Annotated in this window: 107 protein-coding genes and 4 tRNA genes (1 of these 111 only partly in view); 49 read left to right on the forward strand and 62 right to left on the reverse strand. The window is 56.8% G+C overall.

The window, feature by feature from the left end:
* Positions 1–220, forward strand: the final stretch of a protein-coding gene (gene cydB, locus BUB69_RS16945; protein ID WP_073168747.1) for a cytochrome d ubiquinol oxidase subunit II. It extends 788 nt beyond the left edge of the window; the window shows 220 of its 1,008 coding nt (coding positions 789–1,008); its start codon lies off the left edge, out of view; its stop codon occupies positions 218–220.
* Positions 221–241: 21 nt separating this feature from the next.
* Entirely contained in the window at positions 242–409 is a 168-nt protein-coding gene (locus BUB69_RS16950; RefSeq protein ID WP_073168748.1) for a DUF2474 domain-containing protein, read from the forward strand.
* 96 nt (positions 410–505) lie between these two features.
* Here BUB69_RS16950 and BUB69_RS16955 read toward each other — a convergent pair whose 3' ends face one another.
* Entirely contained in the window at positions 506–1,630 is a 1,125-nt protein-coding gene (locus tag BUB69_RS16955) for a methyltransferase (protein WP_073168749.1), read from the reverse strand.
* A gap of 108 nt (positions 1,631–1,738) precedes the next feature.
* On the reverse strand, positions 1,739–1,975 hold the full coding sequence (locus BUB69_RS16960; protein WP_084537121.1) for a helix-turn-helix domain-containing protein: 237 nt from the start codon (positions 1,973–1,975) through the stop codon (positions 1,739–1,741).
* A 350-nt stretch (positions 1,976–2,325) separates the two neighbouring features.
* On the opposite strand from BUB69_RS16960, the gene BUB69_RS16965 reads away from it, so the two are divergent.
* A complete protein-coding gene (locus tag BUB69_RS16965) occupies positions 2,326–3,102 on the forward strand; it encodes a ferredoxin--NADP reductase (protein WP_073168751.1) in 777 nt (258 codons plus the stop codon).
* Positions 3,103–3,255: 153 nt separating this feature from the next.
* Here BUB69_RS16965 and mscL read toward each other — a convergent pair whose 3' ends face one another.
* A complete protein-coding gene (mscL, locus tag BUB69_RS16970) occupies positions 3,256–3,702 on the reverse strand; it encodes a large-conductance mechanosensitive channel protein MscL (RefSeq protein ID WP_024684986.1) in 447 nt (148 codons plus the stop codon).
* Between the two features lie 191 nt (positions 3,703–3,893).
* Here mscL and radA point away from each other — a divergent pair, with 191 nt between their 5' ends.
* Positions 3,894–5,261, forward strand: a complete 1,368-nt coding sequence (radA, locus tag BUB69_RS16975; RefSeq protein WP_073168752.1) for a DNA repair protein RadA — start codon at positions 3,894–3,896, stop codon at positions 5,259–5,261.
* Between the two features lie 6 nt (positions 5,262–5,267).
* Here the strand turns inward: radA and BUB69_RS16980 are convergent, their stop codons facing one another.
* On the reverse strand, positions 5,268–5,636 hold the full coding sequence (locus BUB69_RS16980; RefSeq protein WP_073168940.1) for a PilZ domain-containing protein: 369 nt from the start codon (positions 5,634–5,636) through the stop codon (positions 5,268–5,270).
* 282 nt (positions 5,637–5,918) lie between these two features.
* On the opposite strand from BUB69_RS16980, the gene BUB69_RS16985 reads away from it, so the two are divergent.
* The 3 genes from BUB69_RS16985 (at position 5,919) to yjiA (ending at position 9,292) form a co-directional block, all read left to right on the forward strand.
* The gene (locus tag BUB69_RS16985) at positions 5,919–7,994 is read left to right on the forward strand and encodes a carbon starvation CstA family protein (protein WP_073168753.1); all 2,076 of its coding nucleotides are present in this window, start codon (positions 5,919–5,921) and stop codon (positions 7,992–7,994) included.
* Positions 7,995–8,021: 27 nt separating this feature from the next.
* The gene (locus BUB69_RS16990; protein WP_004884022.1) at positions 8,022–8,219 is read left to right on the forward strand and encodes a YbdD/YjiX family protein; all 198 of its coding nucleotides are present in this window, start codon (positions 8,022–8,024) and stop codon (positions 8,217–8,219) included.
* Between the two features lie 95 nt (positions 8,220–8,314).
* On the forward strand, positions 8,315–9,292 hold the full coding sequence (gene yjiA, locus BUB69_RS16995; protein WP_073168754.1) for a GTPase: 978 nt from the start codon (positions 8,315–8,317) through the stop codon (positions 9,290–9,292).
* 34 nt (positions 9,293–9,326) lie between these two features.
* Here yjiA and BUB69_RS17000 read toward each other — a convergent pair whose 3' ends face one another.
* From BUB69_RS17000 to BUB69_RS17010, 3 genes are all read right to left on the reverse strand, one after another.
* Positions 9,327–10,496: an MFS transporter gene (locus tag BUB69_RS17000; protein WP_084537118.1), complete on the reverse strand. Its 1,170-nt coding sequence runs from the start codon at positions 10,494–10,496 to the stop codon at positions 9,327–9,329.
* Positions 10,497–10,920: 424 nt separating this feature from the next.
* Positions 10,921–12,174 (reverse strand): serine hydroxymethyltransferase, encoded by a 1,254-nt coding sequence (glyA, locus tag BUB69_RS17005; protein ID WP_073168755.1) that lies wholly within the window; start codon positions 12,172–12,174, stop codon positions 10,921–10,923.
* A 575-nt stretch (positions 12,175–12,749) separates the two neighbouring features.
* The gene (locus BUB69_RS17010; RefSeq protein WP_073168756.1) at positions 12,750–16,586 is read right to left on the reverse strand and encodes a sensor domain-containing protein; all 3,837 of its coding nucleotides are present in this window, start codon (positions 16,584–16,586) and stop codon (positions 12,750–12,752) included.
* Between the two features lie 382 nt (positions 16,587–16,968).
* Here BUB69_RS17010 and ettA point away from each other — a divergent pair, with 382 nt between their 5' ends.
* The gene (ettA, locus tag BUB69_RS17015; protein ID WP_073168757.1) at positions 16,969–18,633 is read left to right on the forward strand and encodes an energy-dependent translational throttle protein EttA; all 1,665 of its coding nucleotides are present in this window, start codon (positions 16,969–16,971) and stop codon (positions 18,631–18,633) included.
* Positions 18,634–18,905: 272 nt separating this feature from the next.
* Here the strand turns inward: ettA and BUB69_RS17020 are convergent, their stop codons facing one another.
* The 4 genes from BUB69_RS17020 to BUB69_RS17035 form a co-directional block, all read right to left on the reverse strand.
* The gene (locus tag BUB69_RS17020; RefSeq protein ID WP_073168758.1) at positions 18,906–19,406 is read right to left on the reverse strand and encodes a GreA/GreB family elongation factor; all 501 of its coding nucleotides are present in this window, start codon (positions 19,404–19,406) and stop codon (positions 18,906–18,908) included.
* A 78-nt stretch (positions 19,407–19,484) separates the two neighbouring features.
* Positions 19,485–19,838, reverse strand: coding sequence for a hypothetical protein (locus BUB69_RS17025; protein WP_073168759.1), 354 nt, complete (start codon positions 19,836–19,838; stop codon positions 19,485–19,487).
* Positions 19,839–20,198: 360 nt separating this feature from the next.
* Entirely contained in the window at positions 20,199–22,052 is a 1,854-nt protein-coding gene (locus BUB69_RS17030; RefSeq protein WP_073168760.1) for an Lnb N-terminal periplasmic domain-containing protein, read from the reverse strand.
* 61 nt (positions 22,053–22,113) lie between these two features.
* Positions 22,114–22,602 (reverse strand): DUF3015 domain-containing protein, encoded by a 489-nt coding sequence (locus tag BUB69_RS17035; RefSeq protein WP_024685455.1) that lies wholly within the window; start codon positions 22,600–22,602, stop codon positions 22,114–22,116.
* Between the two features lie 290 nt (positions 22,603–22,892).
* On the opposite strand from BUB69_RS17035, the gene BUB69_RS17040 reads away from it, so the two are divergent.
* From BUB69_RS17040 to bamJ, 5 genes are all read left to right on the forward strand, one after another.
* A complete protein-coding gene (locus tag BUB69_RS17040) occupies positions 22,893–25,328 on the forward strand; it encodes a Lon protease family protein (protein ID WP_073168761.1) in 2,436 nt (811 codons plus the stop codon).
* A 173-nt stretch (positions 25,329–25,501) separates the two neighbouring features.
* Positions 25,502–25,837, forward strand: coding sequence for a PA4575 family protein (locus BUB69_RS17045; protein WP_073168762.1), 336 nt, complete (start codon positions 25,502–25,504; stop codon positions 25,835–25,837).
* A 93-nt stretch (positions 25,838–25,930) separates the two neighbouring features.
* Positions 25,931–26,419: a TIGR00645 family protein gene (locus BUB69_RS17050; RefSeq protein WP_054984817.1), complete on the forward strand. Its 489-nt coding sequence runs from the start codon at positions 25,931–25,933 to the stop codon at positions 26,417–26,419.
* Positions 26,420–26,563: 144 nt separating this feature from the next.
* The gene (locus BUB69_RS17055; protein WP_073168763.1) at positions 26,564–26,872 is read left to right on the forward strand and encodes a DUF6482 family protein; all 309 of its coding nucleotides are present in this window, start codon (positions 26,564–26,566) and stop codon (positions 26,870–26,872) included.
* Positions 26,873–27,024: 152 nt separating this feature from the next.
* Positions 27,025–27,642, forward strand: a complete 618-nt coding sequence (bamJ, locus tag BUB69_RS17060; RefSeq protein ID WP_073168764.1) for a BamJ family beta-barrel-assembly machinery protein — start codon at positions 27,025–27,027, stop codon at positions 27,640–27,642.
* Between the two features lie 79 nt (positions 27,643–27,721).
* Here the strand turns inward: bamJ and BUB69_RS17065 are convergent, their stop codons facing one another.
* Positions 27,722–27,964, reverse strand: a complete 243-nt coding sequence (locus tag BUB69_RS17065; RefSeq protein ID WP_073168765.1) for a PA4570 family protein — start codon at positions 27,962–27,964, stop codon at positions 27,722–27,724.
* 336 nt (positions 27,965–28,300) lie between these two features.
* Positions 28,301–29,269: a polyprenyl synthetase family protein gene (locus BUB69_RS17070; RefSeq protein WP_073168766.1), complete on the reverse strand. Its 969-nt coding sequence runs from the start codon at positions 29,267–29,269 to the stop codon at positions 28,301–28,303.
* Between the two features lie 240 nt (positions 29,270–29,509).
* Here BUB69_RS17070 and rplU point away from each other — a divergent pair, with 240 nt between their 5' ends.
* From rplU to BUB69_RS17095, 5 genes are all read left to right on the forward strand, one after another.
* Positions 29,510–29,821, forward strand: coding sequence for a 50S ribosomal protein L21 (rplU, locus tag BUB69_RS17075; RefSeq protein ID WP_002551971.1), 312 nt, complete (start codon positions 29,510–29,512; stop codon positions 29,819–29,821).
* A 32-nt stretch (positions 29,822–29,853) separates the two neighbouring features.
* Positions 29,854–30,129 carry a 50S ribosomal protein L27 gene (gene rpmA / locus BUB69_RS17080; protein ID WP_002551972.1) on the forward strand — a complete coding sequence of 92 codons (276 nt, stop codon included), beginning with the start codon at positions 29,854–29,856 and terminating at the stop codon, positions 30,127–30,129.
* Positions 30,130–30,345: 216 nt separating this feature from the next.
* On the forward strand, positions 30,346–31,569 hold the full coding sequence (gene cgtA / locus BUB69_RS17085) for an Obg family GTPase CgtA (RefSeq protein WP_073168767.1): 1,224 nt from the start codon (positions 30,346–30,348) through the stop codon (positions 31,567–31,569).
* Between the two features lie 90 nt (positions 31,570–31,659).
* Positions 31,660–32,778, forward strand: coding sequence for a glutamate 5-kinase (gene proB, locus BUB69_RS17090; protein WP_073168945.1), 1,119 nt, complete (start codon positions 31,660–31,662; stop codon positions 32,776–32,778).
* Positions 32,779–32,807: 29 nt separating this feature from the next.
* The gene (locus tag BUB69_RS17095; RefSeq protein ID WP_073168769.1) at positions 32,808–33,278 is read left to right on the forward strand and encodes a CreA family protein; all 471 of its coding nucleotides are present in this window, start codon (positions 32,808–32,810) and stop codon (positions 33,276–33,278) included.
* Between the two features lie 189 nt (positions 33,279–33,467).
* Here BUB69_RS17095 and rpsT read toward each other — a convergent pair whose 3' ends face one another.
* Positions 33,468–33,746 carry a 30S ribosomal protein S20 gene (gene rpsT, locus BUB69_RS17100; RefSeq protein WP_024688935.1) on the reverse strand — a complete coding sequence of 93 codons (279 nt, stop codon included), beginning with the start codon at positions 33,744–33,746 and terminating at the stop codon, positions 33,468–33,470.
* Positions 33,747–33,997: 251 nt separating this feature from the next.
* On the opposite strand from rpsT, the gene murJ reads away from it, so the two are divergent.
* From murJ to ispH, 6 genes are all read left to right on the forward strand, one after another.
* Positions 33,998–35,536: a murein biosynthesis integral membrane protein MurJ gene (gene murJ / locus BUB69_RS17105; protein WP_073168770.1), complete on the forward strand. Its 1,539-nt coding sequence runs from the start codon at positions 33,998–34,000 to the stop codon at positions 35,534–35,536.
* 132 nt (positions 35,537–35,668) lie between these two features.
* Positions 35,669–36,619, forward strand: coding sequence for a bifunctional riboflavin kinase/FAD synthetase (gene ribF, locus BUB69_RS17110; protein WP_073168771.1), 951 nt, complete (start codon positions 35,669–35,671; stop codon positions 36,617–36,619).
* Positions 36,616–39,447: an isoleucine--tRNA ligase gene (gene ileS / locus BUB69_RS17115; RefSeq protein ID WP_073168772.1), complete on the forward strand. Its 2,832-nt coding sequence runs from the start codon at positions 36,616–36,618 to the stop codon at positions 39,445–39,447. Before ribF ends, ileS begins: the two co-directional genes overlap by 4 nt.
* Positions 39,440–39,955, forward strand: coding sequence for a signal peptidase II (gene lspA / locus BUB69_RS17120; protein WP_024688931.1), 516 nt, complete (start codon positions 39,440–39,442; stop codon positions 39,953–39,955). Before ileS ends, lspA begins: the two co-directional genes overlap by 8 nt.
* Positions 39,948–40,424 (forward strand): FKBP-type peptidyl-prolyl cis-trans isomerase, encoded by a 477-nt coding sequence (locus tag BUB69_RS17125; RefSeq protein ID WP_073168774.1) that lies wholly within the window; start codon positions 39,948–39,950, stop codon positions 40,422–40,424. Before lspA ends, BUB69_RS17125 begins: the two co-directional genes overlap by 8 nt.
* Before the next feature lie 58 nt (positions 40,425–40,482).
* Positions 40,483–41,430, forward strand: a complete 948-nt coding sequence (gene ispH / locus BUB69_RS17130; protein ID WP_073168776.1) for a 4-hydroxy-3-methylbut-2-enyl diphosphate reductase — start codon at positions 40,483–40,485, stop codon at positions 41,428–41,430.
* 6 nt (positions 41,431–41,436) lie between these two features.
* On the opposite strand, the gene BUB69_RS17135 is transcribed toward ispH, so the two are convergent.
* A complete protein-coding gene (locus BUB69_RS17135; protein ID WP_073168778.1) occupies positions 41,437–41,937 on the reverse strand; it encodes a GspH/FimT family protein in 501 nt (166 codons plus the stop codon).
* 131 nt (positions 41,938–42,068) lie between these two features.
* Between BUB69_RS17135 and BUB69_RS17140 the strand changes: the two genes are divergently transcribed.
* Genes BUB69_RS17140 through thiO form a run of 7 tightly spaced genes read left to right on the forward strand, consistent with a single transcriptional unit; the run spans position 42,069 to position 49,046 of the window.
* A complete protein-coding gene (locus tag BUB69_RS17140; protein ID WP_073168780.1) occupies positions 42,069–42,566 on the forward strand; it encodes a GspH/FimT family pseudopilin in 498 nt (165 codons plus the stop codon).
* Positions 42,566–43,081: a type IV pilus modification protein PilV gene (gene pilV / locus BUB69_RS17145; protein WP_073168782.1), complete on the forward strand. Its 516-nt coding sequence runs from the start codon at positions 42,566–42,568 to the stop codon at positions 43,079–43,081. The genes BUB69_RS17140 and pilV overlap by 1 nt, the downstream gene beginning before the upstream one ends.
* Complete coding sequence (locus BUB69_RS17150) at positions 43,078–43,782, forward strand: PilW family protein (RefSeq protein WP_073168785.1); 705 nt, start codon at positions 43,078–43,080, stop codon at positions 43,780–43,782. The genes pilV and BUB69_RS17150 overlap by 4 nt, the downstream gene beginning before the upstream one ends.
* Before the next feature lie 11 nt (positions 43,783–43,793).
* Positions 43,794–44,303, forward strand: a complete 510-nt coding sequence (locus tag BUB69_RS17155; protein WP_073168787.1) for a pilus assembly PilX family protein — start codon at positions 43,794–43,796, stop codon at positions 44,301–44,303.
* Positions 44,287–47,496, forward strand: coding sequence for a pilus assembly protein (locus BUB69_RS17160; protein WP_073168789.1), 3,210 nt, complete (start codon positions 44,287–44,289; stop codon positions 47,494–47,496). The genes BUB69_RS17155 and BUB69_RS17160 overlap by 17 nt, the downstream gene beginning before the upstream one ends.
* 10 nt (positions 47,497–47,506) lie before the next feature.
* A complete protein-coding gene (locus BUB69_RS17165; RefSeq protein ID WP_073168792.1) occupies positions 47,507–47,908 on the forward strand; it encodes a type IV pilin protein in 402 nt (133 codons plus the stop codon).
* Between the two features lie 25 nt (positions 47,909–47,933).
* Positions 47,934–49,046 (forward strand): glycine oxidase ThiO, encoded by a 1,113-nt coding sequence (thiO, locus tag BUB69_RS17170; RefSeq protein ID WP_073168794.1) that lies wholly within the window; start codon positions 47,934–47,936, stop codon positions 49,044–49,046.
* 113 nt (positions 49,047–49,159) lie between these two features.
* On the opposite strand, the gene BUB69_RS17175 is transcribed toward thiO, so the two are convergent.
* The 4 genes from BUB69_RS17175 to BUB69_RS17190 all read right to left on the reverse strand — a co-directional run bounded on the left by BUB69_RS17175 (position 49,160) and on the right by BUB69_RS17190 (position 53,467).
* Entirely contained in the window at positions 49,160–50,500 is a 1,341-nt protein-coding gene (locus tag BUB69_RS17175; protein WP_073168796.1) for a sigma-54-dependent transcriptional regulator, read from the reverse strand.
* A gap of 2 nt (positions 50,501–50,502) precedes the next feature.
* Positions 50,503–52,095 carry a sensor histidine kinase gene (locus BUB69_RS17180; RefSeq protein WP_073168798.1) on the reverse strand — a complete coding sequence of 531 codons (1,593 nt, stop codon included), beginning with the start codon at positions 52,093–52,095 and terminating at the stop codon, positions 50,503–50,505.
* Positions 52,085–52,324 (reverse strand): PP0621 family protein, encoded by a 240-nt coding sequence (locus BUB69_RS17185; RefSeq protein ID WP_073168800.1) that lies wholly within the window; start codon positions 52,322–52,324, stop codon positions 52,085–52,087. The genes BUB69_RS17180 and BUB69_RS17185 overlap by 11 nt, the downstream gene beginning before the upstream one ends.
* 120 nt (positions 52,325–52,444) lie before the next feature.
* Positions 52,445–53,467, reverse strand: coding sequence for an outer membrane protein assembly factor BamD (locus tag BUB69_RS17190; RefSeq protein ID WP_073168803.1), 1,023 nt, complete (start codon positions 53,465–53,467; stop codon positions 52,445–52,447).
* A gap of 149 nt (positions 53,468–53,616) precedes the next feature.
* Between BUB69_RS17190 and rluD the strand changes: the two genes are divergently transcribed.
* The 7 genes from rluD to BUB69_RS17225 all read left to right on the forward strand — a co-directional run bounded on the left by rluD (position 53,617) and on the right by BUB69_RS17225 (position 58,777).
* Positions 53,617–54,579, forward strand: coding sequence for a 23S rRNA pseudouridine(1911/1915/1917) synthase RluD (gene rluD, locus BUB69_RS17195; RefSeq protein WP_024685589.1), 963 nt, complete (start codon positions 53,617–53,619; stop codon positions 54,577–54,579).
* A complete protein-coding gene (gene pgeF / locus BUB69_RS17200) occupies positions 54,576–55,304 on the forward strand; it encodes a peptidoglycan editing factor PgeF (protein WP_073168805.1) in 729 nt (242 codons plus the stop codon). The genes rluD and pgeF overlap by 4 nt, the downstream gene beginning before the upstream one ends.
* A 179-nt stretch (positions 55,305–55,483) precedes the next feature.
* A complete protein-coding gene (gene clpB, locus BUB69_RS17205) occupies positions 55,484–58,048 on the forward strand; it encodes an ATP-dependent chaperone ClpB (RefSeq protein WP_024694106.1) in 2,565 nt (854 codons plus the stop codon).
* 294 nt (positions 58,049–58,342) lie between these two features.
* Positions 58,343–58,418: transfer RNA gene (locus BUB69_RS17210), tRNA-Asn, on the forward strand.
* Positions 58,419–58,447: 29 nt separating this feature from the next.
* Positions 58,448–58,524: transfer RNA gene (locus BUB69_RS17215), tRNA-Pro, on the forward strand.
* Between the two features lie 5 nt (positions 58,525–58,529).
* Positions 58,530–58,605: transfer RNA gene (locus tag BUB69_RS17220), tRNA-Lys, on the forward strand.
* Between the two features lie 95 nt (positions 58,606–58,700).
* Positions 58,701–58,777 (forward strand) — tRNA-Pro (locus tag BUB69_RS17225).
* 326 nt (positions 58,778–59,103) lie between these two features.
* Here the strand turns inward: BUB69_RS17225 and BUB69_RS17235 are convergent.
* From BUB69_RS17235 to BUB69_RS17250, 3 genes are all read right to left on the reverse strand, one after another.
* Positions 59,104–60,507: a site-specific integrase gene (locus BUB69_RS17235; protein ID WP_073168807.1), complete on the reverse strand. Its 1,404-nt coding sequence runs from the start codon at positions 60,505–60,507 to the stop codon at positions 59,104–59,106.
* Positions 60,504–62,444, reverse strand: coding sequence for a MobH family relaxase (mobH, locus tag BUB69_RS17240; RefSeq protein WP_073168809.1), 1,941 nt, complete (start codon positions 62,442–62,444; stop codon positions 60,504–60,506). Before mobH ends, BUB69_RS17235 begins: the two co-directional genes overlap by 4 nt.
* Before the next feature lie 393 nt (positions 62,445–62,837).
* Positions 62,838–63,548: an SOS response-associated peptidase family protein gene (locus tag BUB69_RS17250; RefSeq protein ID WP_073168815.1), complete on the reverse strand. Its 711-nt coding sequence runs from the start codon at positions 63,546–63,548 to the stop codon at positions 62,838–62,840.
* A 113-nt stretch (positions 63,549–63,661) separates the two neighbouring features.
* Between BUB69_RS17250 and BUB69_RS17255 the strand changes: the two genes are divergently transcribed.
* The 3 genes from BUB69_RS17255 (at position 63,662) to BUB69_RS17265 (ending at position 65,923) form a co-directional block, all read left to right on the forward strand.
* On the forward strand, positions 63,662–64,096 hold the full coding sequence (locus BUB69_RS17255) for a LexA family protein (protein ID WP_073168817.1): 435 nt from the start codon (positions 63,662–63,664) through the stop codon (positions 64,094–64,096).
* The gene (umuC, locus tag BUB69_RS17260; RefSeq protein ID WP_073168820.1) at positions 64,083–65,363 is read left to right on the forward strand and encodes a translesion error-prone DNA polymerase V subunit UmuC; all 1,281 of its coding nucleotides are present in this window, start codon (positions 64,083–64,085) and stop codon (positions 65,361–65,363) included. Before BUB69_RS17255 ends, umuC begins: the two co-directional genes overlap by 14 nt.
* A 143-nt stretch (positions 65,364–65,506) precedes the next feature.
* Positions 65,507–65,923 (forward strand): DUF3742 family protein, encoded by a 417-nt coding sequence (locus tag BUB69_RS17265; RefSeq protein WP_073168947.1) that lies wholly within the window; start codon positions 65,507–65,509, stop codon positions 65,921–65,923.
* 54 nt (positions 65,924–65,977) lie between these two features.
* Here the strand turns inward: BUB69_RS17265 and BUB69_RS17270 are convergent, their stop codons facing one another.
* From BUB69_RS17270 to BUB69_RS17290, 5 genes are read right to left on the reverse strand one after another with little or no spacing between them, the layout of a single operon-like run.
* Complete coding sequence (locus tag BUB69_RS17270) at positions 65,978–67,510, reverse strand: conjugal transfer protein TraG N-terminal domain-containing protein (RefSeq protein WP_073168822.1); 1,533 nt, start codon at positions 67,508–67,510, stop codon at positions 65,978–65,980.
* Positions 67,507–67,881, reverse strand: coding sequence for a hypothetical protein (locus tag BUB69_RS17275; RefSeq protein WP_073168824.1), 375 nt, complete (start codon positions 67,879–67,881; stop codon positions 67,507–67,509). The genes BUB69_RS17270 and BUB69_RS17275 overlap by 4 nt, the downstream gene beginning before the upstream one ends.
* 2 nt (positions 67,882–67,883) lie before the next feature.
* A complete protein-coding gene (locus BUB69_RS17280; protein ID WP_175561761.1) occupies positions 67,884–69,272 on the reverse strand; it encodes an integrating conjugative element protein in 1,389 nt (462 codons plus the stop codon).
* Positions 69,269–70,213, reverse strand: coding sequence for a TIGR03756 family integrating conjugative element protein (locus BUB69_RS17285; RefSeq protein ID WP_073168826.1), 945 nt, complete (start codon positions 70,211–70,213; stop codon positions 69,269–69,271). The genes BUB69_RS17280 and BUB69_RS17285 overlap by 4 nt, the downstream gene beginning before the upstream one ends.
* Positions 70,210–70,644, reverse strand: a complete 435-nt coding sequence (locus tag BUB69_RS17290; protein WP_073168828.1) for a TIGR03757 family integrating conjugative element protein — start codon at positions 70,642–70,644, stop codon at positions 70,210–70,212. Before BUB69_RS17290 ends, BUB69_RS17285 begins: the two co-directional genes overlap by 4 nt.
* 720 nt (positions 70,645–71,364) lie before the next feature.
* On the opposite strand from BUB69_RS17290, the gene BUB69_RS17295 reads away from it, so the two are divergent.
* A complete protein-coding gene (locus BUB69_RS17295; protein WP_073168830.1) occupies positions 71,365–73,176 on the forward strand; it encodes a DUF4214 domain-containing protein in 1,812 nt (603 codons plus the stop codon).
* A 382-nt stretch (positions 73,177–73,558) separates the two neighbouring features.
* Here the strand turns inward: BUB69_RS17295 and BUB69_RS17300 are convergent, their stop codons facing one another.
* The 12 genes from BUB69_RS17300 to BUB69_RS17355 all read right to left on the reverse strand — a co-directional run bounded on the left by BUB69_RS17300 (position 73,559) and on the right by BUB69_RS17355 (position 82,862).
* On the reverse strand, positions 73,559–74,254 hold the full coding sequence (locus tag BUB69_RS17300; RefSeq protein ID WP_073168832.1) for a DsbA family protein: 696 nt from the start codon (positions 74,252–74,254) through the stop codon (positions 73,559–73,561).
* The gene (locus BUB69_RS17305) at positions 74,251–74,550 is read right to left on the reverse strand and encodes a hypothetical protein (RefSeq protein ID WP_073168834.1); all 300 of its coding nucleotides are present in this window, start codon (positions 74,548–74,550) and stop codon (positions 74,251–74,253) included. The genes BUB69_RS17300 and BUB69_RS17305 overlap by 4 nt, the downstream gene beginning before the upstream one ends.
* Positions 74,547–77,564: a conjugative transfer ATPase gene (locus BUB69_RS17310; protein ID WP_073168836.1), complete on the reverse strand. Its 3,018-nt coding sequence runs from the start codon at positions 77,562–77,564 to the stop codon at positions 74,547–74,549. The genes BUB69_RS17305 and BUB69_RS17310 overlap by 4 nt, the downstream gene beginning before the upstream one ends.
* Complete coding sequence (locus tag BUB69_RS17315) at positions 77,564–78,019, reverse strand: TIGR03751 family conjugal transfer lipoprotein (RefSeq protein WP_073168838.1); 456 nt, start codon at positions 78,017–78,019, stop codon at positions 77,564–77,566. The genes BUB69_RS17310 and BUB69_RS17315 overlap by 1 nt, the downstream gene beginning before the upstream one ends.
* Positions 77,997–79,484, reverse strand: a complete 1,488-nt coding sequence (locus BUB69_RS17320) for a TIGR03752 family integrating conjugative element protein (protein WP_073168841.1) — start codon at positions 79,482–79,484, stop codon at positions 77,997–77,999. Before BUB69_RS17320 ends, BUB69_RS17315 begins: the two co-directional genes overlap by 23 nt.
* Complete coding sequence (locus tag BUB69_RS17325) at positions 79,474–80,397, reverse strand: TIGR03749 family integrating conjugative element protein (protein WP_073168843.1); 924 nt, start codon at positions 80,395–80,397, stop codon at positions 79,474–79,476. Before BUB69_RS17325 ends, BUB69_RS17320 begins: the two co-directional genes overlap by 11 nt.
* Positions 80,394–81,062 carry a PFL_4703 family integrating conjugative element protein gene (locus tag BUB69_RS17330; RefSeq protein ID WP_073168845.1) on the reverse strand — a complete coding sequence of 223 codons (669 nt, stop codon included), beginning with the start codon at positions 81,060–81,062 and terminating at the stop codon, positions 80,394–80,396. The genes BUB69_RS17325 and BUB69_RS17330 overlap by 4 nt, the downstream gene beginning before the upstream one ends.
* Positions 81,059–81,451 (reverse strand): TIGR03750 family conjugal transfer protein, encoded by a 393-nt coding sequence (locus tag BUB69_RS17335; protein WP_073168848.1) that lies wholly within the window; start codon positions 81,449–81,451, stop codon positions 81,059–81,061. Before BUB69_RS17335 ends, BUB69_RS17330 begins: the two co-directional genes overlap by 4 nt.
* Positions 81,452–81,466: 15 nt before the next feature.
* Entirely contained in the window at positions 81,467–81,832 is a 366-nt protein-coding gene (locus BUB69_RS17340; protein WP_073168850.1) for a TIGR03745 family integrating conjugative element membrane protein, read from the reverse strand.
* A gap of 19 nt (positions 81,833–81,851) precedes the next feature.
* Entirely contained in the window at positions 81,852–82,091 is a 240-nt protein-coding gene (locus tag BUB69_RS17345; protein WP_073168852.1) for a TIGR03758 family integrating conjugative element protein, read from the reverse strand.
* Positions 82,088–82,450, reverse strand: coding sequence for an integrative conjugative element protein, RAQPRD family (locus tag BUB69_RS17350; RefSeq protein ID WP_073168854.1), 363 nt, complete (start codon positions 82,448–82,450; stop codon positions 82,088–82,090). Before BUB69_RS17350 ends, BUB69_RS17345 begins: the two co-directional genes overlap by 4 nt.
* A gap of 79 nt (positions 82,451–82,529) precedes the next feature.
* On the reverse strand, positions 82,530–82,862 hold the full coding sequence (locus BUB69_RS17355; RefSeq protein ID WP_073168856.1) for a DUF4177 domain-containing protein: 333 nt from the start codon (positions 82,860–82,862) through the stop codon (positions 82,530–82,532).
* A 161-nt stretch (positions 82,863–83,023) separates the two neighbouring features.
* Here BUB69_RS17355 and BUB69_RS17360 point away from each other — a divergent pair, with 161 nt between their 5' ends.
* A complete protein-coding gene (locus BUB69_RS17360) occupies positions 83,024–83,455 on the forward strand; it encodes a hypothetical protein (protein WP_073168858.1) in 432 nt (143 codons plus the stop codon).
* Between the two features lie 15 nt (positions 83,456–83,470).
* On the opposite strand, the gene BUB69_RS17365 is transcribed toward BUB69_RS17360, so the two are convergent.
* From BUB69_RS17365 to BUB69_RS17395, 7 genes are read right to left on the reverse strand one after another with little or no spacing between them, the layout of a single operon-like run.
* Positions 83,471–84,931, reverse strand: a complete 1,461-nt coding sequence (locus BUB69_RS17365; RefSeq protein ID WP_073168860.1) for a UvrD-helicase domain-containing protein — start codon at positions 84,929–84,931, stop codon at positions 83,471–83,473.
* Between the two features lie 9 nt (positions 84,932–84,940).
* The gene (locus BUB69_RS17370) at positions 84,941–85,690 is read right to left on the reverse strand and encodes a TIGR03747 family integrating conjugative element membrane protein (protein WP_073168862.1); all 750 of its coding nucleotides are present in this window, start codon (positions 85,688–85,690) and stop codon (positions 84,941–84,943) included.
* A gap of 36 nt (positions 85,691–85,726) precedes the next feature.
* On the reverse strand, positions 85,727–87,886 hold the full coding sequence (traD, locus tag BUB69_RS17375; protein ID WP_073168864.1) for a type IV conjugative transfer system coupling protein TraD: 2,160 nt from the start codon (positions 87,884–87,886) through the stop codon (positions 85,727–85,729).
* A gap of 11 nt (positions 87,887–87,897) precedes the next feature.
* On the reverse strand, positions 87,898–88,404 hold the full coding sequence (locus BUB69_RS17380; RefSeq protein ID WP_073168866.1) for an integrating conjugative element protein: 507 nt from the start codon (positions 88,402–88,404) through the stop codon (positions 87,898–87,900).
* Positions 88,401–88,958, reverse strand: a complete 558-nt coding sequence (locus tag BUB69_RS17385; protein WP_073168868.1) for a lysozyme family protein — start codon at positions 88,956–88,958, stop codon at positions 88,401–88,403. The genes BUB69_RS17380 and BUB69_RS17385 overlap by 4 nt, the downstream gene beginning before the upstream one ends.
* Entirely contained in the window at positions 88,943–89,689 is a 747-nt protein-coding gene (locus BUB69_RS17390) for a TIGR03759 family integrating conjugative element protein (protein WP_073168870.1), read from the reverse strand. The genes BUB69_RS17385 and BUB69_RS17390 overlap by 16 nt, the downstream gene beginning before the upstream one ends.
* Before the next feature lie 8 nt (positions 89,690–89,697).
* The gene (locus tag BUB69_RS17395; protein WP_425439378.1) at positions 89,698–90,399 is read right to left on the reverse strand and encodes a hypothetical protein; all 702 of its coding nucleotides are present in this window, start codon (positions 90,397–90,399) and stop codon (positions 89,698–89,700) included.
* 349 nt (positions 90,400–90,748) lie between these two features.
* On the opposite strand from BUB69_RS17395, the gene BUB69_RS17400 reads away from it, so the two are divergent.
* Positions 90,749–92,500: a Shedu anti-phage system protein SduA domain-containing protein gene (locus BUB69_RS17400; protein ID WP_073168874.1), complete on the forward strand. Its 1,752-nt coding sequence runs from the start codon at positions 90,749–90,751 to the stop codon at positions 92,498–92,500.
* Positions 92,501–92,586: 86 nt separating this feature from the next.
* On the opposite strand, the gene BUB69_RS17405 is transcribed toward BUB69_RS17400, so the two are convergent.
* The 12 genes from BUB69_RS17405 to BUB69_RS17455 form a co-directional block, all read right to left on the reverse strand.
* Positions 92,587–93,693, reverse strand: coding sequence for a hypothetical protein (locus BUB69_RS17405; protein WP_073168877.1), 1,107 nt, complete (start codon positions 93,691–93,693; stop codon positions 92,587–92,589).
* 426 nt (positions 93,694–94,119) lie between these two features.
* A complete protein-coding gene (locus BUB69_RS17410; RefSeq protein WP_073168879.1) occupies positions 94,120–96,378 on the reverse strand; it encodes a DEAD/DEAH box helicase in 2,259 nt (752 codons plus the stop codon).
* Positions 96,379–96,473: 95 nt separating this feature from the next.
* A complete protein-coding gene (locus tag BUB69_RS17415; RefSeq protein ID WP_073168882.1) occupies positions 96,474–97,934 on the reverse strand; it encodes a DUF6094 domain-containing protein in 1,461 nt (486 codons plus the stop codon).
* Between the two features lie 30 nt (positions 97,935–97,964).
* Complete coding sequence (locus BUB69_RS17420) at positions 97,965–98,564, reverse strand: hypothetical protein (protein WP_073168885.1); 600 nt, start codon at positions 98,562–98,564, stop codon at positions 97,965–97,967.
* Positions 98,565–98,629: 65 nt separating this feature from the next.
* Positions 98,630–99,154 carry a hypothetical protein gene (locus tag BUB69_RS17425; protein ID WP_073168887.1) on the reverse strand — a complete coding sequence of 175 codons (525 nt, stop codon included), beginning with the start codon at positions 99,152–99,154 and terminating at the stop codon, positions 98,630–98,632.
* An 83-nt stretch (positions 99,155–99,237) separates the two neighbouring features.
* The gene (locus tag BUB69_RS17430; protein ID WP_073168889.1) at positions 99,238–99,846 is read right to left on the reverse strand and encodes a DUF3275 family protein; all 609 of its coding nucleotides are present in this window, start codon (positions 99,844–99,846) and stop codon (positions 99,238–99,240) included.
* 100 nt (positions 99,847–99,946) lie between these two features.
* The gene (locus BUB69_RS17435; RefSeq protein WP_175561762.1) at positions 99,947–100,285 is read right to left on the reverse strand and encodes a hypothetical protein; all 339 of its coding nucleotides are present in this window, start codon (positions 100,283–100,285) and stop codon (positions 99,947–99,949) included.
* Between the two features lie 116 nt (positions 100,286–100,401).
* Positions 100,402–100,680 (reverse strand): hypothetical protein, encoded by a 279-nt coding sequence (locus BUB69_RS17440; RefSeq protein ID WP_073168893.1) that lies wholly within the window; start codon positions 100,678–100,680, stop codon positions 100,402–100,404.
* 70 nt (positions 100,681–100,750) lie between these two features.
* Complete coding sequence (locus BUB69_RS28910) at positions 100,751–100,906, reverse strand: hypothetical protein (RefSeq protein WP_175561763.1); 156 nt, start codon at positions 100,904–100,906, stop codon at positions 100,751–100,753.
* Positions 100,907–100,976: 70 nt separating this feature from the next.
* Entirely contained in the window at positions 100,977–101,549 is a 573-nt protein-coding gene (locus BUB69_RS17445; RefSeq protein ID WP_073168896.1) for an STY4534 family ICE replication protein, read from the reverse strand.
* A 96-nt stretch (positions 101,550–101,645) separates the two neighbouring features.
* Positions 101,646–101,876 carry a hypothetical protein gene (locus tag BUB69_RS28915; protein ID WP_004662782.1) on the reverse strand — a complete coding sequence of 77 codons (231 nt, stop codon included), beginning with the start codon at positions 101,874–101,876 and terminating at the stop codon, positions 101,646–101,648.
* Positions 101,877–102,181: 305 nt separating this feature from the next.
* Positions 102,182–102,550: a hypothetical protein gene (locus tag BUB69_RS17455; protein WP_073168898.1), complete on the reverse strand. Its 369-nt coding sequence runs from the start codon at positions 102,548–102,550 to the stop codon at positions 102,182–102,184.
* A gap of 394 nt (positions 102,551–102,944) precedes the next feature.
* Between BUB69_RS17455 and tnpA the strand changes: the two genes are divergently transcribed.
* From tnpA to tnpC, 3 genes are all read left to right on the forward strand, one after another.
* Positions 102,945–103,277, forward strand: coding sequence for an IS66-like element accessory protein TnpA (gene tnpA / locus BUB69_RS17460; RefSeq protein ID WP_073168900.1), 333 nt, complete (start codon positions 102,945–102,947; stop codon positions 103,275–103,277).
* A complete protein-coding gene (gene tnpB / locus BUB69_RS29155; RefSeq protein ID WP_073168904.1) occupies positions 103,274–103,609 on the forward strand; it encodes an IS66 family insertion sequence element accessory protein TnpB in 336 nt (111 codons plus the stop codon). The genes tnpA and tnpB overlap by 4 nt, the downstream gene beginning before the upstream one ends.
* Positions 103,610–103,690: 81 nt before the next feature.
* Positions 103,691–105,217, forward strand: a complete 1,527-nt coding sequence (gene tnpC, locus BUB69_RS17470) for an IS66 family transposase (RefSeq protein ID WP_073168906.1) — start codon at positions 103,691–103,693, stop codon at positions 105,215–105,217.
* Positions 105,218–105,448: 231 nt separating this feature from the next.
* Here the strand turns inward: tnpC and BUB69_RS17475 are convergent, their stop codons facing one another.
* Positions 105,449–106,138: a carboxymuconolactone decarboxylase family protein gene (locus BUB69_RS17475; RefSeq protein WP_073168908.1), complete on the reverse strand. Its 690-nt coding sequence runs from the start codon at positions 106,136–106,138 to the stop codon at positions 105,449–105,451.
* An 87-nt stretch (positions 106,139–106,225) separates the two neighbouring features.
* Positions 106,226–107,206, reverse strand: a complete 981-nt coding sequence (locus tag BUB69_RS17480) for an aldo/keto reductase (protein WP_073168911.1) — start codon at positions 107,204–107,206, stop codon at positions 106,226–106,228.
* A gap of 132 nt (positions 107,207–107,338) precedes the next feature.
* On the opposite strand from BUB69_RS17480, the gene BUB69_RS17485 reads away from it, so the two are divergent.
* Positions 107,339–108,232, forward strand: a complete 894-nt coding sequence (locus BUB69_RS17485; protein ID WP_073168913.1) for a LysR family transcriptional regulator — start codon at positions 107,339–107,341, stop codon at positions 108,230–108,232.
* 994 nt (positions 108,233–109,226) lie between these two features.
* Here BUB69_RS17485 and BUB69_RS17490 read toward each other — a convergent pair.
* Positions 109,227–111,260 carry a DNA topoisomerase III gene (locus tag BUB69_RS17490; RefSeq protein WP_073168915.1) on the reverse strand — a complete coding sequence of 678 codons (2,034 nt, stop codon included), beginning with the start codon at positions 111,258–111,260 and terminating at the stop codon, positions 109,227–109,229.
* Positions 111,261–111,418: 158 nt separating this feature from the next.
* The gene (locus BUB69_RS17495; protein ID WP_073168917.1) at positions 111,419–111,904 is read right to left on the reverse strand and encodes a hypothetical protein; all 486 of its coding nucleotides are present in this window, start codon (positions 111,902–111,904) and stop codon (positions 111,419–111,421) included.
* Between the two features lie 307 nt (positions 111,905–112,211).
* Between BUB69_RS17495 and BUB69_RS17500 the strand changes: the two genes are divergently transcribed.
* Entirely contained in the window at positions 112,212–113,174 is a 963-nt protein-coding gene (locus BUB69_RS17500) for a tyrosine-type recombinase/integrase (protein ID WP_003425065.1), read from the forward strand.
* Positions 113,175–113,820 lie beyond the last annotated feature (646 nt).

Genomic DNA, 113,820 nt, shown 5'->3' on the forward strand with positions numbered 1-113,820 from the left:
CCTGCTGTTGATCTTCCTGGGTTACAGCGGGCTCGGTATCAGCCTGTGGCCGAACATCATTCCGCCGTCGGTTTCGATCTGGGACGCCGCCGCGCCGCCGCAAAGTCAGGGTTTCATGCTGGTCGGCACGCTGTTCATCATCCCGTTCATCCTGGGATACACCTTCTGGAGCTACTACGTGTTCCGCGGCAAAGTCACCGCAGAAGACGGTTATCACTAGTCCGAACAGAGGAGATTGATCATGTCTGGCAAGAACTCCATGCACGACCCGGATCCGGCACTCAGCAAACCGCTCTGGCAGCGTCTGGCCTGGCTGGTCGGCATCTGGGCGGGCAGTGTGTTTGCGCTGTTCATCGTCGCCAGCCTGATGCGCATGTTCATGAATGCGGCTGGCCTGACCACGCATTGATCGGTCACACACCGCATTCCCGCACCGTGTCCACGGACACGTTTTACAGACCCTCCGGTTTCGGAGGGTTTTTTTTGAGCAGCGAAAAGCCGGGTGTTACTTGCGGGCCTTGAGGATCACGAACTTGGGTGTCGCCGCCACTTGCTCGACACCCCGGAACAGCCGCGACAGCTTGGTGTGATACCCCAGATGACGATTGCCGACGATGTACAGCGCGCCGCCGGTCACGAGGGCCGCACGGGCCTGCTGGAACATGCGCCAGGCCAGGAAGTCGCCGACCACCTGCTGCTGATGGAAGGGTGGGTTGCACAGCACCACGTCCAGCGAATCCGGCTCCTGGCCTGACAGGCCGTCGGCGGCGCAGATCACCACGTCTCGCTCGCCCAGGCTGGCCCGCCAGTTCTCGGCAGCGGACTGCACGGCCATGAACGACTCGTCCACCAGCGTGTACTGCGCCTGGGGATTGGCCAGTGCGCTGGCAATCGCCAGCACGCCGTTGCCACAGCCCAGATCGGCGACCCGCGCTGCGCCGAGGTTTTTTGGCAGATAGGGCAGGAAGGCGCGCGTGCCGATGTCCAGGCCTTCCCGGCAGAACACGTTGGCATGGTTGAGCAGCTCGATGGCAGGCTCGTCGAGCGTGTAGCGCGTGGGATAGGGTGACGACCTGATCTCCTTGATCTGCGGTGTGGCGAACAGCAGACGGGCTTTCTTGACTGCCAGCGAAGCCTGCACCGGCCCCACGTACTCTTCGAGCAGATCGCCGGCCGAGCGCGGCAGGTGTTTGATCATCGCAGCTGCAATCACTCGGGCACCGGGTGCCAGCTGGCCTTGCAGACGAATCAGTTGTTCTTCAAGCAGAGCCAGCGTCTTGGGCACCCGGATCAGTACCCAGTCAAACGGACCCGTCAACGGCGCGCTGGCGGGGATCAGCGGCACGCTGTCGTAGGCCAGACCGTTGCGCGTCAGGTTTTTTTCAAGGCCCTGGGCGGCGAGGAACGAGTCGGTGCTGCTGACCACCGTTGCGTGAGGCGCAAGGCTGGCCGCCAGCGCGCCGAAGCTGTCATTGAGGACCAGCACGCGGCTTTGCAGGGTCAGCCCGGTTTCAGCGACGAAGTTGAGCAGGTACTCGTCAGCGGCATCGAATGCCTGTAGCGGCTCATCTTGCTGTTCGGGTTGGCGAATGAGGTCAAGTTGAGCAAAAGGGCTGATGAGCAAGGGCATTGGCAGGAGAACTCTGAGCAGGCACGTAAGCCCGTTGACGTACGGGCTCGCTGAGGGAGGTGATTTTACGTACTTTTCTCGCTTTGGCACCTGCCCATTGCTGCGCTGTCAAAGGTCCAGCCGGACAACCCCGCTTTTTACCGCTCTGGCCACTGCTGCGGTTTTGTTGGTTGCGCCCATTTTCAAAATGGCACTGGCCACGTGGAAATTGATCGTGCGCTCCTTGAGGCTCAGAATGATCGCGATATCGGCAGCAGTCTTGCCCTCTGCAGACCATTGAAGGACCTCGATTTCTCGTTGGGTCAACTCTTTGGGATGGGGAAGATGCCAAGCGTTGATGTCCATGATGTTCCTGATCGCCTCCATACCTTTGATGGCGAAAGTTTGCTGTGCTTTTATCCAGTCTAGAAAAGATCAATCATGAGTTTTGGGGAGTAAGCAGTTGTCCAGACGGATGGACTGATGGCCTTTATGTACTTCCGAAAGCGTAATCTGGCCAAAACACCTGTTACAGCGCGTCTCGGCATGATTTGGCTAACAGCTGTTCGATCCGAGTGCATCGCGGCGCAAGAACCAAATGCTCTAAACGGGTCAGCGTTTTGGTCTGGCAACCCTTACAAACCGGAGGTGTTTATTGCACGCGCTTTGCGGGACACTGTTCACCACCTTTCATTTCAGGGAGTCCGAGACGCACCATGACCGTCAGCGAAGACAAGTTCACTCGGCAGACGCTCCAGCGTGTCACGCCATTGACCCCCAATCTGTTCACCCTGCGCGTCACCCGCGACCCAGGCTTCAGATTTCGTGCGGGGCAGTTCGCGCGTCTGGGCGTGACCAAGGCGGATGGGACCACGGTGTGGCGCGCCTATTCGATGGTGTCGTCCCCGCACGACGAATTTCTGGAGTTTTTCTCTATCGTGGTGCCTGACGGCGAGTTCACCAGCGAGTTGAGCCGCCTGCGCGAGGGTGACAGCTTGATGGTGGAGAAACAGGCCTTCGGGTACCTGACGCTGGACCGTTTCATCGATGGACGTGACGTGTGGCTGTTATCCACAGGCACCGGCGTTGCCCCGTTTCTGTCGATCCTGCAGGACTTCGAGGTGTGGGAAAAATTCGAGCGGGTGATTCTGGTCTACAGCGTGCGCGAGTCCAGGGAGCTGGCGTATCAATCGCTGATTGCCGAGCTGATGGAGCGTGAGTACCTGGCTGAATACGCCCACAAGTTCCTGTTCTTGCCCACCGTCACCCGCGAGCAGCATCCGGGTGCCTTGAACGGCCGAATCACGCAGTTGATTGAAAACGGTGAACTGGAGCGCGCGGCTGGCATTGCGATCACGCCCGAACACTCGCGAGTGATGCTGTGCGGCAACCCGCAAATGATCGACGACACCCGCGCCCTGCTCAAACAGCGTGACATGCGCCTGAGCCTGTCACGCAAACCGGGGCAAGTGGCGGTCGAGACGTACTGGTAGGTCGCCGCCCCGGTCAGACGGCCCGTACCCCCTGTGGGAGCGGACCGGGCGGCGTACCATCTGTCCGCGAATAGAGCCTTTCAGTCGCTGAATAGTTGTTGGATGTACCGGCCCTTTCGCGAGCAAGCTCGCTCCCACAAACACCGCGCATCCTTACACCGGACGAGCAGGGTCCACAGTGATCGGCGCCGCTGGCTTGTTCTGCTCCTTGAGCAGGTCGCGGATCTCGCCCAGCAGCACTTCTTCTTTCGAAGGGGTTGGCGGCAGGGTAGGGGCCTTGGCTTCTTCACGCTTCAGGCGGTTGATGGCCTTGACGCCCATGAAGATGGCGAACGCGACGATGATGAAGTCAATGACCGTCTGGATGAACTTGCCATAGGCCAGCAGCACTGCCGGGGCTGTTCCGTCGGCGGCTCTGAGGGTCACCGCCAGGTCGCTGAAGTCAACGCCACCGATCAGCAGCCCCAGTGGCGGCATGATTACATCGCCGACGAACGACGAAACGATCTTGCCGAATGCCGCGCCAATGATGATACCGACGGCCATATCGACCACGTTACCTTTGACCGCGAAGGCCTTAAACTCGCTTAGTACGCTCATGTGTAATTCCTTGTTACAGCTGAAATGACCCGATGAAGTGTAATGCACTCATTCGGGTGTTGCCCGTTCACGTTCAATCGACCGGGCTGAGCCGTGGAAGTTTTATCGGGTCTTGAGCGCCCGGCTCCGATGACCGGCCGCCGGGTGCCATAACCTGCGTTATGATGTGCGCTTTTACGACTGGGGTTGTCATGGCCAAGGCCAAACGCTTGTACGGCTGCACAGAATGCGGCGCGACGTTTCCCAAATGGGCGGGCCAGTGCAGCGACTGCGGTGCCTGGAACACCCTTGTCGAGACCATGATCGAAAGCGGCGCGGCTGCGCCGCCGAGCGGGCGTGCAGGCTGGACCGGCGCACAAGCGCAGATCAAGACCCTGGCCGAGGTCAGCGTCGAGGAAATTCCCCGTTTTTCGACCAATTCCGCCGAGCTGGACCGCGTGCTGGGCGGCGGTCTGGTGGACGGCTCTGTGGTGCTGATCGGCGGTGATCCCGGCATCGGCAAGTCCACGATCCTGCTGCAAACCCTGTGCAACATTGCGCAACGCATGCCTGCGCTGTACGTGACGGGTGAGGAATCCCAGCAGCAGGTCGCCATGCGCGCCCGACGTTTGGGCCTGCCGCAGGACAAGCTGCGGGTCATGACCGAAACCTGTATTGAATCCATCATCGCCACGGCGCGGGTCGAGCAGCCCAAGGTAATGGTGATCGATTCCATCCAGACCATCTTCACCGAACAACTGCAATCTGCGCCGGGCGGCGTGGCGCAGGTGCGTGAAAGCGCTGCGCTGTTGGTGCGCTACGCCAAACAGAGTGGCACGGCCATTTTCCTGGTCGGACACGTCACCAAGGAAGGCGCGCTGGCCGGACCTCGCGTGCTGGAGCACATGGTCGACACGGTGCTGTATTTCGAAGGTGAGTCTGACGGCCGCCTGCGTCTGCTGCGCGCCGTGAAAAACCGCTTCGGCGCGGTGAACGAACTGGGCGTGTTCGGCATGACCGACAAGGGCCTGAAAGAAGTCTCCAATCCGTCGGCGATCTTTCTTACTCGTGCTCAGGAAGAAGTGCCGGGCAGTGTGGTCATGGCCACGTGGGAAGGTACGCGTCCCATGCTGGTCGAAGTCCAGGCGCTGGTGGACGACAGCCATATGTCCAATCCACGTCGGGTCACGCTGGGTCTTGATCAGAATCGACTGGCGATGCTGTTGGCGGTTCTGCACCGGCACGGAGGCATCCCGACTCACGATCAGGACGTGTTTCTCAACGTGGTAGGCGGTGTGAAGGTGTTGGAAACGGCTTCCGATCTGGCGTTGATGGCAGCGGTCATGTCGAGCTTGCGCAATCGGCCGTTGCCACATGACTTGCTGGTCTTCGGCGAGGTGGGGCTTTCAGGCGAGGTGAGGCCGGTGCCCAGCGGGCAGGAGCGTCTTAAAGAGGCGTTCAAGCATGGTTTCAAGCGGGCCATCGTGCCCAAGGCCAATGCGCCGAAAGAAGCGCCTCCGGGATTCCAGATCATTGCCGTGACCCGTCTTGAACAGGCGCTGGATGCGCTGTTCGAGTAGGCGGCGCTAGATTTCGATCAGCGCGGCCAGCTCGCGATCCAGCTCCTCTTCATCGCCAAGGTTCAGCTCGACCAGCCGCTTCAAGTGGCTGATCGACTGCAGGCCGATGTGTCGACAGACAAAACCCAACTGGCGGTTATTGTCGTGGGTCAGGTGCACGTCCATTTTCACGTAGGCGTCAGGGCTGAGGTGGATGTCTACCTGAAAGTCCTGCGCGGCGTCTCCCGTCCAGGGATCGGGCCGCTCGATCAGCAGACCCTTGAGCGACAGGTCGACCAGTTGTACTTTCCAGTGGTTATCGCCTTGCATCAGGTCGGTTGTGGCGTCGAAAGCGATGCGTTTGAAACGTCGGCGATCTGCATGTGAGTCAGTCATCAAGTGAACTCTCTCGTTGCGGCTTCCCGGTGCCAGGAGCATGGCGTTGCGGCTGATCAATACGGTCTTTCATGCACCATAGACCTGAAAGAGGCCGTCGGACAGATGGCCGTCACAGTTTTATTGCCCATCTGTCCGCGAGCGCACGCCGGACGCTCTATGCCGGGTATCTGCCTTAATTGATCAAATTTCGGTCTAGACCATCGTGGGGGGTGGCCTTTCGCTGTGACAGCGCTAAACTCGCATTGCTTGCCTTCTAGTCAACTCTGCTGGAATAAAAAAATGAAAAATAATAATAGTCTGATGCGCCACGTTCCCTGGCTCATCGTCGCAATTGTTGGAGCATGTGCTCTGGGGGTCGTGGCCTTGCGCCGCGGTGAGGCGATCAACGCCTTGTGGATAGTGGTCGCGGCGGTTGCCATCTATCTGGTTGCTTATCGTTACTACAGTCTTTTCATCGCCAATCACGTCATGCAACTCGACCCGCTGCGCGCAACGCCTGCAGTGGTGAACAACGATGGTCTGGACTATGTGCCGACCAACAAACACATTCTTTTCGGTCACCACTTTGCGGCCATCGCAGGCGCAGGCCCGCTGGTCGGTCCGGTACTGGCGGCGCAGATGGGGTATCTGCCCGGCACGCTGTGGCTGATTGCCGGTGTGGTATTGGCCGGTGCAGTACAGGACTTCATGATCCTGTTCCTCTCCACACGCCGTAACGGTCGCTCGCTGGGCGACATGGTGCGCGAGGAGATGGGCCGTATTCCCGGCACCATCGCCTTGTTCGGCTGCTTCCTGATCATGATCATCATCCTCGCGGTGCTGGCGCTGATCGTGGTGAAAGCCCTGGCAGAGAGCCCGTGGGGCATGTTCACCGTCATGGCGACCATCCCGATTGCGATGTTCATGGGCATTTACATGCGCTACATCCGCCCGGGCCGTATCGGTGAAATCTCCATCATCGGCGTGATTCTGCTGCTGGCCTCCATCTGGATCGGCGGCGCAGTCGCGGCCGACCCGACCTGGGGCCCGGCGTTCACCTTCACCGGCGTACAGATCACCTGGATGCTGGTGGGCTATGGCTTTGTGGCGGCGATGCTGCCGGTCTGGCTGCTGCTGGCACCCCGTGACTACCTGTCGACCTTTTTGAAGATCGGCACCATCGTGGCCCTGGCGATCGGCATCCTGATCCTGGCACCCGAGCTGAAAATGCCGGCCCTGACCCAGTTCACCAACGGTACGGGTCCGGTCTGGAAGGGCGCTCTGTTCCCGTTCCTGTTCATCACCATCGCGTGCGGTGCGGTATCGGGCTTCCACGCGCTGATCTCTTCGGGCACCACGCCCAAGCTGCTGGATAACGAGAAGAACGCCCGTTACATCGGTTACGGCGGCATGCTCATGGAATCTTTCGTGGCCATCATGGCGATGGTTGCCGCTTCGGTGATCGAGCCAGGTGTTTACTTCGCCATGAACAGCCCGGCGGCCGTGGTTGGCAGCGACGTGGTATCGGTTGCGCAGACCGTCACCAGTTGGGGCTTCACCATTACGCCTGAACAGCTGACGGCGGTGGCCAAGGACATCGGCGAGAACACTGTTCTGGCCCGTGCCGGCGGTGCACCGACGCTCGCAGTCGGTATCGCGCAGATCCTGCACCAGGTGCTGCCGGGTGAAAACACCATGGCGTTCTGGTACCACTTCGCGATCCTGTTCGAAGCCCTGTTCATCCTGACGGCGGTGGACGCCGGTACGCGTGCCGGTCGCTTCATGCTGCAGGACTTGCTGGGCAGCTTCGTTCCCGCGCTCAAACGTACGGAGTCCTGGACCGCCAACGCCATCGGCACCGGTGGTTGCGTCGCGCTCTGGGGTTATCTGCTGTATCAGGGTGTGATCGATCCGCTGGGAGGCATCAACACCTTGTGGCCGCTGTTCGGTATCTCCAACCAGATGCTGGCCGGTATCGCGCTGATGCTCGCAAGCGTCGTGCTGATCAAGATGAAGCGTCAGCGCTACGTCTGGGTCACCATGCTGCCCGCCACCTGGCTGCTGATCTGCACCGTGACCGCAGGCCTGATCAAACTGTTCGACTCCAACCCTGCCGTTGGCTTCCTGGCCCTGGCCAAGAAATACAGCGCAGCGGCGGAAGCCGGTCAGATTCTCGCCCCGGCCAAGACCATGGACCAGATGCAGCATGTGATCTTCAACGCGTACACCAACGCGGGCCTGACCATACTGTTCCTGTTCGTGGTGTTCAGTATCCTGTTCTACGCCCTGAAAGTCGGCATTGCGGCCTGGGGCAAGAAGGAGCGTACCGACAAGGAAGCGCCGTTCCAGGCCATGCCGCCAGCGTCGCAGGTGTGACGATGGTCGCCCACAGAGGATTTGCCAATGTTCAATGACCTGAGTCGTCTCGGGAAATACCTCGGTCAGGCCGCACGCCTGATGGTGGGCATGCCGGACTACGACACGTACGTCGAGCATATGCAGACCACGCACCCGGACAAGCCGATGATGACCTACGAGCAGTTCTTTCGGGAGCGGCAAGAAGCGCGTTACGGCGGCAAGGGTGGCCCGAAGTGCTGCTGATCCTCTGATCTGCGTTATCGTTTGACTCGACGCGCCACAGGCTGTTACCTGTGGCGCGTTTTCATTTCAGCCAAATGCATCATGCCTGGAGCTTTATGAGCGAGTTGCAACCTATCCCCGTCACTGTGCTGACCGGCTTTCTCGGCGCAGGCAAGACCACGCTCTTGCGCCATCTGCTCAAGGCCGAGCACGGCCTGAAGATTGCCGTGATCGAGAACGAGTTCAGCGATGCCGGCATCGACAGCCAGTTGCTGGGCACTGACCCCGTGCAAGTCATGACCCTGTCCAATGGCTGCGTCTGCTGCACCATCCACACGGACCTGACCAAAGCGCTGTACCTGCTGCTCGAACGCCTGGACAGCGGCGAAATCGCCTTCGACCGGCTGGTGATCGAATGCACCGGCCTGGCCGATCCTGCTCCCGTTGCGCAGACTTTTTTCATCGACGAAGAACTGCGTGAGCGCTATATCCTTGACGGCATCATCACCCTGGTCGATGCCGCGCACGCTGACACTCACCTGAGCCAGACCATCGCCCAGGCGCAGATCGGCTTTGCCGACCGGTTGCTGGTGAGCAAGCGCGATCTGGTGGACGACGCCGCATTTGAAGCCCTCAGTGCGCGCTTGACCCGCATCAACCGCCGCGCTCCGATCCGTATCGTCGAGCACGGCAGAATCGATCTGGCCGAATTGCTCGACGTGCGTGGCTTCAACCTCAATGCCGACCTTGGCGGCGGCATAGTCCTGCGTCCCCTGGCGCCGGTCGGCAACTCCGGCGATCGCATCACCAGCCTCGTCCTGCGCAGCGACAAGCCCCTGGATCTGGACCGTCTCAGCGAATTCATGAACGAACTGCTGGAAGACCACGGCAAACAGCTGCTGCGCTACAAAGGCGTGCTCAACATCGCGGGTGAAGACCGGCGCATGGTGTTTCAGGGCGTGCTCAAGCTGTATGGCTTCGACTGGGACACCGAATGGGCCGAAGGCGAGCCGCGCGAGAGCGTGATCGTGTTCATCGCCGATGAGCTGCCGGAGGAGAAGATTCGGGCGGGATTCGAGGCGATGTTGGGTTGAAGAGCTTCCAGGGAGAGGCCGTATTTGAGTCTTTTCAAGAACGGCTTCTTCTGACGCTGAGCGAGTAGACACTCAGCGCCAGCGCTGAAAGCGCGATGCACACACATGTAAAGGGCGCGGGGTGCCCTTCCGGTAGTACGCTCGAGATCAGTGCACAGCACGCGGCTACCGCCTGATGAATGAAGCCTGTAAGTGCCATCGTGTGAGGGCCTGCCACAGGCGTGCTCTGGCTGGCGAGGGACTGGCAAAGCGGATAGACGATGCCCTGGCCCATCAGCAGCAGGCAGTAAGGCAGCCAGAGTAAAGCGGCTGACGCGGGATAAAACACTTGCCCTGCGCCCATCAGCAGAGCGCCTCCTGTGAGGCATTTCAATCCGATCAACAGCCCCTGTTGCTGGCTGCACCTCGTGATCAGTCGATTGACCGATAAGGCGCCCAGCAGATAGGCGCCGCTGATGGGCCAGCCGATCCAGCCATACTCCAGGACCGTCCAGTTGAAGTGCAGTTGAAAGATGGCGGGCCCGCTTGCACCGAAAAGGACGACCACCCCATACCCCAGCCCGCCTGCCAGCACCGGGCTTATAAATCCTGGATCCCGAATCAGGCTCCCATACGAGGGGGGTGGTTGTGCGCGGTGGCGTTTAAAAGGAGTGGCCGCAGCCAACAACCTTGTTGGCAAGATTGCCAGAGCACCTGACGTCGCGCTGGCCAAAAATACCGCCTGCCAGCCCCAGGCTGCATGCAGAAGGGAGCCGCCAAACTGCGCGACGCCTAACGCCAGGACGAAACAGACAGAAAGCCAACTCAGCGCAGCGGGCAATTGTTGTGCGCTATAACTGTCGCGTAAGAGCGTGCGGGCCATGACTGAAATACCACCCGCCGCAGTCCCTTGAGCCACGCGGCAGATCAGAAATGTAGAGGTGTCAGTCGATAACGCAATCCATAAACTGCCCACTGCAAACAACGCCAGCGCCCAGATCAGTGTCCTCCGGCTACCCAGCTTTACAGCAAGCTTGCCCCATAACAACATCGTCAACCCCATGCCAATCAGAAAGCTCGACAGCGTCAGCGCCGAAAAATGATCGGGCGCATTTAAATCTTCTGCTATCGAAGGCAGGGACGGCAGATGAAGCGTTATGCCTGACTGAGCAACCAGCACGGCCAGGCATGGGATCAGCAGGCGGCTTTCGACTTTCATGAGCATGATGGTTTTTATTGAACAGGAGAGGGGTTGGGTTCTGTCATGGCTAGACCGCTACCGGGCGATCCAGGGAGTGGCTTCCTAGTCTTTCAGCAGTGTGGTCATTAGCGATATTTCACAGTGACGCTTGTGTTCGCGGGGGCTGTACATCGAATCGCTAGCTTTTCACTGATCAGTTTCGACGTCTGTAGGTTGATTCCGCACCTGTTGGTCTGCGTTGTGTTTCCTCTGTAAGGAATATCTTGTTTTGCCTTAGCCACCCTCCGGCAGCTCAACGAACGGATGACAGCCATGGCGAGTCGCCGGTTACGTAGTGTCCAAACGCTCCGACGAGCTGCTGGAAGACAAATCCCTCAAATGCACGGGCAATAAAAAACCCCGGCTCTTTCGAGTCGGGGTTTTTGGTTACCGCGTCAAACGGATCTGATCAAGCGCCGTAAACCGGCAGCTTGGCGCAGATGGCCTTGACCTTCTCGCGTACCGCGTCGATCACGGCTTCGTTGTTCAGGTCAGCCAGGATGTCGCAGATCCAGCCAGCCAGTTCCTTGCACTCTGCTTCCTTGAAGCCGCGAGTGGTCACTGCCGGGGTGCCGAAGCGCAGGCCGGAGGTGACGAACGGAGAGCGTGGGTCGTTCGGGACGGAGTTTTTGTTGACGGTGATGAAGGCACGACCCAGGGCGGCGTCGGCGTCTTTACCGGAGATGTCCTGCTTGATCAGCGACAGCAGGAACAGGTGGTTTTCAGTACCGCCGGATACCACGTCGAAACCGCGTTCGATGAACACGCCGGCCATGGCCTTGGCGTTCTTGACCACTTGCTGCTGGTACGCCTTGAACTCAGGCTGCAGCGCTTCCTTGAAGCACACGGCCTTGGCGGCAATGACGTGTTCCAGCGGGCCGCCTTGTGCGCCTGGGAATACGGCCGAGTTCAGCTTTTTCTCGATGTCGGCGTTGGCGCGAGCCAGGATCAGACCGCCACGTGGACCGCGCAGGGTCTTGTGGGTGGTGGTGGTCACGACGTCAGCGAAAGGCACCGGGTTCGGGTAGACGCCAGCGGCGACCAGACCGGCCACGTGGGCCATGTCGACGAACAGGTAGGCACCGACCTTGTCAGCGATGGCGCGGAAGCGCGGGAAGTCCAGAATCTGCGAGTAGGCAGAGAAACCGGCCACGATCATTTTTGGCTTGTGCTCAACGGCCAGACGCTCGACTTCGTCGTAGTCGATCATGCCGTTGGCGTCGATGCCGTACTGCACTGCGTTGTACAGCTTGCCCGACGACGAAACGCTCGCGCCGTGGGTCAGGTGACCGCCGTGTGCCAGGCTCATGCCCAGAATAGTGTCGCCGCCCTGCAGCAGCGCCAGGTACACAGCCGAGTTGGCTTGCGAGCCTGCGTGCGGCTGGACGTTGGCGTAATCGGCGCCGAACAGTTCCTTGGCACGGTCGATGGCCAGTTGCTCGACCACGTCTACGTATTCGCAGCCGCCGTAGTAACGCTTGCCTGGGTAGCCTTCGGCGTACTTGTTGGTCAGGACCGAGCCCTGAGCTTCCATGACGGCCGGACTGGTGTAGTTTTCCGAGGCAATCAGCTCGATGTGTTCTTCCTGACGCTGAGCTTCTTGCTCCATGGCGGCAAACAGATCGGCGTCGTACTTCGCGAGAGTCAAATCACGGCTGAACATGGCAGTCCTCAAGGGGGCATGGCGGAAAAGGGGGGCATTCTAACCCATCGGGTTTTATCTGGCATATGAAAGGCAGTCATGTGACAGATGAATGGGGTGCAGCTTGCGCCAGAGTGAGGGTTCCCGCGCTTCAGTGCTCGGCGTCGTACACTCGTCAAAAAGGGCGTGGAATCGAGCTGAACAGTGATGGCTGGCTGAACACTTCGTGGGAGCGGACTTGTCCGCGAAGACTGAGTTTCAGGCGCCATACATTGGCTGAATGTACTGGCCCCTTCGCGGACAAGTCCGCTCCCACTGGCTAATGGGACCGGTTTTCACTCCGTGGGAGCGGACTTGTCCGCGAAAGCCATGGGTCAGACGACCCTGCTTCAGCGGATGTGCCGGCCTCTTCGTGAGCAAGCTCACTCCCACCGGGATGTGAACTGCGCACTCCGTGGGAGGCGGCTTGCCGGCGATAGCGCCAGGCCAGGCGCTGCCAGGCCGACTGAAAACCGCATCGCCGGCAAGCCGCCCCACAGGGTCTGCACTTGTCCATTACGAACGATGGATACCGTAAGCATCAGTCACAAGCCCGTTCAATCCAGCATGAACAACGCATCATTGCTGAACTGCGCTTCGAACTGGTGGGCGGGCATCGGGCGGCCGAAGAGGTAGCCCTGCACTTCGTCGCAGCCGTGTTCGCGCAGGAAGTCCAGTTGCTCCTGGGTTTCCACACCTTCGGCAATCACCGCCAGATTCAGGCTGTGGGCCATGGCGATGATTGCCCGGGCGATCTGCGCGTCCTGCTCGCCGGAAGGCAGGCCGTCGACGAAGGTGCGGTCGATTTTCAATACGTCGATCGGGAATTGCTTGAGGTAGTTCAGCGACGAGTAGCCCGTGCCGAAATCATCCACCGCAATGCTGAGGCCCAGGTTCTTGAGGCCGTCGAGGATCTGCATGGCCTCATTGACCTCGCGCATCAGGATGCTTTCGGTCAGCTCCAGCTCCAGGCACGCCGGTGAGAGGCCGGTCTGATTCAGGATGTTGGCGATGCGTTTGCCAAGCTGGCCGTCCGAGAACTGCCGTGCCGAGATGTTCACCGACACTTTCGGCACGCGCACCTTGGCCTGATGCCACTGCTTGAGCTGGCTGCAGGCTTCGGTCAGCACCCAGTCGCCTACTTCAACGACCAGGCCCAGCTCTTCAAGGACCGGGATGAAGTCGTTGGGCGGAACCAGCCCGCGACGCGGGTGACGCCAGCGCAGCAATGCCTCGGCCCCGGTCAAGCGTTTGCCGTCTCCGCTGAACTGCGGCTGGTAATACAGCGTGAACTCCTTCTGCTCCAGCGCATGGCGCAGGTCGCTCTCCAGTTCCAGGCGTTCCAGAGCTGTGGCGTTCATGTCTGCCTGATAGAACTGGAAGTTGTTCTTGCCGCGCTCCTTGGCGTGGTACATCGCGGTGTCGGCGTTCTTCATCAACTGGCTCAGTTCATTGCCGTCCTGAGGGCTCAGGGCGATGCCGATACTGGCCGTCACGAAGAACTCACGCCCCTCGAGCACAAAGGGTGTCACCAGGCTGGTGAGGATCTTTTCGGCCACATGAATGGCGCGCTTCAGTGCGCTGTCCCGTGTAGGGCCTGGCTGCAGTAACAGGGTGAATTCATCGCCGCCCATGCGTGCAACCGTATCGTCGTCGGTCACGCAGGCCAGCAGGCGTGTGGCCATTTCCTTGAGCATGCGATCGCCTGCGGCATGGCCCAGGGAGTCATTGATCGGTTTGAAACGGTCAAGGTCCAGAAACATCAGCACCACCCAGGCCTGCTGACGTTCGGCCTGCTGCAGGGCCGAATGCAGACGATCCTGGAACAGTGTGCGGTTGGGCAGGTGCGTCAGGGCGTCGTAATAGGCCAGTCGATGAATGCGTTGTTCGCTGGCCTTGCGCTCGCTGATGTCGCTGAAAAAGCACACATAGCTCGCCAGGTCGCCTTCATCGTCAACCACCGCCGTGATGCCGACCCAGGCAGGATAATGCTCGCCGCTGCGTCGTTTGAGCCTGATCTCGCCCTCCCAGGAGCCGCGCTCTTTGAGTTGCGTGAGGATGTAGTGCACGTGCGCTTCCTGCTCGGCTTCCACCGTCAGCATGCCCGGCAACTGATCCAGCACCTGAACCACTTCATAGCCACTGACCCGAGTGAACGCTTCGTTCGCCTGGACGATGTAGCCTGCAGGATCGGTAATCAGGATGGCCGAGGTCGAGTGTTCGAAAACCGTCGCCGCCATGCGCAGGTCTTTTTCGGCGCGCCGCTGCTGACTGATGTCGCGGCCGACACCGAGGATACCTTCGAAGTTGTCGTGCTCGTCCCACACCAGTACCAGACGCAACTCCACCGGGATCTTGCGGCCGTCAGCCCGCAGGCAGTCGAACAGAAACAGCCGCGGCGCGGTGTCGCTGCGCAGGCGCGCCAGCTCCTCGGGCTTGTCGAGTACTTTGCTGATGGACCTCATCAGCGTGTCGAACCCGACCAGTTGCTGCCGGTTGGCGACCGCCGCACCCCAGCCGTGGTTCAGGATCCAGTCGGCGCTGTAGCCCAGCACGCTCTGCACTGACGGGCTGACGTAGTTGGCCTCAAGCCGGCTGTCAGTGGAGAAGATCACGTCGCTGATGCTTTCGGCGAGCATGCGATAACGCTGCTCGCTGTCACGCAGTGACTGGCTGGACGCAACCTGGTCGGTGATGTCCTTGGCCACGCCTATGATGCGGGTCACCAGGTCCTGACCGTCGCGCGCCAGGGCCTGTTCGCGAATATCGAAGCACCGCCAGTTGTTGTCGCGATCACGAAAGCGCAAAACGCATTGCAGCAGTTCGTTGTGGCCGTGGTGGCGCTGGCGCAGACGCATGTCTTGATAAGGCTTGGCATCGTCCGGGTGCAGCAGGATTTCCCAGAAAAACTCGCCCATCGCGTGCAGCTCGGACTTGCTGTAACCCAGCGTATGCCCCAGGTGGTGGTTGCTGTAGATCATGCGCTGGCTGAGCACATCCTGCACATACAGGTGATCCGGGACCGTGCGCACCACATCCGACCAGAAGCTTTCGCGCTCCACCAGCGACAGCTCGATCTGCTTGCGACTGGTGATGTCGCCGATGCTCAGGATCACGGCGTCGAAGTCGCTGCGGCTTTCAGGCAGCCTGAGCACCAGCCACAAGTGCTGGTCCTGGCCACTGTCCTGAATGAGGCGGGTTTCCAGTTCCAGTCGCGGTTGCTTGTCCAGAATTGCGCGAATCACCTCGACGCCGATGCCGGGATGCGCGCGCGACTCGCCTTCGATCAAACGCTGCCATGCTTGCTCACTGGACTGAACCGACAAGAGGTCCAGCGCGACATTGTTGACCTCGTTGATACGCAAGTGCTGCAGCAGGTGCCTGAGGCTGCCCGGCTGGGTTTTGAGAAAAAGGTCCAGATCCTCGCTGGTGTGGATATGCAGAGTCTCCAGTCGCTCGGGCAGGCCGGACATGTCCATGACGCAGATCGCAACGCCCGCGCCTTCGAAAATTTCCCGATAACGACGGCGACTCTCAAGCAATTGACGCTGACGCCGCCGCAGGCTGAGCAGTGCCACCAGCGGTACAATCGAGAACAGCAGGCCGATCAGGCATTTGGCGATCAGCGGTGCGAGCAGGTCACGCCGTGTCTTGTGAGTGTCGAACAGGCCGCGCAATTGCCAGTCGCTGTTACTCAGGGGCTGCAACAGGATGGTTTCGGTGTGGCCTGTGTCCGCATCATCATCGTGCGCGGATTCACGCAGGATAACGTTCTGGGAGACGCGTTTCTCCAGGCGCCAGAGGTGCTGGAAGTCTTGCGCGGGTTGCTGGATGAAGCCATTGAGTGCTTCGGTCTCCAGACGCAGCGCCCAGTAATTGCCGCTGTTGCCATTGCCCTGACGCATCAGCAGGTAGATCTGTGTGCCCTGTTCGTCGCTGGTATAGAAATAAGGGCGGCCCAAAGCCTGTTTCAGTGCTGTCTTCAGGAAGGCCCCATCACTGGCTGCGGCTGCGCTGTCTCTGATTACCTCGCCTGTCGGGTTGAGGCTGACCACGCTGCGCAGAGCGGGCAGGGCACTGCGCAGGGTGTCGAGCGTTGACGCATGCTCCAGGTCGCCTTCCTCACCGGCCGCCTCGTCGAGCAGATTTATGGCGATCTGCGCACTCAGTGCCATGTTCAGGTTCAGCCTGTCGGAAAGCTGATTGGCGTAGTCCAGGCTACGTTGGCGCTGACGCTCCTGTGTCTGATGAAACTGGTCGAGCTGTTGCCAGAGCAGCAGTGCCAGCATCATGAGCACCAACGCTGCCAAGACACCTTTCAATGAGCCACGCAGGGGCCCGCTCGTACGGTCTTTGGCGATACGCGATGACAATGGGGACGTTGACGTGGGCAAATCGTTGTTCCTGACTACTTAACTGAAGCAGCGATGCGTTATGCAATATAAGCCGGTCGCCCGAAGGGCGGCTAGCATGCCTTGAGTTGTGGCAGAGTGCCAGTCCTGCCGGGCCGGATCGTTTGCCCTGCAGGCCGCATTCGGGTAGCTTTGCGCAACGCGCGATGACTGCCCGACTCCTGCATGAGTGATTCCACTGCTTGCAAACACTGATCCAGCTTTATAGTTGCCGTCACCCTCGAATCCGTTTCTGCTTGCGTTGATTCAAGGCCCGTAACGGCCACGCGGCAAGTCTGAAAGACAAATAAAAGCTTTTTCCCGGCCGGAGCTTTAAGCTCGCGCACTTAATCGGTCCTTATCACAGACACCAGGTTTTCATTCCATGGCCCAATACGTCTTTACCATGCATCGGCTGAGCAAAGTTGTGCCGCCGAAGCGGGAAATCCTCAAAAACATCTCCCTGTCTTTCTTCCCCGGCGCCAAGATCGGCGTGCTGGGTCTCAACGGTTCGGGTAAGTCCACGCTGTTGAAAATCATGGCCGGCGTCGACACCGAATTCGATGGCGAAGCACGCCCGATGCCTGAACTGAACGTGGGTTATCTGCCGCAAGAGCCGCAACTTGACCCTACCAAGACCGTTCGTGAGGTCGTGGAAGAAGCGGTCAGCGTCATCAAGGACGCTCAGGCGCGTCTGGATCAGGTCTACGCCGAATACGCCGACCCTGATGCCGACTTCGACAAGCTGGCTGCCGAGCAGGCCAAGCTTGAAGCGATTCTGCAAGCCAGCGACGGCCACAACCTGGAGCGCCAGCTGGAAGTTGCCGCCGACGCGCTGCGTCTGCCCGCCTGGGATGCGCAGATTTCCGTGCTGTCGGGGGGTGAAAAACGCCGCGTTGCACTGTGCCGCCTGCTGCTGTCCGCACCGGACATGCTGTTGCTCGACGAACCGACCAACCACCTGGACGCCGATTCCGTCGCCTGGCTGGAGCATTTCCTGCACGACTTCCCGGGCACCGTGGTTGCGATCACGCACGACCGTTACTTCCTGGACAACGTCGCGGGCTGGATTCTGGAACTCGACCGCGGCGCGGGCATTCCTTACGAGGGCAACTATTCGGGCTGGCTTGAAGCCAAGTCCGATCGTCTGGCCCAGGAATCCAAGCAGCAGTCGGCCCATGAAAAGGCCATGAAAGACGAGCTGGAATGGGTTCGCAAGGGTGCCAAGGCGCGTCAGTCCAAGTCCAAGGCCCGTCTGCAGCGCTTCGAAGAAATGCAATCGCAGGAATTCCAGAAGCGCAGCGAAACCAATGAGATCTACATTCCGGCCGGTCCGCGTCTGGGCGACAAGGTTATCGAGTTCAAGAACGTTTCCAAGGGTTATGGCGATCGCGTGTTGATCGACAACCTGTCGTTCTCCATGCCTAAGGGCGCCATCGTCGGCGTGATCGGCGGTAACGGTGCTGGTAAGTCGACCCTGTTCCGCATGCTGATGGGCAAGGAACAGCCGGATTCGGGCAGCATCGAAATCGGTGAAACCGTGCAACTGGCCTGCGTTGACCAGAGCCGTGACGACCTGGATGGCAGCAAGTCGGTGTTCCAGGCAGTGTCGGACGGTTCGGACGTGATCCGCATCGGCAACTACGAAATTCCGTCGCGCACCTACGTGGGTCGCTTCAACTTCAAGGGCGGCGATCAGCAGAAGTTCGTCAAGGACCTCTCCGGTGGTGAGCGCGGTCGTCTGCACCTGGCGTTGACCCTGAAAGAGGGTGGCAACGTGCTGCTGCTCGACGAACCGTCCAACGACCTCGACGTTGAAACCCTGCGTTCGCTGGAAGAAGCGCTGCTGGACTTCCCGGGCGCCGCCATTGTGATCTCCCACGATCGGTGGTTCCTTGACCGCGTCGCGACTCACATCCTGGCGTATGAGGACGACTCGCAAGCGGTGTTCTTCGAAGGCAACTACACCGAATACGAAGCCGACCGTAAAAAGCGTCTGGGCGATGCTGCTGCCCAGCCGCACCGCGTACGCCACAAGAAACTGGCGTAATTCAGCGTTGTAACACTGCTGTACTGTGAGAGGCGGCATGCCGGCGATGGCGTCATTTCAGTCGCTGATATCGAGATGGATAAACCCCATCGATGGCAAGCCGCCTCTTACCAGCCAACGTGTAACCCATTGAAGAAACGATATTTTTTCTGTGGGAGCGGACTTGTCCGCGAAAGGGCAAGCACGTCCGACAAATATTCAGTGACTGAAACACAGTATTCGCGGACAAACGGAACGCCGCCCGGTCTGCTTCCACGACGCCCGGTGTCCGCTTACCTCTCGTCCGTCTCGATCAGTACCACTTCGATCACCTGATCCCCAAGCGGTCGCTTCCACAGCACTTCATCGCCCAATTGCGCGCCCAGCAACGCGCGGCCCAGTGGCGACCCCCAGTTGATCAATCCATTGGCCGCATCGGCCTGATCTTCCCCGACCAGTTGCACGCGCTGTTGTTGGTCGTCCTCATCGGCAAATGTTACCCAACTGCCAATCTGCACTTTTTCGGTCGAAAGCGCGGGCGTGACGACTTGTGCGCTGTGCAGCCGCTGATTGAAGTAGCGCAGATCGCGCTCCAGATCTGCCAGGCGCTGCTTGTCGGTGTTGTCGCTCAGCGCCGTCTGCGCGCTGTGCTGAGCCTGAAGATCGCTCACCTGTCGTTGCAGCAGCATCAGGCCGTGAGCAGTGACGTAATTGGGCTGTTCGCTGACCAGTCGCTCCACCGGCTGACTGGCGTCGGCAGCCGCATTGTCTTCGTTTACAAATGCGCGACTCATAAAGTGTCCTCCCTAATTGGGTTTGGGCCACTGTGCGAGGTGATTGGTTTCGTTGAAATGCCGGATGCTGCGTGCCAATCAGTTCGGGCGGTAGGCTTTTGCGGCGCTGCGGGTCTTTTCCCGCTCCCAGTCGCGGTCCCGGTCATTGAAGATCTGGCCGGGGTTCAGTCGGTCGCGACGGTCCTCGGACGCCTGGCACTGGCGAAAGCCATCGCTCCAGCCTTGAGCGTAAAGGCGATCTTTCAGGTAGCGGGGGACGTTTTTTCTGAATTGCCCGGAAAACGAGCCCGCTGCCGCCTTGCCACTGACGCATCCATCCTCATACCCGTCGGCGAAGCCCGGCGGGTACCCTTCAGCCAGCATCTGGTCACGGGCGGACTGACAACCTGCCAGCCCGATGGCCAGCGACAACAACACCCAATGCAGCTTCATGGCGACTTCCTCGACGTATGAGGTGAGTCTAGAAGCGAATATGTGAGTTATTTGTAAAAACGATGTAGGGAATAAGTAGTGTCGCTGTGCCAGCCGATGAACGATTCACGCCGAGTCGCTGGTCTCACGCATCCGCTGCAGTTTTTCACAACTTGCGCAGACACGCATCTGGCACCATCAGCGCTTACTTACAGCTTGAAGCCAGCCAAATCGAGCGCTAGCGATCTTTACCGAGTTTACATAGACCGATGCCGATCAACATATCACCAGTATCAACAGGGCGCTGGACAGTGAGATACCGTCGCTCAGACATCAAACTGAAGTGATGGTCAGCGGGTCGCGTCATCATCGCCCACGGTATCAATAGTGATACCACTTCACCTCGAGCATCACTTCGTTCTGTGGCGAACTCATCTGGCTGAATTCACGCTGGGCACTCAGGCGCAGGCCGACGTTTCGCGACAGTTCCCACTGCTGGTTGAGGCTGACGCTGCGGCGTACTTCGCCATTGGTGAAATAATCGCCCTTGGCTTCAAGGCTCAGGTTGCCCAGCGGGTTGCGCCACAGCAGGCCGGTATTGAAGCCGGCGGCTGGGGAGATGAATGCCGAGAAGTCGTTGTTGTGCTCGACGCGCACCGTGCCCAGCGCGAAGCCCAGCACTTCGTCACCCAACTGCCAGGTACCGCCTGCGCCGCCGTTGACATGGCTGACCAGGTTTTCATCGCCATGCTTGCCCAGCACGCGCTCAAGGCCGCCGGTGACTTGCCATGACCACGGTTTGAGCAGTTCAGTGCGAGGTGTCAACGAGCGAATGGTCGCCAGATCCAGTTGCTGAACCTGCCAGTCGTTGCCTTCGTATTGGCGTACCTTGAGCTGCAGAATCTCGATCTGCGCACCGAGCGGGAAGCCGTAGGCGTTGTCGTTCAGGTCGTGGTACGCCATACGCAGGCCGTACTCACCGAAAGCTCGGTCGCCCCGGGTGCCGACACCCAGTTGCCAGGTACGGGACTCATGCCCGTCTTCCGGCAGGCCGGGTCGCTGGATGTCCAGCTGCGGCGGCGGGTTCTGGTTGATGGCCTGTAGCAGTTCGAAGCTGCGCTGCGAGCGCGCAGCGTCACGTTCCAGGCCATTGGCGCGATAGCGCTCCAGTCGATAGGCCGCGTCCTGAATCAATGCACGACGCTCTTTGGGCTGCGCCAGATACTGGCTGTCTTTCAACTGCTTCTGATCGGCACTGACTTTCAGTACCCATTGCTGCTCGTCGGCATCAAGCGGTTCGGCGCGGCTCAGCAGTTCGCGTTCGCGGGAAGGGCGATAATCGATGCTTTCCACAAGGCCCGCAGCCTTGATTGCCTTGACGGTATCGGTGGGAATGGCAGTCAGGCCGAACTGTTCAGTCAGGTGCAGCCCTGGGCGGGCGACCTGCAGCAGTTCAAGCAGGCGATACGAGCAGTTTTCATCGAAGAAGAAATAGCTGAAGCGAATCTGTTTCAGCTCCCACACATGCTCCACCATGCGCCCGGTTTCCTCGGGTGTCAGGTTCAATCGGTATTCCCACAGATCCCGGTTCTCCAGGCTGCGGTATTCCGACAGTTTTTCCTGATAGGGCACCAGTGCGAACAGGCCCGGATAACCCCCCATCAGGCCCTTCCAGGCGTAAAGAATGCTGTTATCCATGCCTTCGATGTAGGCGCCGAAGTTGATCGCGTAGCTGAGCAATGTCGTGTTGTTGGCTTTCGCGCTGGCGGGGTCGATTCGCAGCAGCGTGTGGCCGAACATCGAAGAAGGGCTGTTGAGGTAGGCCGCCGGGAAGATCAGCACTGTGCTGTCCGGGGCCACATCCTTGTACCAGGTCTTGAATTCCTTGCAGTCCAGCACGGGCAGGTCGGTCAGCTTCAACTGATCGCGCAGCCAGCGGGTTCTTGCAGGGTAAACGCACTGGGCGTGAGTCTGCTCTTGGGTGACAGGGGCATAAATGGCATCGAGCGTCGCGCTCAGTTCGGCCTTAGGGTCATGCGCGCCATCAGCCGCGAGAAAGAATTTGGGGTCGTCAACATAACTGCGCCAGCCGCCGAGCTTGCCCGCCTCGTAGTGGCCCAGTGAAATCCAGAATGGCTCGTTGGCCAGTTGCTGCAAACGGTCGGCAGCCACGCGTGGGGCGGCAGACAAGGGGGCACACACAAACAGCGCCAGCAAGACAAGACGTTTGAGCATAGAGGGCAACTAGTCAGGGAGAAGAGTCCCGCCCCTCTGAAAGAAGGGCGGGCGAACGACTTTAAGCCTGGGTAGCGTACTTGGCCAGGGTTGGATCGTTTTTCAGGACGTTGACAGTGTTGGTGTGAACGTCTTCGGCAGTGGCGTCAGCCTTGCTGAAGATTTGCGAGAAGTGCTCGTGAGTGACGGCGGCGAAACGTGCACGATCTTGCGGTGCAACGCCCAGCACGACCGCGTAGGTGGTCAGTGCTTCGCCTTGGCCCATGGCCATGTCCTTGGAAAGCTCGTCCATCATGCCGTTCATGGCCAGCCAGGATTTGCCGCCATAAGTCAGGGCGCTGTTGGTGGAGCAGCCGTTGGTGCCGGAGGTCATGCCGAATGTGGCGTTGCCCGAAGTACCGTTGGTGGTAGAAGCCAGGAAGTGAGCGGGAGTACCGCGTTGACCTTCAAACAGCATGTTGCCCCAACCGCAATCCGGGCCGCCTGGCGCTTGAGCCATGGCGTTGATGGAAACTGCAGCGAAGAGCGTTCCGAGAAGAATCCGTTTCATAGCTTTTTTCTCTATTTATGTTCAGCCAAGGGTCGAGTTTCTTTGGTGTCACACCAAGCCGGATAGCCGTTTAACAACCACCCGCGCAGTTTTGAGCTTAGGTCGGTTCCAAGGGTTCCGTGAGCGATTGCAGAATATTGCGTAAAACAGCATTTTTTATTGCGGCTGAAATGCCATTCATGGGGATGAAAATCATACAGTCGTCCTCTGGCTTGAACGCCTGCCTTGCAAGTCGTGTGCGGCGAGCGCCAGAATGCCGACATCTGCCCCGCCTGATGTAAGGAACACTGATGCCCGATTCTGTCGCAGCCAACCTACGCCTGGCGCCTCACGCGCTGACCCGTCCGTTTTCCGCTGAACAGTTCAGCTTTTCGACCACCAACGATCTGGAACCCTTTCGCGGTGTGCTCGGCCAGGAGCGAGCGGTAGAGGCCTTGCAGTTCGGGGTCGCGATGCCGCGTCCCGGTTACAACGTGTTTGTCATGGGCGAACCCGGCACCGGCCGTTTCTCGTTCGTGAAGCGCTACCTCAAGGCCGAAGGCAAGCGGATGCAGACGCCATCGGACTGGGTCTACGTCAACAACTTCGACGAGCCCCGCGAGCCCAAGGCACTGGAATTGCCGCCGGGCACGGCGCACGCCTTCATGGCTGACATTGGCGGTCTGATCGACAACCTGCTGGTGACGTTTCCGGCCGTGTTCGAGCACCCCTCGTATCAGCAAAAGAAGAGTTCGATCGATCGCGCGTTCAACCAGCGCTATGACCGCGCGCTGGACGTGATCGAGCGCCTGTCGCTGGAAAAGGACATTGCGCTGTACCGCGACAGCTCCAATATTGCCTTCACCCCGATGGCCGACGGCAAGGCGCTGGACGAAGCCGAGTTCTCGCAACTGCCGGAAGCAGATCGCGAGCGTTTTCATGAAGACATTTCTGCTCTTGAAGAGCGTCTGAACGAGGAGCTGGCCAGTCTCCCGCAGTGGAAGCGTGAGTCGAACAACCAGCTGCGTCAGCTTAACGAAGAAACTATCACGCTTACCCTGCAGCCTTTGCTGGCGCCGTTGTCGGAAAAGTACGCCGAGAACGCCGCCGTCTGCGCTTATTTGCAGGCGATGCAGGTTTACCTGCTCAAAACACTGGTCGAGCAACTGGTCGACGACAGCAAGACCGATGCCCAGGCGCGCAAGCTTCTGGAAGAGCAATACAGCCCGAGCCTGGTCGTGGGTCATACCCATGATGGCGGCGCGCCGGTGGTGTTCGAACCGCATCCGACCTACGACAACCTGTTTGGCCGCATCGAGTACAGCACGGATCAGGGCGCGCTCTACACGACCTACCGCCAGTTGCGCCCCGGCGCGCTGCACCGTGCCAACGGCGGCTTCCTGATTCTGGAAGCGGAAAAGATGCTCAGCGAGCCGTTCGTGTGGGATGCGCTCAAGCGCACCCTGCAGTCGCGCAAGCTGAAAATGGAATCGCCGCTGGGTGAGCTGGGACGCGTAGCAACGGTGACACTGACGCCGCAGGTCATTCCGTGGAACGTCAAGATCGTCATCATCGGTTCGCGTTCGCTGTACTACACGCTGCAGGATCTGGATCCGGACTTCCAGGAGATGTTTCGCGTGCTGGTCGACTTCGACGAAGAAATTCCGATGGTCGACGAAACCCTGGAGCAATTTGCCCAGTTGCTGAAAACCCGCACCTCGGAAGAGGGCATGGCACCGTTGACCGCCGACGCTGTTGCGCGTCTGGCGACCTACAGTGCGCGTCTGGCCGAGCATCAGGGGCGTCTTTCGGCGCGCATTGGCGACCTGTTTCAACTGGTCAGTGAGGCGGATTTCATTCGCCAGCTGGCCAGCGACGACAAGACGGACGCCGGCCACATCGAACGTGCGTTGAAGGCCAAGGCCACGCGTACCGGTCGTGTGTCGGCCCGCATTCTCGATGACATGATGGCAGGCGTCATTCTGATCGACACACACGGTGCCGCTGTCGGCAAATGCAACGGCCTGACCGTGCTGGAAGTCGGTGATTCAGCCTTTGGCGTGCCAGCCCGTATTTCTGCGACGGTTTATCCAGGCGGCAGCGGGATCGTCGATATCGAACGCGAGGTCAATCTCGGCCAGCCGATTCACTCCAAGGGCGTGATGATCCTGACCGGTTACCTGGGCAGCCGTTACGCGCAGGAATTCCCGCTGGCGATCTCGGCCAGCATCGCGCTCGAGCAATCCTATGGCTATGTCGATGGTGACAGCGCTTCGCTCGGCGAGGTGTGTACGCTGATCTCGGCACTGTCGCGCACGCCGCTCAAGCAGTGCTTCGCGATCACAGGTTCCATCAACCAGTTCGGAGAAGTGCAGGCCGTCGGTGGGGTCAACGAGAAAATCGAAGGCTTCTTCCGGCTGTGCGAGGCGCGTGGCCTGACGGGCGAGCAGGGTGCAATCATCCCTCACGCCAACGTGACCACCTTGATGCTCGACGAGCGGGTCGTGCAGGCGGTGCGCGATGGTCAGTTCCACATCTACGCAGTGCGTCAGGCCGACGAGGCGTTGAGCCTGCTGGTGGGCGAGCCCGCTGGCGAGCCGGACGAGAACGGCGAATTTCCTGAAGGCAGCGTCAATGCGCGGGTGGTGGAGCGCTTGCGTGACATCGCCGAAATGCTCAGTGACGAAGACCTGAAGGAAGAACTGGAGAAGGAGCCTGCCCAGTTGCAGCCTGAACTCAAGGTGTAATGCAGCCCTGGCAGATATCGGGTGATTTCAGGGTCACCCGATGTCCGTTCATCAGACCTGGTTTCACAACCCGACTTTTCTTCTATTCTGTCAGGTGATCGTGGTGGCCAAATGGACTGGCGCATCTTCCCGCTGTTGAGGAGGGTGATACCGCTGCTGACAAGGAGCTCGCCATGCCGCGTAGCCTCTGCCTCATCCGCGAATGCCTCGGGTTGATGACCCGAGTCGAATGCGTCATCCGGCCTGTACCGGGTGAAGATAACCTGTGGATGCTGCTGTTTGCCGCCGGAATGTCAGGCGAGCAACCCTCTGCCATCCGCTCTCAGGGGCCGTTCAGTGATATGGACCAGGCGCAGTCCATGCTGGACAGCATCGCTGAAAACCTCATGCTCAGCGGTTATCAAGCCGCCGACGATGTGCCGATCTGGGCGTTGCACATGCAGGCCGAGCTGCGCCGTCTCAACAGCGACAGGTCCAGTGTTCAGCGTTCTTCCCCTTTTCAGGTCTGACGCAGGGTTCTCTGCGATATTTTGTCGCATCTCTAGAGCCGCTCGTTCCCGCTGATATACTCGCGCGTCTTTTCAAAACACTTGCGAGTACCAATGGAACGTTTCTTCGAAAATGCCATGTATGCGTCGCGCTGGTTGCTGGCACCGATCTATTTCGGGTTGTCCCTTGGGTTGCTGGCGCTGTGCCTGAAGTTCTTTCAGGAAATCTTTCACGTTATCCCCAATATTTTCAGTCTGGCCGAGGCCGACCTGATTCTGGTCCTGCTGTCGCTCATCGACATGGCGCTGGTCGGCGGCCTGCTGGTCATGGTGATGATCTCCGGTTACGAGAACTTCGTTTCGCAACTGGACATCGACGAGGACAAGGAAAAGCTCAACTGGCTGGGCACCATGGACTCTTCGTCACTGAAAATGAAAGTGGCGGCGTCCATCGTGGCGATTTCGTCCATTCACCTGCTGCGGGTGTTCATGGATGCGACCAACATCAAGACCGAATACCTGATGTGGTACGTGATCATCCACATGACCTTCGTGATCTCGGCCTTTGCTATGGGCTATCTGGACAAGCTGACCAAGCACTGAGCCGTCAGCCTTACACGCCACGTCCGCCTGTCCCGAGCTTGAAGTCGAGCGAAGGGCGGGCGGTTTCGTTTCTGGCTTGTTGAGGGAGGCTGCTGTAAAAAGTCCGTTGCGATGCTTTCAGCAAACGACGAAAGAGGCTCGATCATGAATTATCAGGAATTTACCGATCATGCCCAGGCGGGTCGGGTCAATGAGCTGAATCTGATCTCTATCGAAGGCGGTATCTACCTGCTTGAGGTGCTGATGGACGGCAGCTCCGGGATGCTCAAGGATAATGCTGGCAAGACCTTGCACCTGCGCTCGGTCGAGCATGCGCGCGACCTGCTCAAGAATCTGCCGGTGGTGCCTTTCTATCTGGTCCATTGTGTGGTGCATGACGAGCTGTGCGGCATGCCGGTCAATGATCGCTCGGAGATGCGCATGCCGATCTCCTTTCACTCGTCCTGGTCCTGACCCTGAGGCGCGCTTCGCCGCTGCTGTAGGGGCTGTCAGGTCAATTGTGCTAGTCTGCTCGCCCTTTTGGTTCGGGGTGCAACTGAGCGGGTCATGATTGCCGTACGGGTTTTCGTGTCCGCCGACAGCGCGCCCCTTTGCGGAGCAGTGTCATGTCCGAAGTCAATCTGTCCACCGACGAAACCCGCGTCAGCTACGGCATCGGCCGTCAGTTGGGCGACCAGCTGCGTAAAAACCCGCCGCCGGGCGTCAACCTTGAGGCCATCCTGACGGGCCTGACCGATGCATTTAACGCTCAGCCGAGCCGCGTCGATGAAGAAGCAATGTCCGCCAGCTTCAAGGCCATCCGCCAGATCATGCTGGCTGAAGAGGCTGTCAAGGCCGAGAAAGCAGCGGCTGCCGGTGTGGCTTACCTGGCTGAAAACGCCAAGCGCGAAGGCGTGACCACGCTGGCTTCGGGTCTGCAGTTCGAAGTGCTGACCGCAGGCACAGGTCCAAAGCCGACGCGTGAAGATCAGGTTCGCACTCACTACCACGGCACGCTGATCGACGGCACTGTGTTCGACAGCTCGTACAACCGTGGCGAGCCGGCGGAATTCCCGGTCGGCGGCGTGATCGCTGGCTGGACCGAGGCGTTGCAACTGATGAACACCGGCAGCAAATGGCGTCTGTACGTGCCGAGCGAGCTGGCTTACGGCGCTCAGGGCGTCGGCGACATCGCACCGAACAGCGTGCTGGTGTTCGACGTGGAACTGCTGGACGTTCTGTAACGTTTTCAGGCGGTACGCAAGGCTGCTGAACGAGTCTTCCCGATTCGTTCAGCAAGGGGGTTGTGCTGATGCTTCATGTTCAGTGCAACTCACCCATCGGGCGCAACGCCCGCGCATAGCAGAACAGAAACAGGTTGCGCACCAGTTCCTTGAGCACCACCGGCTCGCTGGAGCTCAGGCTGTACACATCCAGATCGCCCTGATCACGCAACTCCTCCAGCGCTTCCTCTTCCAGTACGGCACACACTTCCCCCGTTTCCCGATGAAGAATCCTCAGGTAAGGGTGGGGGCGGTCCAGCCATGCATCGATCAAATAAGTCATCTTCCATCTCCTGTATCGGTTTGATGAGAATAATTCTTATTGGGATAATAGCAAGGCTCTATTGAGATTAATTCTCATTTTGCGCTGAGTGGTTGATTTGGGTCAGTGAACTCGGGTGACGATCGTGTCCACGCTGCGCGCTGATCGTTATGCATAAGTCTGGAGGGCGCGCAAAACGCGGCTAGAGCGAAGGTGTCTGACTGGATTCGTACCCGTGGGAGGCGGCTTGCCAGCGAGCCGCTTCCCACAGTCCATTGGTTGCAGCGAGCGTGAGGAGCGATCAGTGCAACAAAAAGCCCGTCACAAGGACGGGCTTTTCGTGTTGCCTGATGGTGATCAGTGCGTACGCGCTACGGCGAATTCACTTAGTTCGATCAGGGCGTCGCGGTACTCGCTGGGCGGCAGGGCGTCCAGGCAGGCGATAGCTTTGGCGGCGTAATCGCGGGCCATTTGTGCGGTGTAATCCAGGGCTCCGGCGCTTTCGACAGCGTTGCGGATGCTTTCCAGGTCTTCCAGGCCGCCCTTCTGAATGGCCTGACGAACCAGCGCCGCCTGCTCGGGCGTGCCTTCACGCATGGTGTAGATCAGCGGCAGCGTAGGCTTGCCCTCGGCGAGGTCATCACCGACGTTCTTGCCCAGCGTCTCGGCATCGCCACGGTAGTCCAGCAGGTCGTCGACCAGCTGGAACGCCACGCCAAGGTGATCGCCGAAGGTGCGCAACGCTTCGCTCTGCTCCTGGGAGGCATTGCACAGGGCTGCGGCGCTATGGGTCGAGGCTTCGAACAGCATGGCTGTCTTGCCGCGAATCACTTCCATATAGGTTTCTTCGGTGGTGCTGGCGTCGCGAACCTTGGACAGCTGCAGCACTTCGCCTTCAGCGATGACGCGAGTGGCCTTGGACAGGATTCTCATCACGTCCATCGAGCCGAGTTCGACCATCATCTCGAACGAGCGCGAGTACAGAAAGTCGCCAACCAGTACGCTCGGTGCATTGCCCCACAGCGCGTTGGCAGTCGAGCGGCCGCGACGCATGCCGGACATGTCGACGACATCGTCATGCAGCAGGGTGGCGGTGTGCAGGAATTCGATGGTGGCGGCCAGCAGGCGCACGTCGTCGCCCTCACGGCCCAACGCCTTGCCACACAGCAACACCAGCAGGGGGCGCAGACGTTTGCCGCCAGCGGACGTGATGTAATCGCCGATTTTCGAGACCAGCGGTACGCGTGACGTCAGTTGCTTTTTGATGATAACGTCAACGGCACTAAAGTCGTCCGCCACCGCGCGGTAGAAGGCTTGGGGTTGCATCAGCGACACGTGCTCCGGATAGGTTGCGCCGCATGCTAGGTCGCGGGGTAGAGCGTGTCAAGGTATGACGAGCGGCCTCTTGCAACCCATGATCGGCTTGCGTACAATCGCGCACCCTAACTTTCCTGGGCAGCACCTGCCTTACGCAATTGCAAACGGGCCGTTCCAGCCCTATGCAGCCATGCCAGCCGATACTCTTCTTATAAAGAGCTGGGTGAGCAGGATTTTCGGAGAAATACCATGTACGCAGTAATTGTTACCGGTGGCAAGCAGTACAAAGTCGCCCCAGGTGAATACCTGAAAATTGAAAAACTGGAAATCGCTACTGGCGAATCCGTCACGTTCGACCGCGTTCTGCTGGTCGGCAATGGCGACGACGTCAATATCGGTGCTCCGGTTGTTGCTGGCGCTACTGTCGTGGCAGAAGTGGTTTCGCAAGGTCGTCACGATAAGGTTCGCATCATCAAGTTCCGTCGTCGTAAGCACCACATGAAGCGCATGGGCCACCGCCAGTGGTACACCGAGATCAAAATCACAGGTATTCAGGCTTAATTCAGCCTAATCCTCATTTGGAGAATTGACTCATGGCACACAAAAAAGCTGGTGGTAGTACCCGTAACGGGCGCGACTCAGAAGCCAAACGCCTTGGCGTGAAGATGTATGGCGGCCAGGCTATCATTCCGGGCAACATCATCGTGCGTCAGCGCGGCACCCAATTCCACGCTGGCTACGGCGTTGGCATGGGTAAAGATCACACCCTGTTCGCGAAAGTGGAAGGCGTGATCAAGTTTCAAGTCAAGGGCGCCTTCGGTCGCCGCTACGTGAGCATCGTTCCGAAGACTGAAGTCTCCGCAGCGTAATCACGCAGTAGCTTAAAAGCCCTGTCTTGCGACGGGGCTTTTTCGTTTGTAGAGGTAGAGAGTCAGGTGAGTCTCTTGCAAAACTGTTTGTGCGGGCTGTTGTGATGTTGACCCTTGGGGTCGCTGGTTTCTGATCGGTATCGCAACGCTCATTTTTGCAAGAGTCTTATGTAATTTATGTGGTTCTGCTCGTCCCTGTGGCGGGAGGCGTGCGTTATGAAATTTGTAGATGAAGTATCCATTCGAGTAAAGGCCGGTGACGGCGGCAACGGTTGCATGAGCTTCCGTCGCGAAAAATTCATCGAGAACGGTGGCCCCAACGGTGGCGATGGTGGCGATGGTGGTTCGGTCTACATGATGGCCGACGTCAACCTCAATACGCTGGTCGACTACCGCTACACGCGTCACTTCGATGCTGAGCGCGGTTCCAATGGCGGCAGCACCGATTGCACGGGTCGCAAGGGTGAAGAGCTGGTGCTGCGCGTACCGGTCGGCACCACGATCATTGACGCCACCACCCAGGAAATCATCGGTGACCTGACCAAAGATGGTCAGCGCATCATGGTTGCCCAGGGCGGCTGGCACGGTCTGGGTAACACGCGTTTCAAATCCAGTACCAACCGCGCTCCACGTCAGACCACGCCGGGCAAGCCTGGCGATCAGCGTGATCTCAAGCTGGAATTGAAAGTGCTGGCTGACGTCGGTCTGCTGGGCTTGCCGAACGCAGGCAAAAGTACCTTCATTCGCTCGGTGTCCGCTGCCAAGCCGAAAGTGGCCGACTATCCGTTCACCACGCTGGTGCCGAACCTGGGTGTGGTCAGTGTCGATCGCTGGAAAAGCTTCGTCGTTGCCGACATTCCGGGGTTGATCGAGGGTGCATCCGATGGTGCTGGCCTGGGGATTCGTTTCCTCAAGCATTTGGCGCGTACTCGTCTGCTGCTGCACCTCGTCGACATGGCGCCACTGGATGAGACCAGTGCGGCTGATTCGGCTGAAATCATCGTCAACGAACTGGTCAAGTTCAGCCCGTCCCTGGCGGATCGTGATCGCTGGCTGGTGCTGAACAAGTGCGATCAGTTGCTTGAAGAAGAGCACGAGGCTCGCAAGCAGGAAATCGTTGACCGCCTGCAGTGGACGGGTCCGGTCTACGTGATCTCTGCCATCGCCAAAGAAGGCACTGAGCAGCTGACGCGCGACATCATGCGTTATCTCGAAGAGCGCAGTCTGCGCATCGCCGAGGAGCCTGGTTACGCTGAAGAGCTGGCCGAGCTGGATCAGCGCATCGAAGATGAGGCGCGTGCTCAGCTGCAGGCGCTGGATGATCAGCGCGCACTGCGTCGCAGCGGCGTGAAGAGTGTGCATGACATCGGTGATGATGACTGGGATGAAGAAGATGTGGACGATGAAGATGGTCCGGAAATCATTTACGTCCGTGACTGATCGCTTGAAGTAAACTTGAACGCCGCTACGTTTGTTAGCGGCGTTTTTGTATCCCGAATTTGAAAACTCTCTGGCTAAGGTTGGAAGATGATGCGCAGCAAAGTGACGGGTGCCCAGCGCTGGGTTGTGAAGATTGGCAGTGCTTTGCTGACGGCGGATGGCAAGGGGCTGGATCGCACGGCCATGGGTGTGTGGGTTGAGCAGATGGTGGCGCTGCATGAGGCGGGCGTCGAGCTGGTGCTGGTTTCTTCCGGGGCGGTGGCTGCCGGGATGAGTCGCCTTGGCTGGACCGTTCGACCCAGTGCGATGCACGAGCTGCAGGCTGCCGCTGCGATTGGCCAGATGGGGTTGGTCCAGGCGTGGGAGTCGAGTTTTGCCGAGCATGATCGGCACACTGCGCAGATTCTGCTGACCCACGATGACCTGTCGGATCGCAAGCGCTACCTGAACGCCCGTAGCACGCTGCGCACCCTGGTCGAGCTGGGCGTCGTGCCGGTTATCAACGAAAACGATACGGTGGTCACTGACGAGATCCGTTTCGGTGACAACGATACGCTCGCGGCGCTGGTGGCCAATCTGGTCGAGGCTGATCTGCTGGTGATTCTCACCGACCGCGACGGCATGTTCGATGCTGATCCACGCAACAACCCTGATGCTCAGCTGATTTTCGAAGCGCGCGCGGATGATCCAGCGCTGGATGCCGTTGCCGGCGGTACGGGTGGTGCGCTGGGGCGTGGTGGTATGCAGACCAAGCTGCGTGCTGCGCGTCTGGCGGCCCGTTCCGGTGCGCACACCGTGATCGTCGGTGGTCGCATCGAGCGTGTCCTGGCGCGGCTCAAGGGTGGGGAGCGACTGGGTACGCTGCTTTCGCCTGAGCGCGGCATGCTGGCGGCACGCAAGCAGTGGCTGGCGGGGCATCTGCAGACGCGCGGCACCCTGGTGCTGGACGATGGTGCGGTATCGGCGCTGGCTCGCGATCACAAGAGCTTGCTGCCGGTCGGCGTCAAGTTGGTGCAGGGCAGCTTTCGGCGTGGCGAGATGGTGGTGTGCGTGGCGCAGGATGGGCGTGAAATCGCGCGTGGCTTGAGCAATTACAGCGCGGTCGAGTCGCAAAAGATCATCGGTCAGTCATCCGAGGCTATTGTGAAGGCGCTAGGGTACATGGCTGAGCCGGAATTGATTCATCGCGACAATCTGATTCTCGTCTGATTCTGGTCACTCTCAAGAAGGAAGGCTCGATGCGCGTCATGAAAGGTGTTTTGGCTGCTCTGTTGTTCGTGCCTGCGCTGGTCTCGGCAGAAGAGATCGGTCAGGTTTCGACGGTATTCAAAATGGTCGGGCCTAACGATCGTATCGTGGTCGAGGCGTTCGATGATCCGAAAGTCGACGGTGTGACCTGTTATTTGTCGCGAGCCAAGACGGGTGGAATCAAAGGTGGCCTGGGGCTGGCTGAGGATCGGGCGGAGGCGTCGATTGCCTGTCGTCAGGTGGGTCCGATCCACTTCAAGGAAAGCCTCAAGGATGGTGATGAGGTGTTCAAGGAGCGTACATCGCTGGTGTTCAAGACCATGCAGGTGGTGCGTTTCTTCGACAAGAAGCGCAATGCGCTGGTGTATCTGGTCTACAGCGACCGTATCATCGAAGGCAGCCCGCAGAATGCGGTAACGGCCATTCCGATCCTGCCTTGGTCGCCCGCGCCTGCGCCATGATTGTGAGTGGCTCGACCGAGTGCTTGCCGCCTCGAGTTTGTTGGTTGCAGTAGCTTGTGTATGGCGATGAGCGCCGCCTTTAGGGGTGGGCTCGGCGTCAGGGTGTGCTTGCCGATATCCGTACAGTCCCGCTTTTCCGCAGGCAATAAAAAACCGACCCTGGGGTCGGTTTTTCAACAAGCGGATCGCTTAGGCTGCAGCAGCAAGGTTCAGAGCCTTGATGTGACCGTTCAGGCGACCTTTATGGCGAGCAGCTTTGTTCTTGTGGATGATGCCTTTATCGGCCATACGGTCGATAACAGGTACAGCCAGAACATAAGCAGCTTGCGCTTTTTCGGCGTCTTTTGCTTCGATGGCTTTCACTACATTCTTGATGTAGGTACGAACCATGGAACGCATGCTGGCGTTGTGGCTGCGACGCTTCTCAGCCTGTTTTGCACGTTTTTTGGCGGAAGGTGTGTTGGCCACCGTCGAGCTCCTCGAAAGACTTTGTGAAATAGCAAACAAAATAGGCCGCGAATCATGCCGATGAGTTGAAGTCTTGTCAAGGGCAGTTAAGGTGTTCCGCCGAGTGGTCGCTACATTTGTCCGGATGATTCATTTCCGGCGTATGACCTGTAAACTCGCGGCCTTTGGCTTCGGGCTTTTTAGCGGCGCGAAGTATCGCATAAATGGAGAGCTTAATCGCCCATCCTTTGCCAAGGCACACAACTCTTTCCATGAATCTACTCAAGTCACTCGCCGCCGTCAGCTCTATCACAATGGTTTCCCGGGTTCTGGGCTTTATCCGCGACACCATCATCGCGCGCACTTTCGGGGCCGGAATGGCGACCGATGCGTTCTTTATCGCGTTCAAATTGCCCAATCTGTTGCGCCGCATCTTTGCCGAAGGAGCGTTTTCCCAGGCGTTCGTGCCGATTCTGGCGGAATACAAGAATCAGCAGGGCGAGGAGGCGACGCGTACGTTCGTGGCGTATGTGACCGGGCTGCTGACGCTTGCCCTGGCGCTGGTGACGCTGTTGGGTGTGATCTTTGCGCCCTGGGTGATCTGGGCCACGGCGCCGGGCTTTGTCGATACGCCTGAGAAATTTGCGCTCACCTCGGATCTGTTGCGGGTGACGTTTCCTTATATATTGCTGATTTCGCTGTCCTCGCTCGCGGGCGCGATCCTCAACACCTGGAACCGTTTCTCGGTGCCGGCCTTCGTGCCGACCCTGCTCAATGTCAGCATGATCTTTTTCGCGCTGTTCCTGACGCCCTATTTCGATCCGCCGGTCATGGCGCTGGGTTGGGCGGTACTGGCGGGTGGGCTTTTGCAGCTTTTGTATCAACTGCCCCACCTGAAAAAGATCGGCATGCTGGTGCTGCCACGTCTGAATCTGCGTGACTCGGGCGTCTGGCGAGTGATGAAGCAGATGCTGCCCGCCATCCTTGGCGTCTCCGTCAGTCAGATTTCTCTGATTATCAACACGATATTTGCCTCATTCCTCGTCGCCGGGTCGGTGTCGTGGATGTACTATGCCGACCGCCTGATGGAGTTGCCGTCCGGGGTGCTGGGTGTTGCGCTCGGCACGATCCTGTTGCCGATCCTGTCTAAAACCTACGCCCAGCGTGATCGTCAGGAATATTCGCGGATTCTCGACTGGGGGCTGCGCCTGTGCTTCGTGCTGGTGCTGCCCTGCACGCTGGCGCTGGGTTTGCTGGCTGAGCCGCTGACCGTTTCTCTGTTTCAATACGGCAAGTTCGATGCGCTGGACGCGGCCATGACCCAGCGTGCGCTGGTGGCTTACTCGGTCGGCTTGCTGGGTATCATCCTCATCAAGGTGCTGGCTCCCGGCTTTTATGCGCAACAAAATATTCGCACCCCGGTGAAAATTGCGATCTTCACCCTCATCGTGACTCAACTGCTCAATCTGGCCTTTATCGTGCCGTTGCAGCATGCGGGTCTGGCGCTGGCGATCAGTGTCGGGGCCTGCATCAATGCGGGCCTGTTGTTCTGGCAGTTGCGCAAGCAGGCGCTGTTTCAGCCGCAGCCGGGCTGGGCGGCGTTTCTGTTCAAGCTGGTGGTCGCGGTGGCTGTGATGTCGGGCGTGCTGCTGGGCATGATGCATTTCATGCCCGCCTGGGATGAGGGGCACATGCTCGAGCGGTTCCTGCGCCTGGGCGCGTTGGTGGCGGCGGGGGTGGTGACATACTTCGTCATGCTTTTGCTGCTGGGTTTCAGGCTTCGGGATTTTGCCCGCAAGGCGATCATGTAAGCGGTATTTCAACGGTGGGCAGTCGGGTTTGCGCGTTGTGCACCGACTGCTTTGATCGGGTCCTGGCGTGTTGCCTGTCGTCCGGGGCCTTGTGTGGTTATAATCGGCCACTTTATGAGCAAGAAGTGCGTTATGCAGCTGGTTAGAGGTCTTCACAACCTGCGTCCCCAGCATCGGGGCTGCGTCGCCACGATTGGCAATTTCGACGGTGTTCACCGCGGCCACCAGGCCATCCTGGCGCGTTTGCGTGAACGCGCTGTCGAGTTGGGTGTGCCCAGCTGCGTGGTCATCTTCGAACCCCAGCCGCGTGAGTTTTTCGCGCCTGAGACCGCTCCGGCGCGTCTGGCGCGTCTGCGCGACAAGCTCGAACTGCTGAGCGCCGAAGGCGTGGACCGGGTCCTGTGCCTGTCTTTCAATCAGCGCCTGAGCAAGCTCAGCGCCGCCAGCTTCGTGGAAACCGTCCTGATCGACGGGTTGGGTATCCAGCACCTTGAAGTCGGCGATGATTTTCGTTTTGGCTGCGACCGGGTCGGCGATTTTGACTTCCTGCAGCAGGCCGGAACAACCTGCGGATTTACGGTGGAAGCGGCACAGACCGTTGAAATCGATGGCCTGCGGGTCAGCAGCACCAAGGTGCGTAAAGCCCTGGCTGCCGCTGATTTTGCCTTGGCCGAGCGCATGCTCGGTCGCCCGTTCCAGATTGCCGGACGGGTCTTGCATGGCCAGAAGCTGGCGCGTCAGTTGGGTACGCCCACCGCCAATGTGCAACTCAAGCGTCGTCGCGTGCCGCTGAGCGGGGTTTACCTGGTCAGTGTGGACATCGATGGCAAGGCCTGGCCGGGCGTCGCCAATATCGGCGTGCGACCGACGGTGGCGGGTGATGGCAGTGCCCACCTTGAGGTGCATCTTCTGGATTTTGCCGGCGACCTTTACGGCCGGCGTTTGACGGTGGCTTTCCACCACAAGCTGCGTGATGAGCAGCGTTTTGCCTCTCTGGAGGCGCTCAAGACGGCGATCAATGCGGACGTCGCCGCCGCCCGTGCCCATTGGCATGGTCAACCGCTAACCAAGAGCCTGAAATGACCGACTATAAAGCCACGCTAAACCTTCCGGACACCGCCTTCCCTATGAAGGCCGGCCTGCCCCAGCGCGAGCCGCAAACTCTGCAGCGCTGGGACAGCATTGGCCTGTACCAGAAGCTGCGCGAAATTGGCAAGGATCGTCCGAAGTTCGTCCTGCACGACGGCCCTCCGTACGCCAACGGCAATATTCACATCGGTCATGCCGTCAACAAGATTCTCAAGGACATGATTCTGCGTTCCAAGACCCTGGCGGGCTTCGATGCTCCGTATGTGCCGGGCTGGGACTGTCACGGCCTGCCGATCGAGCACAAGGTCGAAGTGACCCACGGCAAGAACCTGTCTGCGGATAAAACCCGCGAGCTGTGCCGTGCCTATGCGGCGGAGCAGATCGAAGGCCAGAAGTCCGAGTTCATCCGTCTGGGTGTGCTGGGTGACTGGAGCAATCCGTACCTGACCATGAACTTCTCCAACGAAGCCGGGGAAATCCGCGCGCTGGCCGAGATGGTCAAGGGCGGTTTCGTCTTCAAGGGCCTGAAGCCGGTCAACTGGTGTTTCGATTGTGGCTCGGCACTGGCCGAAGCTGAAGTCGAATACCAGGACAAGAAATCCTCGACCATCGACGTCGCATTCCCGATCGCTGACGAAGCGAAACTGGCCGCTGCATTCGGCCTGACGTCGCTGGACAAGCCTGCGTCCATCGTCATCTGGACCACCACCCCGTGGACCATTCCGGCGAACCAGGCGCTGAACGTCCATCCCGAATTCAACTATGCGCTGGTCGATGTCGGCGACAAGCTGCTGGTGCTGGCCGAAGAGCTGGTCGAGTCCTGCATGGCTCGCTACAAGCTGGAAGGCACGGTCATCGCGACCACCACCGGTCAGTCGCTGGAACTGATCAACTTCCGTCACCCGTTCTACGACCGCCTGTCGCCGATCTACCTGGCTGACTACGTCGAGCTGGGCGCTGGCACCGGTATCGTTCACTGCTCGCCTGCCTATGGCGTGGACGACTTCAACATCTGCAAGGCCTACGGCATCAGCAACGACGACATCATCAGTCCGGTGCAGAGCAACGGCGTGTATGTCGAATCGCTGGAGTTCTTCGGTGGCCAGTTCATCTTCAAGGCCAACCAGAACATCATCGACAAGCTGACCGAAGTCGGCAGCCTGATGGACACCGAAACCATCAGCCACAGCTACATGCACTGCTGGCGTCACAAGTCGCCGCTGATCTACCGCGCCACTGCGCAGTGGTTCGTCGGCATGGACAAGCAACCTGCCACTGGCGACACGCTGCGTGAGCGTGCGGTCAAGGCCATCGAAGACACCGGGTTCGTTCCGGCCTGGGGCCAGGCGCGCCTGCACTCGATGATCGCCAATCGTCCTGACTGGTGCATCTCGCGCCAGCGCAACTGGGGCGTGCCGATTCCGTTCTTCCTGCACAAGGAAAGCGGCGACCTGCATCCACGTACCGTCGAGCTGATGGAAGAAGTGGCTCAACGTGTCGAGAAAGAAGGCATCGAGGCGTGGTTCAAGCTGGACGCCAGCGAGTTGCTGGGTGACGAAGCGGCCAAGTACGACAAGATCTCCGACACACTGGATGTCTGGTTCGACTCAGGCACTACGCACTGGCACGTGCTGCGTGGCTCGCACCCGATGGGCCACGAAAGCGGCCCGCGTGCCGACCTGTACCTGGAAGGCTCCGACCAGCATCGTGGCTGGTTCCACTCGTCGCTGCTGACCGGTTGCGCCATCGATAACCATGCGCCGTATCGCGAACTGCTGACCCACGGTTTTGTGGTCGACGAGAACGGTCGCAAGATGTCCAAGTCGCTGAACAACGTGGTTGCGCCGCAAAAGGTCAACGACTCGCTGGGCGCCGACATCATGCGTCTTTGGGTTTCGGCGACCGACTATTCGGGCGAGATGGCGGTGTCGGACCAGATCCTGCAGCGCAGCGCCGATGCCTATCGTCGTATCCGCAACACGGCTCGCTTCCTGCTCTCCAACCTGTCAGGCTTCAACCCGGCGACCGACATTTTGCCAGCCGAAGAAATGCTCGCGCTGGACCGTTGGGCGGTGGACCGCACCTTGTTGCTGCAACGTGAGTTGCAAGAGCACTACAGCGAATACCGTTTCTGGAACGTGTACTCCAAGGTCCACAACTTCTGCGTGCAGGAGCTGGGCGGTTTCTACCTGGACATCATCAAGGATCGCCAGTACACCACGGCCGCCAACAGCACGGCACGCCGCTCATGCCAGACCGCGCTGTATCACATCTCCGAAGCGCTGGTGCGCTGGATCGCGCCGATCCTGGCCTTTACCGCCGACGAGCTGTGGCAGTTCCTGCCGGGTGAGCGCAACGAATCCGTGATGCTCAACACCTGGTACGAAGGCCTCACCGAGATGCCGGCCGAGTTTGAAATGGACCGCGCCTACTGGGAGCGGATCATGGCGGTGAAGACGTCGGTCAACAAGGAAATGGAAAACCTGCGTGCTGCCAAGGCCATTGGCGGCAACCTGCAGGCTGAAGTGACCCTGTACGCCGAAGACTCGCTGGTGGCGGACCTGTCGAAGCTGAGCAACGAGCTGCGCTTCGTGTTGATTACCTCCACCGCCAGCGTTGCGCCTCTGGCTGCGGCCCCGGCTGATGCAGTGGTGACCGAAGTCGCCGGTCTGAAGCTCAAGGTGGTCAAGTCCGGTCACGCCAAATGCGCGCGTTGCTGGCATCACCGTGAGGACGTTGGCGTGAACCCTGAGCATCCTGAAATCTGCGGTCGCTGTGTGGACAACATCAGCGGTGCGGGCGAGGTGCGTCACTATGCGTGATTCTGCTCCGGGCCGTTTTGGCCGCCTGAGCTGGTTGTGGTTGAGCGTGCTGGTTCTGGTCATCGACCAGGCCAGCAAGTTCTACTTCGAGAACCGCCTGGGTCTGTACGAACAGATTGTGGTGATTCCTGACTACTTCAGCTGGATGCTGGCCTACAACACCGGGGCTGCGTTCAGCTTTCTGGCTGACGGTGCCGGCTGGCAGCGCTGGTTGTTTGCCCTGATCGCCATCGTGGTCAGCGCCGTGCTGGTGGTCTGGCTCAAGCGTCTGGGGCGCGACGACACCTGGCTGGCCATCGCGCTGGCGCTGGTGCTGGGCGGCGCACTGGGTAACCTCTACGACCGTATCGTGCTGGGCCACGTGATCGACTTCATTCTGGTCCACTGGCAGAACCGCTGGCATTTCCCGGCGTTCAATGTGGCCGACAGCGGTATTACCGTGGGTGCGATCATGCTGGCGCTGGACATGTTCAAGAGCAAGAAAACCGGAGAGCCTGCCCATGACTGAACAGTCTTCGATTCAAGGTTCGTCCGACGAGCTGCGCATCGGCCAGAACACGCAGGTCACGCTGCATTTTGCCCTGCGTCTGGAAAACGGCGACACCGTCGACAGCACCTTCGAAAAGGCGCCCGCCACGTTCAAGGTCGGTGACGGCAACCTGCTGCCGGGCTTTGAAGCCGCTATTTTCGGCTTCAAGGCAGGCGACCGGAAGACCGTGCAGATTCTGCCGGAAAACGCCTTTGGTCAGCCCAACCCACAAAACGTGCAGATCATGCCACGCTCGCAGTTTGCGGGTATGGAACTGTCCGAAGGGTTGCTGGTGATCTTCAATGACGCAGCGAACACCGAGTTGCCCGGCGTGGTGAAAGCATTCGATGATGAACAGGTCACCATCGACTTCAATCATCCGCTGGCAGGCAAGACGCTGAGCTTTGAAGTGCAAATCTTCGAAGTGAAGGCGATTCTGGCGTCCTGATCCCGATATCGAGCCCGGCTTCGGCCGGGCTGCTTCGCACGTAACCATGAGGCACAGCATGCAAATCAAACTCGCCAACCCCCGCGGCTTTTGTGCCGGTGTGGACCGCGCGATCGAAATCGTCAATCGCGCTCTGGAAGTGTTTGGTCCGCCAATCTACGTGCGCCATGAAGTGGTTCATAACAAATTCGTTGTCGAAGACCTGCGCTCACGTGGCGCGATCTTCGTCGAAGAGCTGGAGCAGGTGCCGGACGACGTTATCGTCATTTTCAGTGCCCACGGCGTTTCCCAGGCGGTGCGTACTGAGGCCGCCGGCCGTGGCCTGAAGGTGTTCGATGCCACTTGCCCGCTGGTGACCAAGGTCCATATCGAAGTGGCGCGTTACAGCCGCGATGGACGCGAATGCATCCTGATCGGCCACGAAGGCCATCCGGAAGTCGAAGGCACCATGGGGCAGTACGACGCCGCCAATGGCGGGGCGATCTATCTGGTCGAGGATGAAGCGGACGTGGCCAGCCTTGAGGTGCGCAACCCCGAGTCTCTGGCGTTCGTGACCCAGACAACGTTGTCCATGGACGACACCAGTCGGGTTATCGATGCATTGCGCCAGAAATTCCCGGCCATCGGCGGACCGCGCAAGGACGACATTTGCTACGCCACGCAAAACCGCCAGGACGCGGTCAAGCAACTGGCCGATGAGTGCGACGTAGTGTTGGTGGTGGGCAGCCCGAACAGCTCCAATTCCAATCGTCTGCGTGAGCTGGCCGAGCGCATGGCAACTCCGGCGTATCTCATCGACGGTGCCGAAGACATGCAGCGCAGCTGGTTCGACGGCGTCGGGCGCATCGGTATCACCGCAGGTGCTTCGGCACCGGAAGTGCTGGTGCGTGGCGTGATCCGGCAATTGCAGGCCTGGGGCGCAACCGGTGCCGATGAACTGGCGGGTCGTGAAGAGAACATCACGTTCTCGATGCCCAAAGAGTTGCGGGTCAAATCGCTGCTCTGACGTTGCTCAGCCGCACAGCGGCGCTTCAACTTTCGTCTCATCGATCCTGACGCGGCCGGTTCGGGCCACTATCACGCGATAGTGGCTCACCGGCTGATCCCTGATACACACGTGTATTGTCCCGTTGGCCGCGTTACGCAGGCCGCCCAGCCCGGTAAATGTCAGGTGTTCAGCCACTTTTTTATTGCCGACGATTCGGGTGTTCGACGACCTCGCACGCTCGATGAGCAGCACGTCTTGATCATCAGGACCCTTGCCGTCTGCGTCGAAAATCATCCGCCAGCCGTTGCTCCAGTCGTTCTCGATAGCGTGAATCGTCACCCATTGGTTATGCGTGATGGCCGCGACCCTTGCGGACCGGATGCCGCTGGCCAGTTCCTGGGCCGCCACGAGCCTGCGATGATCGTCAATCAATTCTGTAACAGAGGGCATCGCGATATTGGCCAGAATCGCCACCAGTGCGACGACCACCAGCAATTCAACCAGCGTGAATCCTGCCTGCTTCATCTGTTTTCCTTCCCTGGAAAGGCTGTTCCAAACACGTGCGGGCGTTCGTCCTCGCAAAACAACCGTACGTCCCGCTATAGATTTTCCGACGGCATTGCTGCCTTATAGTCGTAACGTCTAGGAGACACTCAATGCGTCATATAGCCAAGGGATTCAGCCTCGTTGAATTGTTAGTCGCTGTGTCCCTGGTGGGCATCCTGGCGGCTATCGCCATCCCCAATTTCAGCAGCACCTTGCAGAGCAACAAAGCCGACACCGAGCTCAATGATTTGCAGCGGGCGCTCAACTATGCGCGGCTTGAGGCGATAAACAGGGGTGTGACGGTGCGAATTGCGCCAACCAGCGGGACCGCTTGGAATACCGAGCTTCAGGTTTACCTGGTGTCCGATGCCGGAACGGTCTCATCTGATGCAAAAAAGGTCCTGCGCAAGGTTGCACCCATGAGCAGCGGCGGCACCCTGGTGGCCGTCAATGCCTTGGCTGCCAACGTCAATGCAATGGATTTCAATAATCTGGGCGGGCTCATCGCGCCCACTAGTGCTGTGGCCATGACCTACACCCGAGGCTCGATCATCAGAACCATGAATATCTGTCTGACCGGCCGGATCGTGCTCGGTGGAAGTTGCTGATGCCTGGAACAAACCGACATCGTCAGAACGGCATGACCCTGATCGAAGTACTGGTGTCGGTGTTGATCCTCGCCATCGGTTTGCTGGGGGCCGCCGCGATTCAGCTTAATGCGTTGAAGTACACCGACAGCGCTACGCTGCGCAGCCAGGCCAGTTTCATTGCGTACGACATGATGGACCGGATTCGTGCGAACGTGGACGGCAATGCCTCTGCCAATGGCACAACCAACGTCCTGGCGACCTACGCGCTGGCCAATCTGAGCGCTGCCCCCGTCGCCAACCTGAACGTCGCCCGTGATCAGGACCTGGCCGACTTCAGAACCAACATTACGGCGTTCGCCGGCGCCACAGGGACCGGAATCATCAACGTCAGTAAAGCGCCGGAGGTGACCATTACCATCGGCTGGGATGACACACGTGCTGCGGTGGCGAGCGACAAGGCCACCGGGCCGGCCACTGCGACGGCGTCCGCACAGACCTTTACCCTGGTTTCGCGCATCGGGGTCAACCCATGAGGCGCTCAAGCAAAGGTTTCGGCCTGATCGAAATCATGGTGGCGGTAGTACTCGGGCTGATCGTGACGCTGGGCATCATCCAGATATTCACTGCCGCCAGAGCGACGTATCAGAGCCAGAACGCGGCGGCCAGCATGCAGGAAGATGCCCGTTTCGTGCTGAGCAAGCTGGTGCAGGAAATTCGTATGGCGGGCACCTACGGGTGCCTGAGCTTCAGTAATTACTCACCGGTATCACCGGCCATTGCCTGGCCTGTGGCGCTTGATAATCCCATCCTGTGGGACAACGCCAGCAATACCCTCACGCTGGTGACCACCGATGTGGGTTTCACCGGCGGTGCGCCCACCTGGACCATCATTTCGGACTGCAGGACCAACACCCAGCTGTACGCAGGTACAAGGGCGCCGCTGGCGGGGGAAACAGCGTTTCCACTGCGTCAACTGGTCTACACCCTCAGCGGTACGGACCTGACGATAAGGTTCGGCACGGGAGGCAGCCCACAGCCGTTGCTGCAGAACGTCAGCCGTTTTGCAGTGTTCTTTGGCATGGCGGGAAATCCCATGTCCTACACCCCGACGATCAGCGCTGCCAATGCCGCCGACATACGCAGTATTCGCATCGAATTGACCCTGCAAGACCCGAACAATCGGGTAAGGGAGCAGCGCTACAGCGTTGTCGCCCATGTGCGTAATCGCTTTTGAACGGGCCTGGAATGATCAAGACCGCACGATTCACACCGACAAAAACCTTTCCCGCCCACCAGCGGGGCATGGTGTTGCTGGTCAGTCTGGTGTTCCTCCTGTTGCTCACTCTGCTGGGTATTTCTTCCATGCAGAATGCGACCCTGCAGGAAAAAATGGCGGGCAGCGTCACGGTGCGTAATCTCTCGTTTCAAAAGGCTGAGGCTGCGCTGCGGCTGGGGGAATCTGCGATACAGGCGCCTGATTTTTCAATGGCTGCCTGCAACAGCCCCGCTACCTGCGCGCCTCCGGCCGAATCCACGGTCGTGACGGCGGCGGGGCGCAACGGCACGTCAGGCGTGAACTGGGTGGCGGTGAGTGGAGGGCTTTATGGCATTCAGAATCTGGGCAATCCGTCTGCTGCGCTCATGAAGTGCAAGACGTTGAATCCGAGCCTGGTCACGCTGTATCGAGTCACGGCGGTCTCCACTCAGGGGCCATCGCGAACTGTTCTGGAGAGTATTTATGCCGTCAATTGCTAAGACACTTCGTCGTGCCCTGAAGTACGTCTATGGCGCGTTGCTGGCGTTGTACCTGACCACGCCTGTGTACGCGTTCACACCGGCGCAAGTCCCGCTGCTCAGCTCCTCGGCTGTGCCACCCAACCTCATGCTGATGGTCGACAACTCGGGGAGTATGTACAACATCATCTGGGCGTCGGGTTTTGACCAGAATGTCGTCCGGCCCAGCATCACCTATTTTTCCACCCAGTGTTTCAATGGTTTCATCACTGTTCCCTGTCCGTTCAGCAGCACCATATCCGGGGAGCAGACGCTGTCAGTGGGCGACATCAATTCAACCAGCATTGTCGGGGTCAATTTGTCGTGCCTGTTCGGCGGGCGTCCGATCTTCCGCAATGGCGTACGGTATTGCGTTGTATTGCCTGATCCGGCAGGCAACGGTTTGACGCGTTATACAGCGGACTACCTGTCCTACCTGATCGACCTGGTCACCCCGGGGTTGTTTGATGGGGGAGTGCGCAATTACACCAACGGTGTGATTCCAAACGATTACCGCATGAACGTGGCGAAAACCGTGGCGACGACGCTGGTCTCCAATAACCTCTCGCTGAGAATCGGGCTGGCGTCTTTCAACGAGCCCAACAACTCGGACCTTGGGCCGGGCGGCAAGATCGCCCGGGTTGTTTCGGACCTGTCTGCTGTACCCGCGACGACCTATCAGCCCAACGGTGTCAGCCAGACGCAGGCCACTACCAACGTCAATGCTCTCAAGCAGGCGATTACCGCGTTGACGCCATCTGCCAACACGCCTCTGGCAGAAACCTACTACGAAATCACCCGTTATTTTCGCGGGATGACGCCCTATTATCAGAGCGGCTCCGCGTACACGAGCCCGATTCAGTACCGCTGCCAGAAGAACTATGGCGTGGTGATCACCGATGGCTTGCCGACCTACGATCGTACCTTCCCCACTGACGACCCTGAAGACCTCGCCGATACGGCGCGCTCGCTGCCCAATTGGGATCTGAATGCCGCCAACGACGGTCCCAACCCGCAGGGAGACGGCGAGGGCGATACGCTTTATCTGGACGATCTGGCGAAGTTCGCCTACGACATCGATCTGCGCAAGGACGCTTCGACCTCGACGGGGGACCTGACCGGCAAAAGCTGGGACAACGCAGGCTTTACTAAGCAAAACCTGTCGACCTACACCATCGGTTTCACGACCGACAACCAGATGCTGCTGGATGCCACCGATAACAATCATGGTCACGGCAAGTACTTCCAGGCCAATGACAGCGCAGGCCTCAGCGCCGCGCTGAACCTGGCTTTGACCGACATCTATGCCAAGGTCGGGTCGGGCAGCTCAGGCGCAGCGAACTCGTTCACGCTGACCAGCGGAACCCAGTTCTATCAGGCCATTTATGACCCGAGTGATTGGCACGGTACGATCAAGGCATACAATCTGGACCCGATAACAGGCGCGCTGAGCTCTCCTGCCTGGAACACGGACAGCGTGATTGTCAGCGGTTCGACGGCGCCTGTTTTCGAGTCCTGGAATACCGCCACGTCAGCCAGGATCACGCTGGACTATGCCAACCTGAGCGGTCCTCAGCAGACGGCTTTCAACGCCACGTTGCCGAGCAATGTCTCCGGCACCGAGCTGATTGCATGGTCCAAAGGCGCCACCAACGCCAAACTGAGGACGCGAACCCGATTACTGGGGGACATTATCAACGGCCCGCTGGGCTCCGGATTGCCGACCCAGAAAACCGCCGTCGACCTGCTGGGTGACGACAGCTACACCACCTATCTGGCGGCCAAAGCCAGCGGCATGTCTGCCAGCCTTCTGGCCAATGCCAACGATGGCTATTTCAATATTATTAACCCTGCCAATGGTTCCCGCCGTTACGCCTACATGCCATCGACGGCACTGGCTTCGCTGGCGACCATTGCGTCCAGTACCTATGGGTCAGGCGTTCACCGGTTCACGGTCGACGGTCAGATTTCGGTCTTCGACACTCAGGTATCCGCCGGGTCGGCCTGGCGAACCGTTGCCTACGGCGGGACCGGGGCGGGCGGCAAGGCGTTCTTTGCGATCAAGCTGTATGACGTGGCCAGCAACACCCCGGTCGCGCTTTGGGAGGTCAAGGCACCTGATGCTTCCACCACCACCAACCTCTTCAACAACCTGGGTTATGCCTACGCAAAGCCTGAGGTCGCCCGTATGGCTGATGGCACCGGTATCGTGGTGGTCGGTAACGGTTATGGCAGTTTCACAGGCCGGGCTTCCCTGTTCGTGCTCAATGCCAATACCGGGGCGTTTATTGCCGAGATACTCACACCGGTCATCGGCAATGAAACAGACAACGGACTGTCGTCGGTGAAGTTGCGCGTCAACTCCCAGAACATCGTGCAGGCCGCTTATGCCGGGGACTTGAAAGGGCGTCTCTGGAAGTTCGACATGAGCGCATCCAATCCCTCGAGCTGGTCTGTGGCCTTCGGTGGCGCGCCGTTGTTCACAGCGCCAAGAGGCGCTGACCAGCCGATCACGGTTCAGCCGCTGCTGCTCAATCATCCCCTCAACGGCAAACTGGTCTACTTCGGTACCGGCAAGTTTCTGGAAGCCGCTGACAAGCAGACGACGGCGCTTCAGGACTTTTATGCGATCTGGGATAGCGATGGTGGGTCGGGCCGTGTCGTCGAGGCAAATCTTCAGCCACAGGCTGTCAGTGGCAGCGTGGTGAGCAACGGCAACACCTATTTCACCTCGACCACCCGGGATGTGGATTGGGCCACCAAAAAAGGCTGGTTCATGCCGCTGGCGACCGCAGCGCCTTATCCGGGAGAGCGGATCATCTACGCGGCCCAGACCAGTCGGGAGCGGATCATTTTTTCCACCGCATCGGTGAATTCCACCGATCCTTGTGAAAGCACCGGGACCGGGCGAGTCTTCGAACTCGATGCGGCGACAGGCAGCATGCTCAACTACCAGGTGCTGGACACCAACGGAGACAACAGCATCAACGCCTTTGATCTGAACGTGGCCGGGCTGGGATTCGGTACCGGTATTCCGGTCGTCTCCGTCATCGTTTCACCCACCGGGTCAGGCCCTGAGGTGAAGGTCGTCAGTACGTCCAGTGCTGTTACGCCGTTTGCCCTTCAGGAGAAAGGTGGCGTCAACCAGCGCATCATGTGGCGACAAATCCAATAGGAAGATAATCATGCGAGCAGCATCCAGGGGCTTTACGTTGATCGAACTCATGATCGTCGTGGCGATTGTCGGTATTCTGGCCGCAGTGGCGTACCCCAGTTACACCGAGTACGTGAAGCGCTCCCATCGTGCTGAAATTGCCAGCCTGCTGTCCGAACAGACCCAGGCAATGGAGCGTTATTATTCGCGTACGGGGAGTTACGTGAATTTTGCGGGCATGAGCGGCGGCAATAGCTATTACGGCATCGCGTCGGTCATCAATGACGCCGACTTCACATTGACAGCAACGCCTGTTGGCTCCTCCATGATGAACGGTGACAAGTGCGGTAGCTTCGTCATCAAGAACACGGGCGAATACAGCAACACTGGCGCTGCCAGCGGTGTTACCCGAAAAGACTGTTGGGGCCGATAAGCCCTTTTCCTGCCCAGAGACCAAAATGCCCAAGCAACACGTAGTGATCGTCGGCGGTGGTGTGATCGGTTTGTTGACCGCCTTTAACCTGGCGTCGGCGGATGTGAATGTCGTACTGCTGGATCGATCGGGCGTGGGGCTTGAGTCTTCCTGGGCAGGCGGCGGAATTGTCTCGCCGCTGTATCCCTGGCGCTACAGCCCGGCCGTGACGGCGCTGGCGCATTGGTCGCAGGATTTCTATCCGCATCTGGGTAAACGCTTGTTCGCGCAGACCGGTCTTGATCCCGAGGTTCACACCACAGGCTTGTACTGGCTGGATCTGGAAGACGAGCAGCAGGCGCTTGAGTGGGCTGTCCGGGAAAACCGTCCACTGAGCCGCGTCGATATCTCGGCCGTGCATGACGCCGTACCTGCGCTGGGGCAGGGCTATTCTCGCGCGATCTACATGGCCGACGTGGCCAATGTGCGTAATCCCCGACTGGTCAAATCCCTGAAGGCTGCGCTGCTGGCGATGCCAAACGTCGAGATTCGCGAACAGTGCGAGGTCAACGGCTTCATGCGTCGGGACGGCAGGGTCGAAGGCGTGAAAACGGCTTCGGGCGATCTCCCGGCTGATCGCGTGGTACTGGCGGCAGGCGCCTGGAGTGGTGAGTTGCTCAAAACCCTTGATCTGGATCTGCCGGTCGAACCGGTGAAAGGGCAGATGATTCTGTACAAATGCGCGGCGGACTTTCTGCCGAGCATGGTGCTGGCCAAAGGGCGATATGCTATTCCACGTCGCGACGGGCATATCCTGATTGGTAGCACGCTGGAACACGAAGGCTTCGACAAGACGCCTACCGAGGCCGCGCTCGCAAGCCTCAAGGCGTCTGCTATCGAGTTGATTCCTGCTCTGGCGGATGCCGAGCCTGTCGCTCAGTGGGCAGGGCTGCGTCCTGGGTCGCCGCAAGGCATTCCGTTCATTGGTCCTGTTCCCGGGCTCGAGGGCCTGTGGCTCAACTGCGGTCATTACCGCAACGGTCTGGTGCTGGCGCCTGCGTCATGTCAGTTGCTGGCTGATTTACTGCTGGGACACGAGCCGATCATCGATCCAGCGCCGTACGCGCCGCAAGGCCGTATGACGCCCGCACGGATATGAGCTGCGCCTTCATCAATAAAATAGACCTGCTGAGTAAATGCGGCCTCCCACAGGCTGTGTTTGTAGCGATACAGCGCTGTGTCAGGGGCCTTTGAATACCTGCGCCTTCCCGCTCAATCCAGCCCCAGCTTTTTCAACCGATAGCGCATTGACCTGAATGACAGGCTGAGTCGCTGGGCCGCTGCTGTCCGGTTCCAGCGAGTTTCTTCCAGGGCCTGCAGGATCAGTTTGCGTTCGATGCCTTCCAGGTAATCTTCCAGATTGTCGATATCGGCCAGGTTGGGGCCGTCGCTTTCTGCAGTTCTGACCGACTCCGCCAGGCGCAGGTCGCTGGTATGGATTTCATCGTTCTCGCATAGCGTGTAGGCCCGCTCCAGCATGTTTTCCAGCTCTCGGACGTTGCCGGGAAAACGGTAGTTCCTCAGGGTTTCCAGCGCCTGGGCATTCAGCCGGGCCGCAGGGAGGCCGCTGTTGGTTGCCAGGCGTTGCAGGACGATGGCGGCGAGTTGGTCAATGTCTTCGCGACGCTCGCGCAGGGACGGCACGCACAGTTCAATGACGTTCAAGCGGTAATAGAGATCCTGACGGAAGCGTCCGGCCGCCACTTCCACGCTGAGGTCCTTGTGGGTCGCACACAGAATCCGTACATCCACCACCTGTTCCTGCTGACCGCCGACGCTGCGAATGGACTTTTCCTGTATCGCACGCAGCAGTTTCACCTGCATGGCCAGCGGCAGATCAGCGACTTCGTCCAGAAACAGCGTGCCGTTCTGGGCGGCCTGAAACAGTCCGGGTTTGTCTTCATGAGCGCCCGTGAAGCTGCCTTTGCGATGCCCGAAAAATTCGCTTTCCATCAGGTCAGTCGGAATGGCGCCACAGTTGACCGGCACAAAGGGTTTCTCGCCGCGCGGCCCCTGTTCGTGGATCAGTCGTGCCACCAGCTCCTTGCCACTGCCTGACTCGCCGCTGATATAGACCGGGGCCTGACTGCGCGCCAGCTTCGTGATTTGGTTGCGCAGCGTGCGCATGGGCGGCGAATCACCCAGCAGTCGGTTGTCCAGGGCGCGCACCGGCTGGGCAATGGGCGCAAGGCGCAACGCGCTGCTGACCAGTTCGCGCAGCCTGCCCAGATCCACCGGTTTGGTCAGGAAGTCGAACGCACCGGCCTTGAGCGCCTGAATGGCGGTGTCCAGGCTGCCATGCGCCGTGATCATCGCAACGGGGACGTGCGCAAAACTCTGCTGGATGTGCTGCACCAGCTCCAGGCCATTACCGTCGGGCAGGCGCATGTCCGTCAGGCACAGGTCGAACGGTTCGCGAGCCAGGTACTCACGTGCTTCGGCAACATTGCAGGCGCTGCGGGTATCGAGCTTCATTCGCCCCAGAGTAATCTCCAGAAGTTCGCGAATGTCCGGCTCATCGTCAACGATCAGGATCTTTTGCCGTGGGGTCATCTTCAGCTCGATTTGAACGGGTGGGCGAAGGTAATACGCAGACAACTGCCGCCGCCTTCCCGGGGGGCGTAGTCCAGGTGCGCCTGATTGCTTTCGCATAGCTCGCGTGACAGGTAGAGGCCCAGGCCTGTGCCTTTGCTTTCGGTGGTGAAGAAGGGTTCGAACAGGCGGGTCAGGTGGTTTTCGCTGACGCCCGCGCCATCGTCCAGAACTTCAAGTGTCGGCAAGTCACTCTGCGGGTCGTGATACAGCCTGAGCCATACCTGTGCGATGGGGTGCTGCTGGCCGCTGTAGCGCAAACCGTTCTGTAGCAGGTTGGTCACGACCTGAGTCAATTGTTCCGGGTCCATGCGGGTGGTCAGCATGCCGCTGCCGCTTTCGATGTGAATCCGCTGGTCGGGTGCGGCAGAGGTGCGCAAGTCTGTAACGAACGCGTCGAGCCACTGCCTCAGGTCGAGCAGTTCGGGTTGGGCTTCACGTCGTCGGGACAGTTGCAGTACGTTCTCGATCACCACATTGATGCGCCGTGACTGGTCATGGATGATCTGCCCCAGCCGTCGATCCGGCGCAGTCAATTCTTCCGATTCGTTCAACAACTGCGCTGCGTGGCTGACCGCGCCCAGGGGATTACGGATTTCGTGGGCGATCCCGGCAGTCAGGCGGCCCAGTGCGGCAAGCTTGAGTTGTTGAGCCTGCTGGGCAATCTGCGACAGGTCCTCCAGGAAAATCAGGGTCTGGCGCTGATCGCCCCGGTTCAGTGCGGCGAAGCTGGGTTGCAGCACCGGGCCGATCGCCGAGGTCGAGATGCTGCGCGGCACCATGATCGGGTTGATCAGCCAATGGCGAAAGCGGTCCACCAGTTCAGGTGAGTAGCTGTCGATCACCTGGCCGACCAATTGCTCATGACCCAGCAGGTTCAGTGCGCCCTGGTTGGCCAGCAGCACCTGACGTCGTGCGTCCAGCACCAGAATGCCGGTGCGCATGCGCTGCAGAATCAAAGCATTGAGCTCTTCAAGATTATCGACATCGGCAGCGCGCTGTTCGGCCAGTACTTCGCTGACCTGCATGCGCGCCGTCAGTGCCTGTACCAGCATGGCCGCAGCAAAACATAACGTGCCCAGCGAGCCCGCCTGCACGTAGTCGTTGGCGACCGCAGGTGTGCTGAAGCTGATATAGAAGGTCAGGTAGATGATGGCGATGGCCGAGACCGCGGCAATCAACAGGCCGCTGCGGCCACGCAACAGGATGTTGCTGATGGCCACTGACGCGATCAGCAGATTGCCGATACCGCTCGATGGGCCACCTGCCGCGTAGAACAGCCCCGATAACATGAGCGCATCCGCCATCGCCAGGCTGAACAGGTGAGCCTGACGTTTGGGCTGTTCGAGCAGCACCACGATGAGGATGTTTGATACCAGATACAGCCAGCAGCCGGCCCGGAACAGGTCGGTATCGGCCAGTTGCAGCAGTTCGGCGTCCAGGCGGGCAGAGATCAGCGATACCAGCAGGATGCCAATGACGAGGCGATAAAGGTGATAGAGCTGCAGAATACGATGCGCTTGGGCGGTGCCCAGTGAGAGCGTCTCAGCGCTCACGAGTCGCAGGGCCTTCTAGCCGGTGCGCCTCGCTGCAATACCATTGTTGTTCCTGGCTCAATGCACGGTCACGAGGAAGATGAACGCCGCAATGGGCGCAACGCACCATAGGCGCGGCAGTGGTCTCAGGCGGTGCCGGACGGGTTCTTGGCCTGGGTGGATTGAGTAGGCGTTTGACGAACCAGATCACCGCTGCAATCAGCGCGACCCACATTAATATCCGAACCATGACTATCCGCTTGGTGAATTGAGTCTGCGCAGTGTAGCCAAGGAGCGGGCGGGCGGACAGGGGCGAGCGCGCATAAAAAAAGAGGCCTGCAAAAGGCCTCTTTTCAGGGTTGCAGTCGACTCAGTCGAACAGGCCCAGTGTCATGTAGCTGAACCAGGAGCGGCTCTTGGTGCCTTTCGCTTCTGCGTCCTTCTCGGCCTGCTCATCCAGCTCTGCCTGGTTTTCCGGCAACAGCTCTTTAGGGATGGAGTCCTTGGCTTCCTGATACTGTTTCTTGATGTCCTGGTCGGCACGTGTCTGACCCGGTGGCAGCGGTGCGCTGCCGTCGATCAGGCCCAGTGTCGCCTTGGACAGCCACGAACGGTTATCCGCCTCTGCTTCGCGTGGCGTGAACTCGCCGTCTTTCAGTTGCGGGTGGTTCGGATAGTTGGTCTTCAGCACTTCAAGGCTGGTCGCGGCCAGGTCGTCGAGGTGCAGACGCTGATACGACTCGACCATTACCGCCAGGCCGTCACCGACCGATGGCGTTTCCTGGAAGTTTTCCACCACGTAGCGGCCACGGTTGGCAGCGGCGACGTAGGCCTGACGGGTCAGGTAGTAGTCAGCCACGTGGATCTCGTACGAAGCCAGCAGGTTGCGCAGATAGATCATGCGCTGCTTGGCGTCGGGCGAGTAACGGCTGTTCGGGAAACGGCTGGTGAGCTGTGCGAACTCGTTGAAGGAGTCGCGTGCGGCACCCGGGTCACGCTTGGTCTGGTCCAGCGGCAGGAAGCGCGCCAGCAGGCCAACGTCCTGGTCGAACGAGGTCAGGCCCTTCATGTAGTAGGCGTAATCGACGTTCGGGTGCTGGGGATGCAGGCGAATGAAGCGCTCGGCAGCAGATTTTGCCGCTTCCGGTTCACCGTTCTTGTAGTTCGAGTAAATCAGCTCGAGCTGGGCCTGATCGGCATAACGACCGAATGGATAGCGAGATTCCAGCGCCTTGAGCTTCTCGGTGGCGCTGTTATAGCTGTTATTGCCCAGGTCGGCCTGCGCCTGCTGGTACAGCTCGACTTCGCTGAGGTTTTCGTCGATGACTTCCTTCGACGAACAGGCCGCAGTCAGTGCGAGGATGGCGATCAGCAGCAGGTGTTTCACTTGCATGGCGGCTTGCGTCCCTATAACGGCCTGCTGTCTTGGGCGGGGCCGTCCTGTTATGATGAGCGCCCCGCGATACCGGCGGGACAAAAGACGCCGTATTTAACCACAAGCGCGCTGCCGAAACCAAAGGCTAGCCGCCACCTAGTCTGGTCATGTCCGAAAATATAGAACTTCGCGCAGAGGTACCGTCCGAAATGGGTGGTCAACGCCTCGATCAAGTCGCCGCACAATTATTCGCTGAGCACTCGCGCTCGCGCCTTTCCGCCTGGATCAAGGACGGCCGCCTGACTGTGGACGGTGGCGTTCTGCGCCCGCGTGACATCGTGCATGGCGGTGCCATTCTTGAGCTCATTGCCGAGCAGGAGGCCCAGGGTGAATGGGTCGCTCAGGACATCGAGCTGGACATCGTCTACGAAGACGACCAGATACTGGTCATCAATAAGCCTGCGGGCCTGGTGGTGCATCCGGCTGCCGGTCACGCTGACGGCACGCTGCTCAATGCCTTGCTGCACCATGTGCCGGACATCATCAATGTTCCGCGCGCCGGCATCGTGCATCGTCTGGATAAAGACACCACGGGCCTGATGGTGGTCGCCAAAACGATTCAGGCGCAGACCCAACTGGTCACCCAGTTGCAGAGCCGTAGCGTCAGCCGCATCTATGAATGCATCGTGATCGGTGTCGTGACCGCAGGCGGCAAGATCGATGCGCCGATTGGTCGTCATGGCCAGCAGCGTCAGCGCATGGCGGTGATGGAAGGCGGCAAGCAGGCGGTGAGTCATTACCGCGTGCTGGAACGCTTCCGGTCGCACACGCATGTGCGTGTCAAACTGGAAACCGGTCGTACGCACCAGATTCGCGTGCACATGGCACACATCAACTACCCGTTGGTCGGCGACCCTGCCTATGGCGGTCGTTTCCGCATTCCGCCTGCGGCCAGCCTGACCATGGTTGATTCGCTGAAGACGTTCCCGCGTCAGGCACTGCACGCGCGCTTCCTGGAGCTGGATCATCCGACCACCGGTAAGCGCATGAGCTGGGAATCGCCACTGCCTGACGACTTCGTCTGGCTGCTGTCGCTGCTCAAGCAGGACCGCGAGGCGTTCATCGGGTGAATGACTGGCTGATACCTGACTGGCCCGCGCCAGCGCAGATCAAGTCGTGCGTCACCACCCGCTCGGGCGGGGCCAGTCTGGCTCCGTTCGACACATTCAATCTCGGCGATCACGTCGACGACAGTCCACAGGCGGTTGCCCGCAATCGCTCGGTTCTGACTTCCCGTCTCCATGTTCAGCCCGCCTGGCTGCGCCAGGTGCACGGTGTCGTGGTGGCGGATGCTGATCCGTCATGCGTTGTGGAAGCTGATGCGAGCTGGACGGATACGCCCGGCGTTGCCTGCACCATCATGACTGCCGATTGCCTTCCCGCGTTGTTCTGCCGTCGTGACGGCACGCGTGTCGCTGCGGCGCATGCAGGCTGGCGTGGTCTTGCGGCAGGTGTTCTTGAGGCGACCGCCGACAGTTTGCAGGTTGCTCCTGAAGAGGTGATGGTCTGGCTTGGTCCTGCCATCGGTCAGCCCTCGTTCGAGGTCGGGCCGGAAGTGCGCGAGGCGTTCGTGAGCCAGCACCCTGAAACCGCCGAAGCGTTTGTTGCAAGCCTGAACCCTGATCGCTTCATGGCCGATATCTATACGCTGGCGCGCGTGCGACTGGCGGCCCATGGTATCTCTTCTGTTTATGGTGGCGGCTTCGACACCTTCACCGATCCGCGCTTCTTTTCCTATCGCCGTGCCGCCCGCACCGGTCGATTTGCCTCACTGATCTGGATCGATCACGCCTGACACCTGCTTTTATACGTAAGCCAGCTAGGCTTGCCTGAGCGTGAGGTTGATCCACATCAATCAAGTCAGTCTTGAAACACGCAGAATTGCCCGCATCTATTGCGCATCCATAAGTGTTTCAGCAGGTTTTCATCACAGGTGTGTTCATTGCTCCGGCCTGCTTTTAAAGGAAGGTGACTATGCGTATCGACAGATTGACCAGCAAATTACAGTTAGCGTTATCAGACTCGCAATCGCTGGCAGTGGGCCTGGACCATCCAGCCATTGAGCCTGCGCACTTGATGCAGGCATTGCTTGAACAACAAGGCGGCTCGATCAAACCGCTGCTGTTGCAGGTGGGTTTCGACATCAACAGCCTGCGCAAGGAATTGAGCAAAGAGCTCGATCAACTGCCAAAAATCCAGAATCCGACCGGCGACGTCAATATGTCGCAGGAATTGGCGCGTCTGCTCAATCAGGCCGACCGTCTGGCCCAGCAGAAAGGCGATCAGTTCATTTCCAGCGAACTGGTGTTACTCGCCGCCATGGACGAGAGCAGCAAGCTGGGCAAGCTGCTGCTCGGTCAGGGCGTGAGCAAGAAGGCGCTGGAAAATGCCATCAACAACCTGCGCGGCGGTGGAGCGGTCAATGACCCCAACGTCGAAGAGTCGCGTCAGGCGCTGGACAAGTACACCGTCGACCTGACCAAGCGCGCAGAAGAAGGCAAGCTCGATCCGGTGATCGGCCGTGACGACGAGATTCGCCGTACCATTCAGGTTCTGCAACGCCGCACCAAGAACAATCCGGTGCTGATCGGTGAGCCTGGCGTGGGCAAGACCGCGATCGCCGAAGGTCTGGCGCAGCGCATCATCAACGGTGAAGTGCCTGACGGGTTGCGCGGCAAGCGCTTGCTGTCGCTGGACATGGGCGCCCTGATTGCCGGTGCCAAGTACCGGGGTGAGTTCGAGGAACGCCTGAAGTCGCTGCTCAACGAACTGTCCAAGCAGGAAGGCCAGATCATCCTGTTCATCGACGAGTTGCACACCATGGTCGGCGCCGGCAAAGGCGAGGGCTCAATGGATGCGGGCAACATGCTCAAACCGGCCCTGGCGCGCGGTGAGCTGCATTGCGTTGGCGCGACCACGCTCAACGAGTACCGCCAATATATAGAGAAGGATGCGGCGCTTGAGCGACGCTTCCAGAAAGTACTGGTGGACGAGCCGAGCGAAGAAGACACCATCGCGATCCTGCGTGGCCTCAAGGAGCGCTACGAAGTCCACCACAAGGTCGCCATTACTGACGGCGCGATCATTGCGGCGGCGAAGCTGAGCCACCGTTACATCACCGATCGCCAGTTGCCGGACAAGGCGATTGACCTGATCGACGAAGCGGCCAGCCGCATTCGCATGGAAATCGACTCCAAGCCGGAAGTGCTTGATCGTCTTGAGCGACGCCTGATTCAACTGAAAGTGGAAGCCCAGGCGCTCAAGAAAGAGAAAGACGAGGCGGCGATAAAACGTCTGGAAAAACTTCAGGACGATATCCAGCGCCTGGAGCTTGAATACGCTGACCTGGAAGAAATCTGGACCTCGGAAAAAGCTGAAGTCACAGGTTCGGCGCAGATCCAGCAGAAAATCGAGCAGTCCCGTCAGGAACTGGAAGCGGCGCGTCGTCGTGGCGACCTTAATCGCATGGCCGAATTGCAGTACGGGATCATCCCGGACCTGGAGCGCAGCCTGCAGATGGTCGATCAGCATGGCAAGCCAGAGAACCAGTTGCTGCGCAGCAAAGTGACCGAGGAAGAGATTGCCGAAGTCGTGTCGAAGTGGACCGGCATTCCGGTCTCCAAGATGCTGGAAGGCGAGCGCGAAAAACTGTTGAAGATGGAAACCTTGTTGCACAACCGGGTCATCGGTCAGGAAGAGGCCGTCGTCGCGGTGTCCAACGCGGTGCGTCGTTCACGTGCCGGGTTGTCTGATCCGAACCGGCCAAGCGGCTCGTTCATGTTCCTCGGCCCGACCGGTGTGGGTAAGACCGAATTGTGCAAGGCGCTGGCGGAGTTCCTGTTCGACACCGAAGAGGCCATGGTGCGTATCGACATGTCCGAGTTCATGGAGAAACATTCCGTGGCGCGGCTTATCGGTGCGCCGCCAGGCTATGTCGGCTATGAGGAGGGCGGTTACCTGACCGAGGCCGTCCGTCGCAAACCGTACTCGGTGATCTTGCTCGATGAGGTCGAGAAGGCTCATTCGGACGTGTTCAACATTCTGTTGCAGGTGCTGGAAGACGGCCGCCTGACCGATAGCCACGGGCGCACGGTGGATTTCCGCAACACGGTCATCGTCATGACCTCCAACCTGGGCTCTGCGCAGATTCAGGAACTGGTCGGCGATCGTGAAGCGCAGCGCGCAGCGGTGATGGATGCCGTCAGTACGCACTTCCGTCCGGAGTTCATCAACCGGATCGACGAAGTGGTGATCTTCGAGCCTCTGGCGCGTGATCAGATCGCCGGTATCACCGACATCCAGCTGGACCGCCTGCGCAAGCGTCTTACCGAGCGCGAGCTTTCCCTCACGCTCAGCCCGGAGGCGCTGGACAAGCTGATTGCGGTGGGCTACGACCCGGTCTATGGCGCGCGTCCATTGAAACGAGCCATCCAGCGCTGGATCGAAAACCCGCTGGCGCAGCTGATCCTGTCGGGGAGCTTCGTACCCGGCACGGGTATTACCGGGCGCGTTGTAGACGACGAGATCGTATTTGCCTGATGGATCAGGTTGCCTTATAAAGAAGGGCTCCCCAACAGGAGCCCTTTTGATCACGACGACAGACGTAGCAAAATCAGCCCTGAAAGGCGATCTGAAAAAAAATCGCAAATCATTGTCTTAAAAAGCAATTTAGAGGGTTGACAGGTGTTTTTAAAATTGTAGAATAGCGCGCCTCAGAGACGTGAACGCAACGATACAAACGAAGCGCAAAGGTCAATGAGATTGAAATCAAAGAGTTAACAGCGACGTGATTTCAATGCTGCAAGTGGTAACGTTGAATCTGAAATTGATAGTTCCGCGATAGCTCAGTTGGTAGAGCAAGTGACTGTTAATCACTGGGTCCCTGGTTCGAGTCCAGGTCGTGGAGCCAGATTTCACAAGGTTCAATGATGTTTCAGTCGGGGTATAGCGCAGTCCGGTAGCGCGCCTGCTTTGGGAGCAGGATGTCAGGAGTTCGAATCCCCTTACCCCGACCATATTTGGGTCGTTAGCTCAGTTGGTAGAGCAGTTGGCTTTTAACCAATTGGTCGTAGGTTCGAATCCCACACGACCCACCATTTTTGGCTCCAAGGTTCACCTTGGAGCCGAATCTTAAAGATCTGATGCCACTCGTATCAGGTCGCAGGCAGCTTGTTGAGGTGCCTTGATTTACCGGGGTATAGCGCAGTCCGGTAGCGCGCCTGCTTTGGGAGCAGGATGTCAGGAGTTCGAATCCCCTTACCCCGACCAAACGTTGTGTGGCTTTACTTCAAGATTCTATAGGGTGGAACATGCGTGTGCTGAAGCAGGCACTTCCGTCTGAGGGATTTTGAACCCAGACAAGCAGCCGTCTGTCGCGAAACATAGCGCCGGCAATCGGTGATGTCAAATTGGAGCGCCCCGTTCCGAGCGAAAGCTTGTGAACGGGGCGTTTTTTTTGGCAAAAAATGCTGTGCTGCGCGTGTATCGGCCCCGCCAATCCTGTCATTAGGCCGAATCCATAAATTATCGACCGAGCGACGTGTCTTCTGATAATGGCAGAATGATTATTTTTACCGCGCACTGGAGCAGCTGGATCATCCGGATCTGCCTATCCAGCCGGTGAGTTCCAGCATCTCAGGACGCAGCTGATGTTCATCTTTGTTTAAGCTCACTGGTTCAGGAGCGGGATCACTTCCCGCGATATTTTCTTGGACCCATCGCGTCAGTTCACCCAAGCTTCTGAGTAGATCTTCTGGACTGGGGCAGCCCAGCGGCAACTGACTTGTTTCTGAGTCAGTGCTTATGGGCGGTGAGGTTCGGACGTTTTGGCCCGCAGCACCACCCGCAGAATCAACCGTCACTGTGATTTGTGCTTGTTTTCGATGCAAGGGCACGGGTTGAGTCAGCTGTTTGCCTTGTGAACGGCTCAATAGGGTTTTGGACTGAGTGGCGTTTTCTTCCTTGTACGCTGCCACCGGCATCAAGTCCTTCACTGGGGCAGTTATTGACGGATGTTTTTCAGCGCGCACCGCTGCATCTGTCTTAGCCATGTAGCTGATCTTCGCCGGACGCTTCCCTCGCTCATTCATCACCGCCCGCATCATGTCGTAATCGGGCTCGATGTAATCCATTGTGGTTGCGATATTTGAGTGGTTCAGCAATTTCTTGGTTAGATAGATATTGCGCTCCGGGAGTGTCATCAGCTCACTGGCGATCGTGTGGCGGAATCTGTGAGGTGTCATCCGTGTGCCCGTCATTGCGGTGAGCTTTTTGTACATCGCTTCGACTTGGTGGGAGTTCATTTCCTGACGACGGTAGTGGCCTGAAAATCTGTTCACGTTGAACAACTGGTCACCCGGCTGGAACCTCAAAGCCTTTGCTGCCTGCATAAGGGCTTCAAGCTGAGGCAGGAGACCATCTGGAATCGGTATCAGGAATTCGCGATGAGTCTTCTCTGTCTCCCCTCTAATCCTGATCAGCCTGTCCCTCAGATACACATCTGCGTAACGTAGGCACAAAAGCGCGTTCAGCCTAAGTCCCGTGTAATAAAATGTCTCAAAGACAGACAGCCAGAACCAGGCTGGGGTGATTTCTGTGCGTTCGGCCGTCGTTCGCTCTTCCGCTGCCAGGACTTTGAGCCAGTTTCTAGCTCGAACTGTCGCGTCGTTCGCGACAGTTTTTTTCGGGCGCTTTGGAGGCACTACGCGTGTATTTTTAAGCGGGTTGACTACCAGATCAATCAACCCGTGCTCTATGGCGTAGCCGTAGATCGTGCGCAAGTGACTTGAGTAGGTATTCCAGCTTCGCTTAGAAATTCTTTCCAATTCAGACCTGCGCCAGTCAAGCATATCCCGATGAGTCGTTTCACAAGCAAGACAGTCGCCGAAAAACCTCACGTATGACTTTGTTGCTGCCAAGTAAATTTTTACCGTGTCTGGTCTCAAATCATGAGTGAGAATGTACTCTTGGGTCAGCTCCGGAAGCGTCATGGTGTTCATTCAGATGTTTCCTTATCTGCCAAGTCAGCCAGGGTTATGACCGGGTTGTCATAAGGCACTTCGCTGAATACGTCGGTAGGCTCCAGGAGCAGATAGCCCCTTAATTGCTTGCTTTTGCGCGGACCCTTCACTAAGCAGGTCCAGATGTTCAAGCCAGCAGCTGTCTTGCGATGTTTTTTCAGTTTCTCAAACGCCCGTTGCACCACCTGCCAAGCCTCCAGGTCACGCTCCTTGGCCTCTCGCTCAATCGCAGGATGCTCAAGTGCGTAGCGTTTGAAGATGTCCGGGCTGACCAGAAAGGCGGTGCTATCCACTGTATGCACACGTGCTTTGGCGTCGTTGATTATGATTCGGTGGGAAATAACGCCGCCCCTCAACCAAGTCAGAAAATTAGCGCCGTGGTTTGGGGCTGAGTCAGCCGAGCTGTTCGTGGTCGCTGCTGCTGGAGCAGTTCCGCTGACGCGTGTTTCTGCTTCAGTTTGTTTAGGTTGACTGAGCCGTGTGGGTGCTTTGATAGGGGGCGAGAAGGGGATCTCGTCCTTATCATCGTGGTCTTTCTCTAAGCTTTGTATCGTATCCGCTGGGGCGGCTGCAGCAATTGGTACCGGGTCAGGAAATAAATCCAGCAGCTCATCTAACGCATCAAAATCTTTTGCCGGTGCCGGTGTTTGCTTGGTAGTTGCTTGCGATGCAGCCTGATCGACAACAACAAGCGGTTTTTTGGCTGAACCCGGCTCTGTTTCTCCGGTTGGTTGACTTATCTGGTCAGCATCGCCTGCAGCTGAAGCAGACTCTACTGTTAGTGTCCCGGTATAGGCCTCGGGTCGATCTTTTGCGTTTGGCCAGATCAGTGCCGGCGCTATTTTCAGCACTGTGAACGTATTCTTCCAGCCACGGCCATTGTCGATGCTGGCCTTCCAGATCGCCTTACCCTCACCGTTTGGTTGGATGATCGCCTGGTCTTGCAGCAGATTGAACATTGGAGCATTCGAAGTGGGGATGTGCTCGATCCCCTGAGAAAGCAAATGAGCTCGTAACTGATCCACTGCTGGCTTGCTGACAAGCCACAAGCCATCCTGAGTCAGCCAGCCGTCAGACGGACCATCGGGCTGGTTCAGCTTGAATTTCTCAGATACGAGCATCCGCAAGCCTTCAGCCAGTTGCCGCTGGATGGACTGCTTGGGAGCAGACATCGCGCGAGCCGGGTTACCGCCCAATTCCTGCGCCACGGACGCTTGGTCAGCTTGCGACACGATTTCGCCAAGGATATCGGCATGCTCATACTGGCCTGCGAACGCAAACACCAGCTGCGCCCAAAGTTCTGGAAAGCCGCTGAGCCAGTCGAGTGCTTTTGCTGGTATCACTCTGCAGTAGATCAGCGAGGATGCTGCACCATGCAGTCTGTAGTCGCGGCCTTTCACATACTTAAAGCGATATGGCTGATCCAGAGGCCCGTGCCATGGGTGCCAGATGGCGCCATCGGCGAGTTCTACTTTTACGTCTACCGCAATCTTCCCTAAGTCATGGACCAACGCTCCGTATGCGGATGCGGCAGACCATGCCTCAGACTGGGCAGCTTGCGACTCTGGCGGCGCTCCAATCGGCAAAAGATACATCTGCCGGATTTTCAGCGCGTACGCGACGATTTCTAGTCCATGATCCAGCATGCCGCCATGGTAAGCATGGTGGTGGTTCTCTGATGCGGGAAGATGTTGTACCAACGCCGCGTAGCTTTTGAAGGCTTGCACATAGAGCGTTTCGAATTGCTCGCGAGGGAGCGACGTCCGTTGCCAGATGTTTTCAATGAGCTGACGCCGACGGGGAGTGGAGAGTAATGCATCGGGTGACTCTGGTCTGAAAAAGCCCGCATTAGAGTTGGATGGTGTGGTCGGAGACGCTTTTCTTCGCAACAGAAAATTGAGCATTGAGGCACCCATGATGGAGTCATTGGTGGGCCTTTTGCTCTACATGGCTCAACGTGACAAGTCGAAACCCATATCCGTCCTGGAAAGGTTATGCAGCTAAACGAGTGTGCTGTAGGTTGGGATCCAACCCTGATCATCGCGATATGGTGCCACGGCTATCAGAGAAAATGTAGCCCCACAAAACAGCGCTTCATGATGCAGGTAGAGGCTGCCCCCCCATTGCGAAATGCTTTCAGTGGCCTTTTGTTGCTGTTCCTTTCCGGCGGTTCCGCCGGCCTTTTCAGGTAAGGCACTTACCCTTATTCCCCATTCCATTCAAACCCTTCGCTTTGCCATTTGGTTCAGCCCATTTTGCCTTTTCTGTGCCGGTCAGGGCCAAGGATGGTCGAGTGCCTGCTGCAGGTTTTATTTGCTGGAGGCACCAGTCATGTTTAGAGGCTGAATCAATTTGGGTCCTTGGTTTTTTACGTTGCCCACTGCGCGATCAACAGGGAACCACTCAAAATCATCGACAGGCCTGCAGTGCTCCTTTACCAGTTTTTCTGCTGCCAGGGGTGTGCAATCAAGATCAAGCCAAGTCCGTGCATCCTCTGCAGATAGCACAACAGGGCGACGATCATGGATGTCGACCATTCCCGAATCGCTCGCGGCAGTGATAATCACGAAACCGTCACCGTCATGCGGTTCTAGTCGGGAATGCACTTGGGCCAGTGCTGCAAAAAACATCGGTTTCTTGCTCTTCAACCTGATGAAGTAGGGCTGCTTTTTCTTTGGCTCTGCTGGGTCCTTCACCCATTCGAACCAGCCATTTGCAGGCGCCACGACCCGACCAGCAGGCCACAACTCCCTGAAAAACTTCCCGGTCATTACGGTTTCAACGCGAGCGTTGATAGGAGCCTGACGTTCGCCTCTAGCCCAAAACGGCTCCCAACCCCAGTGAACCCTGTCGACGCTTAAGCCCTTTTCAGTGGGTCTGATTACTTCAACCTTCGTGGTCGGAGCAACGTTGTATCGCTCGAGAGGCCAAATATCGTACCCGTTGATTATTAGCTGCTCTGGGGCGAGCTCTTTGAGGTAGTGGTCCATCGTTTCGTATATCGAATAGCGTCCGCACATGATGTCACCCGTAATGTCACTCGTCGAAAACCCCAGCCTGTTCGATTGACCGCATGGGGGGTAAGGGGTTTACTGTATATCTGTACAGTTAATTTCTCTACCAGGTGTTCGCCATGAGCGTAGTCATTCTCGGCCCATTGTCAGAAGGGGGTTGCAAGCTCCCGCTTTACTCATTCCAGGTGCCAGCCGGATTTGCATCTCCCGCTGTTGATTACATCGAAAAGCACGTTTCGTTGGATGAGATGGCCGAGGTACGGGCGCCTCACGTGTATCTGGCCAAGATTCTCGGAGACAGCATGGTTGGGGCAGGCATATACGATAAGGATCTGATCGTGGTAGACCGCAGCCGTAATGCAGAGCACGGCGAAGTCGTGGTGGCGGCTCTGAACAACTCTGATCCGGTATGTAAGCGCCTCTATATGATGAATGGGGTCGTGAAGCTTCAGTCGGAGAACAGCGCGTATCCGACACGGCACATATTGGAGGGTGACAACCTCGTCATCTGGGGCATAGTCACTTACAACCTGCATCGCCATGGAAAAGCATAAGCCAGTATTCGCGCTGATCGACTGCAATTGCTTCTATGCCAGCTGTGAGCGCGTATTTCGGCCAGACCTCGAAAAGACCCCCATCGTGGTTCTCAGCAACAATGACGGATGCGTAATCGCTCGCAGCTACGACGCCAAGCCGTTTGTGAAAATGGGCGCTCCCTATTTTCAGATCAAGGATGTGCTGAGGCGAAAAGGCATCAAGGTTTTCAGCAGCAACTATGCGCTGTACGGAGACATGAGTGAGCGCGTGATGTCCATTATCGAGTCCATGGTGCCAGCCTCCGAGGTTTACAGCATTGATGAGGCGTTTGCCGATCTAACGGGTGTTCCAGGCGATCTGACCGCGTTCGGACGTCACGTTCGGGCGACCATTCTCAAATGCACAGGCATACCCGTCGGCGTTGGCATTGGGCCTACTAAAACGCTCTCCAAGCTTGCTAACTACACTGCTAAGCGATTGCTTTCACACACGGGCGGTGTGGTGGATATCTGCGATCTCCATAATCGCAACTGGGTGCTGCGCAATACGGCGGTGTCTGAGGTCTGGGGAGTTGGCAGAAAGATGAAGGCTCACTTGGAGGGCATGAACATCCGCACCGCCATGGATCTCGCCCGTGCCGATGCCCGGACGTTGAGAGATCGGTTCAGCGTTGTCATAGAGAAAACCGCGCGAGAGCTCGCCGGCATTCCGTGCCTGGAGCTGGGTGAGGCTGCACCGCCCAAGCAGGAGATCTGCTGTAGCAGGATGTTCGGCAACCGGCTCACGACCATCGAGCCGATCAAGGAGGCAGTTGCAACTTACACCCAGCGGGCAGCTGAAAAGCTTCGTTCGCAGAATTCTCTGTGCAAGAAGATCCGAGTAAGTATCCGTACTGGGATGTTCAATCCGGATGAGGCCAAGTACGCCAACGGCGTGTTGGTTGAGTTGCCGTACCCAACCAACGACGTCCGGTTGATGACCAAAGCTGCGACAGAGGCTGTAAATCGTCTGTTCCGACCTGGATTCAAGTACAGCAAAGCCGAGGTGCTGCTTCTGGATCTGCGACAACCTGGTGAATTCACAGATGACTTATTTGCAGCCAGCCAACCAGCTGCAGTTGAGAAGGTGATGGGCGTTCTGGATGAGATCAACACTCGCTGGGGCAGGGGGACGTTGAGGGCTGGAAGTGTCCCCGCAGATCCTCATTGGGCTATGCGTCGTGATCTAATGAGCCAGAGTTATACGACTAAGCTCGATCAGCTGTGGATCGTCAGAAGTCAGTGAATACAAACTTAGATCATATCTGTTTCAGTTCCAAAGGCATTCGTCGGAAGGTTGATTTCACAGGTAAAGTAGGTTGAATATAGGGATAGATAGGTCTATAAATGATGTCATAACGACATGCTTGGATGGGTCACGAGGTGACTATGAACACAGACACTAAAAGAGAGCACAGCACTGCAGGGCGAGTCGGGCAAAGCCTGGGGCGCGGCGTTGCGGGAGTGTTTCGCTCAGAAAAAGCTGTGTGGTCATCTTTGGATCGTACGGGCCTGCCCAAATCGGTTTTGAATCCTGTTAAGTGGTCCGCTCGTGTGGTTGTAATCGGGGCTGCAGCATTCTTCGGTGCGTGGGGATTGTTGTACGTTTTAGCAGTTGTGTGCTTTCTTGCCATCGCGATCGCATTTGTCACCAGTCCTGGTATTGAACGCGGATCACGTGATTCACAGCTCGTCCATTTTGATCAGAATTCTGAAGATGCCTTCGACGAAGGCGAGTCGCGGTCGGGATGGATGAACGGGCCTCAAGGTTACGGCTACTACGATAACGGGCTGAAACAGCAGTGAGTTAAAGGGGACCTCGATGCAAAGATGGTGACTGTGCATCGAGTGCCCTGGGTCCTATTTCTTCATATGCGACATGATCAAATTTGCACCGCTTCCTCCTGCTGATTTGGCATCCCTCGTACCCTCAGTCAAGCCTTGCATAAGGCCGCCAATCGTCGCTCCTCCCCAGCCCAGCGCGAGCACCCAGAAACTTGGGAGAACTATGAACATTGCCCCCATGACAAAGTCGAGAAGCAGATCTCCCTGGGCGTTGCTGGCGCCAAACACCGGGTCAAAATTTGAGTGCGGAACATTGCTTCCTATCCCGTTACCGTAAAGTGCATCGAGAATCGTACTGTCAACCCACCTGGCGAGCTGGAACCAGAAGTCGACAAAGATTAAAGCGAACGCAGCAAAAGTAATCGTCATAACGACCTTCAGGTCAAACATCCCGATCACCAGCACAAAAGGTATGCAGATGATGAGAGCCATCTTCAGGAAGGCCATCACCATGGGTGCTGCTTGCCTGACGCTGTCCATCGCCGGGTACATTACGAGAGACCCTGCAGCTTGACCGATCGTGGCTGTGAGGCGAGTGACATCATTGAGCACAGATCCTCCAACTTGGCCGCCGTAGTCGGAATATACCTGGCCCTGGGTCAGTTGCTGTTTCCTGGGAGAGACCAAGTCGCGGATGACGGAGTCACTCACCTCGGTCTGGGTCATGAATTGTGCCCACTGAGCAAGCTTGCTCAGCAGATCTGGGCTGACTTGTTCCAGTAACCTGGCTCTCAGACCAACGCTCCCATCAGACCACCATTGTGTGCAGGTAGGAAATCCACCCCCTCCAGTGGTTTGTGGCAAGCCAGCGTCGCGTGTTGAGTCATATGGCCATTTGGTCCGTGGAGTGTGGGAGCGAAATCCAGAGAATCCATCGCTGTAATAGCCGGAGGTCTGAAGGAAGAATTGCGAACCGATCCAGTTGACGTCGTTCAGTTGATCTTTGCTAAGGGTGGGTTGGGTCATGAATAGCTTCGCACGCGCCCGAGCGTAGCAATCGTTCGTGAAGTCAGCGACCTCTTGGGCGAGAAGCGGATCGTTGATCCTGGCTTTGTTGACATCCATTCGAACCTGTTGCAGGTCCACACCACAAGGAATGGCTGCAACTGATGCTGCAGTCGCGGCCTTGGACATCGCGTGCACAAACAGCCACCAGATCGGTACAGTGGCGCTTTTGCCGTTGAGCGTGCTGAAGGATGTTTCCCATCCTGTGTCGGTCGGATTGGGTATCGAATACTGGCATTGATCTGAGCGGCTTCGGTCGAACTGAATGGTATCGATGCTAACGTTCACGAGCGGCATGCAAGCGAGGATGATGACAAGAATCGCTGTGTAGAATCGGTTCTCCACGCGGGCCAAGGAGAGGACTCCCTTGTTGCCCTCGTCCGCCCCCTCGCCGCGTGCTCTCAGCCACTCGCTTATAACGATCGCGGCGAATGGTGCTGCGAACAGTCCACTGTCCTCGATCATGTTCCAGATTCCGCCGTTTATGAGCCAGCCGACCAACGTCAGGTAGTACTCAAGATAGTCGTTCGTGTGCAGGATCATGGAATATCCACCCCCGACACAGACACCGCGCGGCGGAGCTCGAAAAGCAGAACGACGAAGATGGCCATGACTTCGCATCGCCGAAGTCCAGATGGTTTTGAGCTTGAATCAGCTGCTCGTTGATTGAGGATCCGCCTGAGTCTGTACCAGCCGTATCCGATCATTGCGTAGAGCGATAGACGCCAAGCCAGCAAGTAGTTGTAGTGCGCTTGCTGCCATTTTCTGAACTGCTCGATATCTCCAAAGAAATGCGCGACTGCTGTCATGAAAACTACAGCCAATGCGATAGTCAGCAGTACCGGCCACGTAAATGACACCAGCGCTTTCGCGCTCCTACGTAGCCATCCCTTGGCAACCGGTAACGAACTCATGGTCAGTTACCTTTGTTTGGGGTCTGCAGTTGCTCAAGACGGTCGGGCGTAGGGTCGCCCTGAAAAATGCCTTTAGAGCTGTCCTTTCTGCTCTGAGCGCGTTGGAGAATGGCTGTAGGAGAGTTGCTAGCCAAGTTGCGACGCATGTCCAGTTCTGTCTTGAGGTTGTCAATTTCCTGTTGCAGGCTGCTGTTTTGCTGGTCGACGGCCTGAAGCGCGACGTCGTTGGCTGCGATGTTTGGCTCTTTGCTTCCGGTAAACATGGTCCGTTGAAGCAGTAGTGCCTTGCCAAGCACTTCGGACAGGGCTACCTCAGACGCCAGTCTTTTTGCGAGTATGTCCTGGTCATGTTCAGTGCGAAGCGCTTCGACCACGCCCCGAGTGACAGGCAATGAGTCGCTACTCGCTGCAGTCAAGTTTTCAGAAGTAAGTGGCTTGCTACCTGAAATCAGCTGTTGCAGTGCCTTCAGCTTCGAGTCATAAGATTCTTGGATAAGCGGAGTGAGGCCGACGCCTGGGGTAGATGTGGTTTTAGTGCAATCCTCACACGTGCGCTGTTGCTGCTCTCCCAGTACGCGATTCGCGAATGTTGTTGCTTCTTGAGGCGACGACCACGTAGAACAGACCATGCCGTTATTACAGCTCGATGGGCTGATAGCTGATGTCTCAGCAGCGTCGCGCCCATTCAAGAGGTTGTAACCTGCTCGAGTAACATCACCTACAACCTTGATTGGTTGTTGGCCGGATCCGCCGGCTTTGTTTCCTCCTACCCACGTGATGCCGTCATTCCCGCCTTTCTTTTCAACCTGAGATACGGCAGCTACGGCGTCAGTGTTTCCGCTACTGACAGCCTGACTCATTGCCTGGCCTTCAGCTATCTTGTTCCAGCCCATTTGACCACCAGCTACATCGAGCATCTTGTCGGCGATCGCGCGGCAGGTGCCTTTGGATCTATCAAAGTCCAAACGACCTTGTAAGATGCCGTTGGTCAAAAGGTTGTAAAGCGCCGGATTAGCGCGCTGTATGATCAGCCCCGGCAGCGATGCCACAGCGCTTGTAGCGTTGGACAGCATCGAACCCATGATTGTCTGGAAGCCGGAGGTCGCTCCGTTCAACTGGTTCTGCAGAGTATTCGTCATGCTCATGTTTCCGCAGACCAGGTTGCTGTTCCAGCCTCCTCCGATGCTGATACTGTCCATATTCCCTGCGCTGCCCATTGTCACAGCGTTGCCGCCGCCAACGCTGTACAGAACGTCATCGCCTATTACACTGCCTGAGGTGGATGCGTTTATCCCCGGCACTGCTGCGAAACCGCTGTGCATGATGAGGGCACTCATAATCGTGATAGGCAAAATCAGGGCGCGGCGCATGGTCAAAGTCCTCTTAATCATAATAGAAAGTCCGTACTGCCCAAGAATGTTTGCCCCTCACGCTTGCAGCACGAGTAGGGTCGCCACAGCGCCCAAGCGTATCCACCATCGGTGGCCTGAAGATTTGGCCCCATGTTGGGGAACACCCTGCAGATCGGGCTGGGGACGGGCGAAAGCTCTTGCCATTTGCCTGTGAGAGCAATTCCCTCAATGAGGCTCCCTGCGGGCCAGTAACCTGGTATGGGTAGTGCTAGCAGGGGCTGATAGACATGGATCTGCCCGAGCCGGGTCACAATATCTCCGGCACGCTGTGCGATGACCGCGGCTGCTTTATAGTCGTCAGCTTGATGAATAAAACCGCTGCGTGGATAAACGCTCCCCCACATGTCGCCAGAGAAAAGGCCGCCCACTTCTCGGCGGCCGGGGATGAGTGATTCGGGATAAACGGATTCAGGAACGCCGTAGCGCCAAGCAACTGTATCTAATGTGCTAAGCAGGTAAGGCATGTAAGGGACAGCTGCTCCTGGACAGACGTAGCCCGAGGCGCTTGCAAACCGGCTGAACGTCGCTCCACCGGGATGACCGATCACGTCGACATTCTTGAATTTAGCCAGGCTGTCTTCGTTATTGTGATTGGTTGTCCCATCTCCTCCTGCTTGAGCCGCTGAGGTAGGAGTGCTCACGGACGACACTTCGATCCAAGGGTTGAGGCCTGTGTTGGAGTAGCTCGAAACGACAGCATCGGGAACGTAATGTCGAACCTTCGTGGATGTCTTCACTTTGCAGCCAAATGGAGTGCAAAGTAGCCAGTAGCAAATTCCGACAACCCTATATTCGAGGCACTCAGGCGACATTGTGGAAGCCACGACCGTGGCCGTAGTGACAACACCTGCGGTGGTCGGGCCGGCTACTAAAGACAGTGTCAAAACCACCCACGCTTGAAATCTCTGCAAGCCTCTCATTGCTGCTCTCCTTGCCGGCTCTTGATGAGCCCCAAAGCAACGGCGACATTGCTCTCGCCGTACACAACAAACTTGCGGTCTACAACCACGGCGGGAATCTTGGTGATTCCTGTGCTCCATGCGTCCACGAGGTTTTGTTGAGCTGTTACTAAGTCTTGTTGCAAGCGCTGCGCGTCGGCGGTTCGAAGGCGCTGCTGGATGGCGGCCGTGGCTTTGAGAGGGTCAGCAGGTAGTCCCTCTGAAAGCTTCGTCTCGAGACGCTCTGAATCGTCCAGGAGGATTAGCCGAACGCCTGCGGGCACCTGAATCGGGTGGCTTCGATCGGTTACAACCCATGTCTCTGCGTTCACCAATGTCGGTACGGTGATTGCGGTGACGGTAAAGAGTGCAAGGCAGGATCTGGGGTTTAAGAATGAAAGGTATGGTGGCATGAGGCAGTACCTGAATGAGGGCAGGTACAGAAGACGTCATTTGTCGTTTACGGTCAGCAATAAACCGTAACTGGGACGCTCGGGGTTTACGTGGATGTAATCTGCTTGCAAGTAGACGTCGTCCGCGATGGGTCGCCGACTGTTTGCATCAAAAGCCTGATAGCCCGGTGTTAGGCGTTGTCTAAGCTCAGTCAGAATGGAACTGTGGAAAAGAGTTGTCTCTTCGCGCGCATCTTCATTGCTGAGAAAATTTATCAGGTTAGGAAAAATCTTTGTAAATCAGTGCCTAGGCGAATTTATTTTTAGTTTTCTTTGGTTTCTGAGTGATGTGACAAATTAATGGCGTTATTCCGTCGTGTGCTTTCGCCCGCTCGTCGGCCCTGGTGAACTACACGTGAAGGTAGGAAATCATACCTTCGCCTGCTATCAAGATTGGTAAAGGTGGGTCGATACAGGGCCTGCGTTTCAGAATGGTGTCATGACCTATTGTTTTGGAGCCATTTTGCCATGTATGATCAGCGAGCTTCTGTCAGCTATGTACTTGACAAGGTTAAAAAACGACCGGGTAGGCACAGTTGACTGAAAAGTAGGCAATTTTTTGCTGAACAATTTTATCCGCTGCCAGTTGTTCAGGTAGCAATCAGGTTGAAGGCCACGTGGCCTTCGTTCCAGGTGGAACCCTGAGTTGGGATATCGACTCATATTGGAGATGAAAAAGTAATGGCTATCACTTCTGCACAAGTTCAACAGCTGTACGTCGCTTACCTGGGCCGTGCCGCAGACAAAGCTGGTCTGGACTACTGGTTGAATGAGCTGAACGGCTCCACCACAGCCCCTGCTACCCTGACTCTGGAAGATCTGCGCTCGAACTTCGTGAACGAGCAGACCGAGTATCAAGATGCCTACGCTGGCCTGACCCGCAGCGAAACAGTTTCCAAGATCTACCTGCAACTGTTCGGCCACTCCGCTGACGCAGCTGGCCTGACTTACTGGACCACTGGCGGCGGCGCTACCGTTGCAACTGACCAACTGCTGGTTGCTTTCGTGAACGGCGCTGGCGCAACTGACGCCAAAATCGTTGCTAACAAGGTTCTGGTTGCTGAAGTTTACACTTCGACTGCTGGCTCGAACTACGTTGCTGACGACGCTAAGTCGGTACTGGCAAACGTTACCGATTCGACCGCTTCGGTTACCACTGCACTGACCAACCTGGGCAACCTGCCAGGCATCGCTCTGCCTGCTAACGTCGCTCTGCTGAAAGCAGCAGACGCAGCAACTGCAGCTGTTACTGCTTACGAGACTTCGAAAGTAGCTTCGCTGGTTTCGCTGAACGACAAAGTAGTCGCTCTGAACGCTGACTACTCGGCCAATCTGGCTTCCGTAGCTGACGGCAACGACACCAACACCACTGTTGACTACGCTGAAGCCGTAAACGCAATCGCGAACGCTACTGCTCTGCGTACTGCGATCTCCGCTAGCACAACCACTCAGCTGTCGACCGCTTCGACTACCGCTGCTGAAAAAGTTGCTGCTGACCGTGCAGATCTGATCGCCAAAGATCCAAACGCTGTAACCAAAATCAACGCTTACAACGCAGCTGTTGCCGCTGACGCTAAAGTTGTTGATGTAGACGCTACCGCAAAAGCAAACGGCGTTGCCGCGTTTGACGGCCTGCTGACTGTTACTGCTAACAAAACCGCTTTCGACGCTGCTGTAACTTCTTACAAAACTGCTTCGGGTTCGACAGCTACCATCACTGACGCTGCCGGCCTGTACACCGAGCTGCTGGCATCGGCTGGCAACACTGCCAAGCTGGCTCAGCTGGACACCGCTTTCAACACTGGCGCGTACGCTTCGAACTACACCAGCCTGAAAACTCTGTCCACAACTGAAGCTACCAAAGACGCTTCCGAAGCTGCCGTTACAACCGCAGCTGATGCAGTCTCGTCTGTTGTTACTACCAGCACTTACGTAGCTGACTCGGTAGCTGCTACCGCTGCTGCCAAGATCCTGGCTGATGCTCAGGCTGCTGACGCTCTGGTTGCTCAAGGCACTGCCGAAACTACTGCACACACTGCAGTTGTTCAATCGTCCGTTGACGCAAACGCTGCTGTAACTGCAAACACCGCGATCAAAGACTTTGACGGTGGTGTTGCAGTCAACGGTGACGCTCAAGGTACAGTTGCAGAGCTGTTCCACTTCAGCGCTATCAAAGCTGCTGACGACTTCACCCTGGCTAACTTCACCAAAGGTGATGCAATCTACGTTGGCGAAGGTCATACCTTCAACTCCAACGTTACCATCGGCACTGATGGCTTCGCCGTTGGCACCAACGTTGCTGTTAAAGAAGTTTACTTCACCCAGGCAACTGCTGGCGGCGACGTAAGCGTCAACATCGAAACCAACGCTGTTGGTCAAACTGCTGGCACTGGCACCACCGATAACGTTGCAGTTATCACCCTGACTGGCGTTACCAGCCTGTCCGACGTTAGCTTCGCTAACGGCGTGATCACCACCACTCACGTTGCTTAATAAGCGACAGAGTTGTGCACAAGGTCAGTTTCGGCTGATCTTGTGAATAAAAAACCGCCCTTTATAGGGCGGTTTTTTTTTGGCTTTGAAATACTTTATTGCGCAGAGTTATCGACGACGAAATTCAATGCAAAAAAAAACCTGCACCTTCGTCAAGGTGCAGGTTTTTCCGGTATCGACATCGACTATTGGAGACAGTCGAGAACACTCTACCTGCAAATATCAAAAATGGCAAGACGACACCATGTAAAGCTAATTTGTTTTTGGTTATAGATAATCTTTTGAGATGTTCGAAAACGATATATCCGTTCGATTGGGCTGTCGTCGAAAAACGCCTGGGCCGATGTGAGCTGGGGCGTCAGATCTTGCTTTGCTTAAGCGGTTATTTAGACCCGCTGCCCTGCGCCGGATTGGACAGCCAGTCGATTGCTGAAAGCAGTACGTCTCCGTCAGGAGCACCTTGCAGCTTGATTGATCGCCCAGTTGCCTTGTCCTTTACGATAAGGGTTGGTGTGGCTGTGATGCCGTCCAAGCTGGCTTGGTAAGTCTGAGCTCGTACTTTCTGCAGTACCGAGGCGTGGTTGGAGGCACACTCATCAATCGCAGCCTGTCGATCACCTAGTTCATCCAGCTGAGGCGCATTTGCCGGTCCGGATCCGTTGGAGCGCGTGCTGCTGTAGATCAGCCCCACAGCACGCCAGAACGCATTATTCCCCCCCTCAATGCCGGCGCATTCTGCCCAACGTGCTTCATAGCTTGCCATAGGCTCGTGCATGGGCAGCGGAAGGTGGTGCCACTGAAGGTTTGCGTCGGGATGGGTATCGATCCACGCTTTAAGTCGAGGGAAGTAGTCTTTGCAGTAGGGACACTCCAGATCCGCGTACTCGACGATCGTGAACCTGGCGCTTTCGCGTCCGTACACCCACGGTGTGTCCGGCTTCTCCTGCTCTGATTGTGAAGCGGCACTACTGGCGATGTCGTGCATGTGTTGTCTGATGGCTGGCGCCAGAAAATAAGACCCAACGGCCAGGGCAACCACAGCACCCAAGAGACTCAAATAAATTATTCTTCTGTTCATGCGGACGCTTCTTTCTTGAGGAGCTGTTTAGCGAGCAGCTCCTGGTCCAGCAGCGTTAAAAGGGCTTTCTGTGCACTTTCCGGTTGAGGATGGTGTTCAAGCCACTGGTCCAGCGCTTTGTGCAACTGAGACTGGATCTCTCGCCTATCGACTGCCATGTCTTTCACTACTTTGAGATGCTCGATGAGCACAGGGGCACAGATCTTCAAAGCCAACAGTGATTCTTCCTGCGGATCCTTGAGAATTTGTGTCAGGCTATCGATCAGATTTTGAGTCAGGGCATCCATGGCTCTCATGCCAGGTTCTCCAATGCATGCGATGTAGGGAAGGTGATATTCAGGGGTTCGATGCCGCGTTTTCGGTCAAGGTCTGCTGCGACTTCGAGTGCGGCTTCCAACTCGTCGACTCCCAAGGACTGCATCAGGTCATAACGTTGTTTCTTCTCTTCGGGTTCAGTCATGGCCAGCGCCAGGTACAGACTTGGCGGAACCGCGCGAAACAGAACTTCCATAGACTTCGAAAGAACGACACCCTCTGTGTATTTGCCACTCTCCTTGCGGGCAGACAGCATCAAGCTCTTCTGGGCGGGGGTGAGTTCGCGGAAGCGGGAGATTTTCTCGACTTCATCAGGCGGCATGTTCAAGCAGATCCACCACTCGATCATGTTGAGCATGGGGGCTGCTGCGGGAGGCAAGTCATCGATGTTCTGCGTTGCCAGCCAGAACCATGCCCCCAATTTTCGCCACATCTTGGTGATTTTGATGATGTAAGGAGAGAGGAGGGGATTTTTGGTGATGATGTGGCCCTCGTCGGTCACGTTGACCAGAGGGCGGCCCTTGTACTGATCGCGCTCCGCAATATTGTTCACTGTGTTGATCAGCGAGATGTAGGCAATCGAAAGTTGAGCGTTATAGCCTTCCCGGGCATACGTGGCCAAATCCACAATGGTGAGATCCGCCTCTGGCCAAGGGGTGCCAGGACGATTGAACATCTCACCATCAGCGCCCATGCAGAACATGTCCATGGCTTCAGCCATCTCCAGCATGCGATTGCGCCGTGCTTCGGGAATGGAGGTGTCCTCGCCGGCCGCTCGCAACGCGTTGCGAACATCTTCAGTCAGCACAGTGCGCCCGGCATCGGAGCATGTTCTGGCAGCAGCGAGAATGCAGTGTCTGATAACGCTACGGTCAGCCCGTGTAAGTCGAGCTTCTTCTTTCTCCTCACCGCCGGTGATCATAAGGCGGGCGACGATCTCCATCTCGCCCAGTACGTCGCGCTCGTCATCCTCTTGGTCTGAATCCGGCTTTGCGCTCAGATGTTCATCAGAGCCGTCGAGGTCGTCAGCATCCAGAGTGGTCACCTGGCTTGGAGTTGTGACCAGGCGAATCGCATCAGCGAACGGTGCCAGGCTGACCCCTGAGTTAGGTGCAAGCTTGATTCTGTTCACTGTCATACCGAGTTTTTTGGCAAAGTCCCCAAGGAGGCCGAAGCTGTTCCCCGCCTCTACAATGAAAAGGCGCGGCGCGTAGACCGCAATGAGTTGGTTGAGCAAGTTGTTCAGCGTTGCCGATTTGCCAGCTCCGGTCGGACCGAACAGAAACATGTGCGCGTTCATCTGCCGGTCGAGTTTGTTCAACGGGTCAAAGGTCAGCGGGGCTCCACCACGATTGAAAAGTGTGATCCCGGGGTGACCAGTGCCGCTTGAACGACCCCATACGGGGCAAAGATTGGCCACGTGCTGGACGAGCATCATTTGAACGTACCAGTCCATTGCACGTTTCTGGGTCACATCAAAGTTACCTGGGAGCCAGCGCAGATAGCTGTTGAGCGGGGCGACTTCGTCATCAGACGCTACAGGCTCCATACCTGCGCTAAGCAGTGCGTTGGTCAGTTGCATGCTCCGTGAAGTGAGCTGGGCTTCATCACGTCCCTTGAGGTAGAAGGCGACGCTGCCTCGATAGAGCTTGTGCTCACGGCCGATCAGTTTCCTTGCATTGTCGACGGCTTCACGGGTCATCGCCGAAGCCGTGTTGTCACCTACTGATTTGCGTGCCAGCTTTTCAAGGTGCGCCTCAAGCACATCCTGAGGGGTGATGACCAGCGTGATGGTCAGAACAGTATCTTCGGGCAACTTGTCGAACAGCGCATGCAACGCGTCACCGCCCATACGTGTTTCACCCGTCAGGTGGCCAGTCCTAGGGGCTTCACGCAACCGATCAAGCATGATCACGCGGTGCGGCTGTCCGTCGAAGTACCAGAGCCCCTTCTGGCTATCGGATTTAGGCTCTCGATAAAAGAGTCCCTGAGCGAAGTCATCGCCAGTCACCAGCGGCAGCTCTTCCCCGGCCTCCTCGGTGCGTTTGTTGACCAGATGAAAGAAGCGGTCGAAATCCTTGAGTGTCGTGCCCAAATGGTCTGGGTGTGGATTGAACCACCGTAGTAACCAGTGCCGGATTTCGTAGCCGTCCATGCGCTTGCATTTGATGCCGGCGTTTGCCAGCCCTCCCGTGAAGCGCTGACAGATGTTGTTCAAGTGCATGGCTGGCGATTGGCCCCGAAAGGCTGCATCTCCCACTACACGGCGGTACAGAACCACTCGCACACGTCGTTGCTGCCCACGCCAAGGTAATTTCGAGACTGTCGTGTCTTCAAAAAGCCCCCCAGGCTTGGCGATTGCGTCAAGGTGGTGTTTGAACAGGCTCAGGTACATCTCAGAGAACGCGCTGTTTTTGGCCTGCGGCCGGATGTACTCGGTCAAGGACTTGAGGTAGTCGTCCCAGCTAGTTTCGTCTTTGGCGTAGAACTGAACGACCCACGGAGATGTGTCCAGCTCGTCGAAGCTGTTCTGTAGGGCGTTTTCCAGCGCGTCCCTGACTTTTCGGAGCCATTCAGGATCTCGGCCTTCCGTACCAATCGGGGTCAGCTCAAAGAATGCCGCGAGTGACTTACCGTCCTCGAGCAGCATCGCCTGTTCCTCGGGCAAATATTCAGTCCAGGGCAGGAGGTCGACGAAGCTCGGCTTGACGTCGTAAAGCGCTGCGACATCGGCGACGGTTGCAGGTTTATTTTTAGGATTTCTCCAGTCCCCCGGGGCGGGTATGCCTTGGTCTTCCAGTCGTTTGAGGTAACGCTCCAAGGCCGCGTCGACATCGGTCTGGTCAGTTGCCTTCAGGCTTTCAGTAGTCGCATCAGCTTCCTGGGTATCGCCGTCTGCAGTAGGGTTTGCGATGAGGGAATGCTCTTCGGCTGAGTCTGATACGGTGGAAGAGGTGGTGCGCGCGCGGGCTGTGAGCCTTTCAAAAAAATTCATCAGTAATCCTCAACCCGCTCACCAGGCATTGCGTATTGCACACGCTGATAGAGGGGGAAAACGGTGGTGTACCCAGGGACTGGTGCTGGGTCGGACCCGGCCAGATGAGGGAATACGTACATGACCAGGTCGGGGTTGGGCAGCCGCTTAAATTGGCTGTAGATCTCGTTCTGTGCAGTGCGTGTGTAGGCGGCTCCGTCCTGCAGGGGCTGGGTTGCGTGCACGTCGATTGGGCGTCGAAGTTCAGAGCGTGCATCGAGCAGTTGCCGACTACTCGTGCTGCCCGCCGAGCCCGTGGTGCCTTGGTTCCACACATCCATCATCGTGTTCTGACCATGCGGTAGCATCTGCTCTTTGTCGGTCGAGCATCCAGTCAAAAGAGCTGTAACGAACGAGCAATACAAAACCATGCTGCGCGCAGACGTTACGTGATCAATCCAGGTTGGCATTGGCATGGTTTGCTCCTGAGGCATACTTGACCTTGCGGCCCTTGAGTTCGTAGTCGATTTCCAGCTCCTGGTCGATATGAAGCGAGACTTGAGCGCCTGGCATCACATAGATAGCGGCGAATGCTTGACCGTAGAGTTTGTTGACCCAGCCGGAAACGTCGGTGACCCCTTGAGTGAGGATTTTTCCCATGGCCTCGTTGCCTGATAGTCCGGTGCTGCCAAGTGTTCCTGAAGCGTTGGAAACGTAGGAAGAAGTGCTGCCCTCAGTCTTGATCAATGAAGCTGCTCCAGCCCCGGCTGCTGTGATTAGCGCCTGTGAGCCGATGTACTGCTGTGCGTTGCTGCGTCGTTCGCCGGCAATGCAGGGAATTCCGTATGGATCACTGATCCAGCCCAATCCGCCCTGGATGGGTTGCTGATCTCCGGAGTTGTTCTGGTTGTTGCTCTGCTGGGTACCGCCCTGAACTGGGGCCGGTAACGTGCGAACGGTCCCATCGTTGAACACGAAGGTCAGGCTTTTGATCTGCCCCCGCACACATGAAAGTGTCCAGTCGCCAGAGGCGGTGCCGCTGGCAACTGCTCCCGCCACGTCCGGAAGATCGATGCCATTGGCCGTCAGGTTGTCCGGGCCGATCAGCACCTTGAACGGGTAGGGGTCGTTGACGGTCCCGTCGACCGGAACCCGGCCGATGAGAGCGGACATGGCGATCGACCCCATTAATGTTGCGTTCTGAGGCAGTGTGTAGGCCCGACGAACCTTTTTGCGCTCCAGTTGCTGACCGCCGATGTCGTCGCGCACCGACTGAGCACCGGTAGTCAGGGCTTTCTGTCCACGGTCCACAGAGTCTCCGAATGAGGTTGGAAAGCTGTAGCCGCTCGCAGGTAGACTGCCGCCTGTACCAATCGGCTTACCGTTGCTGTCCAGAGCTGTTGCGTCCTGAGGGTCTATCCAGACGACATCCGAACCGTTTGCGTCGGTTTTGAACTGCTGGCCATCCCCCGGCTGGACGCCTAATCCGATCGGCAAGTCTGAATTGGAGCCGCTGCTTTGGCCCAGCCTGGTTAACTCGTCCATCTGTTTTTTGAAACCATCCAGCACGCTTTGCTGTTGCTGCTGGCTGTCGAGTTTGAACTGTTCTTGAGCATTCTTCAGACGTTGTTCTACCGTCTGATCGATGTTCGCTAATCGTTGTTTTAGGGCATCGTTGTCCTGCTTGAATGCCGTATTCTGCTGGATGACATCCGAGATTTGCTGCTTGAGTTCGCGTCCTTCAGCCACCACTGTGCGCAGCGTGTCACTCGGCGTGTCGCCTTCCACACCAAGAGCCTTGGCCTGCTCTGCCGTGAGTTTTGGAGCCGGTGCATTTTCAACTTGCTGCGCGGATCCGCCTCCCATCATCTTGATGCCGAGAAACACTGTGAGCAGCAGAACCGGAATCACCAAGTACTTGATGAGCGGATTACTCTTCATGTTTGGCTCCCTGCGTTGCACGCGGATTTGCCTGAGCGGCTGAGAACACTGTGGCCTGTGTCAGCCCATGGCCGCGAGTGACCAGGTACAGAGTGGTGGTGTCACTGGCATCACCACGAGGTCCGAGATAAGGATGCTGAAATGCGGCTGTCGCGAACTCACCCATCAGGTCCCGAGGGTCGAGAGTGACGCGTTGCTCCGTCTGGTTTTGAAGCTTCACTGCCGTCACCCAGAAATCATTCAAGCGCCATGCGCCCAGTGGGGTGGCTCTGATTGGCAGGGTGGGAAGTAATGTAGTCAGATCCAGACGTCGGTCAATTTTGACCTGGGCAACGCCGTCGATAGGCTCCACGGTACGCAGCGGCGCATAGAGCACCTGCGCTGCATATCGTGTCAGGACAACTGGGACAGGCGTCTCTCGCTTAACGACTTCTTCCGGCTCATCCTCATCTTCGGTGGAGCGGCTGCTGGTGTCTTGGCTTAGGCTGTTGCTCTTGGAGTTGCGCGCTGTAGCAGCCGCTCCGTAGCGTGTTGGTGACGCCTCTCCTTCAACGATCTTCACTGGTTCCAATGCAGGCTGATCTTTAGGGGCATCTGTAGCAGCGATGTCGATCAGTATGATTTCACCGGTCTTGGCGTTCTGCAGCTGTAGACGTGTCGGCTCGATCGCTTCCTTTGCAAACAGGTAGATGGCCCCACCGGTGCTTTGGACCCGCAGCTTATCGGTCAGCGACCTTGGGATTCCGACTCGGACATTCTGATCGACAAAGACGATACGCTCTTGATTGATGCGAAGAGGGATTGCCAGCGGCAAGCGCTCCCAGCGGACAATCTCAACCGCTGAAGCGACCTGATGGCTGCCAGCCATGGCCAGCAGCAGTGCCGAGCAACTGAGCGATTTCAGAGCACTCATTTGAAGACTCCTTTCGACTGGGGCGCGGGAGCCTCAATAGTGCCTTCGATTCGCTGGGGCGCACCGCTGTAGCAATCCCAAGCCATGCCGAATGGGTTTCGCTCAGGGTCCACGTCCATACGCACCACGTGCAGCGGATAACGCGCCAGAGCTCGCTTGACGAGCTGACCGCCGTAATACTCGTCAGCTGTGAGATCCAGCGTGACTGTCCAGTCGTCGACAGAGTTTGAAACGGTCCGGATCTCTGGAGAATCGCCGTAACCTCGGCCGGGAATCTCGTAGACACCGCGGACTCGCTTGCGCAACTCGCCGCTCGACCTGCGTAGCTCAAAATCACTCTGCAGGTATTGTTTGCATGCCGGCGTAATGTAGGAGTCCAGGCGCGTGATATTCGCCTGGTAATCCTGCTCACCGTCGACTGGCCAGCGATTCATTTGCTGAAAGATATACAGCCCGAACGTGTAGACCGACTGCGGTGGGACGTCCCACCATAGTCGCGTACTGCCTGTGCGCAGATCCGGGGGTACATGAATGGTCATGTCCTGTGGTGCCCTATACCAACCTATACCCAGACCTAAAGCCAAAAGCGCCAGTAGGACGATCGCCATTCTCAAGCTTGTAATGTGGGCTCGCTGAGAGTCAGCCAATTTCAAAAAACGACTCATTGCTGCTCGCTCCGACGGCAAGTCCAATTGCCTGATCGGATGACCAGATTGGCGTTGTTGAATGACGTAGGTCCGAGCGTCGCTATTAGCAGCTGCAGCTTGCGGTAGATCCACGTTTCTGGTCTGCCACGCTTCATCCGTCTCAAGACCCGAGAAGCGATCGCCAACCCCAATGTTCCGCCCAGAAGTGCGCAGACCACGGGCATCGACGGAGTGATCATGAAAGCCAGCGGAAGGCCAATCACAAAGCCAAACCCGCTACAGCCGAATACGGTAACCCACATCTCGTCCGCCGTAAGACCGCCAATAACCACGGGCTGATTGTTCAATCGACTTGGCAGAAAACGCAGTGTGCCGTCTTCATGCTGATCTTGCTGGAGCTCAGTCATGGAAGCCTCTGCGACTCAAAGGATGTTGGAAGCTGTGGTGACCAGGTAGATCGTGATACCAATCAAGCACACACCGACGATGGCGGTGCTGCCCAAGTCGGCCCATTTGGCCTTACCCATGTGGATTTCGTGATAGACGCCAAGCGCATGGCGTCCGACCGTAAAAATGCCGAAAGCGCAGAGGCACAATCCCAGCAGTGTGAAACCATCAAACGCGTAGTTTTGAATGGTCTGCATGAAGCTGGTCCCGGTACCGCGTGTCGGGGCCTGAGCACCTGGTAACGCTGCAAAAGCGCTACCAGGGCTTACCGCCATAAGGACGATCAAGCGGCGGGATTGGAAGAGGGCACGAGCCTGGGAAATCAAACGATACAGCGTCATCTTTATCTCCTTGGAAAAATCAACTCAACAGCATGAAAGTCATGATCATGAACAGCACCGCCCAGCGAGTTGCTGCTACAGCCGCTGCTGGAGCCGCAAGATTCCTTGTAGCCCAGCCGCGATAAATGCTTGAAAACACCCAGACGCCCCACAGAAGGAGGATGCCCATAGCAAGCCCGGTCCAGAGCGTGTTGCTGCTCGCAGGCGTAAAACCGGCCGCTGCTTGAAATGCGCTGATCTGAGTCGAGGACATCGTCATGGCGTGCGATCACCGCCGATGGTGTACTGGCCTGAAATTTCCACTGGGTCGCGAGGTTGTGCGCGGGAAGGAGACATATAGTCCTGCAACCCTTGTCGGATACGGGCGATGTCACTTACCAGTCTGGGATAGTCCAAGTGATAACGTTGTGACGACTCCTTAGGGAGATCCAGACTGCGCTGTGCAACAGCTTCGAGCGCATTGAGCTGGCGAATCATCACCTCAATATTGGCTTGCTCGGAGGCCGTGCCGGCAGCCAGGGTATCCGTAGAGGAAAGGGAGCTGCACAGAAGGGCTGCGGTAAAGCAGATCTGCACGCGGGTAGACGTTGATCTGAGCGCGGGGAGATTGTTTTTCACGTAGCTGGCCTTGGATGCTGTGGGAATCTATGTCCACAGCATGACCAGCGGCCGGACTTGAATCAGTACCAAACCCTTTTTAGGTCGGAGTGGGTTTATCTGAAGAGGTATGAGTGGTTCTGCTGCGTTTGAAAAAGAACATAAACCCCATGCTTATTGCGTAGCCAAACGCCCAGCCCTGGGCATTTTGATTCCCAATTTGCTCATGACCACGCTTAATTTGTTGAACGCTTACCAGCTCCCAACCTTCAAGGCCGAAGCGATTAAGGGTGTCCAGGATCTCAGGGTTGCTCAAGTATGCATGGACGTCGGGCTCAGTCGTTTCGTCCGTTGATTTAAACATTAACACGCCGCTGGTAACGGTTTTGTATGGAAGTGGAAGGTACGTTTGTGCGTATTCAAAGGTTGTCATCTAATTACCTGCTGTCAAAGGTGAATTCCTAGCTAAAATTTATTTTGTAGCGCGCCTTAATAAATAAGGCTGTATTTATTGGCAAGTCGTGAACGGACTGTCATGCTCTTTGTGCAGCTGGATAGCTGTTTTAGAATCTGACTCATAAGGAGCCAAAAGCAATGCAGTCAATCGAGTACCGCAATTTTCAGTTCAAAGGTTTTAACTCTGTAGGAGCTTGTTACGTCCGGACGCGTATCACGGATGATGGCAAAATCGTCTGTTTGATCTCCCAGTTGCGAGGCTATAACGGCACATCTGTTACAAATGTTATAGAAGACATCATACATGGGGTGGTAGAGCGCCTCTTCGCTGAAGGTGTTCTACCTAAAGCCCTATCCACGATGGATAAGATTCTTAAACGGTCCGTTTGGATCGAGCATTATCCACCTGGTGTTGGCATGTCTCCGAGCGGGTCTTGGGCTGTGGTTACCCTCGACGCAGAGGGCAAGCCAGATTGGGAGCACGTGACCCTGGACGATGCTATTGCTCTTAGTGGTGTGGAAGCCAATTTCTTCTCATTGTCGGCCCAGGATGTCCAGTTCAAAAACTAGGAATCGTTTCTAGCGCTATGACCCCTTGGCAGAGGGCTTCATATCCTTAAATCGTTGCATGATGTCAATTACAAGTGAGTTGACGGCGAGGATCTTCATGGCCCTCGTCACACTCACGTACAGCAGGTTGAGCTCGTCGTCGCGTTTTCCTGCGTCGATGTCCGGAGACAAGGGGTCTGCAGTGAAATCCTCGTAGAGTCCTACAAAATCCCACTCCAAACCCTTTGCACGGTGCGCCGTGCTGAGCGTCACGGTTGCATCCAGTTCTGAGGTCACAGAGGCGCGGCGTAACTGGTTAATTCGCTGCGGAAGATCAGGATAATTCTCGATTATCTTGATTGATCGCAGCATCTCCGGATCCTGAGTCGCCTTGGCGATAGCTACATACTGGTCATAGTCCGCGTAGTCGGAGAGCAGCTTGCGCTGCTGCACTTGATCATTCATGTCTCGGCTGAAATAAAACAGGTCTTCCAGGTCTCGCAGTGAGTAGCTGTCAATTCCTCCAAGCCATTGCATCTTGTGGCTTTGATTGACCAGGCGAAGTGCGTTCTCAATGACACCGCTCACAGTACGGTGCAGGTAGGTACGATGCGGTAGATCGTCCGGAAGTGCTTTTTTGACCAATGTCTGTTGGCCAAGTCCCTGCAGCGGGATCGTCTCTCCTTTGAACGACAGAATGACGTTGGCCACGTAGGCAACTGCAGGCCCGAATCTAAAGCTCTGGGTCAGAAAATGTTTCTCGGCGTCAATCATAGCCGGGCTGTTAAGCGCATCCACAGCTCCTCTAAACCGATAGAGTTGCTGATGACGATCGCCGACGGTTACCTGAGTGATTTTTTGAATCTGCACCAGGTTCGCGATAACTGGATTCACGTCTTGCCCTTCGTCGAGCAGTATGGCCCCAAAGCGCTGGCTCAAATCTGGCTGGCTCATCTGATAGAGCTTCAGGTAGCCATCGTGCGTCATGGATACAGATCGATCCTGGATGTCTACCATCCTCCTCCAAACGTCACGGGTCAGGTCAAGTGTCCTGTGCATGTATAGCTGCTGGACCGAGGTTAGCCTGCGGTTGCTCTGGAACCTTACACAGTGGTCCTCTGTGAGCTCCAGGTCACTGCTTGCCATGAAGGCGTTGAGGGTCGAGACAATATCTTTTGCAAGCTCCCAATCCTGGGTGTTGATGGTTCTTGCGATGTCCGTTAAACGCAGGTTTCCTGCCTGCTTGTGCTTGTACTGGCTCCCATAAACAGCATAGGCAAGCCCGTGGGCGGTTTTGCATGTCACATTGCGTGGAAAGCGATTCTTTGCTGCCATCTCGACGGCTTTGTTGTAGCAGAGGTACAACATTTTGATCTTGGCGTTATGGGATGCGTAGCCCACCAGCGTTGTTGTTTTTCCGGTACCGGCAAACGCTTGGACCAGTAGTTTCCTTGCAGATGAGTGGATGGCTGGCTGCTGTTCTTCTGTCCATTGCATTGGGCGCACCTATAGGTATTTTTTGAAGCTGGAGGCAGTGATGCTGACGGCAAGGCCGAGCAGTGCCGCGCACGGTAAGAGGACGAGCAGCGGACTCACGCTAAAAGGCAAAGCCAGGTAGAGGCTCCACGGAATGATCACCAGCGGCATCATCGTGGCCCGGGCTTTGTGATAGAGATAGCTGGACTCGCGACCTGCTCCAAATCGGCGCAGATCTCTGCGGACCAGTCCATCCACGAACCCGACGAACGCGGTCATTATGAAAAGAGGGACGGCGAGGGTAAGGATCACCAGCCGCACGCAGAACACCAGCGTCGTATAGAGCGCCGCAAGGCCATAATCCTCAAATTTGCCTACCCCTACGCCGAGCATGTATCGCATATCAAACCCACGGGGCGCCTGCCCGCTCTGTGCGTAACCAGCAGTGCGGTGAACCCAATCCTGAAGTCCCGTTTTAATCACCAGCCAGTCATAAGTGGATTGCACCAACCATGTGGCGGTCCGGCCTGGCTCCTGGACTACCACGCTCTGCAGAAAGCCTTTGGAAAGCCAACTCAATTCATGGTCGAGCATTGCCCGGGCATGCTGCCAACCTGCCTCCGGCCAGAAGAAGTACATGCAGATCCATTCAACGATGATCGCTCCGCCCAAGGACAAAAACATCACAGCAGCGAATCTGAAGGGAAGGGTAAACAGTGATCCAATGAACGACTGTTCTTGGTCCTGCTGCTGTTTCGCACGATCAGCCACGTCTGCCATGTCAGCTGACCTCCTGGACGATTAACGCCTCTAAGCTCATGCTGCGTCCTCAGTTGTCACAGCAATCTTCTTGAAGTCGTCGAGCAGGTCCGCAGGTAATGACTCGTTGAGCGTTTGATACCCAGGCGCTGACCACCATCCGGTATCGTCGACCTTACCCACTTGGTAGGTCTGTCGCATGCTTTCTGCAAGCGCCTGCAGGTCCGCCGGCATCTCCTCGTCAGGGTCATGTCCGGGCAGTGGCATCCTCACTTTCCAGAGGTTGCCCCCTTCCATGAGTGCAAAGCACTGCCCCTTCGGCAGGCCGACAACGTGGGCGGGCTCGATCATTGGAACGCTTACCTGTTGGACTTGATCGTGACTTGCGGATGTGAATGCTGTGTTTCCCGATGCTGAGTCCGTGGCCGAGCTGGCGGGTGTAGAGGTAAACACCTGGACCTTGGGCAACTGATTGGTCAGTAGCTCTGCGGTGGACGTTTCGCGGACGCGGAGCATGAACACATTGTTGAAGTTACCGATCACTTGGCCCGCTTTAGCTTTGTTGCCGATCTTCGCCTCGATATCGCTCATGGTCTGTGTGTAGGCAGTCACCTGCATGCCGGCACCGCCGCCCTTGTTGATCATCGGAATGAATTCTTCACCCATCAGCTCGTTGAATTCGTCGGCGTGGAGGTTGATAGGCACCTTGGTTCCAGGAACGCCGCCCGGTAGTCCGTCGTCGACACCGAACTTGTAAATATGGCCGGCAACAGACACCAGATCCGAAAACATCGAGTTGCCGACGGCCGCGGCAACCTCAGTGTCTGACAAGGCGTCCAGACCGATGTAGACCACGGCCTTTTTGCGAACCACTTGCATCCAGTCGAAGATTGGTCGCGGATCGTTCACGTCCTGGTAATCAGGCGAGATCAGCTCCGCCATCCTTCCCGTCGTCAGTTTCTCCAGCAGTGGAAGCAGGGAGGCGACGATCTTGTCGAAGTAGGTCTTGTCGTAGCGGACGGCGCTGCGCAATCCATCCATGACCGGATCTGCTACTCGAGTCTGAGACAGGTATTGATCGATGGCCACCACGCGAAGCGGTCGCCCCTTCATGTTGAACGGTATGTTTTTATCGTTGAGCTTGCCCTCGATGGCGACGATGATTTCCCAAGCCTTTGGATCAAACTCATCAAAGTATTTCTTCGCGTACTCCAGAAAGATGCCTTCGATGTTGATCACGTGTTGCTGGATTTGCAGATAGTCTGGCCGACGGCCCAATGCAACGAGTGCCCTGGCTATGATGTTCACGAAGCGCCAGGCGAACTCGCGGAACGCCGCGGAGTTGCCTTCGCCGGAGAGCTGTCCGGCAATCCGTGTAGCGACTTCCGAGATCCTCCCAAATCGGCCCACAGCGTTGTAACGCGCCGAGTGATCCGGCCAGCCCAGATGGAACACATAAAATTCGTTTAGACGGCCGGCGCGTTTCGCTTCCAGGTACATCCGCTTTAGCAGATCTGCATCACCCTTCGGATCGAAGACAATTACGACCTCGTGCTGACCGTGCTTTTTGCGACGAATGTCTTGGGTGATGAACAACTCAGCCAGTCGGGTCTTGCCCACACGTGTCGTGCCCAAGACCAGTGAATGGCCAACACGCTCACCCAGTGGCAGCGATACGTTTTCCTCAAATGGCTCGATGCCGTGCAGTCGTGGCAGGCCGCCGACCGGGGGAAGTGGACGCACAGGGTTGATGGGCACGTCCCATGAGGTTGCCCTAGCTAGGAGTCTGACGACGTAGGGCGCGAACTCCGCGCGTTCTTCAAAGCGTCGAGCTGCTCTAAACAGGGAGGTTGCTTCAACATAGCTGGAGTATTTGGGAAGGTAAGTGTCCATGAGCCGCTGCGTGTGCCGTTGCTGCCAACGGAAACCAAGACCGATGAAAAGACGGTGGTTGCTTACCGGTACCTCTTTACTGGTCATCGTGTAGTGGGGTAGGCGACGAATGTTCCGCCTGTAGCGCAGGACGTGCCAAGCCTGTTTCAGTCGCACGCATCCTAAGGCCAAGAAGCCCACCGAAGTCACCATGCCGAACAAAGGTGTGAGCGCGAAAGCCCAAGGGGCGAATACGCAACAGAAAGCACCTGCGACGCACACGTAAACGGTGTAGAGCTCTACAGCAGGTCTGAGTAAAGATTCAATGGCGTATTCGTGAGCCATAACCCAACCTCCTATTGCTCGATGGCAGTTGGGGTGATCAACACTGGGTAGTGGTTTAGGCCGAGTCGTTGAGACAGGTCATCACCAGAGGCGGGGGATACCAGCGTGTTCGGCAACCAGCTCCTTACGACGGCAAGTCGCTCTGGCGTAGTCACGTTGACCACCAGACCTACGGCCTGCATCTGTTCAAGCGCCACGCCGCGTTCTTGGATCCATCGGCGTGATGTTTCATCGTCCCCGATCAGGAATAATGGCTGCAGGTCTGGCGCGTTGATGATTCGGCCCTGAACCGTCCCTGGAGTCATTCGAGTGGTGCGTACCGGCAATCCCTGTGCTGCTACAGGATCCAGTTGTGAGGTCAGGTCATTTGAGACAGAAGAGGATGGCTCGGGGTTGAGCGATCGATAGTAAGGCAAAGCTGAGTCACCACCTTTGTCTTCAACTACGATGAGTTCTGCGGCTTGGCAGATCATAAATGGCAGGCACAGCGCTGTGCCGAGGATCACTGATCGTGTCATGGATTGGTCACCAGCATTTGGATGCCGGTTACCCGGCTGAGATGTTTGGCAAAGGCCTTACGGTAATTGGCGGCTGGAGCGCCGCCTGCAGGCCGGTGATAGCGTCCGGCAACGGTGATCCAGTCACCGCCAAGCTCTCGCTGTTCAGCCAGGATCTGTGCAGTCACTTCCAGGTTCTTGTAGGGATTGAGCGAGTCGCACGGGTTGCTGGAATTGAAACGATGGCCGTTCCAGCCCATGTTCACCTGTCCCAGACCCACGTCGACACGCTTAGGGCCTGTCTGAACCAGCGCTATGAGTAGGGCGGTGCAAGCGTCTGCGCGGGTTGCAAAACGGTAACCCGCGCCGGCGACATTCAATGTCCAGGGCCATGGCACAAGTTGTCCACGCAACTTCGCCCCGCTTTCCTGCAGCGCCACTGAGTAGAGCACTTCCGAAGGAATGCTCGCGGCTTGGGCAGCCAACTGATAAGCCGGTGGAGGAAGCTCGGCTGCGTGGCTTGTCAGCGCGAAGCATAGTAGGGCAAGGCCTGCCCACGTCACTGACGTAGCCATTGTCCATTCACCTCTCGCACAACGGCCGGTAACTCGCCACCCAAGCTCAGGCCAAGCCAACGTCCACCGTCATGGTTGAGGGTGATTTGTCGGGTTCTGACATTCGTAGGGTCGATTCCCGAGACAATCGCCCAGTTGCGAATTCGCTCATCGTCGTTCTGGCTACCCACCATGTAGACGTCAAACGGCTGCTTCTGAGCCTGAAGGGCCTTTACTCGTATCGAGCATTCCGGACAGCCGTCTTTCACAAACACGGCCAGACGTCCGTTACCTTGGTTGGCTTGGGTGGCAGCAGATGCTTGAGACGCTCCACTGGCGATGGGCATTAGATTTGGATAAAGGCGTTGGAATGCCTGGTCGTATTCTCGTTGATAGGCCAGTTCCTTGGCGGTGCGCTGCGCTTCGGCTTTGACCTGCAGTTCTGCATACCGGCGGCGCTCTTCGTCACTACGGGCTTCGATACCTAACGCGCTCAAGGGGTCAAGTCCTGGGGAGTAGACCCCTCTTGAGCTTTGCATGATGGCTTGATAACGCTGCCACTCCTGTGGGCTGAGGTTCCAGTCCCTAGCCAGGATCTCGTCGCTGGATCGTGGCTGGCTGTCATAGGTTGCGCTCTGGTGCTCTTGGCTGTTGGCTTGGGAGGATGCGCTGGTCGCCGCGACGGCGACGCTCAATGGCGTCAACATGCTGAGCCCCATCAGGGCCAGTATTCGCAGGTTGTAACTGGGCATATAAACCTCTAAGGACGCAGGGGAAGGATGCGAGGGGACCCGTTAATGCTGAACAAGGCACGAGATTCGTCCAGACTGCTGAGCTGCCAGTTGCTTCCGGCAACCATGTCCCCAGGTCGTACCAGGTTCAGTTGGCTCAGCTGCGTGCTGCCAGGTGGCGCGACTGACAGAAAGCGCTCCCCACCTCGGTACTCCACCCCAACAACCGAAAAGGGCGGTGGAGGCTCAGCAGCTTTAGTTTGTGCAGTGGCTTTACGGGTAGGGGGCGTAGCCTTTGGCTTCGGCGTCACTGCCAACTGATGCGCTGTTGCTTTGGCTGCTCGCAGATCCTGCAGTTTCGTCTGCAGCTCCTCGATCCGAGCGCCCATTACAACGACTTCCTGTATTGAGGCCGCCTCTTGGGCCGCTTCGTGGGACGCCTGCTGGACTTGCTTGATAAGCGCCTGGACCGCATCAATCCGATTCGAGAGGGCCTGCTGGCCAGCTCTGAAATCTTCAGCCGTCACTGGTTTGAGTTGCCCGACTGCATCAAGCCGGTCATCTACACCATTTATACGTTGTGTGATCGCATTGACGGTGTCCAAATCGGCGACGGATTGGAGCCCGGTTTTGAGATGGATTATCTGCCATTGCTGATAGGCACAGACGCTGAACGCAGCGACCAGTAGCAGTGTCCGCAGGGTGGCAGCGCGCGAAAATGACAGCTTCATGGATGACCTCACTCAGGATGTGAGGCAGGTTCGCAAAAGCTATGATCGGAAGCAGTACCAAACCGTTTTTCGATTGGGATGGGTTTACGTTCGAGAACCCGCTACCGCGAATTCGGGAGCGTTTGCAAGGGTAGCGCCGACCTGTTTCGTAATTGCATGGAGTTGACCACCCATACTAGGGCTGGATAGACGCGGCCCCGTATACCACCGGCTTGCCACTGCCGAGCTGCGCAGGTTGCCTTAGATTGTGCAGGCTTCCGCTACCAAGAAATAGCCGAGCAAAGGGACTTATGGTTGACGGCTCGCCTGTCGATAGTTAGAACATCTAATTGCGACCCGGAGGATTGCCATGAGCCCTGTTATAGACCACCGCCAGGCTATGGATGAATTTGAATCCATGCTGATTCCTGTCTCATTTCGCAGCAAGATATCAGATCAGATCTGCCCTGAATCCACGCCAACACTGCGCAATCCGATCACCCTGAAAGGGCAGAAAAGCCAGAATCGAGAGAAGAATGTGGCTCGTAAAAAAGCACCGTCTTCTCAAAAGCCACGCCAGGAGGGCGTCAAGGAGCAAGCGTTGCACGACATGATCGTCAAGCACCCTTTCTTGCTCCACACGCCCGAGCTTTTTGCTGGCGGCTTGTACCTCAAATCTCTGCTCAACAAACTGCCCCTGCCTTCGCACCTGATCACTGATTTCGTTTATATAAGTGTGCAGGGCCCGATTGTGAAGATCACCCTGGTCGAAATTGAAAAATCCTCCAAAGCGGTCTTTCATGACAAGCTTTTGAGCCAATACAGGCTTAGGAGCGAAGCCGAAGCAGCCGTAAACCAGGTGAAAGGTTGGAAAGACACCCTTCGGCATGACGTCATGAGAAAGTGCCTTCTCTGCAACTTAAAACCCTTGTTTGAAGGCTATCCACTCCCAATTTTTTCACCGGATGGCTCTGTGACTCCTCTGGCGATAATCGAAATAAGCTACATGCTGGTTGTAGGCAGTGAAATGCCAAGAACTAGGGCTCATCAGGATCTGATCGATCGACTCTACTTGGATGAAAGTATCATCTTGATGACTTTCCCAATGATGATGGAACTGGTCAGGAATAGACCTGAGGTCAAGAATGTCCTAAAGCTCGGAACGAAGGGGATTCGGATGGAAACCCTTGGCGATCAGAATGCGCTTCACCCAATAGCCTCGGTTCTTTCGTTGGCGGTTGGCCCTACTGAAGACCCTTACAGCGTGCGGTCAGCCGGACTTGGATGGACGGGCAGCGATACACGCTATAGAGATGGAGCCTTTCATCCGGCTTCAGTCAAAGCCATCTTTTACCGGTCAGGTGGACTTTGCGAAAAACCGGGCTGTTCCCAGCCTGTTGTGGTGGGCGATAAGGTTGCAGGAGGTCTGTCTGCGATTTACAACGTGATTGACGAAGACAGCGACGTGAGTACCTTCGGTGACACCCGGCATGTCGCCTTGACCTGCGAAAAACATCACTTTCGCCTAAACGGCGATGACCGCTATACGCTTGGGAAGGTGCATCCTTTGGGCGAAGCCATGATGATGCGTGGACCCTATAGGCCAAAGCTTGATGCGCAGGCTACGACCTTCAGTTCCGCCTTTAAGGCCAGCGTTATTAAGGACATACTGAGTCTTGTGGAAGTCGACTCGACAAAGGAGCCAGGACTCGCCGGGCATTTATCGGATTGGCTTTGTGCCGTGCGCAGCCTTTATATGCATCCACAAAGGCTTCTGGCCAGCATCGTTGAGAATCAATTCATGCGCCAGGATTTTGGCTGGTGTATTAGGGACAGGGCGTTGTTGGATCGTGACTGGAGGTATTCCTTTCTCCATGGCGCCAGGTTGATTCGAATCAACCACTTTGCCCATGTGGGCTATGAAATTGAGGCCAATTTTTTTGATGAAGCTTTCATTGATCGACTGAAACGGATCTTCGACGACCGAGCGTCATGGGCACTCCAGGCTTTGTGTCAGGGTGATGGGAATGCTTTGCATCACCACCTCAAACAATCCCGGAAAGAGAGAGAGGAGCGGGAAAAGCAGGAAGAAGAGATTCGCAACTGGCGGCGTAGATGGTGATCTTCTCAGCCTGAAGGCGACAGGGGCATGCGGCTTCATCTTGTGCCCTTGGGGCTTTAGAGGTTCCCCATAATTTGGATAGCTAATCAGGAAGGGGAAAGAGCTTCTTGCAAGCTGCGCGCTATATTTTGAAGGAAATTCTGTTCAAAGCTAATCACGAGTCTTTCATCTTCTTCATTGAATTGGATTGGTGAGTTTGAGGTGGACAGTTGTACGCGAGTGTAAATTGTGTGAAATTTTGAGTTTTCATCTTCAACCAAAACGCAGTGACAAAGCAAAGGTGAGTTGTAAGAGATTTCCGAAAATATATTTTCGTCTACATATTCGTCGCTTTCGTACATAGGCTTAATGATGTGGCATTGTTCGTCGAGAATAACAGCTTGGCCGCTATTGTTATCTACTCTGACGCTTCGGATCAGTAGATTGTCGCCAGCATAAGCTTGCTTTACTATCATATGAGGCATGGTCAGCTCAGTACCAGAGCTGGTGGATCTTGCAGTCCAAATCAAAAAGGTCAGATCTCCGACTTTTCTGAATGCACCATCTGAGAATACAGCCACCTCGTATCCGCCTCCGAACATTGAGTGAAGATTGTTTGCTGAGGCGCCTCCTCGAAGCTCTGCGTTTAACAGCATTCCTGCCATTGCAAGGCATGCTGACAGCGCTTTTTTTTTCGCATCGACTTGGCCTGTCTCGCGCATGCGAGTTGAGCTAAACATATCTGAAAGTTCTTTTATTGCACCGGCCCCTGAGCCCTGAATCATCATGCGCCCAAACGTAGTAGAGTTATAGATCTCGGCATCATGACGAAATTGCTTGATCTTCCTGCACTCTTGCTCGAATACATAGCCAATGAATGAGGCACCATGCTTTATGATGTCTGGATGCGAAGATAAAAACGCTCTAACGCCGTCAGCCGTCAGAGGAGCGCTATTCGACATCTCTCGAAGCTCGGAAATTGCGACTCTAGCGGCCATGTAGCTTCCAGACCAAGCCAAAGCACAATTATTGTTGATGATCACAACTTTCTGACTAAGCCCTTTGATCGCCCAACCTGAATCACCAAAGACTTCATGGGCATCTCCGATAGTGGGTAATCCTGCCTTTTGTCTCGTTTTGGCCTCTCCTGTTATCAGGAGATCTCCGAACACCACAGGGCATTCACTGATCTTAAAGGCGGCAATTGCAGTCATAGAACGTCTCCAGCGATGTAAAGAATGCGATATTAAACAGTTTAGCCGTAAAGACGAACTCTGCAAGACCTCGGTGTCCACGGGGATGTAGATCATAATGCCTTAAGTCGACATAAAAGCAAATAGCCCTAATACTGAGGGGTGTCGCCAGCGCTGTGGCTCATGTCTCTGTTCACATGATGATATGTGGCTAACGTCTTATTTTTTTAGGGGGGGGGCAGCGTTATTTACGTTATACATAAAAAGTTAAATGCACATCACTGCACCTTCCAATGTTCCAGTGCTCAGAGGGATCAATAGGTAGATCGGACGAATATTCGCTTTCACCTCGCCATGTTTAGAATTGAACCTTTACAAGGGCCAGGTATGGTGCGGTCCTATTACAATGTCAGTACGCAAAAAAAGGCCACCCAAGGGTGGCCCTGTTCAAGCGTTGATAAGTTGTCTGGCGAGTGCCATCTCTACGGAATCACCGTCCTGGTTCAATGAGTCCAGACCAGACTCTGGAACCTCTCCTGAAGTGCTCTGTGATACGGCGATCTTCTTCGCCATCAGCTGCAGACAGGTGATCTGTGAGCTTCCGATGTAGCCGAAAAAGATCACCCTGACGTCCTGCTTCTGCCCGATCCTCCATGATCGTCTCGCCGCCTGCTGCACCGTGTAGACGTTGTAACCCGTCTGCATGAATGCAATGGTCGGAAAGTCGAGCAGATCCAGACCTGTTTTTACGAGCTCCGGGTTGGCGATCAGTACGTCGACGCCTCGATCAACCTGGTCAAGGATCCAGTCCTCGCGCCTGGCGGTGTCCACCGATGCACGCAGCACTGCCACCTTCAGTCCCGATTGTTCAAGCACCCGCTTCATGCGACTTGTGGTGTCTCTGGTGCCCGTATAAACCGAGTAGGCCAGAACCCTGCGGTTTCGGGCTTTTTCAGCAAGACATAGGTCCAGAAGGGCCTGTTCTTTAGGCATGAGCTCATCGTCTTCAAATATCGATGGCACGAAAGCCAACGTTTCTCTGGAACGAGGATGCTTCACCACCTCAGGTCGAAAGCAGCAGTCCGGCCATGCCAGTAGCACGTTCAACACCACCCCTAACAGCGTGGTGTCTCTGCGAGCAAGTGCCTGACGAAGCTCGATGGTCAATGTCTGGGCAAGTTTAAGGTGAGCCGCCTCCTGGTTTGGAGACATCGGTACGTCAATGAACTCCTCCCGGTAATCGGGTAGTACGTTGCCGCCGATATCCTTGAGTTTCAGAAACACAGTGAAGGGTAGAACGAAGCGATGAATGCCTTTCGGGCCGAAGCCCGGTGCTTTGACCGTCCGCACAGAGAGTTTCTTGCCTTTGGCCGTCTTGTGAGAACTGCCATCTCGCTCGGTATAGATATCCTTCAATACCCCGTGATCCCGCATAAAAGACATGGCCGCCGGCGCCATGCTTCCTCGCGCGTTGGGTTGATAGCCGTCCTCGATCATACGTCTGGTGAGGATCCGGAACAGAAGGTAGAACAGATCGTCTGCATAGCCGCCCATTAGAGTGCCGGTCAGCAGCACAGTCTTTCGTGCTTTGGCTGCGAGCACGCCCATAGCCTGACCTTGTGCCGATCCACTGTTTTTGTATTCATGCCCTTCGTCCACCACCAGTAGGTCGAAACACCCATCAGGTAGGTAGCGCTTGATGAACTCGGTGGGTTGGTAACCCCCCTCGCCGAACCCGAACTCGATGTTGGCCATCGCACGCTCCATGCGCTTGGCCTGGCGGTCGCTGAAGATGAAATTGCCTTTGGCGTCCATCAGATTGATGAACTCAGAGACATTGTCCAGAAGCATCGAGGCGAGAAAGTCTTCGCCGAAGTCAGACAAAAGCCGTTCTGCACGAACAGGTCCGATTGTAGGGATGCGACACATCGACTTAAGGATCGTGTTGCGACGGCTGCCGCCATCCGATTTGCCCGGTCGCATCAGCGTCCATAAAGCAGCATCACAGTGGTCGCAACGTCGACGTCGCTCTTCTCGATGAAATTCCTCAGCGGTTATCAGATTGCCTTCCTGGTCCTGGAGCAGACGTCCACAATCTGGACACGCTGCAAGGCTCCTTCCGCTGCCGGCACGCCGTTGCCAAAACGCTAGGCGCCAGTGGAATCCCATACGCATCCGCACACGGCCGAGAATGAAAAACTCCTGACGTCCGTCGTCGGTATCGTCCAACTTATCGCGCAGCTTCAGCAGCTTGACCAGGGTATCCGGTCCATTGAGCACCCATACACGAGCGTCAGGGATGGTTTCGAGAATCTCGCGCCGCCACTTGTAGACCAGATGCGGAGGCGCGATGACCATCGTCCGGCGATAACCCGCTCCATGCATGACTGCAGCGAGCGCGATGGCCATCATCGTTTTGCCCGTACCCATCTCGGCATTGATGATGCCAGCCTGCTCATTCCGATCGAGCAAAAGCGCGGCAATTGCCCCGACCACTTGGGCTTGGGCAGGGAACGGCTGTCGTTTTAGACCGTACATCACTCGTTGCCGAGCAGGATCATCCGTGCCGACATACACCGGGGGGTTAGATCGGTTTAGAGACTCTAGTAGTTCATCGCCGAATTCTTCTATGAACTCTGTTAGTCCAATGCTTAAAGCATCGGTTTGAGGTTGGCTCGATGTTTGTTTCAAAGTCAGGTCGTTCATGGTGTTTCTCCACATAGGGTTGAAACAGGGCATGCACGACACCACGAAGGGTACTGGGCATACCCTGCGGGTTGGTTTAAAGCTCGGGTGACGATCTAGGTCGGATACTCCGCTGGGAACAGAATGCTCGTCGCACGGCGTATCTGGCTGGTCAGGACCCAGAGCTTGGTTTCCCCAGCTACATCAACTGCGTAACTGGAGCAGATGTGTCCGTCGGAGGACAGGGATTGTTGATTCCTGTCACGGTGTTCTTGCGGGATGTCGCCCCAGTCGCCCGATTTGTGGCGATCTAGGAAGGGGGTGACCTCCAGCATCCGTTGGTCTACAAGATTTTTCACCTTCGTAGATAAGTACAGGCGGCCGGAGTCGAACAGCGCCGATGGCGGAACCGGTTCCGGGTTTGTTTCCTGCTGCTCTGGTTCAAGCTGTTTGCTGGTCGCCGAGCTTATGGTCAATGCACATCCTTGAGTGCTCGAGCCTGGCGTCATATCCCATGCCCGAATCCTGGGCACAAAACGATCTGTCATGATCCTTGTCTCAAAGACGTTGCCATCTTCATCCTCGGTGAACTCGGTCTTGGGTACCTTATCCTTGTATGTGTCCCCTTTGAGCACCAAGACACGTCCTGACCGTGAAGTGACCACACCTGTGATTGCTCCCGCTGCGAGTGCTAACGCTAAGTGCCATCGGGAAAGCGCTTTGACAGGAGGTCGCGGTTGAACCCCTGACTGGCCAAAATGCAGCGTGAAATCAGTCCACAGACCTCTTAGACGGAGAACCTCTTCACTGAATTGCTCTGGTTCAAGAGTGATTCGGTAGAAGTGTTCCAGTTCATTGGTGATCGGCAGGACAGCGTATTGCTCCCATGGCCAAGTGACCGGTAGCAGGTCAGCAGCTTGATCCCCGGATCCGATTGCCCGCAAATGCTCACGCATCGCAGCCACTTCCCGAGGCCTTGCCAGATCCTGGCGCCGGACCCTGATCCCGAATATAACGACCTGTTTGAAAGTACGGTCCACTGCAGCGCAGATCCGCAGCCCGGTAAAGTGATTGGTCAGCCAGCCGCATAGCTCGTCGTCCAGCACGTAGTGGGGAACGATGAATACCATCACTCCTCCGTACTGCAGCAACGGCAGCGATCGTTGGTAGAACGCCTTCTCAAGCCTTCTGCGCCCGTTGCCCTGGTACTGTGATGCGCCAGAGTGGTCAGCTACCAGGTCGCCGTAAGGAGGGTTGAGCCAGAGCAGTCCGAAGGACTGTCGAGAGATCATAGTGTCCATCAGGTCACCCTGCAGCACTCGGTCAAGCAAGGTTTTCGAGTGTTCAGCACGCTCTCTGTCGTACTCAACGGCATAGGCCTCGGTTCGGTTGCGCTCCAATTGGTGTGCAACCTCAGCCAAAGCCACTCCTTCACCTGAACACGGATCGAGAATCCGCATCCGTCCCGAGGAAGCTGGCACCAACGCCTGCAGAGTGCGTTCTAGCGTCAGTTCGTCAGTCGGGTAGTAGCCGTTGCGTGCAAAGTTACGGGCAAGCCGTGGAAACATCAAAGCCATGGTCAACTCCTTGGTCGGTTAGGTGCAGAGCTACGCCGTCACTTCAGTGGTGAGTTTTCCTTCGCGAATGAGTTCGCCTAAGGCTTTTTCGAGTACGTCCAGCTGCAGGCATAAGCGCCAGGCAGTCACCGAGCCAATAGCACCTGGTAGCTGATGCAGCATGTTGTGCGCGGTAAGTACGGACATCACCGGCTCACGCCAATGTGGGAGAAAGGGAAGCGGGCAGGTGTCAACTACCAGTGGCCACAGCCTATGGAAAGGCTGCTGGCTTTTCTCAATTAGTGCATACGCATAGTGGTTTGCTCGATCTGGCTGCGCGCAGCGCTGATCGAAAAGCCATAAGTGCAGCAGGCTGCCGAAAAGCGTTCCGCGAAGCTGGCGTGTGGTACGTTTTTCCAACAGCTCCGCTTCAGGGAAGACCGGAATACGCTGTTCATTCATGACAATGTGGAACTGATCTAGGCCATTCTCGGCACTACCGAGTGTTAGCCTGGCCAGGAACTCCTGCATGGCCGTATCGCGACCCCATGCCGATAGGAAGATCAGGTTCCGTTTTTCGTCGCAGACGCACGCGTCAACGTAAAGTTCAGGGCATTCTTCAATGTGGAACAACTGTGTGCGGTCGGGCATGACAACCTCCGATGAGGAGGGGCACCTGCCCAGAGGGCGAAGAAGCCCCTCAGGATTTAGTGTGTTTATTTAATGAAGACAGGTGTATCGATGGCTGAACGTGTTTGCTCTTTCGTTTCACACTGCCAGTGACCATCAACCCATGCGTCGTGGGCAAATTCAAACACCTCAAAAACGGCGTCGGGGTCGCTGGGATCCAGCTGGGTGCAGTACAACTGGCCTTCGGGATTCAATCCCGCTGCCCAGTGGCTACCTAGTTTGAGCCGATAGCCTGGTCTACCCTGCAAGAGGATCCGGTATACAGCTATTACCTGGTCGAAGCTGAAAGGCTCAAGAGAGACTAGTTTCTTCTCACGGGGGTCGAACGAGATGCTGTTTGGCTGATACAGCGGGCTTTGGCCGGTGAGGTAGATCTCGCAACGATAGAGCGGTCGAAGGGCCACGGCGGCGTCAGCTTGCTCGCCAGTAAGGCCGAGCTCCTCCACCATGAAGTCCCACAACTCGCCGTCGTGCACATCCTCGTTGTTGGCGAGCTGATCCTCAACGTTCTCCAGAATCGCTTTAGTAAGGGTTTTGAAAACTGGGTTCATGTGATGCTCCTGTAAGTGTGAGGAGCACCCATGAGGGAGTCCTCAAGGGCGGGCAAATAGATAGTTACAAGGTCCAGATTGCGTTACAGATTGCGTAGCTTCCAGGTCTGTTGCTTGAAATCGAGTTCGTAGCCGAGCTCGCCGAGTCGAACACACTGTTGCCGTAACCGCTGGCGATCCACGGTTGTGTCCAACCGGACTGAATTCCCAATTGGCCAGATCGTGCCAAACAGCTCAACGTCAGGTGCCAGAGAGGTATCCGATTTCGGTGTGGCTTTCGCCATACCGAACGGTGCGTCGCTGTCATCATGAGTTGGACTCTTGGACACTGTGGGAACAGCGCGTCGAGCTTTGGCTGGAGGTGAACCTCCCGAAAGCTCTTCGTCTATTGGGTCTGTTTCATGGTTTGAGAGCCGTTCAGCTTCATCTGCACTGAGGTTGGCCACGTCCTCCAACGACATGCTGTCCAGCCTGGCGCGGATTTCTACTACCAGTCTGCCGCCATTGGTGTAGTAAGAAGGGCGAATCTCGGTAATAGCAAAATCACCTCGATATTTTCCCTCTTGATACTGGTCCAGCAAAGCGTCCTTGATGACGAACTCGCCGATTGACGTTGAAAGCCTTCCGACGTTGAATTCGCCGTTACGACCGTTGATTGTGCGTATGGCCAGATAGCCGGGCAGGTTGATCATGAGCTACTCCGCATTGCTCGGGCTGGCGACACACTCGGATGCCCGATGAAAAAAAGCCCGAATACTCGGGCTTGTTCGTGGTTGCAGGTTGCCAACTGAGTCAGCAAAGATAGAGGGGCTTTTCATCTCTCAGCGAAATACACAGGTACGAATTACCGTGTACTGCGTCAATGCGATGGAGTTTCAGCTCCAGCCATTCACGCCCTGATGAGCTGTCACTGTCAGGTGCGAAACGATAGATACCGAATTCTATCTCCGTTTCATCAGGCTGCAGGTGGAGTTCACGGTACGCTTCAAGTACGACTTCTCCGAGACGAATGCCTACTTCTGAAATATGCGATGCAGCCTTCAAGTGGACTGATTCGTTCCAAGCGGAGGGAGTCAGCACCACAGGCAGCTTCAGCAAAGTGGGTGACAAGTGGTTTATGGCGTTGGACATGTTAGTTCTCCAGGTGCGGGTAACCACCTGGCCCGACCGGGAGGTGAATTACCCGGTCAGGTTGGTTTTCGTTCTTGAATATGTTTGGTTAGAGTCTTTCTGTTACAGAGGATGAGTTAACCCTCTCTGTGCCAGCCCCTGAGAGTCCAGTAAGAGTTCAGAATTACTGCATCTTCGATATAAGAGCTCTGATCCGGTGTAAAGCTCTCAGCGTGGTCCATGAGGGCCAGGTCTTCGAGCTTGTCCAGTACATCCTGCCAATATAAGCTGGAAGAACGATCCGGCGGGGTATCTTTGTTTAGAGCTTGTTGATGAATACTGTCTTGAGTCCGTGCTTTTGAAATTAGCAGGGCCAGCTCAAGTCGCAAGGTCAATCTTTCAGGATTGCTATCCATAACGGGACTCCAATATACGAGCCCCGGTCCCTTAGGGTGAGGGCCTTAAGGGGAAGGTAGACTTTTTGCGTCAAGAAGTGATTACAACTCCCATCATTGCAAGCAAAGTGGCTACGAGTCCTCCCGCGCCTATCTGAGTCATCAGTTGAGTGGAGAGCTGTTGTCCACATTCGAGAAAAAAGATGCTGAGCACTAAAAATACGAGTGTAGCGATGGCGAATTTCATGAAGTCGTTACCTGCGTAGTGGAGAAAAGAAAAGGCGCCTGCAGGGCGCCTTGAGGTAGTAAAGGTGCTATCAAGCGGCTTGTTTCACTCCTCGTGCAGCGCGAGCCGGTTTGACCGGTTTCGCTTTAGAAGGAGTAGCAGCTGGCGTAGCTACATCAGTTGGTTCGCTAGAGGCAGATGCCTCGGATTGAGCTACTGGGGTAGCTTCCGACACTGAGCTTCCAGAAGAGGCAGGTGCTTCTTCTTTCTGCGGAGCCTGATAAACGTATTCACCTTCAACTTTGATCCAGGCAAGGTACAAGAGACGGCCTTTGAGGCTGACACCTGGTTGGCCTTGCTTAGGACCATTGCTGTAGGTAAAAACATCGGCCCAGAGATCGCCAATCCGGAATGAGACAAGAACCTTCTTCTCGGCAGCGACAGCTTCCTGGCAACGGCGAATCAGCTTGTCAGCTTCAGCACCCACCACGTTGCAATCGATGTATGAGTACTCAACCGAGTCTGTGCTGCCTTTGAGGGCGGCAATGGTGACGGCCATGAAAGGGTCTCCCTTACGAGGCTTCACTTCACGAATGCGGTTGAGATAGCCAATGCCGACGGTGTGCAGGTCGAAGTATTTGGTTTCGTTGGTAGAGTTGCTCATGATGTATCTCCAGTTTTGAGTGTTCAAAGCGGAGATACACTTCGCCCAAGGGGAAGGTATTCCCCGCATGGGTGGTAAAGCGAAATTTTACGACAATCAATGCATGAATCTGAACGCAGTAAGCATAACGCCTACGGCAGCAGTCAGCATGACAGCCATACGAATGGTGAGCTTCAGTTCGAGTCGAGACTCGAGATTGTCGATGTCGGCTTTTGTCGCGAGTTGCGTTTGCATATCCGACTCCAGAGCATCGACGACTGCAGCGGCGCGTTTTTCCTCAACATCAATCGAAATCAATGCTTGGTACAGCGCAATACTGCTTTTCATGAAGGTCTCCTGCTTGGCACGAGACCAACCCTACGGGAAAGGTCCCGATGGGGTGAGAGAATCATTATGCATCCATCAACCAAATAAACTGGTCAACCGTTCGCGCTTCCGAATGCTTTGCGAACTGGGGGTTGGATTAATGCGTAAAACGCATCGTAGTCATGAAATCCAGACTACCTCGGGCATGTTGCTGACAACGTCAGCGGTACATGGCTTTAGAATCCTTTAAGGGAGATTCGCTTGTCAACCCTCCTAATGAAAAAAGCCCCTCAATGAATGAGGGGCTTGTCGGAGTAGGGGGAGTATCAAGCAATGAGCTGGTCCAACGAACCCATGACAGGGGCCTTAACTGCTGGTTCAGCATTGTGCTTTTTGGACGTCTCAGGCACCTTCGATGCGCGAGATTTACGGGCTTTCTTCACCGGTTTGGTCTGAGCCTCTTGCGTATTAGCCTCATACCAATCACGAAGATTGATCCCTTTGCGACGCACTATGGCTGGCACGCTGCAGTAGTTTTCGCACTCGTCGTGGGTCATTGCAGGTTCAGGCATTATCCTGCACTGCGCTATTACCACATCGACTGTTGCAGGTTTTGGCCTTTGGTTGACCGCACGGATGCATTCACGCAATGCAGTACCGACCATAGCGCCAAAACGTAAGCTTGCTGTACTCATGGTGTTTCTCCAGTGAAAATTGCGGAGAACACCGCCCGAGAGGGGAGTGATTCCCCGCTGGGTGAGTGACGCGTTTAATTTGCATCCATCGGCGTTAAAAACACCGATCGTTCGCGCCTCCGGAAGCTTTGCGAACTTTTGGTTGGATCAATGCGCGGAGCGCATCGTAGTCATGAGATCCTGACTACCCGGGCATGTTGCTGACAACGTCAGCGGTACATGACAATGAGAATGGAAAATGCGGACGCGGTTGTCAACGCGTTATTTAGTTTTCTACGGCTTAGCAAATTCGTAACCGTCCGGGCAACACACCTTCCTAGCACCGTCGCTTGAGGCGATGGTGTCCACCTAAATTTAAGTGGACACCATTTTTAGCCTTTTTAAGCGGACGCCCATGCCACAAGAACGCCGTTCCTATTCCAAAACCTTCAAGGCCCAGATCATTGCCGAATGTGCGCAGCCTGACACGTCAATTGCCAATGTCGCATTGACCCACAACCTTAACGCCAACCTCGTCCATAAATGGATTCGGATGCATGCGCAGAAAAACATAGCGCTGCAAACTGCCTTTATTCCGGTCAAGGCATTGTCGTCGGCGGGGGCACTTCAAGTTCTTCCGTCCACGATTCGAATCGAAGTGCCTCATTCAAAAGGCGTAGTCGTTGTGAGTTGGCCGGCAGAACATGCAGCGGCGTGTTCCGCTTTCCTGCGAGACCTGCTGCGATGATCCGCATCGACTTCATCTGGCTCGCCACCGACCCCATGGACATGCGGGCCGGCACTGATACCGCGCTGGCACGAGTTGTGGCGGTGTTCGGTGCGGCGAAGCCGCACTGTGCTTATCTGTTCGCCAACCGCCGCGCTAATCGCATGAAAGTACTGGTGCATGACGGCGTGGGTATTTGGCTTGCCGCCCGGCGTTTGAATCAAGGACGCTTCTTGTGGCCGGGTGCGCGGCACGGCTCCGAAGTTGAGTTGGACGCCGAGCAACTTCAGGCCTTGGTGCTCGGGTTACCTTGGCAGCGCGTCGGTGCAGGCGGAATCATCTCGATGCTTTAACACTTGCCATGGCGCGCTTGCCAGCGCAATTGGCCCATCAGCCTATCGTCGTCACCAGCCCTCTCTGACAAAATCGGCTGCATGACTTCGCATCCAAATCTCGATCAATTAAACCCTGAACAACTGCGTGCCCTGGCGGCGCAGTTGATCCAGCGCGTCGAGACAATGGACAAGCAAATCACCCATCAAAAATCGGTCAACGAGAAGCTGGCCCACGAGATCGCGCTGCTCAAGCGCTTCAAGTTTGCCAAGCGCAGCGAGCAGCTAAGTCCGGATCAGGCCAGCCTGCTTGACGACTTGATCGATACGGATATCGCCGCTATCGAAGCGGAGCTTGAGGCACTGCAACCGGCAGCTGTCGGAGCCAAAGTGCGCCAGCAACCCAAGCGCGCACCGCTGCCACCGCAATTTCCACGCACGCTGATCCATCACGAGCCGGACAACAGCCACTGCCAATGCGGCTGTGCCCTCAAGCGCGTCGGTGAAGATGCCAGCGAAAAGCTCGACTACACACCAGGCGTGTTCACCGTCGAGCGCCACATCCGTGGGAAATGGGTCTGTGAACAATGCGAAACGCTGATCCAGGCACCGGTACCGGCGCACGTCATCGACAAGGGTATCCCGACAGCAGGCCTGCTCGCCCACGTCATGGTGGCCAAGTTCGCTGACCATCTACCGCTGTATCGGCAGGAGAAAATTTTTGGCCGTGCCGGGTTGTCCATCGCCCGTTCGACTCTGGCGCAATGGGTAGGCAACTGCGGCGTGCAACTCCAGCCGCTAGTCGATGCGCTGCGCGAAGCCGTGCTGACGCACGGCGTCGTCCACGCCGACGAAACTCCGGTACAGATGCTGACGCCTAGCGCGAAGAAAACTCATCGCGCTTACGTCTGGGCTTATGCCACCAGCCAGTTCTCTGAACTTGCTGCGGTCGTTTATGACTTCAGTCCGAGCCGTGCTGGCGAACATGCTCGAAATTTCCTCGGCCACTGGAACGGCAAGCTGGTCTGCGATGACTTCGCTGGCTACAAGGCAGGCTTTGAACTGGGCGTTACGGAAATCGGCTGTATGGCCCATGCGCGCCGCAAGTTCTTCGATCTGCACGCGACCAACAAGAGCCAGATCGCTGAAAAAGCACTGCACTACATAGCGGCCTTGTACGAAGTTGAACGAGAGGCACGCGAGTTGGAACCGGGTATCCGGCAGCGAATACGGCAGGACAAAGCAGCGCCGATCATCGATGCACTTCATACCTGGATGATCGCCCAGAGGCAGCTGGTGCCTGAGGGATCGGCCATCGCCAAAGCGTTGGATTACAGCCTCAAACGCTGGATAGCGCTGACGCGCTATCTCGATGACGGAGCTGTGCCCATCGATAATAACTGGTGCGAGAATCAAATCCGGCCGTGGGCTCTTGGGCGCTCGAACTGGCTGTTCGCGGGCTCGTTACGCAGCGGCAAACGTGCGGCGGCGATCATGAGTTTGATCCAGTCGGCGCGGCTCAACGGGCATGATCCGTATGCTTACTTGAAGGATGTTCTTACACGCCTGCCGACGCAGCGGGCGAGTAAGATTACCGAGCTGTTGCCGCACAGGTGGGTGCCCGTTTGATCACGCAAGGCGTAATGGCCGGACGCTTATGGCTCAACAAATTTCAGGATCAAGGCTTGAACCGGCTCGGTGTTGCAATTATCGCGAGCGAAGCTCGCAGATGATGTGCCGGTTTTCGGATTTGGTGGTTTGCTTGTGTTTTACCCTGGATTTAGACGAACCCTGGGCTGGCGCGAAATGACCGATTCACGTCCGGCCATTCGACACACAGCGCCAGATTTGCCAAGTAATTTACTCGGAGCGCTTTTCGAATATTCCTTTGGCGATGTCCGCCGCCGACATTGCGCTCGGCCAACCGGCGTAGAAGGCCAGATGCGTAATTATTTCGGCAGCCTGAATTTGGGTCAGACCGTTATCCATGGCTTTGTTCACATGGAAAGGGATTTGAGCGGCTTGCCCCACTGCAACCAGAGCCGCGACCGTGACCAGGCTGCGGTCACGGGGAGTCAGTGCCGGGCGCAGCCACAGGTCATGAAACAGTACCGAAGTTGTATAGCCTGCGAGCGCGTCGAATGCAGGGCCGATCATCTGTTCTACCGCCGCCACGCGCACCTCTTCAAAGGCTTCATCAACTGGTAGCAGGTTGCCCTTTACATCCGCCAATGCGGTTGGTGCGATACCGCGAGTCTCAAAAACCTCTTTCGCGATGGATGCCGCCAATGTCGCATTGCCCCAGCCTGAATAGAATGCCAAATGAGTGATGACTTCAGCCAGTTCGGTCGGCGTAACGCCATTGTCCAACGCCAAGTTGAATTGGCGAGCCATTTCGGCTGGCTGATGCCGCGCAGTCAAGGCGGCAACAGTCACGATGCTGCGATCCCGGGGCAGCAGTTGCGGTCGCTGCCATATCTCTTCCAGAAGCACGTTCTGGGTGTAGCGCGCAAATGCCGGTAAGGCGAAGTTAGCTTCGTCTGACTTCATAGTGATCGCTCGCTCGTGCAGGTGGATAGTGGGAAACGAGGGTGTGACGGTGCCCCCGAAGAAACACCGTCAGGCGCTGAAGAACGATTAACGGTTGATGGTTTTCATCATCTGCGCGGTGTAACGCTCACCTTGTACAGGCACCTTGGCCAGAACCTCACCAAGTTCGCGAAGGTCTTCTACGGTCAATTCCACGGTTGCTCCGCCTACGTTCTCTTCAAGGCGATGCAGCTTGGTTGTACCTGGTATAGGCGCAATCCACGGCTTTTGTGCCAGCAGCCAAGCCAGCGCAATCTGGGCGGGGGTGGCTTGCTTGCGTTGGGCGATTTCACCGATCAGGGTGACGAGATGGTGGTTGGCCTCGCGGGCACCGTCAGCAAAACGAGGCAGATTGTTCCGGACATCACCATTGGAGAAGGTCGTGCCGGCATCAATTTTCCCGGTCAAAAAACCTTTGCCCAACGGACTGAAGGGAATGAAGCCAATCCCGAGCGCTTCGAGGGTTGGAATAATTTCCTGTTCAGGCTCACGGGTGAACATCGAATACTCACTTTGAAGTGCCGACAGCGGCTGCACCGCATGGGCGCGACGGATAGCGTCTACGCCGGCTTCACACATGCCAAAGTATTTGACCTTGCCTTCGGTGATGAGGTCGCGCACGGCCCCGGCAACATCTTCCATAGGAACATTGGGATCGACGCGATGTTGATAAAACAGGTCAATGCAGTCGGTCTTCAGGCGCTTGAGTGATTCTTCCGCCACCTGACGGATACGCTCAGGTCGACTGTCCAGCCCTGCGGCGGGGCTGCCGTCCTTAAAACCGAATTTTGTCGCGATGACGATCTGCTCGCGAAATGGTTGAACGGCTTCGCCAACCATTTCTTCGTTGACTTGCCCATAGGCTTCTGCCGAATCGAAGTGGGTGACGCCACGCTCAAAGGCCGCCCGGATGAGTTTGATTGCGTCCGCTTTGTCAGTGGCGGAGCCATAGCCGAATGTCAGGCCCATGCAGCCCAGGCCAATGGCTGAAACTTCGAGGCCGTTGCTGCCGATTTTGCGCTTTTGCATCATCCATCTCCTTTGTGGGTATTGGAAACCAACCCACAAACTGTTTGGTTATTGGGGATGCAGCTACTTTAGAAACATATGGCCCATTCAAGAAGTGGCATACTGTGATAACCGGTATGAGGTTAATTCATAATGGCACAGAGCGATTTCAACAGCCTTGCGGTGTTCATCACCGTTGCGCGCGAGCGCAGCTTTACCAGAGCCGCGGCACATTTGGGTGTGTCCCAATCAGCTATTAGCCATAGCATCCGCAGTCTTGAAGAACGTCTTGGTATCCGCTTGCTGACCCGCACCACACGCGGCGCGTCGCCGACCGAAGCCGGCGAGCGATTGCTTGTCAGCCTTGTGCCTTACTACGAGGGGATAGAAACCGAAATTGCTGCGTTAGGAGAGCTGCGTGACAAGCCGGCCGGAACTATCCGGATCACCTCGCCCGACCATGCGGCATCTAGCATTCTCTGGCCGAAACTCTCTAGGTTGCTGCCGGAATATCCCGATCTGACTCTAGAGATCAACATCGGCTACCGGTTAATCGATATCGTCGCTGAACGCTTCGACGCCGGAGTGCGTATAGGCGATCAAGTGGCAAAGGACATGATCGCAGTCAGGATTTCCCCTGACTTTCGAATGGCTGTGGTGGGAGCGCCGAGTTACTTTGCTCATCGTGCGAAACCACAGATTCCCCAAGACCTGACAACTCATAACTGCGCGAACCTGCGTTTGCCCACTCATGGTGGTTTGTATGCATGGGAGTTTTCCAAGGCAGGCAAGGCGCTACAGGTTCAGGTGTCTGGCCAGATGATCTTTAGCAACTCACCCCAAATAATGGCCGCCGCTCTGCAAGGATACGGGTTGGCATATGCACCGGAGGATCTTGTCCAGGCATATGTCGAGGATGGTCGGTTGATCCGTGTTCTTGAAGACTGGTCGCCAACTTTTCCCGGATATCACCTTTACTACCCGAGCCGGAGGCAGTCATTGCCAGCCTTTGCACTGATGGTCAATGCTCTCCGCTACAAGGTTTAGGGGACTCTGCGGTCAAATCCAGCATTGGTTGCGATTTTCTCATTGGTGACCGACAACCTCCAGCAGTTGATCAACACCCTTATCAATGTCTGCTTTTGGCTGTGGATTCAACCGGTAGACGCAACGGTCTAAAGGTAACCCAGCAAGAGGAGTGTTCTTATGAAGCAACGGCCTCGGATCTACTACGCCGACACGTAAAAGGCCCTGCTGGGGTTTGGAAGGTGAGTTCGCCGGACGCTTACGCAAATTCAACCAGTAGCTATAAGCTGCTATTGAGGATGCGAGCGATTCAGGACTCAGCCGCGCGACGGCGAGGCCAGAAGAAGATGGATTTCTCCGTAAGCAGCAGCGCTGTAGAAAATCGTGCTGAGAGTTATCACACTAACCAGTAATAACTCTCAGCCGACGTACACTCTACAATTTGCTGTTAAAAATGCCACCTGTGAGCGCGAGCTCGACGAGAGTCCCTGGGCATTGACTGCTCGCTTTGCTTCATCAACATCACCCGGCCCATTGTCGTGGCTGGGGGCCAGTTATCATAAGGCACGCATTCGCGCACAAAAGGAGCCCGTTTTTTCACCGGTGGGCGCCGGCAGCGAAAAGTGGCTACCTCGGAAGGTAACCTCGGCATCCTGCGCACTGCAGGATGACCAGGTTACCTTCCGAAAAAGCAGGGAATTTAAAAAGAGTGGACCGCAACACCAGTGCGGCCCTGAGACTATTGTGCATCGAACCTTCCATGAACTCTTTGTGCCTTTGGACCCGCTTTCACGAGTTAGACGGCTGCGTGTCTGCTACTGAACAGGGAGACACAGGGAGAATTCACAACAAGATCTGTACGCCCCTCCCGATGCTTAGCGTACTCTGGGGTTGGAGAATGAAGGCAAGGCCGACTTCTCCAGGGTGTCACTGATGACCGTCAGTGACCAGCGGGGTGGAACTGGTATTAGCCCCATTGTCGCACATCATTTGTAACCCCGCTATAACCAGCCTCTTAGCTGCTTTTGACTGTAGCGGCTGGCGGCTTGGCAGACTTGCCTGCCGATTTTTTCTTCCCTGTACCAATGTTCACCGTACCTTTGCATTCAGGGTAACGGGAACACGCCCAGAAAACACCTGAGGATCCTTTACGCTGCGAGGTTTGAGCTTTGCACAAAGGGCACTTGGGACCTTCCGGTACTTTGATCGACAAGGTGGTGCCCTTGTATTGGTCGACGAGCCTGGTGATCCAGCTCGATTGCTTGGCGATAAAATCGTCGAGCGTCAGGGTGCCTTGCTCGATCATCGTAAGCGCTTGCTCCCAGATCGCAGTGGTGCCCGGATCGGCCACAGCAGGAGGGACCGCATCGATTAGTGAAAACGCTGCTTCAGTAGCCCGTAATGCTTTACCTTTCTTGGTCAAAGAGCCTCGATCAATCAAGCCCTGAATGGTAGCGGCCCGAGTTGCCTCAGTTCCAATTCCTGTGGTTTCTTTAAGCTTCTGAGCCAGCCTTGGATCCTTGACGAGCTTGGCAATTGTCTTCATCGCCTTGATCAAAGTACCCTCGGTGTAGTGCTTAGGCGGTTCGGTTTTAAGCGCTTTAAGCTGCAGGTCCTGAATGTCACACCGAGCGCCATTTTGTAGCATGGGCAGTGTCTGAGAGCGCCCCCCGCTTGCATCACTTTCAACCTCTACATCATCCTCGGGCGATGTGGAGAAAAGGATTTTCCAGCCTGGGACCACAATTCGCTTGCCCACGGCATGGAGGGAAACTGCGTTGCATTCAAACGTGACCACGGTCCGGTCGTACTCATGGGTTGGCAGGAACTGCGCAAGGAAGTGAGCGCGAATCAATTCATAGACCTTGCGTTCTTTTTCAGACATTGTTGCAAGGTTTGCTGGTTCAAGCGTGGGGATTATTCCGTGGTGGGGACCAGTAATTTTTTTGTCATTCCATGCACGGGAACGCTGCTCCGGGTCGATTAGGTGCAGCGTCTTACCGATAGCAGGATCAGTACGGTTCAAAGCATCGAGGACCATTGGCACCTCATCCAGCATGCTCTCTGGCAGGTAACCGCAATCTGTCCTAGGGTAAGTCGTCGCCTTGTGGGTTTCATAGAGTGACTGGGCGACGTCCAGAGTCTCTTGCACCCCCATCCCGAATTTGGCTGAGCACACTTCCTGCAGGGTGCTCAAATCGAAAGGGAGTGGCGCGGCATCCTTCTCACGCTTGGTATCCACCGAAGTAGCTATGGCAATCTGGCTATTTTTCAGCGTGGCAAGAGCAGCAGCTGCAGCACGTTGATCAAGGCATCGCCCTTCCTCATCGACTACCGACTCATCGGCGACCCATTTCGCCATAAACGAGTGGCCTGCAGTCCAGAGCTGAACCTCTAGACTCCAGAACGGTTTAGGCATGAAGTTTGAAATTTCCCGGTCCCGGTCGACCACCAAGCGAAGGGTCGGGGTTTGCACACGTCCAACAGACAGCACGCCCGTGTATCCGGCCTGTCTTCCGAGTAGCGTGAACAAACGAGAGAAGTTCATGCCGATCAGCCAGTCCGCTCGGGAGCGAGCGAGCGCGGAGAGATACAAAGGGTAGGTTTCAGAGCCCTGTTTTACGCTGCCGAGTGCCTGGCGGATGGATGCTTCATTCAGTGCCGAAAGCCAAAGCCTCTGAATCGGTCCACGATACCCACAGTAATCGATCAGCTCGCGCGCGATCATCTCCCCCTCGCGGTCAGCGTCCGTCGCAATAACAAGCTCGGTAGCCTGCTTGAGTAGTTGCTTGACGATCTTGAACTGACTGGCTGTTTTCGACTTGACGATCACTTTCCATTGCCCAGGCAGGATTGGAAGTGTGTCCAAGCTCCAGTTTTTCAGGTGCTCGCCGTAGGCATCAGGAGGAGCTGTTTCCAGCAAGTGCCCAATTCCCCAGGTCACGGCCACGCCGTTGCCTTTGATACAGCCGTCACCTCGTGTTTTGGCTCCGAGCACGGCGGCTATGTCTTTACCCTGGCTGGGCTTCTCGCACAGATACAAACGCATAAGGACTCCGATGAGTATTTTGACCCAAAGGAGAACACTGCCCGATTGACGTTTGACGTACCTCAGGAAACCCTATATTGGTCCAGCGGGTTTTTCCAAAGGATGGCATGCCGCTGGCTTAACGTTTCAGTTCTGAAGCGGATATCAATAATAGGGGGTCAGCCGGTAATGCGAATTTGTATCTGTTCGGCATTTACTGAGTAGAAATTTGCCACCGCTGCCTTTGCTTCTTTAAACGACATCGAGTGATTCTTCAAACCAGCTTCGTTGAATCGGTCTGGCGCTTTTCGGCCATTCTCCAATGCAAGTTCAAATCTCTTTTGGCGCGTGTCATCTAGGTCCGTTCCGGCTACGTAAGTGTCTATAAGTGAGGATGCGGCTTCCTTATTTAGCCCTCTTGAAGAGCCCATTTCGAGAGTCCATTCGGATCTCTCGGGGTATTCGTCGGTGATTAATTTTCTATTCCACTCATTAACTTTATAGAGTTCTGCAGTTCCATCCTCCAGTGAGACGAATACATAACCGATACGTTGCGCATCTTCGTCTTGGATATTTTTTGGCAATTTTAGCTTCCATTCCAAGACGTCATGATCGGATGTGTCTTTTACATCAAACGCAATTTCATGTACTCGCAGAGCTCGCATCTAAGTGCTTCCTTCTATTTATGAGATTTCAAACACGACCAGTCATTCGTATCAGCGTGCCGCTTAGAGAGCTAACCATAGTGCAGCGGTCGGATTTATCAAGGTCAGTGCTGAAAAGCTCTGAGCTTTAGGACGCCTAATATGAAAAAGCAACTGACCAGTCCTGGAACAGAAAAAAGAGGTGATAAAATACGTTATCACCACTTATTGCCGTTTATCGGTTTTAGCAACGGCGGACTGATATAGCGATGATTTTGTGACCGAAAGCTTTGAGAGCGATTGCAGGATAGCCAATGATGAGAACGATATGCAGGAACTGACGAAAAACCATACGAATGATCAGCGCCGGCTCACTGCGGTCGAATTTCAGACGCTGGCCAAGGTTCCAGCCGCGGTCGAGTGGTTTGCCAACCTGGACAACCCTCGAACACGACGTGCTTACCAAAACGACCTGGAAGACTTCTGTAGTTTTATCGGCTTGGCTTCGGCCGATGAATTTCGGGTCGTGACCCGATCGCATGTTTTAGCCTGGCGAGCCCACCTCGAGCATCGCGGTTTGGCCGGAGCCACGATCCGGCGCAAATTGGCCGCGCTGGCCAGCCTCTTTGATCACCTCCTGGAGAACAATGCGATCGCCGGCGGCAATCCAGTGCATGGGGTAAAACGTCCCAGGATAGAAAGCAATGAAGGCAAGACGCCGGCGTTGGGTGACCACCAGGCGAAGGCGCTGCTCGAGGCGCCGGATGAAACAACACTTAAAGGGCAGCGCGACCGGGCGCTATTGGCTGTTCTTCTCTATCACGGACTGCGCCGTGAAGAAGCGGCGCTGCTGCAGGTGAGCGACATTCAGGAGCGCCGCGGTATTCAGCATCTGAAGGTTCACGGCAAGGGCGGCAAGGTGCGATACCTCCCGTTGCACCCGATCGCAGCCGGGCGTATTCATCAGTACCTGGAAAACTCAGAGCATCATCTGGCCGAACGGAAGGTGCCACTGTTCATGCCGCTGCGAGGTAAATTGACCGGCGCCGGTATCACGGCAAACGGCATCTATGCCGTCGTCACGGCCTACGCGAAAAAGGCCGGGATTGAGGTCGACGGCCTTGGGGTTCATGGACTCCGAGCAACGGCAGCCACCAACGCCTTGGAGCATGAAGCCGATATCGCCAAGGTCCAGGCCTGGCTGGGTCATGCCAACATCAGCACGACCAAGATCTACGATCGGCGGGAGAACCGGCCGGAGGATTCACCCACCTATAAAGTGAAGTATTAATTGAAGTGATCGAGGCCTAAGCGGCAGCTCACCCACGCGCACTGCCAAGGATGTGGTGCAACGCTGCCCATGGATGATGACCTTCCACATCGCTGGCTGGACAGGTGTCGGCATGTAGAAAGGGGCTTTCGCAGTCTTCCAGCGCTTGGCTTTCCATGCAGCCAGTGCATACAGCACGTCCGGCAACGATCGACCATCGACCGTTCCGTTCCTCAACACCTCGTTCAGTCTCCACTGTTTCGACTCCTCAGCGTACGTTTGTTAGATGCTGAAGGTAGCGCTGTGCGGGCCGATTTGATACGCCCAAAACCATACCCTTGTTTGAGTTGTAAGCCATGCGCACCAACCAACAAAGCGACGCCTGTTGGTCGGCTTATTAACGGCAGCTTTCGGCCATAAGCAGACCTTCGCCCGCATATTTACGATGCCCTACCGTTCTAATTGGCGTTGCCTCAGAATATCGGTCCACTAGCGGCTGGATGGAACCACCATGCGCATCGTCACAGACTCCCGGCCAAACGAAATCCTCAGGCTGGCGTTACGGGAATACGTCCAAGGTGTACCGTACCTCGGCCCCATTTTTCGTTGAAATGATCCATCAAAGATTTATGAGGCGCGGCGGCTGTATGTTGGCGAAAATATCAGG

It is taken from the genome of Pseudomonas asturiensis (genome assembly GCF_900143095.1).
Taxonomy (GTDB): Bacteria; Pseudomonadota; Gammaproteobacteria; order Pseudomonadales; family Pseudomonadaceae; genus Aquipseudomonas; species Aquipseudomonas asturiensis.

Coding starts and splice junctions, on each gene's coding strand:
- BUB69_RS17305 (WP_073168834.1), bottom strand. CDS start 74,550: ATGAGAGCCATGGATGCCCTGACTCAAAATCTGATCGATAGCCTGACA.
- BUB69_RS17285 (WP_073168826.1), bottom strand. CDS start 70,213: ATGAGAGGCTTGCAGAGATTTCAAGCGTGGGTGGTTTTGACACTGTCT.
- BUB69_RS16960 (WP_084537121.1), bottom strand. CDS start 1,975: ATGGACATCAACGCTTGGCATCTTCCCCATCCCAAAGAGTTGACCCAA.
- BUB69_RS17440 (WP_073168893.1), bottom strand. CDS start 100,680: ATGGATAGCAATCCTGAAAGATTGACCTTGCGACTTGAGCTGGCCCTG.
- BUB69_RS17415 (WP_073168882.1), bottom strand. CDS start 97,934: ATGGCTTTGATGTTTCCACGGCTTGCCCGTAACTTTGCACGCAACGGC.
- murJ (WP_073168770.1), top strand. CDS start 33,998: ATGAATCTACTCAAGTCACTCGCCGCCGTCAGCTCTATCACAATGGTT.
- BUB69_RS17385 (WP_073168868.1), bottom strand. CDS start 88,958: ATGGCTACGTCAGTGACGTGGGCAGGCCTTGCCCTACTATGCTTCGCG.
- BUB69_RS17425 (WP_073168887.1), bottom strand. CDS start 99,154: ATGAACCCAGTTTTCAAAACCCTTACTAAAGCGATTCTGGAGAACGTT.
- BUB69_RS17485 (WP_073168913.1), top strand. CDS start 107,339: ATGGCACAGAGCGATTTCAACAGCCTTGCGGTGTTCATCACCGTTGCG.
- cgtA (WP_073168767.1), top strand. CDS start 30,346: ATGAAATTTGTAGATGAAGTATCCATTCGAGTAAAGGCCGGTGACGGC.
- BUB69_RS17315 (WP_073168838.1), bottom strand. CDS start 78,019: ATGCCAATGCCAACCTGGATTGATCACGTAACGTCTGCGCGCAGCATG.
- glyA (WP_073168755.1), bottom strand. CDS start 12,174: ATGTTCAGCCGTGATTTGACTCTCGCGAAGTACGACGCCGATCTGTTT.
- BUB69_RS17020 (WP_073168758.1), bottom strand. CDS start 19,406: ATGAGTCGCGCATTTGTAAACGAAGACAATGCGGCTGCCGACGCCAGT.
- tnpA (WP_073168900.1), top strand. CDS start 102,945: ATGCCACAAGAACGCCGTTCCTATTCCAAAACCTTCAAGGCCCAGATC.
- BUB69_RS17330 (WP_073168845.1), bottom strand. CDS start 81,062: ATGAGTCGTTTTTTGAAATTGGCTGACTCTCAGCGAGCCCACATTACA.
- BUB69_RS16950 (WP_073168748.1), top strand. CDS start 242: ATGTCTGGCAAGAACTCCATGCACGACCCGGATCCGGCACTCAGCAAA.
- BUB69_RS17475 (WP_073168908.1), bottom strand. CDS start 106,138: ATGAAGTCAGACGAAGCTAACTTCGCCTTACCGGCATTTGCGCGCTAC.
- BUB69_RS17400 (WP_073168874.1), top strand. CDS start 90,749: ATGAGCCCTGTTATAGACCACCGCCAGGCTATGGATGAATTTGAATCC.
- BUB69_RS17495 (WP_073168917.1), bottom strand. CDS start 111,904: ATGCGAGCTCTGCGAGTACATGAAATTGCGTTTGATGTAAAAGACACA.
- ispH (WP_073168776.1), top strand. CDS start 40,483: ATGCAAATCAAACTCGCCAACCCCCGCGGCTTTTGTGCCGGTGTGGAC.
- proB (WP_073168945.1), top strand. CDS start 31,660: ATGCGCAGCAAAGTGACGGGTGCCCAGCGCTGGGTTGTGAAGATTGGC.
- BUB69_RS17380 (WP_073168866.1), bottom strand. CDS start 88,404: ATGACACGATCAGTGATCCTCGGCACAGCGCTGTGCCTGCCATTTATG.
- BUB69_RS17280 (WP_175561761.1), bottom strand. CDS start 69,272: ATGATTAAGAGGACTTTGACCATGCGCCGCGCCCTGATTTTGCCTATC.
- BUB69_RS17270 (WP_073168822.1), bottom strand. CDS start 67,510: ATGATCCTGCACACGAACGACTATCTTGAGTACTACCTGACGTTGGTC.
- clpB (WP_024694106.1), top strand. CDS start 55,484: ATGCGTATCGACAGATTGACCAGCAAATTACAGTTAGCGTTATCAGAC.
- BUB69_RS17165 (WP_073168792.1), top strand. CDS start 47,507: ATGCGAGCAGCATCCAGGGGCTTTACGTTGATCGAACTCATGATCGTC.
- BUB69_RS16965 (WP_073168751.1), top strand. CDS start 2,326: ATGACCGTCAGCGAAGACAAGTTCACTCGGCAGACGCTCCAGCGTGTC.
- BUB69_RS17325 (WP_073168843.1), bottom strand. CDS start 80,397: ATGAGTGCTCTGAAATCGCTCAGTTGCTCGGCACTGCTGCTGGCCATG.
- BUB69_RS17335 (WP_073168848.1), bottom strand. CDS start 81,451: ATGACTGAGCTCCAGCAAGATCAGCATGAAGACGGCACACTGCGTTTT.
- BUB69_RS17065 (WP_073168765.1), bottom strand. CDS start 27,964: ATGACTTATTTGATCGATGCATGGCTGGACCGCCCCCACCCTTACCTG.
- BUB69_RS17070 (WP_073168766.1), bottom strand. CDS start 29,269: ATGCAACCCCAAGCCTTCTACCGCGCGGTGGCGGACGACTTTAGTGCC.
- ribF (WP_073168771.1), top strand. CDS start 35,669: ATGCAGCTGGTTAGAGGTCTTCACAACCTGCGTCCCCAGCATCGGGGC.
- mobH (WP_073168809.1), bottom strand. CDS start 62,444: ATGGGTGCCTCAATGCTCAATTTTCTGTTGCGAAGAAAAGCGTCTCCG.
- lspA (WP_024688931.1), top strand. CDS start 39,440: ATGCGTGATTCTGCTCCGGGCCGTTTTGGCCGCCTGAGCTGGTTGTGG.
- yjiA (WP_073168754.1), top strand. CDS start 8,315: ATGAGCGAGTTGCAACCTATCCCCGTCACTGTGCTGACCGGCTTTCTC.
- BUB69_RS17040 (WP_073168761.1), top strand. CDS start 22,893: ATGCCCGATTCTGTCGCAGCCAACCTACGCCTGGCGCCTCACGCGCTG.
- rplU (WP_002551971.1), top strand. CDS start 29,510: ATGTACGCAGTAATTGTTACCGGTGGCAAGCAGTACAAAGTCGCCCCA.
- rpmA (WP_002551972.1), top strand. CDS start 29,854: ATGGCACACAAAAAAGCTGGTGGTAGTACCCGTAACGGGCGCGACTCA.
- tnpC (WP_073168906.1), top strand. CDS start 103,691: ATGACTTCGCATCCAAATCTCGATCAATTAAACCCTGAACAACTGCGT.
- BUB69_RS17430 (WP_073168889.1), bottom strand. CDS start 99,846: ATGATCAACCTGCCCGGCTATCTGGCCATACGCACAATCAACGGTCGT.
- BUB69_RS17295 (WP_073168830.1), top strand. CDS start 71,365: ATGGCTATCACTTCTGCACAAGTTCAACAGCTGTACGTCGCTTACCTG.
- BUB69_RS17050 (WP_054984817.1), top strand. CDS start 25,931: ATGGAACGTTTCTTCGAAAATGCCATGTATGCGTCGCGCTGGTTGCTG.
- BUB69_RS17345 (WP_073168852.1), bottom strand. CDS start 82,091: ATGACGATGTCCTCGACTCAGATCAGCGCATTTCAAGCAGCGGCCGGT.
- BUB69_RS17185 (WP_073168800.1), bottom strand. CDS start 52,324: ATGGTTCGGATATTAATGTGGGTCGCGCTGATTGCAGCGGTGATCTGG.
- BUB69_RS17435 (WP_175561762.1), bottom strand. CDS start 100,285: ATGTCCAACGCCATAAACCACTTGTCACCCACTTTGCTGAAGCTGCCT.
- BUB69_RS17370 (WP_073168862.1), bottom strand. CDS start 85,690: ATGGCAGACGTGGCTGATCGTGCGAAACAGCAGCAGGACCAAGAACAG.
- pilV (WP_073168782.1), top strand. CDS start 42,566: ATGCCTGGAACAAACCGACATCGTCAGAACGGCATGACCCTGATCGAA.
- BUB69_RS28915 (WP_004662782.1), bottom strand. CDS start 101,876: ATGAAAAGCAGTATTGCGCTGTACCAAGCATTGATTTCGATTGATGTT.
- ettA (WP_073168757.1), top strand. CDS start 16,969: ATGGCCCAATACGTCTTTACCATGCATCGGCTGAGCAAAGTTGTGCCG.
- BUB69_RS17490 (WP_073168915.1), bottom strand. CDS start 111,260: ATGCGTTTGTATCTGTGCGAGAAGCCCAGCCAGGGTAAAGACATAGCC.
- BUB69_RS17045 (WP_073168762.1), top strand. CDS start 25,502: ATGCCGCGTAGCCTCTGCCTCATCCGCGAATGCCTCGGGTTGATGACC.
- BUB69_RS17190 (WP_073168803.1), bottom strand. CDS start 53,467: ATGCAAGTGAAACACCTGCTGCTGATCGCCATCCTCGCACTGACTGCG.
- BUB69_RS17355 (WP_073168856.1), bottom strand. CDS start 82,862: ATGACAACCTTTGAATACGCACAAACGTACCTTCCACTTCCATACAAA.
- BUB69_RS17265 (WP_073168947.1), top strand. CDS start 65,507: ATGAACACAGACACTAAAAGAGAGCACAGCACTGCAGGGCGAGTCGGG.
- BUB69_RS17420 (WP_073168885.1), bottom strand. CDS start 98,564: ATGCCCGACCGCACACAGTTGTTCCACATTGAAGAATGCCCTGAACTT.
- BUB69_RS17000 (WP_084537118.1), bottom strand. CDS start 10,496: ATGCTCATGAAAGTCGAAAGCCGCCTGCTGATCCCATGCCTGGCCGTG.
- umuC (WP_073168820.1), top strand. CDS start 64,083: ATGGAAAAGCATAAGCCAGTATTCGCGCTGATCGACTGCAATTGCTTC.
- BUB69_RS17035 (WP_024685455.1), bottom strand. CDS start 22,602: ATGAAACGGATTCTTCTCGGAACGCTCTTCGCTGCAGTTTCCATCAAC.
- BUB69_RS17250 (WP_073168815.1), bottom strand. CDS start 63,548: ATGTGCGGACGCTATTCGATATACGAAACGATGGACCACTACCTCAAA.
- BUB69_RS28910 (WP_175561763.1), bottom strand. CDS start 100,906: ATGAAATTCGCCATCGCTACACTCGTATTTTTAGTGCTCAGCATCTTT.
- BUB69_RS17390 (WP_073168870.1), bottom strand. CDS start 89,689: ATGCCCAGTTACAACCTGCGAATACTGGCCCTGATGGGGCTCAGCATG.
- BUB69_RS17160 (WP_073168789.1), top strand. CDS start 44,287: ATGCCGTCAATTGCTAAGACACTTCGTCGTGCCCTGAAGTACGTCTAT.
- BUB69_RS17140 (WP_073168780.1), top strand. CDS start 42,069: ATGCGTCATATAGCCAAGGGATTCAGCCTCGTTGAATTGTTAGTCGCT.
- BUB69_RS17025 (WP_073168759.1), bottom strand. CDS start 19,838: ATGAAGCTGCATTGGGTGTTGTTGTCGCTGGCCATCGGGCTGGCAGGT.
- BUB69_RS17135 (WP_073168778.1), bottom strand. CDS start 41,937: ATGAAGCAGGCAGGATTCACGCTGGTTGAATTGCTGGTGGTCGTCGCA.
- BUB69_RS16980 (WP_073168940.1), bottom strand. CDS start 5,636: ATGACTGACTCACATGCAGATCGCCGACGTTTCAAACGCATCGCTTTC.
- BUB69_RS17095 (WP_073168769.1), top strand. CDS start 32,808: ATGCGCGTCATGAAAGGTGTTTTGGCTGCTCTGTTGTTCGTGCCTGCG.
- BUB69_RS17445 (WP_073168896.1), bottom strand. CDS start 101,549: ATGAGCAACTCTACCAACGAAACCAAATACTTCGACCTGCACACCGTC.
- mscL (WP_024684986.1), bottom strand. CDS start 3,702: ATGAGCGTACTAAGCGAGTTTAAGGCCTTCGCGGTCAAAGGTAACGTG.
- BUB69_RS17405 (WP_073168877.1), bottom strand. CDS start 93,693: ATGACTGCAATTGCCGCCTTTAAGATCAGTGAATGCCCTGTGGTGTTC.
- bamJ (WP_073168764.1), top strand. CDS start 27,025: ATGTCCGAAGTCAATCTGTCCACCGACGAAACCCGCGTCAGCTACGGC.
- BUB69_RS17150 (WP_073168785.1), top strand. CDS start 43,078: ATGAGGCGCTCAAGCAAAGGTTTCGGCCTGATCGAAATCATGGTGGCG.
- BUB69_RS17455 (WP_073168898.1), bottom strand. CDS start 102,550: ATGAGTACAGCAAGCTTACGTTTTGGCGCTATGGTCGGTACTGCATTG.
- BUB69_RS17255 (WP_073168817.1), top strand. CDS start 63,662: ATGAGCGTAGTCATTCTCGGCCCATTGTCAGAAGGGGGTTGCAAGCTC.
- BUB69_RS17480 (WP_073168911.1), bottom strand. CDS start 107,206: ATGCAAAAGCGCAAAATCGGCAGCAACGGCCTCGAAGTTTCAGCCATT.
- BUB69_RS17500 (WP_003425065.1), top strand. CDS start 112,212: ATGCAGGAACTGACGAAAAACCATACGAATGATCAGCGCCGGCTCACT.
- BUB69_RS17395 (WP_425439378.1), bottom strand. CDS start 90,399: ATGAAGCTGTCATTTTCGCGCGCTGCCACCCTGCGGACACTGCTACTG.
- BUB69_RS17310 (WP_073168836.1), bottom strand. CDS start 77,564: ATGAATTTTTTTGAAAGGCTCACAGCCCGCGCGCGCACCACCTCTTCC.
- BUB69_RS17410 (WP_073168879.1), bottom strand. CDS start 96,378: ATGAACGACCTGACTTTGAAACAAACATCGAGCCAACCTCAAACCGAT.
- BUB69_RS17290 (WP_073168828.1), bottom strand. CDS start 70,644: ATGCCACCATACCTTTCATTCTTAAACCCCAGATCCTGCCTTGCACTC.
- BUB69_RS17175 (WP_073168796.1), bottom strand. CDS start 50,500: ATGACCCCACGGCAAAAGATCCTGATCGTTGACGATGAGCCGGACATT.
- BUB69_RS17360 (WP_073168858.1), top strand. CDS start 83,024: ATGCAGTCAATCGAGTACCGCAATTTTCAGTTCAAAGGTTTTAACTCT.
- BUB69_RS17125 (WP_073168774.1), top strand. CDS start 39,948: ATGACTGAACAGTCTTCGATTCAAGGTTCGTCCGACGAGCTGCGCATC.
- tnpB (WP_073168904.1), top strand. CDS start 103,274: ATGATCCGCATCGACTTCATCTGGCTCGCCACCGACCCCATGGACATG.
- BUB69_RS17055 (WP_073168763.1), top strand. CDS start 26,564: ATGAATTATCAGGAATTTACCGATCATGCCCAGGCGGGTCGGGTCAAT.
- BUB69_RS16955 (WP_073168749.1), bottom strand. CDS start 1,630: ATGCCCTTGCTCATCAGCCCTTTTGCTCAACTTGACCTCATTCGCCAA.
- traD (WP_073168864.1), bottom strand. CDS start 87,886: ATGGCTCACGAATACGCCATTGAATCTTTACTCAGACCTGCTGTAGAG.
- BUB69_RS17340 (WP_073168850.1), bottom strand. CDS start 81,832: ATGACGCTGTATCGTTTGATTTCCCAGGCTCGTGCCCTCTTCCAATCC.
- thiO (WP_073168794.1), top strand. CDS start 47,934: ATGCCCAAGCAACACGTAGTGATCGTCGGCGGTGGTGTGATCGGTTTG.
- BUB69_RS17320 (WP_073168841.1), bottom strand. CDS start 79,484: ATGAAGAGTAATCCGCTCATCAAGTACTTGGTGATTCCGGTTCTGCTG.
- radA (WP_073168752.1), top strand. CDS start 3,894: ATGGCCAAGGCCAAACGCTTGTACGGCTGCACAGAATGCGGCGCGACG.
- BUB69_RS17300 (WP_073168832.1), bottom strand. CDS start 74,254: ATGAACAGAAGAATAATTTATTTGAGTCTCTTGGGTGCTGTGGTTGCC.
- BUB69_RS16990 (WP_004884022.1), top strand. CDS start 8,022: ATGTTCAATGACCTGAGTCGTCTCGGGAAATACCTCGGTCAGGCCGCA.
- BUB69_RS17030 (WP_073168760.1), bottom strand. CDS start 22,052: ATGCTCAAACGTCTTGTCTTGCTGGCGCTGTTTGTGTGTGCCCCCTTG.
- BUB69_RS17235 (WP_073168807.1), bottom strand. CDS start 60,507: ATGAACACCATGACGCTTCCGGAGCTGACCCAAGAGTACATTCTCACT.
- ileS (WP_073168772.1), top strand. CDS start 36,616: ATGACCGACTATAAAGCCACGCTAAACCTTCCGGACACCGCCTTCCCT.
- rluD (WP_024685589.1), top strand. CDS start 53,617: ATGTCCGAAAATATAGAACTTCGCGCAGAGGTACCGTCCGAAATGGGT.
- BUB69_RS17155 (WP_073168787.1), top strand. CDS start 43,794: ATGATCAAGACCGCACGATTCACACCGACAAAAACCTTTCCCGCCCAC.
- BUB69_RS16985 (WP_073168753.1), top strand. CDS start 5,919: ATGAAAAATAATAATAGTCTGATGCGCCACGTTCCCTGGCTCATCGTC.
- BUB69_RS17365 (WP_073168860.1), bottom strand. CDS start 84,931: ATGCAATGGACAGAAGAACAGCAGCCAGCCATCCACTCATCTGCAAGG.
- BUB69_RS17275 (WP_073168824.1), bottom strand. CDS start 67,881: ATGAGTTCGTTACCGGTTGCCAAGGGATGGCTACGTAGGAGCGCGAAA.